Below are 103,320 nucleotides of genomic sequence, written 5' to 3'. Positions count from 1 at the left end.
TGGGTGACAAGTTCGGTCAGTCGATCGTGCACGGCAACGAGATCCTGGGGGATCTGAACCAGCGGATGCCCCAGATCCGGCGTGACACTGCGGGTCTGGCCGATTTGGGTGAGGTTTATGCCGATGCCGCCCCGGATCTGTTCGACGGGCTGACCAACGCGGTGACCACCGCGCGCACGCTCAACGAGCAGCGCGGCAACCTCGATCAGGCCTTGGTGGCGGCCGTCGGTTTCGGCAACACCGGCGGTGACATCTTCGAGCGCGGTGGGCCGTACCTGGTGCGCGGCGCTCAAGACCTCCTGCCGACCTCGGCTCTGCTGGACAAGTACAGCCCGGCGCTGTTCTGCACGATCCGCAATTACCACGATGCCGGCCCGAAACTCGCGGGTGCGCTCGGCGGTAACGGCTACTCACTGCAGACGCATTCGTTGGTGATCGGCGTGGGCAACCCCTACGTCTATCCCGACAACCTGCCGCGGATCAACGCCAAGGGCGGCCCCGAGGGCCGGCCCGGCTGCTGGCAGCCGGTCACCAAGGACCTGTGGCCCATGCCGTACCTGGTGATGGATACCGGTGCATCGATCGCCCCGTACAACCACCTCGAGCTGGGTCAACCGCTCGTGGCCGAGTATGTGTGGGGCCGCCAAGTGGGGGAGAACACGATCAACCCATGAGCATCAAGGGCACGATTCTCAAGCTCGGCATCTTCTCACTGGTGCTGCTCACCTTCACTGCGATCATCTTCGTGGTCTTCGGTCAGATCCGGTTCAACCGGACCTCTGAGTACTCGGCGATCTTCAACAACGTCAGCGGTCTGCGCACCGGGCAGTTCGTCCGTGCCTCCGGTGTCGAGGTCGGCAAGGTCTCGGGCGTCAAACTGATCAACGGCGGCCAGCAGGCCGAGGTCACGTTCAACGTCGAGAAGTCGCTGCCGTTGTTCGACCAGACCACGGCCTCGATCCGCTACCAGGACCTGATCGGTAACCGCTACCTCGAGCTCAAGCGGGGTGAGAGCAACACCAGGATCGCGCCGGGCAGCACCATTCCGCTGGAGCGCACCGAACCCGCGCTCGACCTCGACGCGCTCGTCGGCGGTTTCCGGCCGTTGTTCCAGTCGCTGAGTCCGGAGAAGGTCAACACCATCTCCAAGTCGATCATCACGATCTTCCAGGGCCAGGGCGGCACCATCAACGACATCCTGGATCAGACGGCGCAGCTCACCCAGAGCATCGCCGACCGGGATCAGGCCATCGGTGACGTGATCAAGAACCTCAACATCGTCCTGGACACCACCGTCGCGCATCAGCAGCAGTTCGACGACACCCTCAAGAACTTCGAGACGGTGATCACGAGCCTGAGGAACCGCGCCGATCCGATCGGCTCCTCGGTGGCCGACATCAGCAATGCGGCCGGGTCGCTGGCCGATCTGCTGTCGGACAACCGCCCGCTGCTCAAGGACACCGTCGGTCAACTCGAGGTCATCCAGCAGCCGCTGATCGATCAGAAGCAGCAGCTCAACGACATCCTGGTGCAGTTCCCCCAGGCGTTGAAGATCATCGGTCGTGCCGGTGGCATCTACGGTGACTTCTTCAACTTCTATGCCTGCGACCTTTCGTTGAAGCTCAACGGGTTGCAGCCGGGCGGGCCCGTCCGAACCGTCAGACTTGCTTCACAGCCGTCGGGGAGGTGCACGCCGCGATGAGGACACTGCAAGGTTCCGACCGCTTCCGCAAAGGCCTGATGGGCGTTGTGGTGGTGGCGCTGGTCATCGGCGTCGGCTCGACGCTGACGAGCGTGCCGATGCTGTTCGCGGTCCCCACGTACTACGGCCAGTTCTCCGATACCGGAGGCCTGAGCCTGGGTGACAAGGTGCGCATCGCCGGTATGGATGTCGGCACGGTCAAGAGCATGGACATCAACGGCGACAAGGTCGAGATCGGCTACACCCTGGGTGGCAAGACGATCGGCACCGAGAGCCGCGCGGCGATCCGTACCGACACCATCCTGGGCCGCAAGAACATCGAGATCCAGCCGCGCGGTAGCAAGACACTGGAACCGCGCGGGATGCTGCCGCTGGGCCAGACGACGACGCCGTACCAGATCTACGACGCGTTCCTCGATGTCACGCGCAATGCGTCGGGCTGGGACACCAAGTCCGTCAAGGAATCGCTGAATGTGTTGTCGGAGACGATCGATCAGACCTCGCCGCACCTGAGTGCGGCGCTGGACGGCGTGGCCAAGTTCTCCGAGACCATCGGCAAGCGTGACGAGGACGTCAAGAAGCTGCTGGCCAACGCCAACAAGATCGCCACGGTGCTCGGTGACCGCAGCACGCAGGTCAACCAGCTGCTGGTGAACGCACAGACACTGTTGGCCGCGGTCAACGAGCGTGGCCAGGCCGTGAGCATGCTGCTGGAGCGGGTGTCCTCGGTGTCGCATCAGGTCGAGGGCCTGATCAACGACAACCCGAACCTGAACCATGTGCTCGAGCAGTTGCGCACGGTCAGCGACCTGCTCGTCGAACGCAAGCAGGATCTGGCCGACGTCCTCACGGTTGCAGGCAAATTCATCACCTCGCTGGCCGAGGCGCTGGCCTCGGGTCCGTACTTCAAGGTGATGCTGGTCAACCTGATCCCGCCGCAGATCCTGCAGCCGTTCGTCGATGCCGCGTTCAAGAAGCGCGGTATCGATCCCGAGGAGTTCTGGCGCAACGCCGGGCTGCCGTCGGCCCGCTTCCCCGATCCCAACGGCAAGCGTTTCGAAAATGGCGCGCCACCGCCGGCTCCGACGCCGCTGGAAGGCACCCCGGAGCACCCGGGGCCTGCCGTGCCACCCGGATCGCCGTGCTCGTACACGCCGACGGCGGCTGGGATCCCGTCCCCGGGCAACCCGATGCCGTGCGCGGCGGCCACCCAAGGTCCGTTCGGTGGCCCGCACTACGGCCCGCCGGATCTGGCCACGTCGGCACCGAACCCTGACGGCATCGCGCATTCACCGGGTGTGCCCAGCGCGGCCATCCCCGGCCAGATGCCGCCGGATCAGCCCGGTGCCCCCGTTGAGCTGGCGCCCGGTCCGCCGGGAGCCCGCACCGTTCCGATCGCCCCGCTGCCGGTGGCGCCCGGACCGCTGCCGGGTTACGCACCGCACCCGGGACCGGTGAACGCTCCTCCGGCACCGCCGGGACCGGGGCCGGAAGCCGGCCCGGCGGGCACACCGCCGCTACCGGGTAATCCGCCGTTCCTTCCGCCCGGGTCGCAGGGATAGGCCGCACATATGTCAACTGTTTTCAACGTTCGAAACATCAAGTTGCCCAAGGCTTCCCGGGCAGCTGTCATCGTCGCTGCGCTGGCGGTGGCAGCCGCCCTGGTGCTGGGTTACTTCGGTATGAACCTGTACAAGAAGATGACCAACACCTCGGTCACCGCGTACTTCCCCGCGGTGCTCGCGCTGTATCCCGGTGACAAGGTCCTCATCATGGGCGTCAAGGTCGGTGCGATCGACAGCATCGAGACCGACGGCGACAAGATGAAGGTCGTCTTCCACGTCAACAACAAGTACAAGGTGCCCGAGAACGTCACGGCGTCTGTGCTGAACCCCAGCCTGGTGGCCTCGCGCGTGATCCAGCTGTCCCCGCCCTACACGGGCGGGCCGCAGTTGAAGGACAACGCGGTGATCCCGATCGAGAACACCCAGATCCCGGTCGAGTACGACGAGTTGCGCAACCAGATCACCCGTCTTCTCGACGAGTTGGGTCCGACCGCCGCACAGCCCAAGGGCCCGTTCGGTGACATCATCGACTCCTTCGCAGACGGGTTCCAGGGCAAGGGCGACCAGCTCAACCGCACGCTCAACGGGTTGTCGGAGGCGCTGACCACGCTCAACCAGGGCCGCGGCGACTTCTTCCAGGTGGTCAAGAGCCTGGCGTTGTTCGTCAATGCGCTGCACAAGAGCGACCAGCAGTTCGTGGCGCTCAACAACGACCTGGCGCAGTTCACCAACTCGTTCACCAACACCGACCAGGAGTTGGCAACGGCCCTGCAGGATCTCAACAAGGTGCTCAAGACCACCCGTGAGTTCCTCGACGAGAACGGTGGCGTGCTCACCCACGACATCAACAACCTGTCCGAGGTGACGACGGCGATCCTGCAACCCGAGCCGCGCAACGGCCTGGAGAAGGGTCTGCACTCCTACCCGAACCTGGCCGCCAACGTGCTCAACATCGTCTCGCCCAACCAGGGCGGCATCGTGAGCTTGCCGGTTCTGCCGGGTCTGACCAACTTCTCCAACCCGCTGCAGTTCATCTGCAGTTCGATCCAGGCCGGCAGCCGGTTGGGGTATCAGGACTCGGCCGAATTGTGCGCGCAGTACCTGGCGCCCATCCTCGACGCGATCAAGTTCAACTACCTGCCGTTCGGACAGAACCTGGCCAACACCGCGATGACGCTGCCGAAGCAGATCTCCTACTCGGAGCCCCGCCTGCAGCCGCCGGGGGGATACAAGGACACCACCGTCCCCGGTATCTGGTCGCGCGACACGTTGTTCTCGCACGGCAACCACGAGCCGGGCTGGACCGTCGCGCCGGGCATGCAGGGTGTGCAGGTGCAGCCGGCCACTCAGCAGATGCTGACCCCGGAGTCGTTGTCCGAGTTGATGGGTGGCCCGGACATCGTCGCGCCGCCGGCCCCGCCGGCGTTCGGTGCCCCGCCGGGAGGCAACCTGCCCGGACCGCCCAACTCGTACGACGAGAACAACCCGTTGCCGCCGCCGTGGTATCCGCAGCCCGGACCGCCGCCGGCGCCGGCACCCGGTGTGATCCCGGGTGATCCGATGTCGGGTCCCGCACCGGCCGCTCCGGCTCCGGCTCCTGCCGGACCGGCGTTGCCTGCCGAGGTCGGAGGACAGGGCTGATGAGCCGCTTGCGCGAAGAACGAACGGGTCTGATGAGCCGCTTGCGCGAAGAACGAACGGGTCTGATGAGCCGCTTGCGCGAAGAAGAAACAGGCCGGCTGAAGGCACGCAACTGGGGCCGTGTCGGACGACGCGTCGCGGTGTTGTCGGCGTCCGCGCTGATCCTCACCTCGTGTGGGCAGTGGCGCGGTGTGGCCAACGTGCCGCTGCCGGGTGGGCCGGGCACCGAGTCCGGCCGCACCACGCTGTATGTGCAGATGCCGGAGACGTTGGCGCTCAACGCCAACAGCCGGGTGCGGGTGCGCGACGTGTTCGTCGGCCGGGTCCGCAAGATCGAGCTGATCAACTGGACCCCGACGCTGACCGTCGATATTGAGCCCGGCGTCGTGCTGCCCAAGAACACCCTGGCCAAGATCGGTCAGACCAGCTTGCTGGGTTCGCAGCATGTCGAGCTCAACCCGCCGGCCGATCCGTCGGAGGAGAAGCTGCAGAGCGGGGACACCATCCCGTTGTCGCAGTCCTCGGCGTATCCGACGATCGAGCGGACGCTGGCCGGCATCTCGGGCATCCTGACCGGTGGTGGTATCCCGAACATCGAGACCATCCAGACCGAGGTGTTCAACATCCTCAATGGTCGCGCCGATCAGATCCGCGACTTTTTGGGCCGGCTCGACACGTTCACCGACGAGCTCAATCAGCAGCGCCACGACATCACCCGGGCGATCGACTCGACCAACCGGCTGTTGAACATCGTTGCGGCGCGCAACGACACGTTGGACCGGGTGCTCACCGAGTTCCCGCCGCTGATCCAGCATTTCGCCGATACGCGCGATTTGTTCGCCGACGCGGTGACGTCGCTGGGCCGGTTGTCCAAGGCTGCCGACGACACGTTGTCCAACAGCAACGCGAATCTGCACACCAACCTGCAGAACCTGCAACGGCCGCTCAAGCAGTTGGCCCGCTCGGCCCCGTACCTGGTGGAAGCGCTCAAGCTGATCCTGACGGTGCCGTTCAACATCGAGAACATCCCGAAGGCCGTGCGCGGCGACTACATCAACGTGTCGCTGACGATCGACCTGACGTTGAGCTCGGTGGACAACGCGTTCCTGTCCGGCACCGGTCTCTCGGGCATGCTCCGGGCTCTGGAGCAGGCATGGGGCCGCGATCCGGCGACGATGATCCCGGATGTCCGGTTCACGCCGAACCCGCACGACGCACCTGGTGGCCCGCTTGTGGAAAGGGGGGAGTGAGACATGTTGCTGACCCGCTTCATCAAGATGCAGCTCGTTCTGTTCTCGGTGCTGACGTTGATCGCCCTCGTTGTGCTGGCGCTGTTCTACCTGCGGCTGCCGACGTGGGCCGGGATCGGGATGTACAACCTGAACGCCAAGCTCCCGAATTCGGGCGGTCTGTACGCCACGGCCAACGTCACCTATCGCGGTACGACGATCGGCAAGGTCACCTCCGTCGAGCCCACCGAACAGGGCGCCAGAGTCGAGATGGACATCTACGACCGGTACCGGATCCCGTTGGACGCCAGCGCGAACGTGCACTCGGTGTCTGCGGTCGGTGAGCAGTTCATCGATCTGGTCTCCGAGGGCGGCAGCGAAGGTAAGTACTTCCGCGACGGCGACACGATCGAGAAGGGCACGGTGCCCGCCGAGGTGGGGCCCTCGCTCGACGCTGCCCAGCGTGGCCTGGCGGCGTTGCCCAAGGAGAAGATCTCGGTCCTGCTCGACGAGACGGCCCAGGCCGTCGGTGGTCTCGGCCCGTCACTGCAGCGCCTGGTCGACTCCACCCAGGCGATCGCCAGTGACTTCAAGGACAATCTGGGGCCGGTCAACGACATCGTCGAGAACTCCGGGCCGATCATCGACAGCCAGGTGAATTCCGGTGACGCGATCTCGCGGTGGGCCAAGAACCTGAACACGCTGGCGGCTCAGAGCGCCCAGAACGACGCGGCGCTGCGCGGTGGCCTCCAGCAGGCGGCACCGACGGCCGATCAGCTGAACTCGGTGTTCAGTGGCGTTCAGGAGTCCTTGCCGCAGACACTGGCGAACCTGGAAATCGTCATCGACATGCTCAAGCGCTACAACAAGAACGTCGAGCAGGTGTTGGTGGCGTTGCCCCAGGGTGGCGCCGTGGCACAGACCGCGACGATCTTCGCGCCAAAGGGCTTGCTGCACTTCGGCCTCGGTATCAACATGCCGCCGCCGTGCCTGACCGGGTTCCTGCCTGCCTCGCAGTGGCGGTCGCCTGCGGATACGTCGATGGCGCCGCTGCCGGAGGGCTTGTACTGCAAGATCCCCAAGGACGCGTCGAACGCGGTGCGCGGTGCGCGTAACTACCCGTGTGCCGATGTGCCCGGCAAGCGGGCCGCCTCGCCGGCCGAATGCCGCAGCGATGAGCCTTACCAGCCATTGGGTACCAACCCGTGGTACGGCGACCCGAACCAGATCCGCAATTGCCCGGCCCCGGCCGCGCGCTGCGATCAGCCCGTCGATCCGGGCCGGGTCATTCCCGCGCCGTCGGTGAATAATGGGATGAACCCGTTGCCGGCAAGTCAGCTTCCACCACCGGAATCGACGGCGATGCGCAGCGACCCGCTGACCGCGCCTCGGGGTGGCAATGTGAGTTGTAGTGGACAGCAGCCGAACCCCTGCATCTACACTCCGGCAGCAGGTTCGACCGCCACCTATAGCCCGTCCAGCGGCGAGGTGGTCGGTCCCGGCGGTGTGAAGTACTCCGTCACCAACTCGAATAAACCAGGAGATGACGGATGGAAGGAGATGCTGGCGCCAGCCAGCTGAACCTCGCCGACCAGCAGGACCCCCATACCCCTGACCCTCAAGCGGAGACCGTCTCCGAGATCTCTGACCCGGACGCCTCCGGAACGGAGACCGAGGAGGCTTCTCAGGAGTCCGTGTCACGGCCTTCGCGGTTGGGGCGTGGCTGGATGGCGGCGATCCTCGCCGGCCTGCTGGTCCTTGCGGCGGCCGTCGGTGTCGGCGGCTACCTGGCATTGCGAGCGCATCAGGACAGCGAACGCATCGCCGGCGACGAGGCCGAGGCCTTGGCCGCGGCCAAGGACTGCGTGACCGCGACTCAGGCGCCCGACACCCAGGCGATGATCGCGGCCCAGACCAAGATCATCGAATGCTCGACCGGCGACTTCGGTGCGCAGGCCGGCCTCTACAGCGGCATGCTGCTGGATGCATACCAGGCCGCCAACGTGCAGGTGAAGGTCTCGGATCTGCGAGCCGCGGTGGAGAAGCACAACGATGACGGGTCGATGGATCTGCTGGTCGCGGTGCGTGTGTTGGTCACCAACAGCGAGAAGTCCGATGAGGAGCAGGGTTATCGGCTGCGGGTGAAGATGGCCCGCGCCGAGGACGGCAACTACAAGGTCGCGCGGCTCGACCAGGTCACGTCGTGACCGCTGTGCTGGACAGCGCCGACCCGGCCTCTACCGCGGGGACCGGGTCGGACCGGGCGCGGCTGGCGTCGTGGCCGGCCCGAGCCGGGGCATTCGCCATCGACGTGCTGGCTCCCGCCGGATTGATCGTGACGGCGACATTGGTCGCGCAGGGCACCTCCCTGGGTAAGTGGCTGTGGTGGGCGGTGTACGCGGGCGGGCTGGTCCTGCTGGTCGCCGTTTCATGTGTGAATCGCATTCTGTTGCCGACGTTGACGGGCTGGAGTCCGGGCCGGTCGGTGTTCGGCATCCGGGTGGTGTCGCCGGCCGGTGACGCGGGGCTGGGGCGGCTACTGCTGCGTGATCTGGCCCATCTGCTGGACACCGCGGCACTGTTCCTGGGGTGGCTGTGGCCGCTGTGGGATTCACGCAGGCGGACCTTCGCGGACCTGTTGACCAGTACCGAGGTGCGTTGCGTCGATCGGCCTGAGTCCGATGTCCGTCGTCGCGCCGGTGCGCTGTTGCTGACGCTCGCGCTGCTCAGCGGAATCGCGGCCGGGCTGGGATATCTGCTGGTGTATCGGCAGGATCGGGCAGTTGACCAGGCCCGCGCGCAGATCACCGAGCAGGGGCCCCGGATCGTCGAGCAACTGCTGAGTTACGGGGTGGATTCCGTCGACGCTGATTTCGCCAAGGCGCAATCGCTGACCACTGACAACTACCGGCAGCAGCTGGTGGCCCAGCAGGACGCGGTCCGCAAGGCCGGGCCGACCACCAACGACTACTCGGCCGTGAGCAGCGCGGTACTGCCGGGCTTGACCGCTGACGCGGCCACGATGCTGATGGCGCTGCAGGGGCAGCGCGGCACCAATCCGCAGGAGCTCAAGTTCATCACCGCCACGGTGCGGGTGGACTTCCGGAAGTCAGACGACCATTGGCTCGTCGACAATCTCACCGTGCTCAAACGGCCAGTGCTGAACGGGGGCGGACAGTGAGCCCGCGTCGGCGGATCGAGCCCGACGAGCGGGACTACTTTGCCGTCGAGCCCAAGGAGCCCAAGGAACCGATCCGGTGGGGCCTGCCGATCGTCGGGATGATCTCCGCCCTGATCATTGCCGTGGCCCTAGTGGGCAGCACGCTGATCTTGATCCGGCACGAATCGGATCGTCGTGCCGAAATCAAGACCGCCGGAGCGCTCGACTACGTGCGTGAGTTCATGACGGCCTACACGACGTTGGATCCGTTCCACGCCAACGACTACGCCGACCGCATTGCCTCGCAGGCCACGGGCGATTTCCGAAAGATGTTCCAGGAGAAGCAGAACGAGATCGTCGTTCAGGTGGCACGGGCTGAACCGACCGAAGGAGCGGTACTCGATGCCGGCATCCAGCGGTGGAACGACAACGGTAGTGCCGATGTTCTGGTCGCCACAAAGGTCAGCACCCGAACCCCAGACGGCAAGTCTGTGGTCGAAAGCGGCAGCCGTTGGATTGCGACGACGATCTGGGAAGGACAGCAGTGGAAGATCAGCCAGCTGATTCAGGTGATCTGACCACCGGCGAGCCTGAGAAGCCCCGCCGCAGACTGCGTTTCGGGCGGCGTCGCCGTGCCGAGGCGGCGGCTGACACGGCGGTTGACGCGTCCACGTCAGATGACGTCGAGACGCCGGCCGATGCGGGATCCGACGAAGCCGACGGATCCGAGGCCACGCCGGAGCGTCGGACCCCGACGGGCAAGGCGGGTCGCAAGGCGGTCGTCGAGCCCGAACCGGCCGTTGAGTCCGAGTCCGAGGCTTCGGCCGATGCCGAGTCGGAAGTGACGGCGGAACCGGAGCCCGAAACCGAGGCCGACGCTGACGTGACGGATGCCGAGTCCGAACCGGTCGTCGAGGCCGAGACTGAGCCGGTCGAGGACGCGCCGGATGAGGACGCGCCGGATGAGGACGTGGTGCTCGTTCCGCACCGCGAGGCCGGTAAGCGGCTGACGTACTTCGCCGCCGGTGCGGCGGCGGTGTTCGTCGCGGCGGCCGCATTCGGGGGCGCAATGCTGCAGCCGTACCTGGCCGACCGGGCGTTGGTGGCGACCAAACTGCAAGTGGCCCGGACTTCGGCCGACGCGATCACCACACTGTGGACCTACAACCCGGACAACATCGAAACCCTGCCGGATCGCGCCGAGAAGTATCTGTCCGGAGACTTCGCGGACCAGTACCGGAAGTTGATCGATTCGCTTGTCCCGACCAATAAGCAAGCGCAGGTGACCAACAACACCGAGGTGATGGGTACCGCGGTGGAGACCATCAGTCGCGATGAGGCCACCGCCATCGTCTACACCAACACGGTGTCGACGAGCCCGGTGACCAAGAACGTTCCTTCACTGCGCTACATGTCATATCGGTTGGTATTGCATCGCACCGACGGGGATTGGCGGATCACTCAGATGCCGGCATTGACTCAATTGGACTTGTCGCCGCAGCTGTAGAGGCGAGGATGTAGCTATGGCTATCGCCTCGCCGGTGACGCAGCGGTCGACAGTTGTGGCGCTGCTGCTGTTGACGTGCGCCACCGGGATCGTCGATGCCGTCAGTGTGTTGGTGCTCGGCCATGTGTTCGTCGCCAACATGACCGGAAACGTGATCTTCCTGGGCTTCTGGTTTGTGCCGCACTCGGGTGTGGACGTGACCGGTGCCCTGGTGGCGTTCATCGGGTTTGTGCTGGGCACTGTGGTGGGTGGGCGGCTCCGCCGGCATCTCGGCAGACATGTCCGGAATTGGCTGGCCACCGCGTTGGGTGTGGAAGTTGTTCTACTGACCGTACTTTCGATTCTGGCCGGCACCGGCGTGTTGAATTATCAAGACAATCGCAAGCTCATCCTCGTCGTGCTGGCGATGACTTTCGGGATCCAGAACGCGACGGCGCGCCAGTTCGGCATCCAGGAGTTGAGTACCACGGTGCTGACCCAGACCATCGTCGGTCTCGGTTTCGACAGCCGGTTGGCCGGCGGTACCGGGGACCGCGAGAAGTTGCGCTACGGAGTGGTGGCCACGATGTGTGGCGGCGCGATTCTCGGGGCGACGGTGTCGCAGTTCACCGTCGCGCCGGTGATTGCCCTGGCGGCCGTGGTGGTGGCGATCAGTGCGCTCATCTTCAAGTTCGGGCCGGCTCCGGAGTCGGCCCCTGCGGAGAATGCTCGCTGATCCAGGCTGCACCCTCGTCGGCCGCGTGTAGCAGGGCGGTGAATTCGCCGACATAGTCGGCCACCGCGCCGACGCCGGGCAGCATGCCGAGATAACGGTAAAGCTTTTGTGGATGAGGCCTTTTCGTGAACTCGTCGCCGACCGCGCGTAACGTGCCGGCGAACTCCCAGAGCCTTCCGGGCAGCGAGTGGGCCGGCACGTCGGGATCGTCGGCGGTGTCATCGGGGAATTGACGGTCGCACAGGACGGCGCCCAGCAGCTGCACCTGATCGTCGTAGTCGGTGACGCCATCCTCGCGGGCCACCGCGCACAGCACGATCGCCTGGTTGGTGAAGCCAAGGAAGTCCTGAATGCCGAGCCGGTCGGCGATGACCCCGAATGCTCCGGGAAAGGCAACGAGGATGGTGGTGACCGCCCCCGCGCGGTGCACCCACCACTTCACGTGGCCGTGCTGATCCATCTCGGCCCAGGCCTTGGTGCCCGGCAGCTCAGCGAAATTGACCACTGCGGCCGCGATGTCGAGCGACTTGCCCACGGGGCCCTCGCCGGGTTCCTCGCGATGGGTGCGTCGCCTCAGCCCGAGCGGATCGAAACGGCTGAACACATCGAGTACCGGGTTGATCACGGATACCGCATGATCGAGCGCACCCGCGACGTCAGCGTCCGAGAGGCGAGTGAACGGCAACAGGCTTATCCCCACCCCAGCTATCTTGCCGGATGGTGTTGGTAGTGGTCCATGAATTGTCGGACCCCTCTGCTTTGATGGTGTTATGTCTTCGGACGCAGCTTCTTTCGCCGCTGGGGAGTCCCCAAAGGAGCGGCTGGAGGTGTTGTTCGACAAGTTGTCGGAGCTGTGCGGTCAGCGCAACGCGATCGATGGGCGCATCGTGGACATCGTCGCCGAACTCGAACGCGACGAGTTGTGCGGTATGACCGGTGCCCGTTCGGTTGCGGCGTTGGTGGCCTGGAAGACCGGTGTCACCCCTCGTAACGCCGAGACTGTCGTGGCGGTGGCACGGCGGGTTGAGGAATTCCCCCGCTGCACCCAAGACCTGCGCGAAGGCCGGCTCTCGCTGGATCAGGTGGGGGTGATCGCCGACAAAGCCGCCGACGGCTCCGATGCGCACTATGCCGAGTTGGCCTCGGTCGCCACCGTGACCCAACTGCGCACCGCGATCAAGCTCGAGCCGCGCCCGGAACCTGATCCGAAACCCGAACCGCAGCGGGAGATCACCAAAATCCCCGGCCCCGCCGACGAATACACCACCTGGCGGATCCGGCTACCGCGGCTGGAGGCCGCCAAGTTCGAGGCCGCCCTCCAATCCCATCACGATGCGCTGGTGGCCGACTGGAAACGTGACCACGACATCGACCCGAATACCGGTGAGCCGACCTCGGCTCAGGCACCGCCGTTCCCCAACAGTGTGGATGCGTTCATGAGCCTGATCCAGGCCGGCTGGGATACCGATGTAGCCGCCCGCCCGCACGGGCAGCGCACCACCGTCGCGGTGCATCTGAACCTCACCGACCGCATCGCTGCCCTGCATCTGGGGCCGGTGCTCACTGATGAGGAACGGCGATTCCTGCTGTGTGATGCCACCTGTGAGGCGTGGTTCGAAAGCCACGGCCAGCCGATCGGAGCCGGGCGTACCACCCGCACCATCAGCCGCCGACTTCGCCGTGCCCTGGAGCACCGCGACCGGTGCTGTGCGGTGCCCGGGTGCGGCGCCACCCGCGGTCTGCACGCCCACCACCTCGTGCACTGGGAGGACGGTGGCCGCACCGACCTCGATAATCTCGTCCTGGTCTGCCCCTATCACCACCGCGCCCATCACCGCGGCGAGATCACCATCACCGGGCCCGTTGATCGGTTGCGGGTCACCGACCGCAGCGGGAAACCGTTGCAGGGTGGGTCGTTGGCCCGGCCACCCACGATGCCTCCGCCCGATGTTCCGCCCTACCGAGGGCCAACCGGGGAACGCGCGCACTGGTGGTGGTACCCACCCTTCCAACCCCAACCACCACCAGAAGCCGTGTAGCCGTCGGCCGGTAACCTGACAGATATGCCCAACGCCGCGGATCGGGCCGACGTTTTCGTCAAACGGAACGCGTCAGCGCCGGCGGGTTTCTTCGCCGCCGAGGCGGCCGGACTGAACTGGCTGGCGGTGCGCGGTGGCGTCCCCTGCGTTCCGGTAATCGATTACGACGCAACGTCATTGACACTGCAGCGGCTGCACCCGGTGGCGCCGACAGCGCGGGCGGCATGTGACTTCGGTGCGCAGCTGGCGCGTACCCACGACGCGGGCGCGCCAGCCTATGGGTCGGGGCCAGACGGTTACGACGCGCAAGGCTTCTTCGGTCCGATGTCACAGCCGTTGCCAATGTCATTGGCCGGCAATAATTCTTGGGGCGCTTTCTACGCCGACGCCCGGTTGGTCCCGATGACGGAGCTCGCCGGGCCAAGGCTGAGCGTCGAGATCCGGGAGGCCGTCGCGGCGGTGGCCGACATCTGCCGCGCAGGCGTGTTCGACGACGAAGACGGGCCGGCCAGGCTGCACGGTGACCTCTGGAGCGGCAACGTGATGTGGACCGCCGACGGCGCGGTGCTCATCGACCCGGCTGCGCACGGTGGCCATCGCGAGACGGATCTGGCGATGCTGGCGCTTTTCGGCTTCCCGTTCCTCGATGAGGTGTTGGCTTCGTATCAGTCTGTCCGGCGGTTGCGAGACGGATGGCGCGATCGGGTCGACCTGCATCAGCTCTATCCGCTGCTGGCTCACGTCGTGCTGTTCGCCGGCGGCTATGTTGGCCAGGTCGGCGCCGCGGCCCGGCGAGTCCTGCTGTCCTACAGCAAACGACGGATCGAGTAGGGCGAACGGCTGACGGGCTACGGTCGGAGTCGACCGGCGCAGGTTGGGGCCATTTCGTTGGCGATCGGAATCACTTGACAGTCCGCCGGATGTCCGGCAACGGCAAGATCCGCACGCGTGGCACGTAGCAACATCGCGCCCTGCGACCGGCAACAGGAGTCACAATAGCCTGTCGCACGCGTCAATATATCTCTGACCAGTGCAGCACGGATCGATTCCCTCGCAACTAGTTTGCGACAGATTGCATAGGCGAATAGCCAATTCTTTTCAGCAATGCCGTGATGGAAGTCACATTAGTGCTACGTTGCCTGAGATCAACCTGAGAAAGTGGCCGAAAGGACTGGTCGGATGGCAGTCAAGCACCGTAGGCAGCGGCGGCGCGTAAAGAGGGTGGCGACCCTCGGCGCGGCAACCGCAACAGTCACTGCGCTTACGGTGGGTGTTGCTCCGCCAACGGCTCAGGCCGCCGCGGTCCAGCGGGACGTACGGCTGCAATCCGGTGTCCAGATCTTCCCGCCGCCCGACCAGATCCCTGACCTCACGGGCGGCCTCGGAACCCAGGTGTACAACCAGTTCCAATCCGTCGGCGCGCAGCTGCAAACGGCGTTCGTCAACACCTTCAACTTGGCTGCGCTCCTGCAGGCAGCGGGTATCGATCCGACGGCTGCCATCGAGGGCCCGCTCAACGACGCGCTGGGAGGGGCGCTTGGCGGCGCCCTGTCAGGATTGCCGGTAGGCGACCTGGCCGAACTTCTCGGAATCGACCTTGAGGATCCGCTCTCGTCGGCTGGGGTCAACCTGATCACGTCCGGTGGTCTCTTCACCCTGCTGAAATTGCTCGGTGTCGACCTCGGGTGGACACCGTCGTTCCCCAACTCGGTCGCCGACGAGATCAACAACACCCCGTACCTCGACATCAGCCTCGACGCGATCTTCGACGCGCTCGGCCTCCCCACATCTGGGCTTGGGTTCGAGGCTCTGAAAGCCACTTTCAAGGCAATCACCGGCATTGACCTGCCGCCCCTCACCGCCGACGTGGTAGATCTCCGCGTGCCCGTCGTCGCGGGCTGGGGTTTCGGGGCCTTCGCCGCCGGAGCGGCGTATCAGCAGGTGGTCGATGATTTACCGAATCAGCCTGGCGGGGCGGCGTATACGGGCACCGATCCGCTGCTCGGGAGCTTCACGGTCCTGCCGATGATCCTGATCGACAACCCGGGTCGTGCCAACGGCGGCATCCTGGCCCGCGCGTATCCGTTGTTCGGGCTGCTGGGGATCGACACCGTGACACCGGACACGCAGGTGCAAAGCAGTACCGACGGGCAAGGTCTGCTCAACGATATACAGCTGTTCGGACTCACCCTTGGCGGCGCCAACCTGATCCCGATCAAGATCGACGCAACGGCGGAGTATCTGCCGCTGTCGGACTTCGCCGCTTGGCCCAACCCGTTCACGATGGCGAACAATGTTGCGGCAGGGCTTTTCCCGACCTATATCCTGCGCAACCAGTCGCTGGATTCGCTCACCACGGTGCTCGTCGATCAGGTCGTCCAGCAGCTCGGCGACGACATCACCGACTATTTGGCGGACCCGGGAGATGACCCCACCAAGGGGCCCAAGCTCAACATCTACGTGACGATCCCGGCGCAGAGCCTGCCACTGCTGGAGCCGACGTATCTGGCGTATGACGTCGTCAACTTGCTGACCGGGGCGAATCTCAACAACCCGATCGGCACGGCGCTGAGCCCGGTGCTCACCAGCCTGGTCAACCTCGGCTACACGGATGTGTACTACAACCCGGAAACCGGTGTGTATGACCGCACACTCGATGAGGCAGACATCCCAACGGCTTTCGGAACTCTTCCCGCGGATGTCGATTGGGGACAGGTTCCGGGCCATCTGGTGAACAACCTGCTGACCGGCATTCAGAAGGCGATCGACGACGGCCTGGTGAGCCAGACCCCGGTTTCCAATCCGATCAAGACCCTGCTTGGCTTGCTGGGCGTGGGCAATCCCTTGGACAGCCTCTCCCCGGACGTGCTCGACACACTCAGCGACACCGGCACGCAGAGCCTTGCGAAGACGAGCTTCGAGCCGCAATCCCTCACGCAGACCAATGTCGGTACGGATACCGTGAATCTGAAAACCGCGGTGGACGAGCCTGTCGTGGGCAACGCCCAGGAGAACGTCGATGACGGCGTCAAGAAGCTTGCCGCGGCAGGCGAGGATGCACGGCAGGAAGTCGAGAAGACGATCAAGGACGCCGGGGACCGAGCTAAGGCCCAGGCCCAGAAGGCACGTGAGCGGACGGCCACGGCGGTCAAGGACACCCAGGATCGGCTGAACAAGCTCGCCGAGAATGGCCGTAAGCAGATCAGGTCGGCGGCGGAGGGCATTCAGAAAGGTGCTGAGAACGCAGCCAACGACGCGAAAGCCAACGCCGGGAAGGCAGGCGATTCACTGAAGCCGGCCAAGAAGGCCGAGAAGAAGCCTGACAAGAAGTCCGAGAAGAAGACCAAGAAGAAAGACGCTGCCTGACGCCTGATGTACCGACTTCACGGTGTACAGGGGGGTCGCAACTGGTCGCGAGATCAGCGCACCGGCCCAGGTGTTCGCGCGCCTGGGAATCGGTGAGCATGGCGTGGAAGTCCTCGGCGCTGCGCCACTGCAAGTCTCAGAAGGAACTCACCTCATTGCTGCTGCAGTGCGCGCAGAACCTTGAGGCGGGCGCAGCGGAAACTACGATTGACCGGTGACTTCGGAAAGGCGTGGGCGCGGTCGGCCCGCCGGGCCTGGCGTCGACGTCGCGCAACGCCGCTCGGATCTGCTCGATGCTGCCGAACGCGCGATCCGCGTCCACGGACCCGATGTGGGGATCGCGGAGGTGGCCAAAGAGGCAGGCTTCGTGCGTTCGGCCGTCTATGCGGTGTTCCCGAACCGGGCGGCCATCCTGTCTGCACTCGGTGAGCGTCAGGCGCACCGCCTGCTCAGCGAGATCACCCGGCGCGCAGCAGGTTCAACCGATCTGCGGCAGCGTATGTCGCTGTTCTTCGACGTGATCTGTGCCTGGATGCAGGACGATCCGAACCTGTACCGCGCCTTGAGTGTGCATGCCGCCGGCGGCCATGAGATGGCCGGGATCTTCGATGAACTCGCCGCCGCAGTCGAGGCGATGCTGACGGTGTCGATGGCTGCCGGCGGTGCCGACACGGCGGCCGCCGCGCCGTGGGCGCGGGCCATCGTCGGGTCGGCCATGGTCAGCGCGCAATGGTGGTTGCGGGAATCGTCGATGCCCCGGGAAGAGCTCGTCGAGCACCTGACGAAACTGTGTTGGGACGGTGGCTCGGCGCTGCCGTTCAGCCCATTCGATGTTTCGGCTATTGACAGCGGTGGCACATAAAAGACACCATGTCTTTTATGGCTGCTCCCGCCTCACCCCAGGTTGACGGTCCCTCCCGGTACTGGGAGGACGTCCCCGACGAATATGACTTGAAGCTGACGGAGATCACCGGCACGATCCCGCAGGGATTGACCGGCACGCTCTATCGAAACGGATCCGGCCGCTGGAACGTCGGCGCGTCACAGGTGGACAGCCTGTTCGACGCCGACGGCATGGTGGTCGCGTTCGCCATCGACGGCGACGGCGTGCGGTTCAAAAATCGCTTCGTCCGTACCAACCACTACCTGACCACTACCGCGGCCGGCCGGATGGTGAAGCGTGGATTTGCCTATCAGCGTCCAGGCGGCATGCGGGCCAACGCATTTCGGCTGCCCGCCAACACCGCCAACACCAACGTGATGATCGGCGACGATCAACTACTCGCGCTCTGGGAGGGCGGGCGTCCGCACGGCATGGACCTCGACACGCTCAACACCATCGGCATGTGCAGCCTTGACGGGGTGCTGAAAGGGCCGATCGGGGCCTACTCGGCGCACTACACCTATGACGCGATGACGGACACGCGGGTCAACTTCGGGTTCGAACCATACTTCCCGCGTCTGGACTTGCGACACATCCGCAGCGCCCCGAACCGGGCCGAAAAGATCAGGCGGCTGCGAGAACTCGCAGGCGAGGCGATTCCCCGGGTGCGCCTGCGCTTGTACGAGACGGACAGCAGCGGCGTCACCCGATATCTACGGGCCGTGCCGCTGCCGGGCATGGGACTGCTCCACGACATGGCGCTCACCTCGCGTTACGCCGTCTTCATGATGTCGCCGCTGCGGATCAATCCTTGGGCCCTGCTCGGTCGCCAATCCTATTGGGATGCCATCAAGTTCAAGCAGAATGAGCCCTCCTATTTCATCCTCGCCCCGCGCGACGGCGGAAGGGTTCGGATCATCGAGACCGACCCGTTCTACATGTGGCACTACGCCAACGCTTACGAGGACGGGGCCGACGTGGTGGTCGAGCTACCGAGGTTCGCGCCCGAAACCTTCGGTGGCATGCAGGCCTGGGCGTCCGACAACCGCACGGACATGGCCCGGATGTACGAGGACGTCGACCCGGACAAAGCCTCGGACTCGGTGAGGCTGACCCGCTTTCGGATCACCGGCGACGACCGCGTCCTGGTCGAACCGCTGGCCCAGATGGGTTGCGAATTCCCGCAGATCGACCAACGCCGCTCCACTCAACCGCATTCGGTGACCTATGTGACGGTGCCCAGCGATGGGCAGGGCGGCGGCGAGGGGATCGGCCGTTTCAACCACAGTGACGGCACGGTGCAAACCTATTGCCCGCCCGGCCACAAACTGGTCGAGCCGATCTTCGTTCCGCGTCCGGGAAGCTCTGCGGAGGACGACGGGTGGGTGCTGACCGTGGGATACGACGAGGCACAACACCGCAGCCGGCTGATGGTGTTCGACGCACCGCACATCGACGCCGGACCGATCGCCGAAGCATGGCTCCCGTTCCACCTGCCGATGAGCTACCACGGGGCGTTCACCGAGCGGGTGGCCAGGTTCTAGGCCACTAATTGGGGGCCAACGCGCTTTCGGTCAGGTGCGCGATCACCGGCGACAACAGTTGCGCGTACTCGGCGGTGATGTGGTTGTCGTCGCGGAAGACCAGGGTGTTACCGACGATCACCGGACAGTGGGTGTCGGTGCAGAAATACTGGTCCAGCCGTGCGTACTGTCCGCCGCCGGCCTGCACCGCCGCAGCCTCCGCGGCAATACCGTTGTCGTTCACGGCGATCGAGCGGTTGGGCGCGCAGGCCGAAGCGTCGTCCATGTGTGCCGACAGGCAGGTCGGAACCGTCGTGTGGGGATCGGGCACTGGACCGAGCACCAGTACCCGCGCGCCGGTTCTGCGCAGCTGCGACACCAGTCGCGTCAACCCGTCCAGCCAGGCCGGGTCGTAGCTGACGAAGCCGAAATCGGCTCCGTAGCGACGCACCATGTCCAGCACGATCAGGGCCGGGCGGTCGTTGGAGATCCGGTTCAGCACGTCGGCCCGCCACTGCTTGCATTCGGTGAACTCGCGTTCGAGGTAGGGGCTCATGATCGGCAGCTTCATCGGCGGGCAGGTGACTTTGGCGTAGGTCTTTAGCTGCCAATGCTGCTGCTGCGCCGCGGTTTCCAGGGCTGGCTGCCACATGCCGGCATGGGAATCGCCGAGCAGCGCGACCTTGGTGGCCGATGTGGTGTCGCCGGTTGTGCAGTCCGGTATGGCGACGTCCTTCCAGGACAGTACACAGCCGTTGACGAACACCTCGGGTTTGGGGATATCGCCAAGCGGCGGTGACAGATTCGACGGCACCACGCGCAGACCTTCCGACGCGGTGACGGCCGCCTGGACCTGCTGCTCTGGCGTCGGTGCCGTCGCCGCTGCAGCGCGAGGTGGCCCGACGACGGCGACCGGGACCGCGGCCGGCCCGGATCCCGTCGGCACCGGACGCACCGCCAACAGCACCAGCCCGGCGCAGACGGCCACCCCGGTGGCCGTCGCACCGACGGCCAGGCTGCGCCACGACGAGCCCCGCAGTGCGGTGGCGAACCGGGCCGGGTTCTCGACGAGGTGCAGCGTCAGGATCGCCAGGCCCAACGACATCACCATCATCGCCACCCGGCCCGCCAAGCCCAGCGCGTGGCCGAAAAGCGCGGGCGCCAACAGCAAGACCGGCCAGTGCCACAGGTACCACGAGTACGACAACCGGCCGATGCCGCGCAGTGCCGGTTTCGACAGCAGGCGTCCGACACCCAGATCGGGTATCGCACAACCGGCCCCGATCACCAGAGCGGTGCCCATCACCGGAAGCAGTGCCGCGGAGCCGGGATAGGGCGTGGCGGTGCCGAACTGTGTGCAGGTGGCCAGGATCAGCGCCAGGCCACCCCAGCCGACCAACGCCGCACAGACCGGCGGCAGACTGCGCCAATGTGCCGCGGTCAACGCGATCAGCCCACCGGCGGCCAGCTCCCAGGCGCGGGTCGGCAGGGAGAAGAACGCCCAGGGCGGCATCGTCTCGGTCCACGACAGAGACAAGGCGAGCGAGGCGCCGGCCACCACCGCCAACACACCCGCGTACGGGGCGGTTGAGCGGGGACTGCGGCCGCGGCGGGTCAGCAACCAGGCGGTGCCGAGGATGAGTGCGGGCCACAGCAGATAGAACTGTTCCTCCACGCCGAGCGACCAATAGTGCTGCAGTGGGGACGCCGCTGTCTCTGCCGCCAGATGGTTGGTGCCCCCTCCACCGAGATAGTCGGTGCCCTGCGCAGCGAAGCGGTAGTTCCCCACGTACAGGGCGCCGGCGATCGCGTCGGCCAGCACCGCGCGCGCTCGCAGCGGTGGGAGTAGGACGGCGGCCGCTATCGACGTCGCAACAAGGACGAGTGCGGCGGCCGGTAGCAGACGACGGGCCCGGGCGGCGTAGAACTGCCCCATCCGCACCGTCCCGGTGCCCGACGCCTCCCGCCACAACATGCCGGTGATCAGGAATCCCGACACGACAAAGAACACGTCGACGCCGACGAAGCCGCCGCCGAAACCGGGCACCCCGGCGTGAAACAGCACCACCGCCAGCACGGCGACCGCCCGCAAACCTTCGATGTCGGGGCGAAACTGTGTGTTCCACAGGGGTTTTCGCCCGCTCGCGGGGCTGCCGCGGCGGGCTGTGGGCTCCGCGAGGGTCGTCACTCTGTTCACTCGAGTAACGATCGTCGCATGAAGGGCGCCGTTGACCCTGGATTTGCGGGGCCTTTGGTGAGCCTGTTGCTAGCCTCATGCCGATGGGACGATCACGCATTGCGGCGCTGGCAGTGCTGTGCGGGCTGCTTTCGGGCTGCTGCGCTCCGACTGAAACCGACGGCACGTGCGATCTGAACGGCCTTCCGCCCGAGGCGGACAAGACGGTTGAGCTGATCCAATCCGGTGGGCCATTTCCCTATCCGCGCAACGACGGCGTCGTCTTCGGAAACTACGAAGGCCGGCTGCCCGAACATGAGCGCGGCTACTACCACGAGTACACCGTCCCGACGCCCGGTAACAAACACCGCGGTAAGCGGCGCATCGTCACCGGCGGAGCACCGCAGCAAGATCCGCCCGAGTACTACTACACCGGCGATCACTACGAATCGTTCTGCCTGATCGGAGGCATGTGAAAACGTACCGGATCGACGGGGACAAGGTGGCCTCCAAGGCGGACTTCTTCACCGAGATCGGCCGCGCCGTCAACGGCGACGACGGCTACTTCGGCTCGAATCTGGATGCCCTGGCCGATTGCCTGCGCGGCGGATTCGGCACTCCGGACAACCGCAAATTCCGGTTCGTCATGACGTCGTACCGGAACATCAAAGAGGCGCTCGGACAAGATACTTGGGCCACGGTGTTGTCGATCTTTGCCACCGAGGGCGTCGACCTGTGGCTGGAGAATTGACCGTCGGCGCGTTCAGCAAACCTGGACTGTGACGGCTTACGCGCGTCCGACGGGGGTGAAAGCGCGTCGGCCGGGAACTGGCAACGAGGTTCTGCGGCAACGGCGTTGACCGTCGACGCGCGGCCCGCAAAAAGTGGCTACGCTGGCGTTCTGCGCGCCGTCAGGTGCGGGAGACTTGGTGAACAAGAGGCGGGAGCGACGCGCGCGTGACCGAATTACCGGCGACTGAGACGACATGGCTGATGGCCCGCACCGAGGATTCGGCACGCCTGTGGCAAACCGATTCGCGGGGAATGGCCGCCGCATTGCCGTACTTTCGTGCCACGGTGTCCCACTTCGTCGCACTCAGCGGCGGCACTCTGTCGGCGAGCCAAGGCCCCGGCGACGGCTTCGCGGCTGTCTTCGGCCGCCCGACTGACGCGGTGTCCTGCGCGCTGTATCTGCAACTGACGCCATTGGATCCGTTCGAGCTGTGTATCGGTGTGCACCGCTGTGCGGCCGGCACCGAGCGGCTGCGCGACATCGCCCATGGTGGGCAGACCTTGATATCGAGCACGACGGCGTCATCGGTCGCCGGTGATCTTCCGTCCGGCACCACACTGAAATACCCTGGCGATCAACGCATGGGTGATGCTGAGCCTCCCGAGCGCCTGATGCAGCTGTGTCATCCGGGGCTACGCAGATACCTGCGGCCCCTACACATGCCGAATGCTGTTCTCGCCGAGATTCTGGTGAACTGACCGGCTCAGTTGAAGGCGAGCCAGCTGGGCAGCGCACGCTCACGGGAGTCGCACAGCACCTGGCGGGTATCGCAGTTGCCGCGCGGTGATCCGGCGCCGCTCCACATGCCGCCGGTGTCGCGACGCAACACGATCGCCGACGAGCCGCCGCCGTCGAGCAGCACCGCGTTGTCGGCGCCCAGGCCGCGGAACAAGTCCTGGATGTTGTCCGGCGTGTAGCTGCCACCTTGGAAGACGTAGAGCTGATCGGCGGCCCGGTTGTAGCCGACGGCGGTGCGCGCCGCGCTGGGGCCGTTGTCGTTGAGCTGACCGGTATCGCCGGGGGCGAGCAGGCCGATGCCGGCCACCGCGACGAACCGGGCGTTCTGGTCGAGCAGTCGCTGGATCACCGGGGTGGCCGAGTCGTAATCGTCGGGCCCCTTGGGCATCACGACGTACGGCGCGCCGCCCATCGGAAGGATCATCGTCGCCAACGCCGACCAGTGCTCGTTCCCGCCGGACAGGCCCTGCTTGCCGGCGTAGGCCAAGGTGCCGGTGACGGCGGCGTTGGCCCGGCCCTGCCCGCGGGTGTTGTCGACGTAGGCACCCAGCGGTGACGAGCACTTGGTGTCGCGCCACGAACCGGCCTTCTGCGCACGCACATCGAAGAAGTTGGCATTGACCGCGATGGTGGGCTGCCCGAGGACCTGCCACGCGGCGAGTGGCGCATAGGTCTCCGACGCCTGCCACAGCCCTTCACCGGTACGGGCGCCCGGGGTGCGCTCACAGCGGGATTGATACCCCTGATGGCTGTCGACCAACAGGCGTGGATTGAGCCGGCTCGAGGCGTTCCTTATCGCCATCAGGTGGCCGCCGTTGTTGAGCGTGTAGGCACGTCCGTCCGCGGCCAGGAACGGGGCGGCGAACTGGCCGCCGAAGTTGTAGACGAGGTAGGCGCCCTTGGTGTTGGCGATCGCCCCTAGCAGCAGCGCCCGGGGATCCTCGGCCCGCGCGGCGGGGGAGCCGGTGGTGGCCAGGGCCGCGCAGACGGCAACGGCGGACGCAGCAGCGACCGCACGTTGCAGGAGTTTTGCCAGGCCTGGCACGAAGTACACAATAACCACACAGGAAACTCTGTCAACATGCGTAACAGCCTGGTCACGGTTGGATCAAGACGCGATCGCACCTGGTTGATCGGTGTTAGCTGGCTGGCCTGCCGCGGGCTTACGCATCACCGCCGGCCGCAAACGTGCGGGCAGCGCCTGCAGGCCCACCGCGCACAGCGCGGTAACGGCCATCGCCCCCGCGGTGGTGGTCCATGCCGGGGCCGCCGGGAACGCGGCCTCCAGCAGCATCGCCAGACCGAAGATGACGAACAGCGCCGCGGCGCCCAGCTGGATCACCCGCTCGGGCAGGTGCTTGCCCGCGATGGCCCCGACGGCGATGGCCAGCGCGTCGGCAGCCACCATGCCGATGGTCGAACCGATCCAGACTCCGACCCAGTCGTTGTCGGCGGCCAGCGTGATGGTGGCGAGCATGGTCTTGTCGCCGAGCTCGGCGAGCAGGAACGCCGAGGTGACCGTGAAGAATGCCGGAGCGGTCGAGCGTTGGGCCTTGGTCGCCTCATCGTCGGACAACTTGTCGCCCCGCAGGGTCCATAACCCGAAGAACACGAACGCCACCCCGGCGAGGATGCCCAGCAGGTGCGTCGGCAGTGCCGCTCCCAGATAGTGGCCGACGGCGACGGAGATCAGGTGAACCGCGGTGGTGGCCGCGGTGATGCCGACCAGCACCACCCACCAGCGGTAGCGCAGCGCGAAGGTCATGGCCATCAACTGGGACTTGTCGCCGAGCTCGGCGACGAAGATGACAGCGAAGCTCAAGAGCAGAGCAGCGAGCACTCAACAACTCCTCGGTCGTTGGCTGCCGTTGGGGGCTGAAACAGATTGCCTCCGGCCGGCGAACCAATGGTCTACGGCCGAAGGTCTCGCCCACCGGTCAGTGACCGGTTCGGATAACCGGGCCGTCAACACGACGCTGTGCGGCCAGTATGTCGAATATCCGATTGGGGGCTACTCCCCTTCGCTGTTGTCCACCATACGCACCCCGCGCGCGACGATGCAAACCATCCCGCGCGAAAGTGCTTATTCGACAATAAGTTTGGGAATCGACACCAGAAAGTTCGGGTGCCCTGACAAGGTGGGTTCAGGTAGCCACATATTCGGCGAGGTGCTGGCCGGTCAGCGTGGAGCGCTCGGCCACCAGGTCTGCCGGAGTGCCCTCGAAGACGACGCGGCCGCCGTCGTGCCCGGCGCCCGGCCCCAGGTCGATGATCCAGTCGGCATGCGCCATGACGGCCTGGTGATGCTCGATCACGATCACCGACTTCCCCGAATCGACCAACCGGTCCAGCAGGCCGAGCAGCTGCTCGACATCGGCCAGGTGCAGGCCCGTGGTGGGCTCGTCGAGGATGTACGTGTCACCCTTCTCTCCCATTTGGGCCGCCAGCTTGAGCCGCTGTCGCTCACCGCCGGACAACGTGGTCAGCGGCTGCCCCAGCGTGAGGTAGCCCAGGCCAACATCGGCCATGCGGGAAAGAATCTTCTGTGCGGCAGGCACTTTGGCATCACCCTCACCGAAGTAGCGTTCGGCTTCGGTTACCGGCATGGCCAGCACCTCGGCGATGTTTCGGCCACCGAGCGTGTATTGCAGCACCGAGGCGCCGAACCGCTTGCCCTCGCACTCCTCACACGTGGTCTCGACGGTCGCCATCACGCCGAGGTCGGTGTAGATCACCCCGGCGCCGTTGCAGGCCGGGCAGGCGCCCTCCGAATTCGAGCTGAACAGCGCGGGTTTGACGCCGTTGGCCTTCGCGAAGGCCTTACGGATCGGATCGAGCAGACTGGTGTAGGTCGCCGGGTTGCTGCGGCGCGACCCGCGGATCGGGCTTTGATCGACCACCACCACGCCGTCCCGCCCCGCCACCGAGCCACCGATCAACGAGCTCTTGCCCGAGCCTGCGACACCGGTGATCACCACCAGTGCGCCCATCGGGATGTCGACGTCGACGTCGTGCAGGTTGTGCGTATCGGCGCCGCGGATCTCCATGGCGCCGTCGGCTTTTCGTACCTCGCTCTTCAGGGCTGCGCGATACCCCAGGTGGCGTCCGGTGACCGTGTCGCTGGCGCGCAGACCGGCCACGTCGCCCTCGAAAACCACTTCGCCGCCGGCTGATCCCGCACCCGGGCCCAGATCGACGACATGATCGGCGATCGAGATCGTCTCGGGCTTGTGTTCGACCACCAGCACGGTGTTGCCCTTGTCGCGCAGCGCCAGCAGCAGATTGTTCATCCGGGCGATGTCGTGCGGGTGCAGGCCGATCGTCGGCTCGTCGAACACGTAGGTGACATCGGTCAGAGACGAGCCCAGGTGGCGGATCATCTTGACGCGCTGGGCCTCTCCACCGGACAGGGTGCCGGCGGGACGGTCCAGGGACAGGTAACCCAAACCGATCTCGACGAACGAGTCCAGCGTGTGCTGCAGAGCCGTCAGCAGCGGGGTCACCGACTTGGCCGCGGATTTCTTCGCGATGCCACCCAGCCAGTCCGCCAGATCGGTGATCTGCATCGCGCACGCGTCAGCGATGTTGACGCCCTCGACCTTCGACGACCGCGCGGTCTCCGACAGCCGGGTGCCGTCACAGTCCGGGCACGTGGTGAACGTGACGGCTCGCTCCACGAACGCCCGGATATGCGGTTGCATTGCCTCGACGTCCTTGGACAAGAACGACTTCTGGATCTGCGGGATCAGCCCCAAGTAGGTCAGGTTGACCCCGTCCACCTTGAGCTTGGTCGCCTCCTTGTGCAGCAGCGCGTCGAGTTCCTTCTTGGTGAACTTGCTGATCGGCTTGTCCGGATCGAAGAAGCCGCAGCCCCGGAAGATGCGGCCGTACCAGCCGTCCATGCTGAAGCCCGGGATGGTCAACGCACCCTCGTTCAGCGACTTGGTGTCGTCGTACAGCGCGGTCAGATCGATGTCGTTGACCGCGCCGCGGCCCTCACAGCGCGGACACATCCCGCCGACGATGTTGAATTCACGACGTTCCTTGACCGCCCGCCCGCCCTTCTCCAGCGTCACCGCCCCAGCGCCGCTGATCGAGGCGACGTTGAACGAAAAGGCTTGCGGCGAACCGATATGGGGCTTTCCGATCCGGCTGAACAAGATGCGCAGCATCGCTCCGGTGTCGGTGGCGGTGCCGACCGTGGAACGCGGGTCGGCCCCCATCCGCTGCTGATCGACGATGATCGCGGTGGTCAGCCCGTCGAGCACGTCGACTTCGGGCCGGGCCAGGTTCGGCATGAAGCCCTGCACGAAGGCGCTGTAGGTCTCGTTGATCAACCGTTGGGATTCGGCGGCGATCGTGTCGAACACCAATGAGCTCTTGCCCGACCCCGAGACACCCGTGAACACCGTCAACCGGCGTTTGGGCAACTCGATGTCGACGTCTTTGAGGTTGTTCTCCCGGGCACCGGTGACCCGGATCAGATCGTGGCTGTCAGCGGGGTGCATCGGCTAGCGCGACTCCTGGATACGGACCATGTTGCCGGCAGGATCGCGAAGCGCGCAGTCACGCACACCGTATGGCTGCTCGGTGGGCTCCTGGACCACCTCGACATCGCCGGCCTGAACTCTCTCGAATGTACTGTCGAGGTCTTTGGTGGCGAGCAGCAGCGTCCCGAAGGTGCCTTTGGCCATCATCTCGGCGATCGTGCGGCGCTCTTCATCGGTGAGGCCCGGGGTGGCCGACGGTGGGTAGAGGACCACGGAGGTGTCGGGCTGGTTCGGTGGACCGACCGTGATCCACCGCATCTTGTCCTTACCGACGTCGAGGCGGACCTCGAAGCCGAGGACGTCGCGATAGAACGCAAGCGATTCTTCCGGATCGTCGAGGGGCAGCATGCTGGAGTGAATGGTGAGTTCCATGGTTTTCACGCTAAGTGCAGGCGGGTGGCGGGCGCTTCTCGATTCCTGATCGGTTTGGTGACCTGTTTCTCCATGCACGATGGCAGCCCGCCGGTCACCGCGGACGTCTGCTCGCGGTAGCGGCTGGGCGGGATGCCGACGAGTTCGGTGAACCGCGTGCTGAACGTGCCGAGCGAGGAGCAGCCGACGGCGAAGCAGACTTCGGTGACAGACATGTCGCCACGCCGCAGCAGGGCCATCGCACGCTCGATGCGGCGGGTCATCAGATACGAATACGGTGATTCGCCGTAGGCGATCTTGAACTGCCGGGACAGGTGCCCGGCAGACATGTTCACCCCCTGGGCGAGCGCTTCGACGTTCAATGGCTGCGCATACTCACGGTCGATGCGGTCCCGGACGCGTCGCAGCAGCTTGAGATCGCCCAGCTGTTGGTCGGCCACATCGGCGATGGTACGGCTACGGCCTGGTGCCGACCGGAAGCCCGGCGAGCCGCCACTCGATCATTCCGTCGTTGAGGCGAATTGCGCGGCGGCCGTCGGCGGTCAGCGTCCGCACAGCGTCGTGGGCGTAGACGCAGTACTCGCCGCGGCAGTACACGACTATGTCGGCGTCGCCTGGCAGTTCGGTGATCCGCTCGACGAGTTCATCCACCGGTATCGACACCGCGCCCGGGATGTGTCCGGCGCGATACTCCTCGTCGGGCCGGACGTCGAGCACCACCACCCCTGCATCGTCGGTGTCGTCGTTGAGACGCGACCACAGTGTCTCGCGGTCGATGCCAGGGCCGGCCGGCTCGCCGAGGTACGCATCGCGAGCCGCACCGACCTCGGCCCGGCGCCGGTCGGCGACAGTACGCAACAAGACCAACAGCTCGGCGACGTCGTCGCCGGCCAGGCGGTAGTGAACCTTGACGCCTTCGCGCCGGGTTTCGACGAACCCGGCTTGCTTGAGCACCTGCAGATGCGATGAGGCTGTGGTCAGGTTCAGGCCGGCCGCACGGGCGAGGGCCTCGACGCTGCGTTCGCCCTGGCTGAGCAAGTCGAGGAGTTCCAGCCGACTGGCGTGGGCCAGTGCCTTCCCGCTGGCGGCAAAGGCTTCGTACAGGCGTGTCTTCGCTGGTGAGCGACCCATGAGGGCATTATTCCATAATTTCATGGAATAACGTAGAGTTGTGGCATGGGTTTCACCGGATCAGACCTGATTCCGCTGGTCGACCACGGATTGGGCAACAGCTCCTACCTGGTCGACCTGGGCGACGGCCGGGCCCTGGCCGTCGACGCGAGCCGGGACCTGCGGGCCCTGCACCGGGCCGCCGACGCCCGCGGGCTGGCCGTGGCGTTCGCCGCCGACACTCACCTACATGCCGACTTTCTGTCCGGCGCGGTGCAACTGCACCACGATCTCGGCGCGACGATCCTGGCGTCGGCTGCCGGTGGGCGCCGGTTCGAGCACACCGGTCTGCGCGACGGCGACGAGGTTGACCTCGGTGGGCTGAGCCTGCGCGCCATGGCGACACCGGGGCACACCGATGAGCACCTGTCGTTCGTGCTCGCCGAGGACGGCTGCGAACTCGGCGTCTTCACCGGAGGGTCCCTGATAGTCGGATCGGCGGCCCGCACCGATCTGCTCGGCGCCGGCCGGACCATGGAACTCACCCGAGCGCAATATCGGTCGTTGCAGCGGTTGGCCACGCTCGACGACGAGGTTGCGGTATGGCCCACCCATGGCGCCGGATCGTTCTGCTCGGCACCGCCGGGTGCAGAGCGCATCACCACCGTCGGCACCCAAAAACGCGACAATCCATTGCTTTCGGCGACAGATGAGGACAGCTTCGCCTTACTGCTCTTGGCGAGTATCGGCAGTTACCCCACTTACTTCTCTCGGTTGGGTGAACGCAACCGAGAAGGTGCGGACGTGATGTCCGGTGCGCCGGTGCTCGAGGATCTGGACGCCGATCGGGTGAAAGCGCTGTTGGCCGCCGGCGCCGCCGTGATCGACGTGCGGGCGCCGGCCGCATTTGCCGAACGTCATGTTCCCGCAGCCCTGTCCATCCCGTTGCGGGACCAGTTCGCCACCTGGCTGGGCTGGCTGGTCGAAGACTCAGTGCCCCTGGTGATCATCGCCGACGACGGTCAGGACCTTTCGGAAATCGGTTGGCAGGCTTACAAGATCGGCTATGAGCGCCTGGCCGGGCGGCTCGTCGGTGGAATCGAGGCGTGGCTGGCCGCGGGTGAGCCGGCTCACCACCTGCCGTTCGCTCCTGCACACCGGCTCCCGGACGCGCCCTATCTCGATGTCCGGCAAGAGGGCGAATATGCCGCCGGCCACGTCGCGGGGTCTCTTCACATCGAACTCGGAGCGCTGCCCGCTCATGCGACCGACGTGCCGAACGGCGTCATCGTCGCGTGTGGGCATGGGGAGCGGGCGATGACGGCGGCCAGTGTGCTTCGCCAACACGGGCTTACGGACGTGTCAGTGCTCGATGGTGGGCCCGGGGACTACGCCGACGCGCATGGTCGAGACATGCGCAGCGGCCGATGAAGAGGCCTGTGTCCGAGGCGTCGCCGACTCGCCGGGTCGAACTCGGACTGCGGGAAAACTGGCTGCAATTCACCCTTCTGGTCATTGTCAACGTCTGCGTCGGGGCTCTGGTGGGTCTGGAACGGACCACGGTTCCGCTGATCGGGTCCGAAACCTTCGGACTGACAAATGATCTGGCGGTGTTTTCGTTCATCATCGCGTTCGGGGTGACCAAAGCGCTCACCAACTTGGCCGCCGGGGCGTTGACCGCCCGGTTCCGCCGTAAGCACCTGCTGCTGGCGGGGTGGGCGGTCGGCCTCCCCGTTCCGTTCATGCTGGCGTGGGGCCCTTCGTGGGGTTGGATCGTTGCCGCCAACGTGCTGCTCGGCCTCAATCAGGGTCTCGCCTGGTCCATGACGGTCAACATGAAGATCGATCTGGTGGGTCCCGAGCGGCGGGGACTGGCCACCGGCCTGAACGAGGCCGCTGGTTACGTCGCGGTAGGTGCCACCGCGCTGCTGACCGGATATCTCGCTACCACCTATGGGCTGCGTCCAGCCCCCGAGCTGATCGGCGTGGTGTTCGTCGCGGCCGGGCTGGGGTTGTCGCTGGTGGTGCGGGATACCGCGGCACACGTCGACCTTGAACTGGAGCGCCACCCACATCCGGCACCTGCTGCCGATGGCGGTCTGCGCACGATCTTCGCGCGCACCAGCTGGGGTGATCGCAGCCTGCGGGGTGCCAGTCAGGCCGGCCTGATCAACAACCTCAACGATGGCCTCACCTGGGGTGTGTTCCCGCTCTTGTTCACCGATCACGGGCTCGGCCTGGCCGCCATCGGCCTGATCAAGGGTCTCTATCCGCTGTTGTGGGGGCTCGGCCAGATCCCCACCGGCCATCTCGCCGACCGGATCGGCCGCAAGCCGTTGGTCGTAGCCGGAATGCTGGTCCAGGCCGGTGGGTTCGGGTTGGCCCTGGCGCTGCTGAACTGGCCACTGTTGGCCGGTGTCACCTCGGCGATCGCTCTCGGGATAGGCACCGCCATGGTGTACCCGGCCCTGATCGCCGTGGTCTCCGATCATGCCCACCCGAGCTGGCGGCCCAATGCACTTGGCACCTACAGGTTCTGGCGCGATGCGGGGTACGCCATCGGCGCACTGGTCGCCGGGGCGATGGCCAACTGGCTGGGCCTGGAGTCCGCCGTGGCCGCGGCCGGGGTGCTGACGGCCGTCTCGGGTCTCCTGGCGGCCCGGTGGATCACCGATCGCCCACGCCTTCATACCGGTGGTCAGGCCGGTGGTGCCAGCCGATACACCGCGCCGGCGTAGTCGTCGGTGATGTACACCGCGCCGTCCGGGCCGGTTACTGCTGCCACCGGGCGGCCCCAGCGGGTGCCGTCGTCGGCCTGGAAACCGCCCACCAGGGTCTGCTGCGGACCCAATGTGCCGTCGTCCCAACCGAAGAACGACACCTCCGGCGCCTGCGGCGACCGCCGGTTCCACGACCCGTGCACCCCGACCAAGGCGCCGGGGCCGTAGCCGGGGAGCTCGGCAAAACTCATCCCCAGCGGGGCCGAATGTGCGCCCAGCGTCTGCTCGACGGGCGCCAGCGCCGCACAGTCCATCTGGGCGCCGTCGGCGTTGGTCTGCATGTCCCGGATGAACCCGGCCGGTGGCGGGCCGTCGGGATTGCAATACGGCCAACCCAATTCGCGTCCCGGAGTCAGTTTCGCAACCGATTCCGGCGGATGGTCGTCCACATAGGCCTGCCGCACCCGGCCGTGCGGATCGGCCACGTTGTCCCGGTTGTTCACCGCGGTCCACAGCGCGCCATCCGGGGCGAGTGCCAGACCTGTGCCGTTGCGCACCCCCGTGGCGAACGGGGCCGCCGGGCCGCCGCCGGGCGGCACCCGCATGATGGTGGCCCGCGGCGGGGAGGCGTCGCGGTCCTCGGCTGAGATGTTGCCCGTCGAGCCGATCGAAAAGTACACCGCGCCATCAGATCCCACGACCACGCTCTTGAGCGCATGGGCATAAGCGCCATGCAGATCGGGGCTCTTGGCATCGGGTAGGCCACCGGCGACGGTACGGCGGTTGAGTGCCTGCCCGTCGACGTAGTCGTAGGCGTCGATCTGGTTGCTCTCGGCCACGTACAGCGTCGGGCCCGCGAAGAAGAGACCGTGCGGCTGCTCCAGGCCGTCCAGCAGTGTGCGCTGGTCGGGGCGCACGGTCAGTATCTGCCCAGTGGCCGGCACCGATATCAACAGCGCACCATCCGGGGCGAACGCCGCCATCCTGGCCTTGGGCACCCGCGCGATCACCTCGATGGTCCAGCCGGCGGGAATCAGGGCGTGACGAGGCTCGTCGAGCGGCGCCTGGGCGAATCGATCGGGCACCTGTAGGAGCACCGATGCCAGGCCCGCAGCTGGCCGTTGCGAACTGGACGGCGATGGCGTCGGCGGCGGCCCGGCTTCGGGCGGCGTCCCGCACGCGGCCAGCGAGGCCGCGGTGGCGAGTGCGATCGCGCTACGCGCCGCCCAGACCCGCATTCATCTCCCAGACCAGGATTTCGGCGTCGGTGTCGGCCGTGACCCGTCCGCCCGACTTGGTGAGCCGGGCGGCGTCACCCTCGGCGAGCGGCCCGCAGCCCTCCAAGGTGACGGACCCCCGCGCGACGAAGAGGTGGACGTAGCGGGCCGAGGGCAACTCGGCCGAACCGCCGGGCCGCAGGCGGGCGCCGTACAGCGTGGCGTTGCGATTGTGCAGCGTGACCGCAGCTTCGCGGGCACCGGAGGCGATCGGCGTCAACGTGTCGGCCAGCTCGATCTCCTGCTGCTGATAGCTCGGTGTCACCCCGGCGGCATCGGGCAGCACCCACATCTGCACGAAATGCACGGGCTCGCTGTCGGATCCGTTCTTCTCGGAATGCTCTACACCGGTGCCCGCCGACATCCGTTGCGCCAGCCCGGGGTAGATCACCCCGGAGTTGCCCATCGAATCCGCGTGCGCCAGCTGCCCGGACAGCACCCAGGTGACGATCTCCATGTCCCGGTGCGGGTGGGTGTCAAAACCGGCAGCCGGCGCCACGATGTCGTCGTTGTTCACCAGCAACAGCCCGTGGTGGGTGTTGGCCGGGTCGTAGTAGTCGGCGAAGGAGAACGAGTGCCGTGATTGCAGCCAGTCGGTGGTGCTCGCACCACGGTCGTCCGCGCGTCGGATATCGACCATGGACGTCCCGGAAGCCATGGCGCCAGCCTACCGACGGCCTTAGCTGACCAACCGGTGGATCGGTTAAGCGCGGGGCTTAGTGTGTGGGGCGTGGAACTCAACGGAGCAAGCGCCATCGTCACGGGTGGCGCATCAGGTATCGGCGCGGCGACTGCCCGCCAGTTGGCCGCCAAGGGAGCCCGCGTTGTCGTGGCTGACCTGCAGGCGGATAAGGGCGAGGCCCTCGCCGAGGAGATCGGCGGCGCCTTCGTCAGCGTCGACGTCACCAACACCGAGCAGATCGAGGCCGCGGTCAACAAGGCCGGCGAGCTCGGCCCGCTGCGCGCACTGGTGAACTCGGCCGGCATCGGCTGGGCCCAGCGCACCATCGGCAAGGACGGCGAGTTCGCGTCGGCGCACAATCTGGATGCCTACAAGAAGGTGCTGGCGATCAACCTGGTCGGCACGTTCGACTGCATCCGGCTGGCCGCCACCGCGATGAGCCGCAACGAGTTCACCGACACCGGCGAGCGTGGCGCGATCGTCAACATGACCAGCGTCGCGGCTTTCGACGGCCAGATCGGCCAGGCGGCCTACTCGTCGTCCAAGGGTGGTGTCGTCGGCCTGACCCTGCCGGTGGCACGCGATCTGTCCGCAGCGGGCATTCGCGTCAACACCGTGGCCCCCGGGCTGATCGACACCCCGATCTACGGTGAGGGCGAAGCCTCCGAGGCGTTCAAGGCCAAGCTGGGCGAGTCGGTGCTGTTCCCGCACCGGCTGGGCAAGCCCGACGAACTGGCCTCGATGGTCGTCGAGCTGCTGACCAACTCGTACATGAACGCCGAGGTCGTCCGCGTCGACGGTGGCATCCGGATGCCACCCAAGTAACCCGTCGCCTCACTCGCGAGCACACATCGAACTGCCCCTTTTCCATGCGAAAAGGGGCAGTTCTGCGTCTGTTCGGCAGAATTCTTCTGTGGCCGACAACTGGTGGATCAGTGCGCTGATCGGCCTCGGGGCAGCACTGTTGCTGAGCTGGCTGATTCTCGTCGTCGCGCTGCTGGTCATGCGGCCCCGCGGAAACTTGCTCACCGAAGCGCTGCGGATACTTCCCGACCTGCTGCGGCTGATCCCGCGGCTGGCCGCGGACAAGTCGCTGCCCCGCGGCGTGCGCGTTCGGCTGGCACTGCTGGTCGTCTATTTGGCGCTGCCCATCGATGTGATCCCCGATTTCATACCGGTGCTCGGCTATGCCGACGACGCCATCATCGTCACCCTGGTGCTGCGCAGCGTGGTGCGGCATGCCGGTTTGGCGGCCGTGCGGGCGCACTGGCCCGGGACCGACGACGGGTTCGACGTTCTGGTGCGGTTGACGGGCCTTACCCGCTGAACAACGCAAAACCCCCTTTCGACGCTGAAAGGGGGTTTTGGGTCTGGTGCGGCGGTGCTTACCAGTCCGACTCGTCGAACTTGATGACACCACGAATGTTGTTGCCGTCCAACATGTCCTGGTAACCCTGGTTGATGTCTTCGAGCTTGTAGGTCCGGGTGACCATGTCGTCGATGTTGAGCAGCCCCGACTTGTAGAGCGCCACCAGCCGTGGCGTCTCCACATGTGAGCTGCCGCCGCCGAAGATGTTGCCCTTCAACGTCTTCTGCAGCATGGTGAACAAGAACAGGTTGAGCTTGACGTCGGCGTCCATCATCGAGCCCATGCCGGTCACCACGCAGGTACCGGTCTTGGCGGTGAGGATCATCGCCTCTTCGATGTACTCGCCCTTCATCTCACCCACGGCGATGATGACCTTGTCCGCCATCAGGCCCCACGTCGTTTCCATCACCGGCGCGATGGCCTCGGCCATTGACGGGTAGACGTGCGTGGCGCCGAACTTGATGGCCTGCTCGCGCTTCCACTCGTTGGGGTCGATGGCGATGACGTGCTTGGCGCCGGAGATCACCGCACCCTGCAGTGCGCTCATGCCGATACCACCGACGCCGACGACGATGACCGTCTCACCGGGCTTGACGTCGGCGACGTTGGTGGCCGAACCGAAGCCCGTCGGCACTGCACAGCCCATGATGGCCGCGGTCTCGAACGGGATGTCCTTGTCGATCTTGACGACGGAGTCCTTGTGCACGGTCATGTACGGCGCGAAGGTGCCGAGCAGGTTCATCGGCGACACCTCGTGGCCACCGGCGTGGATGCGGTTGGTGCCGTCGGCGATGGCCTTGCCGCCGAGCAGGACCGCGCCGCGATCGCACAGCGAGCGGAAGCCCTTCAGGCAGGGCGGGCACTCACCACAGGCGGGGATGAACGCGAGGATGACGTGGTCACCCTCCTCGATGCCGGTGACGTTCTTGCCGACCTTCGTGACGACGCCGGCGCCCTCATGGCCGCCGAGCGCCGGCAGTGCCATCGGGGTGGCACCGGTGGTCAGGTGGTAGTCCGAGTGGCACATGCCCGCGGCATGCATCCGGATCTGTACTTCGTCGGCGACGGGGTCGCCGAGGTCGATCTCGTCGACCTTGAATGGCGAGTTGAGTTCCCACAGCAGGGCGCCTTTGGTCTTCATGGGAGGCGATAATAGAACACGTTCTAGAACTCGTCAGTAACCAGTCTCTGACCTGCGCGGTTCCCAGGCTATTATTCGTCGCCGGACTCATCGGCGGGCGTGGGCGTGGGCGTGGGCGTGGGCGGGCTTGCGGATGCGGTTGCGGCGGACGCTCGCGCCCACTGTAACGGCCAGGACGACCAGGATGACCGCGAGCGAGAGCAGGGTCGGAATTTGCGGCACTGTCGGCCACACCCCATGGGCCCAGTGCAGTCCCAGCTTCACTCCGATGAAGCCGAGCACAGCCGCCAATCCGTAGTCGAGGTAAACCAGCCGGTCCAATGCCCCGTGCAGCAGGAAGTACAGCGCCCGGAGCCCGAGGAGCGCAAACGCGTTCGTGACGAACACCAGGTACGGGTCACCGGTGATCCCGTACACCGCCGGGACGGAGTCCACTGCGAACACCACGTCGGTTGTCAGCACTGCCACCACCACGACCGCGAACGGCGTGATCGCCCGGCGACCGCCGACCCGGCCGAACACCCGCGGACCCTCGTACCGTTCGGTGACCGGCACGATCCGTCGTAGCGCGCGGACGCTACGTAGCCGCGCGATGTCGATCTCGCGGCTTTGCCCGCCGCGCGCGGCGCACAACAACTTCACCGCGGCGAACACCAGGATCATCCCGAAGAGCAGGAACACCTCGTCGAACGCCGCTATAGCCGCAGCGCCAAGCACGATGAACACCGTTCGCAGCAACAGAGCGCCGGCGATCCCGTAAAGCAGGACTCGCTGCTGAAGCTCGGCAGGTACAGCGAACGCGCCGAGCAGCACTATGAACACGAACAGGTTGTCGACACTGAGCGACTTCTCAACGAGGTACCCGGTCAGGTAGTCGAGACCGCTGCCGCCACCGTGGGCGCCCCACACGTAGAGGGTGAACGAGAACGGGAGCGCAACATAGAACGTCGACCACCCGGCCGCCTCGCGGACGGTGACCGCGTGTGGCCGTCGGGTCAGGGCGAAGTCCACCGCAAGCAGGGCAATGACCGCCCCTACCGTGATGAGCCATAGGGCCGGAGAGCCAATCGAATCGATGCTGCGCACCGATCATCCGTGCGAGTGGTGCTGGTGGTGGAGCCAGCCGTGATGGTGCTTCCACCGCACGACGTCCCTGCCGATGAAAAAGACCAAAGCACCGCCCCATGCGATGACCCCGAGAACAGCGATCAGTTCGAGAATGTCGATGTTCACGACGCACCTCCGCCGAGTTCGTCCGACGAAGGTCTTCCCCGGCGTTTGCCCCGCGGGCCGGGCGTTCGCAGCCGAGATGACGACCCGCAGTGTCAGGGGTACTCCCCTTCCGTGTTCTCCAGGTTAACCGCCCTGCGCGGTCCCGAAAACCCATGCCGATGCGTGCGATGAATTGGGCGCCGAAAGCCGGTCATCACACCATGACCGAAATCAAAGCCAGCATCGTCCCCAACCTCTGGTTCGACCGGGAGGCCGAACAAGCCGCCCAGCACTACATCACCGCGTTCGGCGGCAACGGCCGCATCCTCAACACCATCTCCTCACATCCCGATTCTCCGTCTCCGCAAGATGTGCCCGTGGTGGTCGAGTTCGAGCTGGCCGGACAGCGCCTGGTCGGCATCAACGGTGGCCCGCAGTTCACCTTCAACGAAGCCATCTCCCTGGAGGTGCGCGTCAGCGGCCAAGAGCAGCTCGACCAGGTCTGGGCTGCGCTGGTCGAGGGCGGCGAGGAATTGCCGTGTGGCTGGCTCAAAGACAAATACGGTTTGGCCTGGCAGATCACCCCGACCGAGTACTACGACCTGCTGGGCAAGGGCGACCCCGAGGCTGACTCCCGGTTGATGTCGGCGGTGCTCAAGACGGTCGGCAAGTTCAACATTGCCGAGCTGCAGGCGGCCTACAAGGGTTCCTAGCCTGCGACTGGCCACTTATGCGACGCCAGTGGCCGGACAACGTGCCATAACTGGCCACTCGGTGCTGTCCACAGCGTGGGATCCATTCACAGTCGGCCGAACCTGCTGCCTCACGTATGGGTTTCGCGTCGTGGGCTGCCGACACCGTGGCCCCATGGGCAGACCTTTCCTGGGAACCGAGGCCTTGGCGTCGGGTTCGGTGACCAGACGAACCCTGGCAAGCCGGTACGACGCGGTGTATCGCAACGTCTACCTCGCCAAAGACGCTGAGCTGACGGCACAAACCCGCGCTTTGGCGGCCTGGCTGTGGTCCGGGCGAAACGCCACGATGGCCGGTCTCTCGGCAGCTGCGCTCTACGGCACCCAGTGGATTGCCGCGGCGGAGCCGGCCGAACTGTATCGCCGCAACGGCAAGCCAGTCGACGGCATCCTGATTCACCGGGACAAGCTCCTTGATGGTGAGACGCGCAGTCGCGGCGGCGTGCTCGTGACCACTCCTGCGCGTACCGCGTTCGACCTGGGCCGCCGCGTCGGCCGGAATGCCGCGGTGATCCGGGCGGACGCGCTCGCACAAGCGACCGGCGTGTGCCCTGCCGACGTTGAATCGCTTATCGACCGGCACCCCGGCGTCCGTGGGCTAAAGCAGCTGCGCGACGTAGTACGCCTGATGGACGGTGGTGCCGAATCACCTCCAGAAACCGAGACTCGGCTCATCTTGGTCGACGCTGGACTTCCCAAGCCCACTACCCAGATCGTGGTGCGCGGCGACTTCGGCCGCAGGAAGTACGCACGAATCGACATGGGCTACGAGGAGTTCAAGGTAGGGGTCGAGTACGAAGGTGCGCAGCACTGGACGGATCCTCAGGTCCGGGCCAACGACATCGACCGCTACGCCGAACTGGCGGCACAAGGCTGGTTGATCGTTCGGGTCGGCGCGGACTTGCTGTATCGCCGCCCGCACGTGATCGTCGCTCGAGCGTGTGCGGCGCTGCGGGTTCGCGGTGCTCAGTGGCCAGTTATCGCACAGAATCTGAGTGACTGCGTGGCTTAAGTGGCCACTCGATGGCTATGGAGACACCTAGAGGGCCACCGGCAGCCCGAACTTCTCGAACAGCTCCAACTCCATGAACGCCACCACATGTGAGATGCCGCCGGGGCGCACCTCGAGGACGTGTAGCTGGAACGCCTCGTGCACGCCTGTCTCGCGGTTGAGCATGTACATCGCCGCGGCGGGCTGGCCGTTGGCGCTCGTCGCGATGAACCGCATGTCCCCGGGCTCCTCGGCCGGGCACTTGTACCGGGCCAGGTCGCCGACGGCCTGTGGCCCGCGGTACCAGCTGTCGAACGGCGGCATCTCCCAGATCGCCTCGGCGGTGAACAGCTCGACCAGTTTGTCGATGTCGTAGGCCTCGAACGCCGCCATGTAGTTGCGCAGCAGGTTCTGCGCGTGCGGGGAGTCCGGCGCGGCGATCTCGTCGTCCTGGCTGGGGCCCACCGCGTCGAGCTGGGCGCGGGCTCGTTGCAGCAGGCTGTTGACGGCGGCCGTGGACGCCCCGATCGCCTCGCCCACCTCCGCGGCCTTCCACTGCAACACCTCACGCATCACCAGCACCGCGCGCTGACGAGCCGACAGATGCTGCAGCGCCGCCACGAATGCCAGCCGCACCGAATCGCGGGTCCCGACGATCGTGCTCGGATCGGCCGGGTCCGCGGCAGAATCCGGCAGGGGCTGCAGCCAGGGGATCTCGTGGTGTTCGGCGATCTCGTCGGTGGGCGACGAACTCGGATTGCCCAGGCCCGACGGCAGCGGGCGGCGCTGCCGGCCTTCCAGCGCCGTCAGGCACGTATTCGTGGCGATGCGATACAGCCAGGTGCGCACCGAGGACTTGCCCTGAAAGCCCTCGTAGGACTTCCAGGCGCGCAGGTAGGTCTCCTGCACCAGATCCTCGGCGTCATGCAGCGAGCCGGTCATCCGGTAGCAGTGGGCCAGTAGTTCACGGCGATAGCGCTGAGCCTCGGCCAAGAATGCATCGGCCGGGCTGTCGTCATCGAGGCGGTGGGCGAGGACCGTCACATTCGCGAGCTTACGCAGCACCTCCGACAACTTCGATCGAATACGCTCGCCAAGGTGACCAGCACGCGCAGTGAACAGACTTTCGACGGCGTCGGCGGGGTCCGCATCGTCTACGACGTATGGACGCCCGACGTCGCGCCGAGGGGCGTCGTCGTCCTCTCCCACGGTCTCGGTGAGCACGCCGGGCGGTATCACCACGTCGCGCAGCGGTTCGGGCAGGCGGGGCTGGTGGTCTATGCCCTCGACCACCGCGGTCACGGCCGCTCCGGAGGCAAGCGGGTGTACCTGCGGGACATGTCGGAGTACGTCGGCGACTTCCACACCCTGGTCGGTATCGCCGCCACCGAGTACCCGAGCCTGCCGCGTCTGGTGCTGGGACACAGCATGGGTGGCGGCATCGTGTTCAGCTACGGCGTCGAGTACCCCGACGAATACACCGCGATGGTGCTGTCCGGCCCCGCGGTGGCCGCACAGGCCGCGGTGTCGTCGGCCCTGGCGGTCGTGGCCAAGGCGCTGGGCAAGATCGCCCCCGGGCTGCCGGTGGAGAATCTCGACGTCGACGCGGTATCCCGCGATCCGGAGGTGGTGGCCGCGTACAAGGCCGACCCGTTGGTGTGGCACGGCAAGGTCCCCGCGGGCATCGCCCGGGCGCTGATCATCGTGGGCGAGACCATGCCGCAGCGCGCCTCGGCGCTGACCGCGCCACTGCTGGTGGTGCACGGTGAGAAGGATCGCCTGGTGTCCGCCGAGGGCAGCCGCCATCTCGTGGAATGTGTGGGGTCGCCAGACGTGCACCTCAAGGTGTACCCGGGCCTGTTCCATGAGGTGTTCAACGAGCCGGAGAAGGAGCTTGTCCTCGACGACGTGACGACCTGGATCGAGACGCATCTGTGAGAAAGCTTGTGGCGGTGGCGCTTTCGGTGTTGCTGGTGGCCGGCTGCGGGTCGGAACCGTCGAAGGAGTCCGCGGGCGGCGATCAGCCGTCGTGGACCGACACCGATGTCACGTTCGACGCCGACGGGCTCACGATCCACGGGAGCTATCGGCACCGGGACGTGGCCGGCCCGGCCGCACTGCTGATCTCGGAGAGCGGACCCACCGACCGCAACGGCGACAACAAGGTCGTCGGACCGATCGGCAACATGCGTCAGCTCGCAGAAACGTTGTCGGACAAGGGCGTTGCCAGCCTGCGCTACGACAAGATCGGTACCGGCGCGACCAAACTCGGACCCTACGAGAAGAAACCCGCCGAGGTGGTCAGCGGCGTTTACACCAGCGGGGCGGCCGCCGCGCTGCGGTTCCTGGCCGGCCGGCCGGACACCGATGCCGCCAAGCTGTCGATCTACGCGGTGGGCGAGGGCGCCATCCACGCCATGACCCTGGCCGGTGCCGGCGATCCGAAAGTGCATTCGCTGGCGCTGTTGCAACCGCTGTCGGGTCGCTACCTGGACATCATCACCAACCGCGTGCGCGCCGGAGCCGCCCCCGAGGTGCTCACCGCCTGGCTCGGTGCCGTGGACGAGATCCGTACCAAGGGCACCGTGCCCGCCGACCTCCCCGAGGGCCTGAGCGCGATCGTCAACAAGGACAACCTCAACGCCATCGTCGAAGCCGACAAGATCGATCCCGTGCGGCTCGCTGCCGCGTTGCCCGACGGTATGCCGGTGCTGCTCACCTGCTCGGACTCCGACTCCCAGGCCAGCTGCGAGATCGAGCGTCCGCTGATCGACGCGCTGCGGCACACCGCGCTCACGGTCGTCGAGCTCAAAGGTGTCAACCATGTCCTGCGCGACGATCCGACGGACAGCATCGCCAACTACGGCAAGCCCGGATCGCTGTCGCCGCAGGTGGTGGCTGCGATCGACAAGTTTGTCGGTGCCGATGGCTAGGTTTGTCGCGTGAGCGACGACAAGATGCTGGCACGGATCGCAGCACTGTTGCGTCAGGCTGAGGGCACCGACAACACCCACGAGGCCGAAGCGTTCATGGCGGCGGCGCAGCGGCTGGCCACGGCGACGTCCATCGACCTGGCACTGGCCCGGTCCCACTCGGCCGAACGCACGAAGGCGCAGATGCCGGTGCAGCGCACCGTCACCATCGGGGAGGCAGGCACCAAGGGCCTGCGCACCTATGTACAGCTGTTCGTGGTGATCGGCATGGCCAACGATGTGAAGTGCGATGTCGCGTCCAATTCGACGTTCGTCTACGCCTACGGGTTCGCCGAGGACATCGACGCCACCCACGCGCTCTACACCAGCCTGGTGTTACAGATGGTGAAGGCCTCCGAGAGCTACATCGCCTCCGGCGCGCACCGTCCAACACCGACCATCACGGCACGGCTCAACTTCCAGTTGGCGTTCGGAGCCCGCATCGGGCAACGGCTGTCAGAAGCCAAGGAAGAGGCCCAGCAGGAGGCCGACCGCGATGATCGTCCTGGTACGGCAATCGCATTGCGGGACAAAGATATCGAGCTGCGCAGCTTCTACCGGCAGGCGTCGCAGGCGCGCGGCACCTGGCGGGCCACCAGTGCGTCGGCCGGATACTCCTCGGCGGCCCGCCGAGCCGGTGACCGCGCAGGCAAGCGAGCGCGCCTGGGGCCGCAGCAGGAAATCTCGGGCGCGCGCGGCGCACTGGAGCAGTGAGTACCCGCGACAGCCAGCGGGCCAAGGTGTACGCCGCGGAGCAGTTTGTGCGCACGATGTTCGACCGTGCAGCCCAACACAGTTCGCGCGCCATCGACTTCTTCGGCACCTCACTCACATTGCCTCCGGAGGCGAAATTCGGGTCGGTGGACTCGGTACAGCGCTACGTCGACGACGTCCTGGCCCGGGTCGGGGCTGAGCCGGTTGCCGTGCGACCCCGTCGGGGAGCCACGGCGGCGCACTACGAGCAGGTCGACGGCAAGGCCGTCATCGCCGTCCCCGAACGCGACGCCTGGGCGCTGCGAGAGTTGGTGGTACTCCACGAACTCGCCCACCACCTGACCCATGCGGACCCGGCCCACGGACCGGACTTCGTCGTCACCCACATCGACCTGTGCACGGCGATCATGGGGCCGGAGGTCGGCCTGGTCTTGCGGATGGTGTACGCGAAAGAGGGTGTGGTGTGAGCGCGAGTACGCGATCATTGCCATATTGACGGTCTAGAAGGATTGGCGAATGGCCGGCCCCGTCGGTGAGACGGCCGGGCGATGCCGGTCGTGTGGCAGTCACCTGCGGACACGGTCGCGTTTCTGCGACATGTGCGGAGCCGCTGTCGCCTCGCAGGCGACACCCAGCGAACACAAGCAGGTCACCGTCCTGTTCGCCGATGTCGTCGGCTCGATGAAACTCGCTGCGGCCGTTGACACCGAGCGGCTCCGCGAAATCATGAACGAGTTGTTCAATCGCGCTGCGGCGGTGGTGCAGCGCTACGGCGGAACCGTGGACAAGTTCACCGGCGACGGGTTGATGGCCTTGTTCGGGGCGCCCGCCGCGCTGGAGGATCACGCGCTGCGGGCATGCATCGCGGCGCTGGAGATCCAGTCGGGCGCCAAAGCCCTGGCAGCCGAGGTGTTGCGCCACGATGGCGTTGCGCTGCGGCTGCGTGTCGGCCTGAACTCCGGCGAGGTCGTTGCCGGCGACATCGGCTCGGGCGGGTATACCGCCGTCGGCCACCCTGTCGGTCTCGCGCAGCGCATGGAGTCGGCGGCCCCGGCCGGAGGGGTGATGTGCTCGCTGTCCACTGCGCGACTGGTGGAGGACACCGCGCGGCTCGGCACCCTCGAACAGCTGACCGTCAAAGGTTTCGACCAGCCAGTGCCCGCACGCCAGCTGTTCGCCGTGGAAACCGGCAACGAAACCGGCAACGCGGTACTCGGCCGCAACGATGGTGTCCTGCTGGGTCGTGAAGCAGAGCTGAATCGGTTACAGGAGGTCTTCGACTCAGGACGTGGCCGGATTGTCGGTGTGATCGGTGAGCCCGGCTTGGGCAAGAGCCGGCTGGTCAGCGTGTTCGTTTCGGGCGCGCAACGTCAGGAAGCCCGCGTGGTGGTGGCACGTGGCGAGGCGCACGCCTCGGTGGTGGCCTTCCGCATGCTCTCACTGTTGCTGCGCGCGATGTTCCAGGTGGACGGGTTGAGTCCGGCCGCTGCGCGGAAGCGGACCATCGCACAGTTCGCCGGCCGCCTGTCGGCGCAGTCACCGAACGCGCGGATACTGTTCGAGGCCATGGGAATCGGTGATGACGCCGTGCCCGGCACCCGCGTGGCCATCGAGGACCGGCGGCGCAGGCTGGTGGAGCTCATGTCCACCGCCGTCCGGGTATGCGACGTCCCGATCGTCTTCGTGCTCGAGGACGTGCACTGGATCGACGTGCCCAGCGACGACGTGCTGGCCGATTTCGCGGCGGAGATCAGCGATGTCGGCGCGGCGACCGTCGTCGCCACCTATCGGCCCGAATACCACGGGGCGCTCTCCCGAGTTCCCGGCGAGACCATCACGTTGCAGCCGTTGCCGGATTCGACGTCTGCTCGCCTGATCGAGCATCTGCTGGGGGACGACGACCCGTCACTGGCCGGGCTGGCGGCCCGGATCGCCGCTGTGGCAGCGGGAAACCCGTACTTCATCGAGGAGATCATCCGAGATCTCGCCGGTCGCGGCGTGTTGGCGGGCAGCCGCGGTCGTTACCGGCCGGCAGGCGACCTCGGCCGTATCTGGGTGCCGCCGACCATCCAGGCCGTCCTCGCGGCACGTATCGATCGACTGTCGGTGCAGGCCAAGCGAGTGCTGAATGCCGCTGCGGTGATCGGCGCCCAGTTCGACACGGATACGCTGCATGCCCTGCAGCCGGATCTCGAGCCCGACAGACTGTCTGAGCTGGTCTCCGCCGACCTGATAGATCAGACGGAATTCGTTCCACGGCAACGGTATTGCTTCCACCACCCGTTGGTCCGCACCGTGGCCTACGAGTCCCAGCTCAGCCGTGACCGGGCAGCTGCCCACGGTTGCCTCGCTATTGCCATCGAGCGCCACAACCCACAGGCCGCCGATGAGAACGCCGCGTTGATCGCCGCACACCTCGAGGCCGCCGGTGATCTCGCGGCGGCCTACCGCTGGCACATGCGTGCGGGGCAATGGATTCGACTGCGGGACATCCCGGCCGCACGCGAGCAGTGGGAACATGCCCAACGCATCGCCGACCGGCTCGACGGCGAGGCAGGCGCGGCCGACATGAGGGTGGCGCCACGCACCCTGCTGGTTTCGACCTCGCTGTACGTCGGTAACAACGTCGATACGGCTCAGCGCTACCGGGAGTTTCGGGATCTCGCCATGCGGACCGAGGATTCGCGGTCGCTCGCCATCGGAATGGCAGGACAGCTTTGGGCTGTGACGGTCAACGACGAGAACATCGAGGAGGCCGCGGTGCTGGCGTCCGAGCTGTATCGGATGACCGAGAACGCGAACTGGGACGGTGAGGCCACCGGAATCGTCGTGAATGCGGTGGCGTTCACAATGCTTGCCAGTTGTGAATTCGATTCGGCCTTGAGGGCTCTCGACCTGCTGGCAGTCGACCACACACCAGCGGTCGAACTTGCTCCCGCCCAGGCCCTGCGGGGCGTGCTCGAGCTGTGCCTGGGTAGCGCGGAAGCGGGCCGCAGACATCTGCGCGAAGGCATCGAGCTGGCTCGTGCGGACGCGCCGATGACGTATACCCACACGGTGTTGTACGCGGGAGCTGTTGTGGCGCTGGGCTTGTGTGACCCGGAGGAGTTCATCGACGATCTGCGCGATGCCGTACGGACCGCCAATATGCTGGGCGAAAGCAGCGGTGTCGTATGCAGCGAATGGGCCTACGGTACCGCGGCGTTGCGTGCCCGGCTAGGTTCGGACGCCGACGCGATCGGGGGGCTTCGGCGGGCGCTCTCCTATGTCGACCAGCACAGCTCGATGACGTTCATCAAGCCGACCATCATCGCCGACCTGGCAATCGATGCGGTGCGCAAGGGCGACCGGGCGAAGGCACTCGCCGATCTGCGGGCCGGCTTCGCGCGATACGCCGGACGGGGGTCCAGGTTCTTCCTCGGATACCTCGGGGAGGCGCTCGTCGAGATCCTTGTCGGCTCCGGCTCCGACCCCGGGGCCGGGGGTGAGCTGGCCGAAGCGCGGCGGTTGGTGGGTCGATGGCAGCAGTTGCGGCCCGGGATTCCGGCGTTGGACATGTGGTGGTTGCGCTCGCGGGCCTTGCTGGCACAGGCCGAAGGGGATGCGACGGGCCACGCGGAGTTGTCCGCGCAGTATCTGAAACTGTGCGAAAGGCTTGATGCACGAGGCAGACTCGCAGATGCCCGGAGAATGGCGTAAACGATGGCGGCGATTCTGGCTTACACCTCGCCGGCGCTCGGTCACCTACTGCCGATGAGTGCGTTGCTCGCCGAACTGTCGAGCCGAGGCCACCTCGTGAACGTGCGGACATTGTCCGCCGGAGTACAGATCGCGCAACGGCTCGGCTTCGTCGCTCAACCGATAGACCCGCGGATCGAAGCGATCGAGATCGAGGATTGGAAGGCCGGTAATCCGCGAGATGCGCTGAAGCTCGGCGTCTCCGCCTTGGGTCGGCGCGCCGAGTACGAGATCGCAGATCTGGCCGCCGCGATACGCGACGTTCGCCCGGACGCACTGCTCGTCGACGTGAATTGTTGGGGCGCCCAATCGGCGGCGGAAGCCGGTGACATCCCCTGGGCGTCTTTCGCGCCGTATACGCCGCCGTTGCGGGCCGACGGCGTACCCCCGTTCGGGTTGGGTCTGCGGCCCTGGGCCGGGCTGTCGGGCCGAATACGTGACGCGGCGGTGCGGGCCGCGGTTGTCGGTCCGCTCGAGAAGATCATGCTGCCACCGATCAACCGGGTACGCACGGAACTTCAGTTGCCACAGACCGATTCGATGGACGGGTTCCTCCGACGAGCGCCGCTGATCCTGCTCGCAAGCGGCAAGCCGTTCCAGTACCCCGCCACCGAATGGGGCGATGCCGTCCAGATGATCGGACCGTGCGTGCTCGACCCAGGCGCCGGCGGTACGCCGGACTGGCTGGACGAGATCGACCGGCCGGTGGTCTTGGTGACGACGTCCTCGGAGAAACAGGCCGACGCCGAGCTGGTGGCAGTCGCCATGCAGGCCCTGGCCGACGAGCCGGTACACATGGTGGCAACGATGCCCGCCGGTCTGCCGCCAGGCACCAAATCCGCTGCGAACGCGTCTGTGTGCCAATTTCTTCCGCACGACGTCGTGCTGGACCGCGCGGTGTGTGTGGTGACCCACGGCGGGATGGGGGCAACCCAGAAAGCTCTCGCCCGTGGCATCCCGGTCTGCGTCGTTCCTTACGGGCGTGATCAGCTTGAGGTAGCCCGCAGGGTGGCGGTGGCGCGCTGTGGAACTCGGCTTCCGGCGCGGAGACTGACGCCGAACCGGTTGCGTGACAAGGTGCGTGAGGCGATGCGGATGACCGAGGGGGCCTGCCGGGTCGCTGCCGGATTCGCCGAGACGGGTGGGGTCTCGTACGGTGCCGATCTTGTCGAGGAACGAGTGCTCGGTCTGAAGCCGTGAGGCTACCCTGGCGCACATGACCGAACCCCGCGACGTCGATGCCATGTTCAACGAGGTGCTGCGTACCGAGGACCAGGCGCTGATCGCGGCGCGTCGATCCGCGCAGGACGCCGACATGCCCGCCATCGAGGTCTCAGCCCAACACGGCAAGCTGCTGTCGTTGCTGGCCACGATCTCCGGGGCGCGTCGTGTGCTCGAGATCGGCACGCTGGCCGGTTACAGCACCATCAACCTGGCCCGCGGCGTCGGACCGCAGGGACGCGTCGTCACGCTCGAATACGAGTCGCGTCATGCCGAGGTGGCGCAGGCCAACCTGGTGCGGGCCGGTGTCGCCGACCGGGTCGAGGTGATCGTGGGCACCGCGCTCGATACGTTGCCGCGGCTGGCTGAACGCGGTGACGTGTTCGATCTGGCATTCATCGATGCCGACAAGGAGAACAACGTCCGTTACGTCGAGTGGGCGATCAGGCTCGGCCGGCCGGGCGCGATCATCGTGGTGGACAACGTCACCCGGTTCGGTCGGGTCCTCGCTCCGGCGGCCGATGACGCCCAGGCGCGGGCAGTGCGCGACATGCTGGAGATGATGGGCAGCCATCCACGGTTGGATACCGCCGCCATTCAGACGGTCGGCACCAAGGGCTGGGACGGCTTCGCCGTCGCGCTGGTCAAGTAAGCCGGCACCAACGGCCCTCTCGCGGAGATCAAGCCAGCGAGTCCTGCGGCTCGCGCTGGATCGGCTTGGGCCACGGCTCCGGCTTGGGCCGCTGACGCACGATCTGCGGCCACCAGAACCACTTGCCCATCAGTGCTGCGATGGAGGGGGTCATGAAGGAGCGGATGACCAGGGTGTCGAACAGCAGGCCCAGGCCGATCGTGGTGCCCACCTGACCGATCACGGCCAGTTCGCTGACCGCCATCGACATCATGGTGAACGCGAACACCAGGCCGGCCGAGGTGACCACCGATCCGGTGCCGCCCATCGCGCGGATGATGCCGGTGTTGAGGCCCGCGTGGATCTCTTCTTTGAATCGGGAGACCAGTAGCAGGTTGTAGTCGGCGCCGACGGCCAACAAGATGATCACCGACATGGCCAGCACCATCCAGTGCAGTTCCAGGCCGATCAGGTGCTGCCAGATGAGCACGGACAGACCGAAGGATGCGCCCAGGGACAGCACCACCGTTCCGACGATGACCGCGGCGGCCACCACGCTGCGCGTGAGAATCAACATGATGATGAAGATCAGGCACAGCGAGGCGATTCCGGCGATCAGCAGGTCGTAGTTGGCGCCTTCCTGCATGTCCTTGAACATCGCCGCGGTACCGCCGAGGTAGATCTTGGACCCCTCCAGCGGGGTGCCCTTGATCGCCTCCTTGGCGGCCAGCTTGATCGGATCGACGTGCGCGACCCCTTCGGGGCTCATCGGGTCGCCCTCGTGGCTGATGATGAACCGCACGGCGTGCCCGTCGGGGGACAGGAACATTTTCATGCCGCGCTTGAAGTCGGGATTGTCGAAGGTTTCCGGCGGCAGATAGAACGAATCGTCGTTCTTGGCCTCGTCGAAGGCCTGACCCATGGCGGTGGAGTTGTCCTGCATCGCCGCCATCTGATCCTGCAGCCCGCCCTGGGTGGCCTGCATGGTCAGCATCATCGTCTTCATCGTCTTCATGGTCGCGATCATCGGCTGCATGTTCGCGATCATCACCGGGAGCAGCGCGTTCATCTTGTCCATGTCCGGCACGATCTGCTCGAAATCGGCTGTCATGGTGTCGATTCCGTCTAGCGTGTCGAACACTGACCGGATCGACCAGCACATCGGGATGTCGTAGCAGTGCGGTTCCCAGTACAGGTAGTTGCGGATCGGCCGGAAGAAATCGTCGAAATCCGAGATGTGGTCGCGGAGTTCCTTGATGTCGTCGAGCATGCCGTGCATCTTGCCGACCATGCTGTTCATCACCTCGCGCATCTGCTCCATGAGCGCGATCATCTGGTCCATCGTGTCGATGGTGATCTGCATTTCGTCGGCCTGCTTGAGCATGTCAGCCATACGGTCCTGCATGTACTTCTGATTCAGGGTCTGGGTCGTGCCCTGCATGCTGATCTGGAACGGGATCGAGGTGTGCTCGATCGGCGTTCCCTGCGGGCGGGTGATGGCCTGCACCCGGGAGACACCCGGCACACCGATGACGCGTTTGGCGATCCGCTCGATCACCAGGAAGTCCGCCGAGTTGCGCAGGTCGTGATCGCTCTCGATCAACAGCAATTCGGGGTTCATCCGGGCCGGGGAGAAATGCCGGTCGGCGGCGGCGTAGCCGGTGTTGGCCGGCAGGTCCGGCGGCAGGTACTCGCGGTCGTTGTAGTTGGTCCTGTACCCGGGCAGGGTCAGCAGGCCGACCAGCGAGACGGCGATGGTGGCGACCAGGATGGGTCCGGGCCAGCGCACCACCGCGGCACCGATCTTGCGCCACCCACGGGTGCGCATGGCGCGCTTGGGTTCCAGAGTCTTGCCGAACTTGGTGGCCACCGTGATGATCGCCGAGCCCAGGGTGAGCGCGACCAGCACCACCATGACCATGCCGATGGCCAGCGGGATGCCCAGTGACTGGAAGTAGGGCAGCCGCGTGAAGTGCAGGCAGAACGTGGCGCCGGCGATCGTCAGGCCCGAGCCCAGGATGACGTGGGCGGTGCCGTGAAACATCGTGTAGTAGGCCGACTCTCGGTCTTCACCGACACTTCTGGCCTCTTGATATCGGCCGATCAGGAAGATCGCATAGTCGGTGGAGGCCGCGATTGCCAGCATCACCAACAGGTTGGTGGCGAATGTCGAGAGCCCGATGACGTTGTAGTAGCCCAGGAAGGCCACCAGGCCGCGGGCTGCCGACAGGGACAACACCACCATGAACAGGGTGAGGAGCACCGTGACGATGGAGCGGTAGACCGACAGCAGCATGACGATGATGACTACGAACGTCAGGGCGGTGATCATCTCAAGGCTGCGGTTACCGGCGATCTCCTGATCGGCCGCCATGGCGGCCGGCCCGGTGACGTAGGCCTTGACCCCGTCCGGGGCCTTGACGCTCTGGACGATCTTCTCGGTGGCCTCGACCGATTCGTTGGCCAGGGCCTCACCCTGGTTACCGGCGGTGTAGACCTGTACGTAGGCCGACAAGCCATCGGAGCTTTGGGCGCCCGAGGCGGTCAGTGGGTCGCCCCAGAAATCCTGGATGTGCTCGATGTGCTTGTCGTCGGCCTCGAGCTTGTCGATGATCTCGTCGTAGTACTTGTGTGCGTCATCGCCCAGCGGCTTGTCGCCCTCGAGCACGACCATGACCGAGCTGTTGGACTTGAACTCCTGGAACACCTCGCCGACGCGCTTCATCGCGATCATCGACGGCGCCTCGTCCGGCGTCATCGACACCGACCGCATCTTCCCCACCTCTTCGAGCTGGGGAACGATCACGTTGAGGACACCGATGACGGCGATCCAGCCGATGATGATCGGCACTGCCAGGCGCCGGATCCACTTGGCGATCCCGCCGCGGTTCCCGTGCTCTGGTGCGGAGGCGACCGGGATCGAGTCGGTCGGGGCGTCGTAATTGCTCATGCAGATTTCACCAAGCAGAAGGTCTGGGCGTTCACGCCGTTGGAGGTTCTCTCGTCCTTGAGTTCGTCATCGACGGTGATGCGGCAGCTGATCGTGTCGCCGTTGCCCTGCGCGACGATGTTGGGGAACACCGACGGGGCGGTGGATTCCAACCGCAGCGTCCACGGCAGGGTCACCCCGTCGATGCGCTGGGGCTGAGCGTCGAGGTCGAGGTAGTTCACGTCGGCGGTGGCTCCGGGCTCACCGTAGATCTGGTACACCACGACCTTGGGGTCGAAGGGCTTGGTGTCATCGACCTTGGTGCTGGAGATGCCGGTGCCGTCGCCTGCGGCGAAGAACGTGCGAACCCGCATCACCGTGAAGCCGCCGACCAGCACCACTGCGGCGATGATCAACGGAATCCAGAACCGTCTCAACAGCTTCATATTCGCTGGTGGGCCTTTCGGAGGTCAGGTACGCGGTGACGTACCGGCTAGCTGCGCAGCTCCATCGCCACTTCGTGATCGGGTCGGTGTCGGCGGATTCCCGCCAACATCTTTCTACGTCGACGTCCGCGGGGAGTTCCCCGCCGGAATCGTCCCGGAAGGGACTGGCCGACATCTCAGAGATCAGCCGGCTGCCCGGCGCACTCAGGGCGGAGATGTCGGCGATCAACCGACACTGTTCTTCCAATGGGATGAAGGGTAGTACGCCCTCCACGCTCCACAGGGAGGTCCGGTCGGCGTCGAATCCGGCCCTGGTGAGTGCGGCCGGCCAGTTTCCGCTGATGTCGGCGGGGACGCCGTGCACGGTAGCGGTGGGGGTGGTGCCCGCCAGGGCGTCGGTCTTGACCTCGAGGATCGCGGGGTTGTCTACGACGAACACCGTGGTGCCGATGGGCCAGGGCAGTTGATAAGGACGCGGGTCCAGGTCGGACGCCAGGAAAACGACCTGTTCGAGGCCGGTTTCCGCGGCCGCCATCAGGTAGGTGTCGAGGAGGTCGGCCCGTGGCGCCAGGCATGAGCTTGGCATCAGCACTCCTCCCCGCAGATTCCTTGCCGGATGTAAAGTGAAACCTATACAGTCGGCTAACTTCAATCAAGTTAGTTTGGCTATTGACGCTGTGATCTAGACCGCGTTGGGTACGCTCAGCGCGACGAAGGGACAGGTGTGGCGAAGGCTGTTGCGCCGCGTGGCTTTGCTCGCGAACGCGTGCTGGAGGCGGCGTTGAGCCTGTTCGCCGAGCATGGAGTCAAGGGCACGTCCCTGCAGATGATCGCCGACCGGCTGGGCGTCAGCAAGGCCGCGGTCTACTACCAGTTCCACTCCAAGGACGAGATCGCGCTCGCGGTCATCCAGCCGGTCTTCGACGACATGATGCGGCTGGTCCGCATCGCCGAGGCGATGTCCACGCCCGAGGCGCGGCGGGAGGCGGCCGTCAGCGGAATGGTGGAGATGGCCGTACGGCATCGCCGCGTCACCGCGGTGTTCCACGGCGATCCCGTCATCGACGGCCTGGTGCACAGTCGAGACGAACTTCAGGACACGATCGAGCGGCTCACCGGGATCCTGCTGGGCCCCGACCCCGACACCGCCGACCGGATCTGTATGTCGGTATTGGCCGCCGGTGTCTACGGCAGCGCAACCGATCCGGTCCTCACCGATGTCAGCGACGAGGAGTTGCACCGGGTGCTCCTGGACTGCGCGCAGCGGCTGCTGCGCGCGCCGGCAACCCCCCTCGCCTCCGGTTGACGCGCCTAACCCCGAAGCGCTGACGCGAAGATCGCGGGCAACTTGCCCCACCCGGGCGCTCCGGCGAAATCCACCAGCAGCCGGCCCGTCGTCGCAGCGGTGCGGTTGTTGACGAACCACGGCGGTTTCGGCGACAACGACCACTCGCCGCGGAACACCGACCTCGGGGCGGGCCGGAACGGGCCGCGGACCACGGTGCGCTCCGGACGGTCGAGCAGAAAAGCGTTGTGCACCACTCCGGTTCCGCTCTGGATGTCATTGCGTCTGTGCCCGGGGAATGCACCCCAGGTCGCGGTCGGCGTAAGGTAGCCGACGCCGGTCCACGCGTTGATCGCGATGGTGCCGTAGCGCAGCTGCCCGACCAGGCGGTCGAACTGCTCGCCGAGGCCGGCGAGGGTGTCCGGGTGGGCGATGATGTTCACCCCGAGGGTGCCGACGAACTCGTCGTTGGCGACCCGCACCGCCTCTTCGGCGAACTGATCGTCGGGCACGTCGAGTTCGATCACGCCGAGCACCGGACCGAAATACTCGGTGCGCAACAACGCTTCGCGGTCAGCCGGATCTACCACCAGGACCCGGGCGCCGCTGGGACCCAGGTGCTGTGCGTCCGGATACGACGAATCCGCGCCGGCCACCCTGACGTCGGAGCCGGGGTAGTAGGCGGCCCGCGCCGGTGCGTCGTTGACGGCCTTGCGGATCGCCGCGATGAACTCGTCGCGCTGTGCCCAGTGCTTGGGCAGCACCACCACCTGCGCGGCCACGCAGTTGTAACCGTTGTTGTGCAACCGTTGGGTGGCAACGTGATTGGCCTGGAATTCCATATCGGCCCGGCTCCAGTTGCCGGGCAGCACGATGGTCGGCGAAACTCCGCCGAGCTCGGCGGTCATCTCCTTGTCGAGCACCGGCTCGTCGGCAGCCTTCCGCCGGGCGCCCTCATCCCCGGTGCCGAACACGATGGCGTCATACGTCAGCGCGCTGCCGGTCATGTGCACGTGGTCGACGAGCTTGTGCCGCACCAGGTATGTGCCGGCCTCGGCGTCGCCGGTCAGGATGCGTACCGCGCCGACCGCGATGAACGGAGCCAGCACCTTGGTCAGCACCGGTAGCAGCGGATCGGTGATCGGGTTGAGCTTGAGGGCCACCACGCGGTTGTTGGCGTAGAGCTCGTAGATGGTGTCCAGGGGGGCGATCGAGAAGATGTTGCCCGCGCCCAGCACCGCGCCCACGCCGTTGGTGCGCGATGGGTCGCGTTGGGCCAGGCCGGCCGACCGGATCGCCTCGGCCTTCTCGATGCCCGGCTGCAGCCACACCTCGGCGCTGAACCCGGACAGCAGCAGCTGGTCGAAGGTGTTGAGCGGCAAGGCCTTTACCGTCGTCCGGCCGCCCGAGGCGTAGCCGAACTCGGCCCCGTCGAGCGGGCTGCGCCCTGCTTCCAGCTTGGCCAGGCTCTCCGACAGTGCGGCCAGCCCGGCCACCAGAGAGTATGGCCCGGACATCCACTCCTCGCCGACCAGCGGGGAGGCGGGATCAAGTTCTTTGATGCCGACTGCGGCGTCGACCCACTCGGAGGCGTGGCGTACCGCCAGGGCGCGGACCTCGTCGAGCAGTCCGCGCCGGGCCGCCAATGACAGGGAAGCCCAGGTCTTTTCGCCTTCGACGAGTTCTTCGAGGGCCTCGTCGATCTGCGTTTCGGTCATGTCAGCTCGCGCTCTTGTCGAATTGCACCAGTGCGTCGTGGTGGTTGTGGGCATACGGGGCCGGGCCTTCGCCCGACTCCCGTTTGGCCACAATCGCAGCGTACTGCTCGAACGGTGTGGTCCGGCTCCATTTGGCCCTGGCTTCGGCCGGGCTGTAGGTGACGGTGTTCTTGGCCGGAATGCCCATCAGGGCAGGGCCGACGACAGGGGTGGTGTGTGGCGTTGTCAGGTCCAGCATCGCCAGTTCCAACCGCGGATTGGCGGCGATCGCCTTGAGGAAGGGACGTACCAGCGCGCGGGCCGCGATATCGGCGATCCGGTTCTGGGGGATGCCGCCCAACCGTCGCATCCACTGCGGCATGGTGGCGATGATCGCGGCGCGCATCGGGATGTTGAACGCCTTGCGCAGCCAGCGCGGCATCCGCTCGGGCAGGATGTGATAGCCCAGGTCGGCCAGGTAGTCCATCATCCGCTGGGCCACCTCGGATCCGACGAGATCGGGCCGGAAATCCTCGAAGTACTGGCGGATGCCCTCGCGGGTGCGCGGAACGTCGTCGGGATTGATGGTCTGGAACTCCGCTGCCCGCGCGCATTCCTCCCAGTACTGGCTCTCCTCGGCAGCCGAGAGCTTGCCCGGGCCGAACATCTCGTAGCTGTAGAGGATCGAGTGCCACGCGGTGAGATGGATCCACAGCTGCGAGTGCGGATCGTTGGCGTCGAACGGCCGTTTGGTGATCGGCTCGGTACCGATGGCCTTCGAGTGGATCTTGACCAGGATCTCTGAGGCATCCAGGACCGATTCGGCGTCGCCGAAGGCCACCAGGGCGAAGTACTGCATGGTCCGGTCATAGCGCAATCGAGTGCGTGCGTAGACCTGCCCGGTGGCATCGACCGCGGCGGCCAGGAACGGGTCGAGGTGCTCGATGGTGACCGCCCGGGAGAAGCCGATCAGCAGCGAGGTCGGGTAGCTCCACACCTTCCAGGTGACTGAATCCGGACCGAAGAAGCCATAGTCCTCGGCGGGCGCCAAAGGTTCGGCGACCGCCGGCAGGCCTGCTGCGGTGCGCACTGCGCTCAACGCGTTCATCTGCCTCGTTCCCTTCGAAATCAAGTGGTACAAGCTGTACCAGTTACAGTGAATGGTACGACATGTACCACTCGATTGGCTAGGGTGTATCTGTGGAACCAGTCGTGAGGCGCGGTCGATGGGCAGGCCAGCGGGAACGGCGGCGGGCCGAGTTCGTCGACGCCGCGCTGGCCGCGATCGCCGAACACGGACCCCAGGCGTCGACCGAACAGATCGCCGCCCACGTCGGCGTCACCCGCACCAAGCTCTACCGGCACTTCGCCGGCGCCGCCGATCTACAACGGGCCATCGCGCAACGGGCGGCCGAGATGCTCACCACCGAACTCGCACCCCTGTGGACGCCGCACGGCTCGATGGCCCAGATCATCGAGGCCAGCGTGGGCGCCCATGTGCGATTCCTCGTCGAGCATCGCAATCTGTACCGCTACCTGGCGCGGTGCTCACTCGGCGAGGACGGCTCGGCACCCGATGCCATCGCTGACATCAGGCTGACCATCGGGACCCAGCTCGGTGTGCTGTTCACGGTGTACCTCAACGCTTTTGGCGTCGACACCGACCCGCAACCGCTGGCCTTCGCCATCGTCGGGCTGGTCGAATCGACCACCGGCCGGTGGCTCGATCAACCCGGGTCGACGGCGCAGGACCGGCTGGTGGCCGACCTGGTCCGGTGGATCTGGCTGCTGGTCGACGACACCCTGCGCGCCGGCGGGGTATACGTGGACAGCGCCGAGCCGCTACCCACCCCCGAGGTGATCGCCGCGCAGGCCGAGGCCTACCGCGACCCCCACCGCGTCACCGCCTGATCCGTCGCACCGCGAGCACGCCTGGCGGCCGACGGACACACGGCCGCGGGTGCCGGGGTTACCAGCGGCAGACGTCGGGGCCCGAACCTGAGTCGACGGCGCGGAAGGCGAGCAGATGCCGCTGCCACCACGGCAGCGGTGCTGCCAGCACGGGATCGTTCGTGGCGTCGTCGACCACCTGCGGTGGCCCGTCGTGCAGATAGGCGATGCGGACGCCGGTCAGCCCGGCGTCCCGCCACAGTGCAACAGTGCGCCGCAACTCGAGCCAGGGAATGCGGACCGGAGGGTCCTCGGACAGCCAACGGGTTTGCCGCCGAAGGGAAGTCGTGTCGCCCGCATACCGGGGCAACTCCAGCCCCACCACGGTGACGGTGTCACGCAGGTAACCCGTCAGCTCGAGGCCGGTGACGCCGGGCAACAGGTGATTGGTGCTGCCGTCTTCGGTGTGCAGGTTGCTGAACATCGAGAAATTCGCGACCGTCTTGAGCCCCACGTAAGGCGTGGCGCCGTTGGCGAACGCCAGCAACGGCGCAAGGAGCAGCACCAGGGGACGCAACCGCCAGGCTGGGGTGGGGACGCCGGCGGCCTGCGCGCCGCGGTAGCCGCGCAGCATTACGACCATGAACGGGAGCACGGCGATGTACCAGGTCAGGACGAACAAGGTGTGCCACGGCAGACCGATCGGGCTGCTCGGCGATTCGGCCGAACTCGACACCACGCTCAGCAGCACGTGGCCCGCGAAGCCTGTGAGCGCGACGTATCGCAGGGCGGTGCTTCGGGCCGCCGGGGTGGTGAACGACTCGGCCGGAACCAACAGCACATAGACCGCGAACACGATCGTGGCGAAGTCATAGAACGAGGACAGCGCCAGTATCGAGTGAAAGACCACACCGATCGCAACGCCCCAGAAACGCAGGCGCGGCACCGCCAGCAACACCAGGATGACGGCCTCGATCACCACGGCCACGATGGCGACCAACTGCCCGACGGTCGGACCCGGCACCACGTCGTCGAAGCCGTTGAGCCAGAAAATCTGGCCGAACAGTTCGCCGCCGCACGACGTTGCCTGGGAAAAGTAGGCGGTGTTCAGCTTGTCGAACACCGTGAACAGATAGACCACGAGCAACACCAGTCCGACCGGGGTGCGCGCAGTGTCCAGCCAGCGCACGACGAAGCGCTCGGGTACCCCGGGCCGGTTCCGGATGGCCCACGACCACACGGCCGAGGTGCCCAGCGCGACGGCGATCAGCAAGCTCAGCACCAGATGGTTTGACGCGGCGGGCAGATTCAGCACGGCTACGGTGGCCCCGGCCGCCACCGCCAGGCCGGCGGCCGGAACCGAGCCCGGAAAGAGCAGTGCGGGTAGTCCGGCCAGTAACGCCGGCGCCACCGCGAGGGGTTGGCTGTCGGAGTAATGGAAGGCCAACGCCATCGCGAACAGCGTTGCGAACCAGCCGAGTTGCTGCCGTGCGCCGGTGGGGTCATCTGTTCGCGCGTTGCTGCGCCACCGCATTGAGATGACTGTACTTGGCGCCCGTGACGGCCTGCCCGCGGCGGCCGCCATCATCGGGTTTGCGGCGTAATCTGAGAAGTGATGGATGGGGGCGGCATGGCCCAAACGCCTTGCCGGGTAACGGAAAGGATAAGAAATGAGTACAGTCCATTCATCAATCGACCTACACCCGGACATCATGGCCCTACGGGCGGGCTATGACCGTGTCGCAGAGTCGATGGCCGCGCAGGTCACCTTTGGCCTGACGTTGCTGACGGCAATGTACGTCGCGCTGTCACCCTGGATCGTCGGCTTCGACGCCTTCAACAGGCTCACGGTCAACGATCTGATCGTCGGAGGGGCGATCGCGTTCCTGTCAATGTGTTTCAGCTTCGCGCTGGACCGTGCCCACGGCATGACCTGGACACTGCCGATCTTCGGTGTGTGGCTGATCATCTCGCCGTGGGTGTTTGTCAGCGGACCGACTGCCGGCATGATCTGGTCGCATGTGATCAGCGGTGCGCTCGTGATGGTGCTGGGCTTCAACGCGATGTACTTCGGGATGCGGGTGCGCAATTCGGAAGTGGCGCACACCTAACCGCCAGTAGACGCGGCTGACGTGCCAGCCGGTTGTCCGGCTGGAGGGGACACCTGTGCCGGGACCTGGCCCGCCGGCGGCGTCATGCATCGATTCACGCCCCGGGCCGGGTTTTGCGCCATATCCTGGGCAATCGCAGGACTTCATACGACGGCGATGGTGGGCGCGAACTGCTGAGATGAAGCTGGCGGGGCGGGAAGAAGAGCTGGCGACGATCCGTCGCTGCCTTGGTGGGCCGGGAACCCACCACGGCGTGGTGATCGTCGGCAGCGCCGGCGTCGGCAAGACCCGGTTGGCCCGCGAAGCCCTCGGCCACGCCGCGGCGTCCGGGCACCGCACCAATTGGTTCGTCGGCACCGAATCCGCGCGAGCCATCCCACTCGGGGCGTTCACCGGATCCCTCAGCCAGAGCATGTGCGATCCGCTGCCCGACGTGCGGCGCGTGATCGATTCCTTCGTGGCGCAGCAGCGCATGGGCAAGGTCGTCATCGGCATCGACGACGCCCACCTGCTCGATCCACTGTCCGCACACGTCGTACACCAGCTGGCCCAGACACAGGGAGTGCGTCTGGTGGTCACCGCGCGTTCGGGCAGGCCGGAACCCGACGCGGTGACCGCCTTGTGGAAGGACAGTCTGCTCGACCGGATCGACCTCGAACCGCTGTCTGCCACCGCGGCCTGCGCTCTGCTCGAGATGGCGGTCGCCGGGCCGGTGGACAGCCGCAGTACGCGCCGGTTCTGGAAGCTCACCGGAGGCAACGCGCTGTACCTGCTGCAGTTGGTGAAAGACCAGATCGCTGCCGGGCGGATGCGCAAATCCGCCGGGGTGTGGATGTGGGACGGCGACGTGGCCGTGTCCCAGAGCATCACCGACATGGTCGGGCGACGGTTGGGTGAACTCGAACCCGGCATGGCGCTGGTGCTCGACATGTTGTCGCAGTGCGAGCCGCTGGGCGTCGACGTCCTGCTCGACCTGGTCGAGCAGGAAGATCTCGAAGCCGCCGAGCAGATGCACCTGATCACCGTCGAACGTGCCGGCCGCAGTCTGATGGCCACCCTGGCGCATCCGCTGTACGGCGAGTTGCGCCGGGCCACCGCCGGTGAGATGCACCTGTCGAGAATCCGTGGGAAGCTCGCGCACCGGCTGGCTTCGGAGCCCGATGAGGACATGCGCGCCACGGTGCGCCGGGCCCTGCTGGCGCTGAACTCCGACCTGCCACCGGACCCGGGGCTGTATCTGACGGCGGCGAGGTGCGCCGCGGTCCTCCTCGATCCCGATGCCGCGAACCGTTTCGCCGCTGCCGCAGCTGAATGCGGTGCACCCGAGGCGGCGCCGATGCAGGCGATGACGCTGCTCCTGCTGAGCCGGGGCGACGAGGCCGAGGCGGTCCTGCGCGAGATCAGCGCCGACGGCGCGCCGGACAGCCACCACTGGGCGACGGTGCGGGCGGCCAATCTGGCCTGGATGCTGAGCCGGCCACTCGACGCCCGCCTGATCTTGGAAAAGCTTTCCGGCACAGCTGAATCCGACCAGCAACGGATGGAGCGCCTGGCCATCGAGGCCTGCGTCGATGCCGTGCTCGGCCACTGCGTGAGTGCGGAGGAAAAAGCCAGAGTCGCCCTGGATTCCGGTGGGTTACCCGATTTGCACGCCATGATGGCCTCGATCGCGTTGATGATGGCCTTCGGCGCGCTCGGGCACGTCGATGAGATCAACACACTCGCCGAGCAGGCCATCGAAAGGGCCAACACCTCGTTCGAGTCCTCACCCATGCGATTCTGGTTCGGCGCCGTCCACGGCCGCGCCTGCCGGCTGACCGGGCGCATCGACGACGTGACGGCGATGGCGGCCCGGCTGGACGAGTCGGCGCGCGACGTGCCGGGCCTCGTGTACGCCAACCTCGCTCATCTGCTCGGCCACGCCGAACTGGTCCGCGCCGATCTGGCCGCTGCCGTCAAACACCTGCATGAGGCCTATGCCGGTGCTGAAACGCATGAGATAACAACAGGTTTGCGTATCGCCAGCTGTTTCGCGCTGGCCGAGGCGTACGCGAAACTCGGCCAGGCCGCCGCGGCAACCGAAGCGCTGGCCGGCGTAGGACAGTGCGTGCCCGAGGAGTATGTGTTCATGGGTACCGCGATGTCGGTGGCCACCGGGTGGACGCTGGCGGCCGGTGGCGCGCTGACCGACGCGATCGACGTGGTGCGCGAAGCGGGCCGGGTTGCGGCGCAGCGTGAACAGCCCACCCATGAACTGCTGTGCCTGCAGACGGCCGCGCAGTGGGGTGACACGGCCGGGGCGGCGCGCGCCCGCGAACTCGCGGACACACTGAAGCTACCCCTGGCTGAAACCGTGGCTCGTCATGTCGAGGCACTGGCGGCCGATGACGGTGCCGGATTGCTCGCTGCCGCAGAGGGTTACCGGGCGATCGGTGACCGGGCCACAGCCGCCGACGCCACCGCGCAGGCCGCGGTGGCGTTCGGTCGCCGTGGTCAGGGCAAGCGCAGTGCCTATGCGGCCGCCGTGGCGCAGGCGGGCGCCGACGAATGCGGTGGGCTGTGCACACCGGCACTGCGCAATCCGGCCGGGCAGCCGCTGACCGGAAGACAGCGTGAGATCGTCGAACTGGTAGTAGCGGGCCTGAGCAACAAGCAGATCGCCGAGCGCCTGGTGATGTCGGTGCGCAGCGTCGAAGGTCACCTCTACCGGGCCTGTCAGCGGGTGGGCGCAAGCTCACGCGAACAACTCGCCGCCATCATCCGTCGCGGTCCGAAGGGGCCGGCATGACGTGCCGGCGCAGCACGTCGGCGGCCTCGGTCTGGTAGGCATGCTCGGCCCAGGCCTGCGGGGTCGAGCCGAAGCGCCGGTCGGTGATGGTCGGGTCGGCACCGGCGTCGAGCAGACGCCGGATCAGGTCGAGGTCGCCCGCCCAGGCGGCCTGGTGTAGGGCCGTGGCGCCTTCGTCGTCGAGAGTGTTCGGATCGTCCGGAAACAGCGGTGTGACAACGTCTACCCCGGCTACGTCGATTCCGTGTCTGGCGAGTAGGTCCAGCCGATCGGTGAATCCGTGCTCGGCGGCCCAGCTGACCTGGCGACGCCACATCTCGTCACGTGACTCCATGGCTTTGCCGAGGCGCCGCTCCCACGGGCTCGGCCCGGCGGTGGACAGCCCGTGCGCGAACAGCAGTTCCAGGTGCGAATCGTCGGCGCGAAACATCCTGTTGTACAGCGTCTGCTGGTCGGCCGGATGCGCGCCGCTGTTCAACAGCAAGGTGGCCAGTTCAGGTGCGAATGGATGACGAGGCTGACGCCGTGGCCCTTGCTCACCCTCGCCGAACACGCCTGTCAGCACCGTGAAGGGCGTCGACAGCCCGCACCAGAGGTAGCCGGCATTCGGGTCGGCGCCGGCGTCGAGCAGCAGCGTCGCGGCTGCGAGGGCCTCGTCGGCGGTGCGACCCGACGGAACTCGCGAATAGCACAGGTACATCAGCGGAACCCAGCCGAACGGCCCGCCGGCAGTGTTCGCCGGTGCGGGCCGGCTGGTCAGGTGACGGGCCAGCGCCGCAGGGTCAGCGGCTGACGCGGCGGCCCAGATGTGGCGGTTGACGATGTCGGGTTCTGCCGCCAGCAGGGTCGCGGCGGAGTCCCACCGTGGTGGTGCGTCGGTTTCGTTGTAGCGCAACGATGCCCACGAGCAGAACCGGTCCGCGGAGTGCAGCGCGTCCTCGTCGAGTGCGCCGGGATCGACGCTGAGCTCGGCCGCATCCCGGAGATAGTGCACGAGCCTGGGCCAGCTGCTGAAACCGTAGTCACGGGCCACGGCGAACTGGGCTTCGTGTAGTGGGATCCGGTTCGTCCGTTGCAGCGCGCGGGCTTCGGCGCGCAGGTGGTCGATCGAGGGATTGCTCGGTAGACGGCTGGCCATGGCGGCCTCCTCTCAGACGCCCGCGTCCGCGAATCGGGCTGAGAAGAGGTCGGTCACAGGGCAACTCAGTGTGCAGGGAGGCTTGGCCCCTTCGAGCGGACGTCGGGCGTTCCTGCACGCCCGACGCCACTCTACCGGCCGATTCCCCTACTGGCAGACAGCGCCGACGGCGGCCGACTGGACCAGCTTGGTGTACTTGGCCAGCACGCCGGTGGTGTAGGTCGGGGGAAGCGGCTGCCAGCCGTCCTTGCGGCCGGCGAGCTCGGCCTCGTCGACCAGGATGTCGAGCGTGCCGTTGGCGACGTCGAGCCGGATCCGGTCACCGTCGCGCACGAACGCGATGGGCCCGCCGTCGACGGCCTCCGGGGCGATATGCCCGACGCACAGGCCCGTCGTACCACCGGAGAACCGGCCGTCAGTCATCAGCAGCACGTCCTTGCCCAGCCCGGCGCCCTTGATGGCGCCGGTGATGGCCAGCATCTCGCGCATGCCCGGGCCGCCCTTGGGGCCCTCGTAGCGGATCACCACGACGTCGCCGTGGGTGATGGTGCCGTCCTCCAGCGCGTCCAACGCGGCCCGCTCGCGCTCGAAAACCCTTGCCGTGCCCTCGAACACGTCGGACTCGAACCCTGCGGACTTCACCACGGCGCCCTCGGGGGCCAGTGACCCGTGCAGGATCGTGATGCCGCCGGTCGGGTGGATCGGGTTGTTCATCGCCCGCAGCACCTTGCCGTCCGGGTCCGGGGGAGCGATGTGGGCGAGGTTCTCGGCCATGGTCTTGCCGGTGACCGTCAGGCAGTCGCCGTGCAGCAGGCCGGCATCCAGCAGCGCGCGCATGACCACCGGCACGCCACCGATCTCGTCGACGTCCTTCATCACGTGGCGGCCGAATGGCTTCACGTCGGCCAGGTGCGGCACCTTGTCGCCGATTCGGGTGAAGTCGGCAAGCGTCAGCTCGACCTCGGCCTCACGGGCGATCGCCAGCAGGTGCAACACGGCATTGGTGGATCCGCCGAACGCCATCACCACGGCGATGGCGTTCTCGAAGGCCTTCTTCGTGAGAATGTCGCGTGCGGTGATGCCGCGGCGCAGCATCTCGACGACCGCCTCACCCGACCGACGGGCGAACTCGCCGCGACGCTTGTCCACCGCCACCGGAGATGCGCTGCCCGGCAACGACATGCCGAGTGCCTCGGCTGCCGAGGCCATGGTGTTGGCGGTGTACATGCCGCCGCAGGCGCCCTCACCCGGGCAGATCGCCCGCTCGATGATGTCGACGTCCTCGCGCGACATCAGCCCGCGCACACACGCGCCGACCGCCTCGAAGGCGTCGATGATCGTGACTTCCTTCTCGGTGCCGTCGGTGAGCTTGGCGACGCCCGGCATGATCGAGCCGTTGTAGAAGAACACCGAGGCCAGGTTCAGCCGGGCCGCGGCCATCAGCATGCCGGGGATCGACTTGTCGCAGCCGGCCAGCAGCACGGTGCCGTCCAGGCGCTCGGCCTGCACCACGGTTTCCACGCTGTCGGCGATCACCTCACGGGAGACCAGCGAGAAGTGCATGCCTTCGTGGCCCATCGAGATGCCGTCGGACACCGAGATCGTGCCGAACTCCAGCGGGTATCCGCCGGCCTCGTGCACGCCGGCCTTGACGTCCTGGGCCAGGCGCTGCAGCGACATGTTGCACGGCGTGATCTCGTTCCACGACGACCCGACGCCGATCTGGGGTTTGACCCAGTCGTCGTCGCCCATCCCTACCGCGCGGAGCATTCCGCGGGCAGCGGCCTTCTCCAGGCCGTCGGTGACGTCGCGGCTGCGGGGCTTGATATCGGGCTGGTCGGAGGGAGACATGCAGGTAAGTATGCCTCCCGGTTAGTTAGCCGCCCAAATTCTTTCTTATACCCCGGTGGGGTACCCGTATACTGGGGGCATGGACGCGGCTGACAACTCGGGTGCACACGGCTACTCGGCGCAGAAGGACAACTACGCCAAACGGCTGCGCCGGATCGAAGGTCAGGTCCGGGGCATCGCCAAGATGATCGAGGAGGACAAGTACTGCATCGACGTCCTCACCCAGATCAGTGCCGTCAACAGCGCGCTGCAGTCGGTCGCGCTCGGCCTGCTCGACGAGCACCTCGGCCATTGCGTGACGCAGGCGGTGTCCGAAGGTGGGGATCAAGCCGAGGCCAAGCTGGCCGAGGCGTCGGCCGCGATCGCCCGCCTCGTTCGCTCCTAGTCGCCCAGCGCCTGCTCGATGCGTTCGACCTTCGCGGTCAATTGCCCGGTGTAGCCGGGACGGATATCGGCCTTCAACATCAGGCTGACGCGCGGGGACACCGCGGCCACCACTTCCACGGCCTGCTTCACCACGGCCATCACCTCGTCCCATTCACCCTCGATGTTGGTGAACATGGCATTGGTCTCGTTGGGCAGGCCCGAAGCCCGCACCACCCGCACCGCTTCGGCTACCGCGGCGCCGACGCTTCCGGTTTCATCTCCGCCCGTCGGGCTGATGCTGAACGCGACTATCACGGAATCGATTGTGCGCTCGCGTTCGTAACGTTGTGGCGGCCAGAGCGCCGAAATCCCGCCATGGCGTTACGAACGCGGGCTCACGAGGTCGAACTCTGCCTTGTGCTTGCTTGCAACCATTGCGCATCCGCACGGTTCGGCAACCACGCACCGCAACGATATGGCGCTACCGTGGCATTTCAGCATGACCTTCAGCGTCACCGGCGAATCGCTTTCCGCCCCCACCAGCCCGTGGACACCACGTGTTGCCACGCAACTCGCCGTGCTCGCCGCGGCGGCGTTCGTCTATGTCACCGCAGAGATGCTCCCGGTCGGTGCGCTGCCGGCGATCGCCACCGATCTTCAGGTGAGTGAGGGCCTGGTCGCAACCTTGATGGCCAGCTATGCCCTGGTCGCCGCCTTGACCACGGTCGCCCTGGTGCGCCTCACGGCGCGCTGGCCACGACGCCGGACGTTGGTCGCCACCTTGGTGTGCCTGACGGTCTCCCAGGTGGTCTCGGCGCTCGCACCGAACTTCGCGGTACTGGCCGGCGGGCGCGTGCTGTGCGCGCTGGCCCATGGGCTGATGTGGTCGGTGATCGCGCCGATCGGGGCCCGTCTGGTACCGGCCAGCCACGCAGGCAGGGCGACCGCGGCGGTGTATGTGGGCACCGGGCTGGCGCTGGTGGTGGGCAATCCACTGGCCGCGGCGCTGAGCACGATGTGGGGTTGGCGGCCTGCCGTGGCGGCCATCGCCGCGGCTGCGGCCGTGGTGGCCGTGGCCGCCTGGACGATGCTGCCGCCGCTCACGCCCGTCACCGGCCTCACACCGGAGGCCGGGACCCGGCACCACCACCTGCGAAACCGCCGGCTGCTCGTCTTGTCGGCGCTGACCCTCATCGGTGTCACCGGGCACTTCATCGCCTTCACCTTCATCGTGGTGATCATCCGGGACGTGGTCGGGATACACGGACCGCACCTGGCATGGCTGCTGGCGGCCTTCGGGGTCGCCGGGCTGGGCGGGATGGCCGCCATGGCCCGGCCCCTGGACCTGTGGCCGAAAGCCTCGGTGGTGGGCTGTCTGGGCGCGCTGGCGGCTGCGCTGGTCATCTTGACGCTGCTGGCCGTCGAATCGTGGCCCGGCCGGGCCGCGGTGGTGCTGGGTGCGGCCGCGGTGGTGGTGTGGGGCGCGGCGTCGACGGCTTTGCCGCCGATGCTGCAGGCATCGGCGATGCGCACGTCACCGGAAGACCCCGATGGGGCCTCCGGCCGGTACGTCGCGGCCTTTCAGGTCGGCATCATGGGCGGTGCGCTCATCGGTGGCGGCATCTACGACTACGGCGGGGCCGCCCCGACCCTGGGCGCCGCTGCGGTGCTGATCATCGTCGCCATGAGCGGTGTCGCGGCGACTCGTGGCGTCTTCACAGTTTCCTGCGCCACCGCCGAAAAGTAACGCGAGCATGCTCACAGTCGATAAACAGCGCAGTTCAGCGCCGTGCAATCGGTGGTTGTCGGGGGTCGACGGCTTCTCGCGACAGTAGCTGGTCATTGCGCTGTGAGACACTGGAGCGAGTTGTGCTGTCTGGAGGTTACTCATGCCGAAATCGGCAAAACGTCGACTGATCACCATGTTCATGGCCGCCGGAGTGGTCGGTGCAATGGTGCTCAGCCCATCCGCCTACGCGGACCCCGAGGTGCCGCCAGCACCCGTCGACCCCGTAGTCCCAGGCCCCCCGCCGGGCGCGTACATCCCGCCGCTGCCGGCCGATCCGGCGGCTCCGGATGCCGCCGCTCCGGGTGCACCGACGACGCCCGCGCCGATCATCAACTACGGCTCCCCGACCGTTCCGTTCACCGAGGGCGACGCGCCCGGGCAGAACTCCACGCCGTTCACCGGTGAGGCACCGTTCGTGCCGCCGTCGTTCAACCCGGTCAACGGGTCCATGGTGGGTGTGGCCAAGCCCATCTACATCAACTTCCAACGGCCGATCGCGAACCGCCAGATGGCCCAGGACGCCATCCGGATCACCTCAAACCCGCCGGTGGCCGGCCGCTTCTACTGGGTCACCGACACCCAGTTGCGCTGGCGCCCGCAGGACTTCTGGCCGTCCAACACGGTGGTGAACATCGACGCGGCCGGCACGAAGTCGAGCTTCCGGGTGGGCGACTACCTGGTGGCCACCGTCGATGACAAGACCCACCAGATGGAGATCATGCGTAACGGGAAGCTGGAGAAGACCTTCCCGGTGTCGATGGGCAAGCCCGACGGCAAGCATGAGACCAAGAACGGCACCTATTACGTGCTGGAGAAGTTCCCCGACATCGTCATGGATTCCTCGACCTACGGTGTGCCGGTGGACTCCAAGGAGGGCTACAAGCTCAAGGTGAAGGATGCCGTCCGCATCGACAACAGCGGCATCTTCGTACACAGCGCCCCGTGGTCGGTCGCCCAGCAGGGCAAGACCAACGTCAGCCACGGTTGCATCAACCTCAGCGCCGAGAACGCCAAGTGGTTCTACGACAACTTCGGCAGCGGCGACCCGGTGGTGATCAAGAACACCGGTGGAGGCTGGTACAACACGCCGGACGGTGCCTCCGACTGGCAGATGTTCTAGACGAACGTTCGATACAACAAAACCCCTGCCCGTCGGCAGGGGTTTTGTTGTGTCCGGGGCTAGTTCCAGATCCGGACCCGCTGGCCCGGTTCCAGGTACAGCTCGTCGGTCTCGGCCACCTCGAACGCCTCGTAGAACGAGTCGATGTTGCGGATGACGCCGTTGCAGCGGAACTCCGGCGGCGAGTGCGGGTCCACCGCCAGCCGCCGGATCGCCTCGGCCTCACGAGATTTCGTCCGCCACACCTGCGCCCAACCGAAGTAGACGCGCTGCACGCCGGTCAGGCCGTCGATCACCGGCGCTTCTTCGCCCTTCAACGAAAGTTGATAGGCGAGCAGGGCGATGGACAACCCGCCGAGGTCGCCGATGTTCTCCCCGACCGTGAACGCGCCGTTCACATGGTGTGAGCCGTCCAGCCCACGCGGGGTGAACTTCTCGTACTGATCGATCAAAGCCTTTGTCCTGACCCCGAATTCGGCACGATCCGCATCGGTCCACCAGTCCACCAGGTTGCCGTCACCGTCGTACTTGGCGCCCTGGTCGTCGAAGCCATGGCCGATCTCATGCCCGATCACCGCACCGATACCGCCGTAGTTGGCCGCGTCGTCGGCCTCGGCATCGAAGAACGGGGGTTGCAGAATGGCTGCGGGAAAGACGATTTCGTTCATGCCCGGGTTGTAGTAGGCGTTGACGGTCTGGGGCGTCATGAACCATTCGTCGCGGTCCACCGGACCGCCCAGCTTGGCCAGCTCGCGGTCGGAGTTCACCACATGGCCACGTCGGTAGTTGCCGTACAGGTCGTCCCGCTCGACCACCAGCGCCGAGTAGTCCCGCCAGCGGGCCGGATAGCCGATCTTGGGGGTGAACTTGTCGAGCTTCACCAGCGCCTTGGCCCTGGTCTCCGGCGTCATCCAGTCCAGATCGTCGATGCTGACCCGGTAGGCCTCGCGCAGGTTGGCCACCAACTCGTCCATCCGGGCCTTGGCCTCGGGCGGAAAGTACTTCGCGACATACAACTTGCCCAGGGCATCACCCATCAGGCCCTCCACCAGGGAGACGCCGCGCTTCCACCGGTCCCGGTTCTGTTCGGTGCCACTCAGTGTGCGGCCGTAGAAGTCGAAGTTCTCGGCCACCAGCTCATCGGTGAGCAGCCCGGCGCGCGAATGGATGACACGCCAGCGCGTCCAGGCCTTCCAATCCTCGAGATCTTCGCTCGCCCACAGCGCGGCGAACGCCGTCACATAGTCAGGCTGGCGCAGCACCAGCTCCGAGACCTTCTCGGGGGTGGTGCCGAGCGCACCGAGCCACCCGGCCCAGTCGAACCCGGGGGCATCGCCCGACAGGTCGGCGAACGTGCGCAGGTTGTAGGTGAGGTCGGCGTCGCGGCGCTTGACCACATCCCAGTGCGCGGCGGCCAGTTTGGATTCCAGCGCCACGATCCGGGCCGCGATGTCGGCGGGATCACCGGCCCCGTCTCCGTACACGAGCGCGAACATCCGGGCGATGTGACCGGGGTAGGCGGCCAGGATCTCGGCGTGCTGCTCGTCGCGGTAATAGGACTCGTCTGGCAACCCGAGGCCGGACTGGCTCATGTGCAGCAGGTAGCGCGTCGAATCCTTGGAGTCGGTGTCGACGTACACCCCCGCTCCGCCGGACACCCCGGTGCGCTCCAGCCCGCCCAGTACCGAGGCCAGCGCATCACTGTCGGCGGCGCCGTCGATCAGGGCGAGCTCGGCCAGCAGTGGCGCCAGGCCACGTGTGGCGATGGTCTGCTCGTCCATGAAGCTGGCGTACAGATCACCGATGCGCTGCTCGTCGGTGCCGGCCGCAGCGCCGGAAGCCGCCGCTTGCGTGATCAGATCGCGGATCTGTTCCTCGGCGCGGTCATGCAGCAACCGGAAGGCGCCGTCGGTGGCTCGGTCGGCGGGAATCTCGTAGTCGGTCAACCAACGGCCGTTGACGTGGCCGAACAGGTCGTCTTGCGGGCGGGCCTGCGGGTCGACATGGTTCAGGTCGATACCCGACTTGATCGCTTCTACCGTCACCCCGACATTCTTCCAGAAGGCCGCGGGTGCGCTGGGCGGGTTTCGCTGCCGGTACCCTCACGGCCATGCCTGAGGCGCCGAGCAAGGACAGCAAGGACAGCACAGCCGATCACTCCGACGGTGTCCTCACCGGCTTCGGCTTCGCCTCGGCCGTCGCCGGCGTGATCGCCGTCGTAGCGGTGGTCCTGGGCGCCATGGTGTGGACCGGCCATCACAGCGAGTCCGACGAGCGGGCCTACCAGACCCGGGTGCTGCGGACGGCCGCCGACTGGACCAACATCCTGATCAACATCAACAAGGACTCCGTCGAGGCGGGTATGCAGAAGCTGCGCGAGGGCACCGTCGGCCAGCTCAACTCCGACTTCGACGCGGCCGTGCAGCCCTACCGCGACCTGGTGCAGCGGCTGCAGGCCCGCACCACCGGCCAGATCGACTCGGTGGCCATCGAGTCGCTCTATCACCCGCCGCCAGGTCCGGACGGCCGCCCGATGCCGGAGCCCCAGCCCGAGCTGACCGGGATGGTTTCGCGCACCGACACCGTGCTGGTGGTGGCCACCTCCGTCAGCGAGAACGCCGGCACCGACAAGCCCCAGACCGTGCGCTGGACCCTGCGGGTGGACGTGTCCGACGTCGACGGCACCCTGATGATCTCGCGGTTGGAGCCGATCCGATGAGAAACCGGTTGCGGGTCCTCGCTTTTGACGTCGCCGCCCCGTTGGCAGCGATTGCGGCGCTGGCGTACATCGGCCTTGCCTTGGCCTGGCCGCTGTGGTGGGTCTCGCTGTGCTCGGTGCTGTGCCTGCTGATCGTGCAGGGCGTCATCGTCAACGTCGTGCTGGCGCGTCGCGACGGCGTGACCGTGGGCACCGACGACGACGGCCCCGGGCTGCGGCTCGCGGTCGCCGGTGTGGCCGCGGCCGCCGTGGTGGCCGCGGTGACGGTGGGGTACCTGCGCTGGACCGTGCCCGATCGCGCATTCAACGACGACCGCGACGAGGTGGTGCGGATCGCCAGCAGCGTCTCGGAGGCCACCGCCACCTTCAGTCCGCAGAGCCCGACCGCCTCGATCGACCGCGCGACAGCGATGATGTCGCCGCAGCAGGCCGAGCAGTTCAAGAACGAATTCGCCAACGTGGCAAAGGAATTGGCGAGTAAGAACGTATCGGCCACCGCCTCCACCGTCTCGGCGGGGGTGGAGGCGCTGGGTCCGCAGGTGGCCAGTGTGGCCGTCGTCCTGCGCGGCACTCAGAGCGCGCCCGGCAAACCCACGGACAACGCGGTGATGGCACTGCGGGTGGCACTGAGCAAGACCGACGGGCGCTGGCTCGTCGACAACGTCACGCCCTTGCACTCACGCTGAGCGCAGGCGACTACTTCGCGGAGCGCTGCGCGGCGAGCTTCGCGAACCGGTCCGAGAGCCGTTGCATGCGCAGCAGCAGCGAGGCGGGCGGGCTGACGGTGCCCTCCAGGTAGTCGGCGAAGGACTCGTTGGACACCCCGCAGCGCGAAGCGAATTCGGGTGCCTGCAGTTCGGAGCGGCGCAGCATGGCCTGGATCTGGTGGGCGACCTCGGCGCGCTCGGTGGCCTCGAGGTGCTCACGGGTGCGCACCAGGACCTCCGACAGTGCCTTGGACACGCCGTAGGGGCGGGCGGTCTGCAGCACCTCCTCGACCTGGCGGGCGGTGCGGCCGTACGGATCACGCTTGATCGCGGCGACGATGCGTTGCCAGACCGCCATGTCGTCGGTCTCCAAGGCCGCGCGGATCGCCGCGGTCGGCCAGTACTCGACCGGCCGGTCGTCGAATGAGGGTTGACGCTGCTGCGGCGCGGCCTTCGCCGGACGTTGTTGTCGCGGCTGTGCCGGCTGCTGCGAACGCTGTACCGGTGTGCGTGGTGTCTGCGTGCCCTGCCCCTGTGTGCGCTGTGCCGTTGTGTCCTGCCCAGGAACGCGTTGCTCCTGTTTCCGTTGTACCTGGGCGGGCGCTTTCTGGGGGCGTTGTGCGGAACTGCGTTGCGCCGAATTGTTTTGTGCCGAAGTGCGCGGGGTCGTCGAGCGCGGTGCGGACGCGGTCCGCTGGGGCGGCGCGGTGCGCGGGGCCGTCCGCTGGACGGGGGCGCGCTGGGCCGAGCTGCGCGGCGGCTGGGCGCCTTGGCCGCGTGGTGCGCCGGGCCGTCGAGGAGACGATTGCACCGGCTGAACCTCGTCGCGACGCGCGATGCGTGCATCCCTCGATTCCCGGACGTCGGGCGCCAACGTCACTTCGCCTCCTCCAGCATTGCTACCGCAACTGACAGGCAGCGCTGCCTGACCTTCTCCCATTCGGCAGCCGCATCCGGGTCCGACATCACGAAGTCGTGCTCATCGGACGGCTGCGGGTCGGCCAGCCGGCGCACCAGCTGCGTGGCGACCCATCTGCTCTTCGGGTTCTGCCCACAGTAATACCGGTCCATGCCCGACAACACCAGAGCTGCAGTTTCGGTTTCCACCGAATCGACGAGATCAGCAAACTCTTCATAGTCTTTGGCGCTGTTACGGCACATGATCAGATAACTTTTCAGCCGCAGCGTTTCGGCCCCGGTCGGGATCTGCAGCCGATCACCGGTCGGCAGTTGCACATTGGTGGTCTCGACCGGGCCGAGCCGCTCCATCGGTGCGCGCTCCGCGTCTGCCTCGGTCTCCAGCGCGTCGACCGCCACCGAGAGCCGGCCCCGCCACATCGTCACCGGATGCACCCCGGGGCACCGCTTCGGGCCACCGGGCCGCCGGGCCGCCAGCCGCGAAGACGGTTTGCTGCAGCCGCTGAAGGCAAGCGGATCCGTGACGATGATTGTTTGCGGGGCAAGGTGTTTCATTTTCGCGGCGGTGCGGACCATCATGCGCAGGTCGGAACCGCTGGGCCCCAATGCGGAGATGTCGTCGGGAATGATCACCAGGTCGGTTACCGCGACCTTGGCCAACGGCTTCTCGAAATCGACCTCGGGCAGCAGCCGATCCAGCCAATGCGGCAGCCACCAGTTCCACTCGTCGAACATGGCCATCAGCGCGGGCACCAGGATCAGCCGGACCACCGTCGCGTCGACGGCGATGGCCACCGCGCACGCCACACCGAGCTGGGCCACCAACGGCATGCCGGCAAAAGCGAACCCGATGAACACCGCGATCATGATCAGTGCGGCGCTGGTGATGGTGCGCGCGCTCGTGCTGACGCCGTAGGCCACCGCGTCGCGGGTGCTGTTGGTCTGTAGGAACCGCTCCCGAATCCGGGTCAGCAAGAAGATCTCGTAGTCCATCGACAAACCGAAGGTCATCGCCAGGACGAGCGGCGGAACGGTGCTGTCGAGCGAGCTGATCTTTTCGAACCCCAGCCCCTCGAACCAGCCCCACTGGAAGACGACCACCAGGCTGCCGTAGGCCGCGGCCACCGACAGCACGGTCATCAGCACGCCCTTGAGCGCCAGGAAGACCGACCGGATCGACACCAGCAGCATCACGAACGCGATCAACGCGACGAACAGGAACACCAGCGGCTGGGTACTGGAAACCCGATCGTCGAAGTCCTTGATCAGCGCCGTCGGACCACCGACGTCGACGTTCGCATCCGAGCCCGCGGCCTGCGGCAGTTTGTCCCGCATCCAGTCGATGGCCTCGCGGGCGGCCAGATCCTCGGGATCGACCTTCAGCACCGCCGACAGCAGTGCGCTGGTGTTGTTGTCGGCGAACACGGGCGGCTGCACGGTCTGCACGTTGGGTGCCCGCGTCATCTCCTGGCGCACCGCGTCGAGTGCGGCGGTGGCGTTCGGAGAGGTAGCGTCGGCTCCGTCTCCTGATGGAAAGGTCACCAGCACGCGCACGGGGCCCAGGGCTCCCGGACCCAGCGCATCGGCCGCCGCGTTGACCCCGCCGCGGATCTCGTGGGTGGGCTCGAACTGGCGCTGCATGCTGTTGCCCAGCACCATGCCGAAGGCCGGTGCCGCCAGGATCAACAACAGGATGGTCGCGGCCAGGGCCGAGGCCCACGGACGACGCATCACCGCCCCGGTCCATCGGGTCCAGAACCGCGATTGCGTCGCCTCGGCGCGCCGGGACCAGTGCAGGTACGACGAGCGCTTGGCCGCCGCGCTGCCGAACGTCGCCAGCACGGCCGGGGTCAGGGTGGTGGAGGTCAGTACCGCGACCGAGACGGCCAGGATCGCGCCGGTGGCCATCGAGACCAGCACCGGGGTGTTGATGATGTAGATGCCGGTGACCGAGGCGATGACGGTGAGGCCGGACAGGGACACCGCGAGGCCGGATGTGGACATCGCCGCATCGACCGCGTCGGCCGGATCACGCCCGGCGCGTAGCTCCTCGCGGTACCGCATCAGGATGAACAGTGAGTAGTCGATGGCCAGGGCGATGCCGAACATCGACACCGTCGAGGTGACGAACACGCTCATCTGCGTGTACATCGACAGCAGATAGACCAGACCCATGGTCACCACGACCGTGCAGATGCCGAGCACCAGTGGTAGTGCCGCGGCGGCCAGCGAACCGAACACCGCCAGCAGCACGATCAATACGATCGGCAGGTTCCATTTCTCGGCGGCGGCGATGTCGTGCTTGGTGGCCTCGGTGGCGGCCGCTCCGAGCGCGCCCTGCCCGATGACGTAGAACTTGACCCTGCCGTTCTCACTCTCGCCCGGCTCTTCGCCGTGCACACCGACTTTCTGGCGCAGCTGCTTGGCAACGTCCACCGCGCCGGTGTTGTTGAAGTCCAGCTGCAGGGTGATCACATAGGGCCGGTCGGGCTGCGGGGCCGGCTGCTGAGGATTCGGCACGATCTTGACGCTGGGCACCTCGCCGGCGACCTTTTCGAGCCACACCACCGCGGAGTTCATGTCCTGGAACGAGGCATCGGCGCGGGGAGACGCGATCAGGGCAAGCGGGGACGCGCCCTGGTCCGGGAAGTGTTCCTCGAGTTGTCGCTGGACGTGGAGCGACTGGGAACCTTCGACGTCGAACCCGCCGCCGGTGAGATTGGACGACTGGTTGATCGCGAGGTAGATCGAGGGCACCAGTAGCAGCAACCATGTCGCGAAAACCGCCCAGCGGAATCTGCGCAGATAGCTGCTCAAGCGCATCATGAACTGCTGGATGCGAGATCCCCGCTTTCTCCCCCCCAACATGGCTGGGCGTGTCCTGGCTCGTGTCAGCGAGAGCGTACCTCCACCGGTGTAATGTGGCCCGCCCTCTGACGGTTCTGAGATCGCGCTGAGACATCTCACAGCAGGCGTCCGTAGCGTTGCCGGGGTACGTCGGCGCCGCCGTGCTAACGGATTCGCCCGGCGCGGCGACATAGCCAAGGACGACCCCGGCTGACGTATGCGCCGGGGCCCACGCTGAAGGAGTACCCATGCAACCGATCAACGCTGGACTGCGCCGCGGTCTGGCCGCCGCACTCGCGGTGACCGGCGCCGGCGGGGCGATGGTGGCCGCACTCGTCGTCCCCTCCGCCACGGCCGCGACCGATCCGTGTGCCGCCAGCGAGGTCGCCCGCACCGCGGGCAGTGTGGCCACCAACATCGGCAACTACCTGGACACGCATCCGCAGACCAACCAAGCCCTGACCACCATCAGTCAGCAACAGGCCGGGCCTGGATCGATTGGCGCGCTCAAGAGCTATTTCGACGCCAACCCCCAGGCGGCCAAGGACATCCAGCGGTTGCAGCAGCCGCTGGCCATCCTGGGCGGCCGCTGCAAACTGCCGGTCAGCCTGCCGCAACTGATGGGCTTGGCCGAGGCCGCCCAGCAGGGCGGCGGGACCGCCGCCGGTGGTTTGCCGGGCGGGCTGCCCTCGGCACAGAACGTCGGTGTGCCCCGCGCCGCGGTGCCCGCGCAATCCTCGCCGGCCTCGGCCGTCACGGCGGGCTCCGGTCCGCTTCCGGGTCCCGCGACGGCATCGACCCGCTAGCTCGGGTGCCGTCGCGTCGCCGTGGGCGACGTCGCTGAACTGCGGATTCATCAGGCGGACCGGCGGTTTGCGTGCAAGGCAGGAAAGTCGTCGAGGATTCTGCTTAGCTTTCCTTCAGCCGTTGACCGTTTCGGTGACGGCCTCCCGACCCGATGAAGGAGCTCGACCATGTTGCTCTCGGCCCGAAATGCGCGGCGCGTGGTGGCCGGCGTGGCCGGCGCCGGCGCCGTAGCCGGTGCGATGCTGTTCGGCGCCATCCCGTCGGCGCTGGCCGACGACCCGGCGAACAACCCTCCCAATTGCAGCGCCGCCGATCTGGCCGGTGTGGCTTCGGGTGTGTCGGCATCAACCTCGGCGTACCTGTTCACCCACCCCGATGTGAACTACTTCTTCACCAGCCTTGAAGGCCTGCCGCGCGAAGAGGTTCGCACCAAGGTGCACGACTACCTCGAAGCGAATCCCCAGACGAAGGCCGAGCTGACAGGCATCCGCCAGCCGCTGGTAGACCTGAAGAACCGCTGCGGCGAAGCCCCGGCTCCCTCCATCCCGTAACCGAGTGCGGGTGGAAGCAACCCCCGCCAGCGGTGAAGGACACGTGACGCCCGAGAGTTTCAGCCGCACGGTGCTGATGGTCGACGACGACCCGGATGTGCGTACCTCGGTAGCCCGCGGACTGCGGCATTCGGGGTTCGATGTCCGGGTCGCGGCGTCCGGCAAGGAGGCGCTGCGGCTGTTGTCGAACGAGTCGCACGACGCGCTGGTCCTCGACGTGCAGATGCCAGAGCTCGACGGCGTCGCTGTGGTCACCGCACTGCGGGCCTTGGGAAACGACATCCCGATCTGCGTGCTCTCGGCCCGCGACACGGTCAACGACCGCATCGCGGGGCTGGAAGCCGGCGCCGACGACTACCTGACGAAACCGTTCGATCTCGGCGAGTTGGTGGCCCGGCTCAACGCCTTGTTGCGCCGGGCCAGCCACGCCGAGCGCGCGCCGGACACCATGACCGTCGGTGCGCTGACCATCGACACCGCCCGCCGATTGGTATTCGTCGCCGGGGAGCGTGTCGACCTGACCAAGCGTGAGTTCGATCTGCTGGCCGTGCTGGCGGAGAACACGGGTGTGGTGCTGTCCCGGCAACGGCTCCTCGAGCTGGTGTGGGGATACGACTTCGACGTGGACACGAACGTGGCCGACGTCTTCATCTCGTATCTGCGCCGCAAGCTGGAAGGGCCTGACGTTCCGCGCGTCATCCACACCGTTCGCGGGATCGGGTACGTGCTGCGGGAAGATACGTGAGGACGCCATGAGAACCGGGGCCAGGTGCGACTTTTCAGCCTGATCCGCTCGGCGTCGTTGCGTACCAGGGTCGCGGTGGCTGCGGCGTTGGCGGCCGCGGCGGTGGTGGCTGTGTTCACCATCCTGACGTCAGTTGTGCTGGCCAACAACGACTCCGCGCAGTTGGACCGCAGGCTCGATTCGATTGTCGATGCCAGCATCAGCCCCGAGCATCTGCAGGATCCCACCCGTGGGGTGCTGACCACCGGCCGCTCGCGTTCGACCGGGCAGGTGGTGTTCCAGCGGGGTTTCCAGTTGCCGGCACTGCCGCTGGGCACCGAGACCGTCGAGGTGAACGGTGTCGACTACCGGGTGCGGACTGTGCAGCTGGAGCAGCACGGCGGAGTGCTGATGTCCATCGGTATCCGTGCGGACAGTATCTTGCTGAGCCCCAACAGGATTCCGCTGTATGCCGGCTTCGGGGTGGTCACCGTGCTGGTGGCCGGCGGGCTGGGGTGGCTGCTGGCCGGCCCGGCCATCCGGCCGCTGCGCAAGCTCACCGAGCACACCTCGAAACTGGACAGTGGCACCGACACGATGCCGAAGGTGCGCGGCGTGCGCGAGGCGGAGGAGCTGTCGGAGGCGATGGCGGGCATGCTCACCCGGTTGGCTGCCGCGCAACGGGCCACCACCAATTCCCTTCAGGCCGCTCAGGATTTCGCCGCCAATGCCGCCCATGAGCTGCGCACGCCGCTCACCGCGATGCGTGCCGACCTGGACACGCTGCGCATCCACAATCTTCCCGAGTTCGAGCGCGACGAAGTGGTGGCCGACCTGTCCAGGGCGCAACGACGGGTCGAGGCGATCATCACCGCGTTGGGCCAACTCGCCTCGGGGCAGCTGGCTCAGGCCGAGGATCGCGAACTGATCGACATCGCCGACTTGCTCGACCGGGTGGTCAGGGAAAGCGCCAGGGGCAGCGGGCATGTCCAGATCGACGTGCAGGTGGCCGACGACGTGGGCCTGGTGATGGGCTGGCCCGGTGGGCTGCGCATCGCGCTGGACAACCTGGTGCGCAACGCCATCATCCACGGCGAGGCCACCCGCGTCGCGTTGACCGCGCACCGCGGCGACGGGCACCTCGTCATCACCGTCGATGACAACGGCCGCGGCCTACCGGTCGAGGAGCACGAGACCGTACTGGGGCGGTTCCGCCGGGGTAGCACCGCGATGGCGGGTGGCTCCGGCCTCGGCCTGGCACTGGTGGCTCAGCAGGCTCAGTTGCACGGCGGTGAGATCACGTTGTCCAACGGCCCGCTGGGCGGTCTTCGTGCCGTGTTGACCGTGGCGATCTCCCCGACAGGGGTTGCGGCTCAGGCAGATTGACGGCGCCGCAGTGCTGCGAACACTGCCCGCCAGCCCAGCAACAGCAGCGCGGTCACCAGTGAGGCGACGACGATGAAGCTGACCGCCACCCCGGCCGAGGTCAGTTTGCGTAACACCATGCCGACCACCACGGTGCTGACCCACACCACAATCCCGGTGGGCGCCAACGACGTCGGGCGTTGCCACCCGCGGGAGATCAACCAGCCCGCCACGGTGCCGGCCAGGAACGGCCATGCCGTCTCGGCGACCCCCGCCACCGTGATGCCCTCGGCGTGGCTGCGTCGTCCGATGGTGCAGAACACCACCACGCAGATCAGGTCGGCAACGAAGGCCGCGCCGCTAGCTCGTCGCATATGTCATCACATCCAGTACCAGTGGGCTGACGTCGGTTTGGTCGCGCTCGGCGAAGCCCGGTTGCCGTGCGGCCGGCTTGCCGTCGAACAGTGCGTCGGCGGCGGCCAGCGAGGTGAGCCGCGAATCGAGCCGGAACGATTTGAAGGTAAATGGTAAGCCATTGGAAGCCAACGGATCCGGACCGTCCATCACATGGAAGTGCAGGTGCGGTGCGTCGGAGTTGCCGGAGTTGCCCAGGGCGCCGATCACCTGCCCGGCGCTGAGTTTGTCACCGGGCTTGACCTTGAGGCTGTTCGGTTGCAGGTGGGCGTAGAAGGCGTAGTTGCCGTCACCGATGTCCTGCACGATGTGGTTGCCGCCGTACTGCTGCAGGGTGAGGCCACGCGGCGTCACCCCGGGAACCTGCTCGTTCAGGCCGTCGAGAACCGCCACCACAGGCCCGTCGGCCACCGCGTGGATCTCCGCACCGAAGTACGGGTAGCTCTCGACCTTCGCGCGGTCCCCGGTGGACAGCCGCCCGTCGGCGCCCAACCGCACGTAGTCGATCGCGAATCGTTCGGCAGCCCAGACCTTCCCGTTGATGGGGTTGAGCGCCATCCGGTGCGGTGTCATATCGCAGCAGCTGTTGGCGTCCGCCCAGTTCTCGCCGGTCAGCGGTGGGGAGATGGACACCGGCTTGCGGGTCTGCACCGACACGGGCGCCACATGCTCGGTCAGGGTCGGCGGCACTAGCGGTGGCATCGGCTTGGCCACGGTGATCCCGAGCTCGTGGGTGAGTTCGGTCGGCACCTGGGCCGGGTCGTCTGCGACGACATCCAACCACACGTAGGCACTCTGGCCGGGGTTGAGGACATTGGTTGCGACCGCGGAGTTACCCATCGCCCTGGTCCAGTACTTGAGGCTGTCCCCGGACAACGTGAGCAACTTGCGGTCGGCCGTCGCGGCGCTCAGGGAATTGAGGGTGACCGTGCCCGGTGAGGTGTTGGTCAAGACGAGCTCGTAGGCCAGATGGGTGCGGCCATCGGTGGCGGCCACTGGAATTGGTTCTGCCAGAACCGATCCCACCACCGGAGTGACCTCGGGTGGTGGGGCGGTGGTTGTGGTGGACTCCGATTGCGGAGCCTCTGCCGACGAGCACCCGGCCAAGATCAGGGCGAGCACTGCGATCGGATACCGGATTCGCATGGACGTCTCCTAGCGCTCGGGTTCGGGACGGGGGCAGTCGGGGTCCTGTGGCTGTATCGGCGGCCCGCCGCCGGCGTCGGGATCCAGGTCCTTCTCGGTGCGGAACATGAAGAAGAACACCACCCAGCCGATCGCCGAGATGAATATCCAGCTGACCAGCCGGTAGATGAGCATCGCCGAGATGGCCGAGGCCAGCGTCAGGCCGGAGGAGACCAGCCCGGGTACCAGTACGGCCTCCACCACCAGCAGCCCGCCCGGCATCAACGGGATCGATCCCACCGCGCGGGCTGCCGCGTAGGCCACGGTGACGCCTGCCAATGAGGGATGACCACCCGCGGCATAGCAGGCGAATGCCAGGCAGGCCACGTCGGCGATCCAGTTGAACATCGACCAGCTGAATGCCACCGCGAGATCGCGCCGGCCCAGGCTGACCGACTCCAGCTGCTGCAGGATCTCTCGCCATTTGGTCAGCCCCGTCTCCGACGGCTTGCCGCGCAACGAGTTGACCCACGAGAGCACCTTGACCCCGATGCCGTCGATCAGCTCGGGTCTGGTGGCCACGGCCTGGGCCAGCAGGATGATCGCCAGGAACGCGCCGACGGAGAAGATCAGCGAGAGCGGGTTCTTGCTGGCGCCCAGCAGCAGTGCGCCGCCGAGACCCAGCAGCGCCAGGCCGACGACCTGCAGCACTCCGGACATCACCAGCTGCCACGAGGCCACCAGAGGTGAGGCACCCCAGATGCGTTGCTGGCGGTAGACGAAGGTCGCCGAGAGGACCGGTCCACCGGGCATCGTGGTCGACAATGCGTTGCCTGCGTAGAACGCGGCCTCCGAACGCCACTGCTTGACGGGCACGCCCGCCGAGCGCAGCAGGGTCCGCTGGATCTGGGCGAAGCTGTGCATCGAGGCCATCGCGGCGCCGACGGCCGCCAGCACCCACCATGCGTTCGCCGTCAGCAGGCTGCGCCAGGCTTTGGCCAATTGGTCCCAGACCAGGGTCACTTCGACGGCGAGCACAATGACTGCGAGTGCGATGACCACCCATCGCGCCCACCAGTACCTGCCGCGCGTGGAGCCGGCCCGGACCCGGGCGGTGTCGGCGGGCGCGTCCTGTGACACGCCCTACAGGGTAACCGCGCAGGTCGTGTCGACATCGCCGGTTGCTGGGCGCGCCGCATTACGCTACCGGGATGGCACTGGATCCTGTTGCTGATGAGGCCGTGACGCCGTTCGTCCGCAAAGTTGCCGCCTGGTCATGGCGGCTGCTGGTCATCCTGGCGGCGGTTGTGGCGCTGCTGTGGCTGATCAAGCACCTTGAGGTGATCGTGGTGCCGGTGGCCCTGGCCACCATGGTCGCGGCGCTGCTGCTGCCTGCCGTCGACGTCATGGACCGTCGGGGCGCCCCGCGTGGCGCCGCGGTCGCCCTGGTGCTGCTGGCCAGCTTTGCGGTGGTGGGCGGCATCCTGAGTTTCGTCATCTCGCAGTTCATCGAGGGCGCACCGCAACTCGTGGAACAGGTGACCCGAAGCATCGACGGGCTGCGCAACTGGCTGATCAACGGACCGCTGCAGCTGAGCAAGGAGCAGATCGACCAGGCCGGCAACACCGCGATCGAGGCCTTGCAGCGCAACCAGGAAAAGCTCACCACCGGGGCCCTGTCCACCGCGGGCACCCTCACCGAGCTGCTCACCGGTGCGTTGTTGGTGCTGTTCACCCTGATTTTCCTGCTGCAGGGCGGGCGCGGCATCTTCGCGTTCGTCACCAAGGTGTTCCCGAGCCATGTGCGGGAGCGGGTCCGTGACGCCGGCCGGGCCGGTTTCCACTCGCTGGGCGGCTACATGCGGGCGACGTTCCTGGTGGCCCTGGTCGACGCGGTCGGTATCGGTACCGGCTTGGCGATCATGGGTATCCCGCTGGCGTTGCCGCTGGCCTCGCTGGTGTTCATGGGCGCCTTCGTCCCGCTGGTCGGTGCCGTGGTCGCCGGATTCGTGGCGGTGGTGGTCGCGCTGCTGGCCAAGGGATTCGTCTACGCCCTGATCACCCTCGGGCTGATCATCGCCGTGCAGCAGCTGGAAGGCCATGTGTTGCAACCGCTGGTGATGGGCCGCGCGGTGTCGATCCACCCGTTGGCCGTGGTGTTGGCCATCGCGGGCGGCGGTGTGCTGGCGGGCATCGTCGGCGCGTTGCTGGCCGTGCCCACGGTGGCGTTCATCAACAGCGCCACCCGCGTGCTGCTGGCCGACGATCCCGACGCCGAGGCAGCTCGGCAGGAGGACGAGGAGAGCGTGCTGATCGAAGCCGAGTCCGACGACCTCCCGGTGAAGGACTGATCCGGGGCGTCACACCTCGAACGTCGGCAGGCTACAGCCGACCCTCGCGACGCAGCAGATCCTGCGCGCTCATCCCGCCGCCGCGACGTGGAGGCTCGTTGTCGCGGGGGTTGAACTTCTCCGTCGACGGTTCCTGCTCGTGCTGGCGCGGGGTCGGACCCTGACCCGGGGCCGGGCCAGGGCCAGGGCCAGGCACCGGACCGGGGCCTGGGCGCTGGGCGTTGAATGCCGTCGTCGGCGCATTCCCACCGCCGGCGGGCGGACGCTGCTGTTGCGGCATCGCACGGGTGGCGTCGGCCGACGGACGCGGTGCCGGCGGTGCAGGAGGCGGAGGCGGCGGAGGAGGCGGTGGTGTGCCGTTGGACGGGCCTCCATTGGCCGGGCCGCCGCGCAGCGCACCCAACCACGATTCGATCTCACGGTCTTCGCGTTGCGGGGGAGGCGGAGGGCCTCCGGCCGGCCGCCCGGTCGGCTGTGGCGTGCGCTCGGTGTTGGCGTTGGTGTTCCCCGTCGCCGTGTTGACCGTGTTTACGGCCGTGTTCACCGCGTTGCGCACGGCGTTGCGGGCCATGGCGAACCGCGTGGTGGCCGGCTCCTGGTTGGGCTGCTGGCGGGGTTGCGCCTGAGGCGGATTGATCCGTGCCGTGCCTGCGGCCGACGGCGCGTTTGTCCGAGGCATCTGCGGACGCATCGGCTCGGCAGCCGGATGGGTCGGATCGTGTGGCCGCGGTGCCGGCAGGGCGCCGACACCGGCCAGCGCGCGCGGATCTTCTCCGGGCTCCTGGCCCATCGGACGCTTGCGCTCGTCGGGCAGTTCGGTCTCACCGAGGCCCATCTTCTGCTGAACCCGCTTCATCCAGTGCGGTGCCCACCAGCAATCGTCGCCGAGCAGCTTCATGATCGCGGGGACCAGGAACATACGGATGACGGTGGCGTCGAGCAGCAGGGCGATCAGCAGGCCGAACGCCAGGTACTTCATCATCACCAGGTCGGAGAAGGCGAACGCGCCGGCCACCACGGCCAGCACCAGGGCTGCACCGGTGATGAGGCGACCCGTGGTGGCGGTACCGATGCGGATGGCCTCGGCGGTGGACATGCCGCGTTCACGGGCTTCCACCATGCGGGACACGAGGAACACCTCGTAGTCGGTGGACAGGCCCCAGATCACCGCGATGATCAGACCGATCATCGGTGCCATCAGCGGTTGTGGTGTGTAGTTCATCAGGCCCGACCCGTGACCGTCGACGAACATCCAGGTCAGGATGCCCATCGTCGAACCGAGTGTCAGGGCGCTCATCAGCGCGGCCTTGACCGGTAGCACGATCGATCCGAACGCCAGGAACATCAGCACCGTGGTGGTGATGACCAGGATCGTCACCATCAGCGGCAGCCTGGAGAACAGGCTGTGGATCGAGTCCTGCTCCAGGGCAGGGGTGCCGCCGACGAACACGTCGATGCCGTGCGGAGGCTGCAGCGCCCGCAGATCCGAGATGTTCGTGGCCGCGTCGCCGCGGTTGATCAGGCCGTTCTGGATCACCCGGACGGATTTGTCCTTCGACCCGCTGTCGGTGGCCGGACGTTCCTTCCACATGGCTTCGGGATCGTTGTCCGGGTCGGTGAAGCCCTTGACCGTCATCGCCTTGGCGCGCATGTCGGCGATCTGGGCGTCGGTGATCGGCTCACCGTCTTCACGCTTCATCACCAGCGTGATCTGTTCGGTGCGGAAACCGGGGAAGAGCTTGTCGAACTGCTCCTGGGACTGGCGCACCGCGTTGTCCGGAGGCAGGTACTTCTCACTGATACCCGCCAGCGTGAGCGAGCCGATCGGGAGGACCAGCAGCGTCATGACGATCAGGATGGGCGTGGCGAACGCGATGGGCCGTTTCATCACGACGTTGACCAGCCGGCCCCAGAAACCCTGCTCCACTTCTTCGCGGGTCTTGGTCTTCTGGGTCTTCTCGGCGAACCAGTCGATGATCCGGCGCGAGAACGGCCAGTTCGCCAGGAACGGCACCTTCAGCAGCGTGGTGACGCCGAGCGCGTCGACCCGGGGCCCCAGGATGGCCAGGACGGCGGGCAGCACGGTGATCGACAGGAATGCCGCCAGCATCACCGAGGCGATGATGGCGTAGGTGATCGACTTGAGGAATCCGAGCGGGATCAACAGCAGTGGCAGCGAGGACGCCACGATGATCACGGCGGAGAAGGCCACGGTCCGGCCCGAGGTCATCACCGATCTTCGTACCGCAGCCTCGGTGTCATAGCCCTCGGCGAGCTCTTCTCGGAACCGGCTCACGATGAACAGGCCGTAGTCGATGGCGATACCGAAGCCCATCATCGTCACGACCGGTTGGGCGAAGAAGTGCACGGGGCCGAACTCGGCGGTGAATCGCAGGATGCCCAAGGCACCGCCGATGGTCAGACCACCGATGATCGCGGGCAGGGCCGCGGCGACCGCACCACCGAAGACGAAGAACAGCACCACGGCCACCAGCGGCACGATCGCGAGCTCGGCGCGTTTCTGGTCCGTGCCGATCGTGCCGGTGAGTTCACTGGCCAGTGGGTTGAGCCCGGCCAGTTTGATGTCGCCGCCGTTGACCTGTTGCAGGTCGTCCTCGACAGCCTGGTAGTTCTTGAGGATCGCGTCGTCGTCGTCACCCTTGAGGGGCACGCTGATGAAGGTGTGGCGCAGGTCCTGCGTCTTCATCTGGCTGACGGTCGGATCGGTGGTGTCGGGGGCTTTGAGCCAACCGACCCACCCGACGACCTGGTCCGGGTGATCCTTGACCACCTGGTCGAGTTCGCCGGTGACCTCCTTCTGCCACGCCTTGTCGGTGACCTTCTTGTCATCCGGCGGTGTCAGGATGGCGACGACGTGGCTGGTCCGGTCGCGACCGTAGACCTCGTCGCCCAGCAGCGACGCCTGCACCGACTGGCTGCCCTCGTCGTAGAAACCACTCTGGGTGACGTGATCTCCGAGACTGGCCCCGTAGACGCCGCCACCTAGGCACAGCGCCACCATGACACCGATGACGATGTACCTGAACTGGTACACCGTTCGACCCCACCAGGCGAACACTTAGGCTCCTAACTAAACAAATTCATGGTGACCCGCTGTTGCAAAATCGCGGTCTTCAGTTGTTACACACGCGCGGTCAGTAGCGATGAAAGCGGCCGGAATGGCTGCAGCCATGCTCCCTGCTCGGGTAGCGAGTCCAGGCCGATCCGTGGCAGCGGTTCCCGGAACACACCGGGAATATCCTCCAGATCGACAAACTCCAAGGTATCCGACGCTAGCGCCCAGCTCGCATGTTCGCGAAATCCGAGCACCTGCACCGGAGTGCCCTCACGGGCGATTTCTTCCAGCGGTTGCCGGAACGCTTGTCCGTCCGCCGAAGCCACCAGGACCGCTGCCAGCCCCTCGCTGCGACGCAGGGCGATGTGCTCGAGCATGTCGCTGTCGACATCGCTGTCGTCGTCGATCTTCGGCTTGGCGAAGACTGCGAAACCCACGTTGCGCAACGCTTCCACCCATGGGCGCACCACATCGGCACTACCTGGGGCGATGTTGGTGAAGACGGTGGCCTCGGGCTCGAGCGAGATGTCTGTGTCGTCTCCGGCGGAATCGCTGGATTCGGCCACCAGATCAGAGGTGTACTCGAGCAGCCAGCGACCCAGCGCGTCGAACCGGGGGCGGTGTGCGGCGGTCGGGCGCCCACCCAGGATCGCTCCCAATCCCATGTCCAGGTTGGGGGCGTCCCACACGAGCAGCACCCGACGGACGGGGGTGATCACCGCGGAATCGGGGGACCCGTCGGATCGGGCCTCTGCCTGGGCGGATGCGTCCCGCATGTCTTCGGTCACACTCATGGCCGTTTCTCCCAGACCAACTCGGTGACGTCGGGTCCGGCCAGGGCTTTGCGTTCGTACTTGGTGACCGGGCGTTCGACCGATATCGGAAGATGTGCGTCCAGCTGAACCCGCTGCAGCAGCGGTTCGGCGTCGCCGACCTCGGCGATGTGCTCGGCATATCCGGCGTGGTCGGTGGCCGCGTGCAGGATTCCGCCGGGCTGCAGCCGATCGGCGATCAGTGCCACGGTGGCCGGCTGCAGCAGGCGGCGCTTGTGGTGGCGGGCCTTGGGCCAGGGATCCGGGAAGAACACCCGCACGCCGGTCAGGGTCCCGGTACCGAACATGTGCTCCAGCACGTCGACGCCGTCCCCGCGCACCATGCGGATGTTGGTGACTCCGGACCGGTCGATCGCACTGAGCAGCTGGGCCAGTCCCTTGCGGTAGACCTCCACCGCGATCACGTCGAGGTCGGGTTCGGCCTGGGCCATCGCCAGTGTCGAGGTGCCGGTGCCGGAGCCGATCTCCAGGATCAGGGGGGCGGAGCGGCCGAACCAGGCCTCGGTGTCGAGGTCGACGACGGGCTTCGAATCCTCGTCACGGGCCTGCATCCCCAGCTCGGGCCAGAGCCGATCCCAGGTCTGTTGCTGGGCCGCCGACAGTGTTGAGCGCCGGGTACGGAAGCTGGTCACCCGGGGAAAACGGTGCGGCTGGGCGGGCGGCACGTCGGCCGCCTCGTCTGCCGGCGCCGGCGCACCGACGTCGGACCTGGACGGGTGCATCCGTCCATGGTCTCTTATCTGCGGCGTGGTACCCGCATCGTGGTAGAGATTGATACCCAACAGTTGCCTCAAGCCGCTGGGACTTAAACCTCTGTTCGCGGGTCCGCCCGGGTCGTGTCACGATTTTTCGTGGGCACCGGATGCGCCCGCCACCACGCAGGGAAGGCCGCCAGATTTTCGCAGACCAGCTCAGATGCTTTGCCGACCGTGACGGCGATGCGCGGTTGGCGGCGATCAGCGCGCGGGTGTCGGCTCCAGTGCGTGTGGATGTGCGGGGCCGTCGTGGCGTGGGCGTGAGCACGGTGGTTTCCGCGCTGGCCGGTGCGGGCCTCGATGCCGCGGAGGCGGCTGAGGCTGCTGAGGTCGGTGACGTCACGGTCTTGGTGATCGCCGAGGTGCTCAAGCCCGAAGACGAGGCCGTGCTCGCGGACCTGACGCGGGCGGGACGCCCGACGGTGGTGGTGCTGAACAAGGCTGATCTGGCCGGGTCCGGTCCGGGCGGGCCGATTGCTACCGCGCACCGGACGGCCCGGCGTCTGCAGCCGCGGGCCGCGGCACCGGTCGTGCCGATGGTGGCCCTGCTGGCGGTGGCCGGGGAGCTGGCGCCGCATCTGCGGGACGCCTTGCGGCTGCTGTCCGACGCGCCTGCGGACCTGACCTCGGTCGACGCGTTCGTGACCGGGGCGCACCCGGTGCCGCGGGCGGTGCGCACCGAGCTGCTGGAACGCCTCGACCGGTTCGGGATCGCCCATGCCACGCTGGCGTTGAGCCGCGGGGCGGACATTGACGCGTTGCCGGCGTCGTGGCGCCGGATCAGCGAGGTGGAGCGGGTGATGGTCGCCCTCGATGCCGCGACTGCGCCGGCCCGGTACCGGCGCGTGCAGTGGGCGCTGGCTGAGCTGCGCGCCATGGGGGGCCCGGCGGTGGCGCGCTTTCTGGCCGCCGACGACACGGTGATCGCAGTGATGGCCGCCGCTGTCGACGTCGTACAGGCCGAAGGGTTGACGGTGGATCCCGGCGACGATCGCAACGCTCATCTCTGCCGGGCCCGCCGGTGGCGGCAGTACCGCGACGGTCCGGTCAATGCCCTGCACCGCCGGTGCGGTGACGACATCGTGCGCGGGTCGCTGCGGTTGCTGAGCGCAGCAGGTGGCCGGCGGTGACCGACGTGGAGACGCCCGCGGACGATGTGGCGACTGCGACGCGCGAAGCGAAGATCGCGGCGCGCACGCGAGGAGCAAAAATTGCCGAGGCCGACGCCGTGGTGGCCGCGATCGATCCGGGCCTGAACACGCCGGGGGTGGAGACCCGCGACGCAGTCCTCGTCGCCGGACCGTGGCTGGCCGGATCGACGAGCGTGATGGCGGCGCTGCGGGAGCGGATGCCGCAGACCACCTTCGTGGAATCCACCGAGTTGGTGGCCGGTGAGGCCCCGGCGGCCGTGGTGTTCGTGGTTTCGGCAGCGGCCCCGATCACTGAATCGGATTGTGCGCTGGTTGATTTGGCGACTCGGTACACAGATTTGGTGATCGGGGTGGTGTCCAAGATCGATGCCCACCAGGACTGGCGTGATGTGCGCGACGCCGACGCGAAGATTCTGGGTGAGCGGGACGCGCGCTACGAGCGCATGCCCTGGGTGGGGGTGGCGGCTGCCCCAGATCTCGGTGAGCCGCAGCTCGACGAACTGGTGGAACTGCTGGCCGGCCGATTGGCCGACCCCGATGTTGTGCGCCGAAACAGGTTGCGCGCCTGGGAGACTCGGCTTGACGCGGTGATCGGGCGCTATCAGGCGGACGGGTCCGGAGCCGACCGTCAGGCGCGGGTGGAGGTATTGCGGGCGCGGCGCGCCGAGGTGGCCAGGACCCGCCGGCTGACCCGCACCGAGCGCAGCATCGCATTGCGTAGCCAGCTGCAGCAGGCCCGGGTTCAACTCGGCTATTTCGCGCGAAACCGATGTAATTCGGTGCGTACGGAACTGCAGGAAGACGTCGCGGGCATCAGCCGGCGCCGGATCGAGACGTTCGAGGAGTATGCCCGGCAGCGTGCCCACGAGGTTGTCGGCGAGGTGGACGAGGGCGTCACCGCGCACCTGAGCGGCATGGCGGCCGAACTCGAGCTGACGGCCCCCGCGCCACCGGCTCCAGCGGCGATTCCCGACCTGCCGGCACCTCCGCTGAAATCCCGCACCCCGGAAACCCGGCTGATGCTGGTGCTCGGCACGGGATTCGGGCTGGGGGTCGGGGTGGCGGTGAGCCGGCTGTTGGCGGGTGCGGCGCCGCGACTGGCCGTGGCCGGGCTGGTGGTCGGTGCGGTGGTGGGCCTGCTGCTGGCGATCTGGATGGTCGGCACCCGTGCGTTGTTGCACGACCGGGCGGTGCTGGATCGCTGGGTCGGCGAGATGACCGCAACGCTGCGTTCAGCGGTTGAAGAGCTGGTCGCGAAACGGTTGGTGGCCGCCGAGACGGCGCTCACCACCGAATTGGCCGCCCGCGAGGAAACCGAGGCGGCGGTGGCGGCCGAAAAGACCGCCGAGCTGGACGCCGAGCTGCGGGAACATGCCATCGCGACCGCGCGGGCGGCCGCGCAGCGGGACCGCCGGATCCCCCCGCTGCAGCGGGCGCTGAAAGCCGTCCGGGCAGATCTGTACGGCAACGGCGATGCTACTGGCGAGTAACCGCCTGATAACGTCGATCTGAATCGTTCCTGTGAGTGATCGGACATACCACCGGCTCTCCGCGGGTATCTCACCCGCGTTAACCTCTACCCAAGGGGTAGCCGTGACCGCGTCGTGACGTGGCTTGGGTTCCACAAACCTACGCAGGAGAATTTGATGACCTCAGCGACCATTCCGGGTCTGGACACCGCACCGACGAAACATCAAGGTCTGCTGGCCTGGGTCCAGGAGGTCGCAGAGCTGACTCAGCCCGATCGGGTGGTTTTCGCCGACGGGTCCGCCGAGGAGTACGACCGCCTGGCCGCCCACCTGGTCGAGGCGGGCACCTTCCAGAAGCTGAACGAAGAGAAGCAGCCCAACTCCTACCTCGCGCTCTCCGATCCCTCCGACGTCGCCCGCGTCGAATCGCGCACCTTCATCTGCTCCGAGCGTGAGATCGACGCCGGCCCCACCAACAACTGGATGGAACCCGCCAAGATGCGCGGGATCATGACCGACCTGTACCGCGGCTCGATGCGCGGCCGCACGATGTACGTGGTGCCGTTCTGCATGGGCCCGCTGGACGCCGAGGACCCCAAGCTCGGTGTGGAGATCACCGACTCCGAGTACGTCGTGGTCTCGATGCGCACCATGACCCGGATGGGTCAGGCCGCGCTCGACAAGATGGGCGATGACGGCTTCTTCGTCAAGGCACTGCACTCGATCGGTGCCCCGCTGGAGCCCGGTCAGAAGGACGTGCCGTGGCCCTGCAACGACACGAAGTACATCACCCACTTCCCGGAGACGCGCGAGATCTGGAGCTTCGGCTCGGGCTATGGCGGTAACGCGCTGCTGGGCAAGAAGTGCTACTCGCTGCGCATCGCCTCGGCGATGGCTCACGACGAGGGCTGGCTCGCCGAGCACATGCTGATCGTCAAGCTGATCTCCCCGGAGAACAAGGCCTACTTCGTGGCGGCCGCGTTCCCGTCGGCCTGCGGCAAGACCAACCTCGCGATGCTGCAGCCCACCATTCCCGGCTGGCGGGCCGAGACCGTCGGCGACGACATCGCCTGGATGCGGTTCGGCAAGGACGGTCGGCTCTACGCCGTCAACCCGGAGTTCGGTTTCTTCGGCGTCGCACCGGGCACCAACTGGGACTCCAACCCGAACGCGATGAAGACCATCGCCGCGGGCAACACCGTGTTCACCAACGTCGCCAAGACCGACGACAACGACGTGTGGTGGGAAGGCCTGGAGGGCGAGCCCGACCACCTGATCGACTGGAAGGGTCAGGACTGGAACCTGCGGGAGGCCGAAACCAAAGCGGCGCACCCGAACTCGCGTTACTGCACCCCGATCTCGCAGTGCCCGACGCTGGCCCCCGAGTGGGATGATCCGCAGGGCGTGCCGATCTCGGCGATCCTGTTCGGCGGCCGTCGCAAGACCACCGTCCCACTGGTGACCCAGGCTCGCGACTGGCAGCACGGCGTGTTCATCGGCGCCACCCTGGGCTCCGAGCAGACCGCCGCCGCCGAGGGCAAGGTCGGCACCGTGCGCCGCGACCCGATGGCCATGCTGCCCTTCCTCGGCTACAACGTCGGTGACTACTTCCAGCACTGGATCAACATCGGCAAGAACGCCGACGAGTCGAAGATGCCCGCGGTGTTCTTCGTCAACTGGTTCCGCCGTGGTGACGACGGCCGCTTCCTGTGGCCGGGTTTCGGTGAGAACAGCCGGGTGCTGAAGTGGGCCATCGAGCGCATCGAGCACAAGGCAGACGGCAAGAGCACGCCCATCGGCATCGTGCCGACCGCGGCCGACCTGGACCTGTCCGGGCTCGACGTGGATCCCGCCGACGTCGACGAGGCCCTGGCCGTCAATGTCGACGAGTGGAAGGCCGAGCTCCCGCTGATCGAGGAATGGTTCGAATTCGTCGGTGAGAAGCTGCCCACCGGCATCAAGGACGAGTTCGACGCCCTCAAGCACCGCCTGGCCGAAGAGTCCTAACCCTTTCCACAACCGACTGGCCAGCTATTGCACGCAAGTTGCGAAAAAGCGTGCGATAACTGGCCTTTCGGCTGTCTAGGCGTGGGTCAGGTGCGGGCCGGCCACCACATGCGCTCGCCCAGCAGGCTCATCGCCGCCGGTACCAGGTAGGTGCGCACGACGGTGATGTCGAGCAGTAGACCGATGCCGATCGTCGAGCCGATCTGCACCAGATTGAGCACGGTCCCGCTCATCAAGGCGAACATGGTGATCGCGAAAACCACTCCGGCGGTGGTGATCACGCTGCCGGTGCTGCCGAATCCCCGGATGATGCCGCTGGTCACCCCGCTGTGGGATTCTTCGCGGATGCGGGAGGCGAACAGCATGCTGTAATCGGCTCCGACCGCGACCAGTGCCATGAACGACACCGGAAACACCGACCAGTCCAGGCTGATACCGATGAGGTGTTGCCAGATCAAGGTGGACAGCCCGGCCGCGGCCCCGAAGGACAGCACCACCGCGGCGATCATCAGGAGCGGGGCCACCAGGCTGCGCAGCATCACGATCAGCACCAACAGCACCGCGGCCACCGCCACGGCGCCGAAAAGTGCGAAATCCCTCCAGGTTTGGTCGATGTGGCGCTGGGATAGGGAGGCCAGGCCGGTCGACTCGATCTGTGCGTGTTCCAGCACGGTTCCCGTTGCGGCATTGTTGGCCGCGGCGATGACGGCGGGCACCGCACCCATGGCCTCGGCGCCGTAGGGATTCACCGACCAGACCACCATCATCCGGGCGCTGCGTCCGTCCGGTGAGATCAGCAGTTGTTCGCCCGCGGTGAAGCGGCGGTCGGTCCGGCCCTCCCGTGGCAGGTAGAAGCCCCGCCCGGCGCCGGTGCTGGTGTCGGCAGACATCCGGTGCAGGAAGTCCGAGGCGCGGTCGAGTCCCGCGCTGAGCTCGGTGGTGAGCGTGACCATGGTGTCGGTCCCGGTCTTCACCTGCCCGAGGCCGGTGGTGAGGCGGCCCAGTCCGGTTGTGAGTTCATTGATTCCGGCCAGTAACCGGCTCAGTTCCTGACGGGTCTGCTCAGGGGTGCGGGTGCCGAGTTGATCCAGCATGGCCCGTAGCTTCTTGATACCCGCTCGCAGATCGGGCAGGGTGTCGAGCGCGGAGTTCACCGGGTCTTCGGGAACCAGGGGAGCGGCAAGCGCCAAACCATTGACTGCCAGTAATGCGCGTCCGCCCGTGGCTGCGTTGAGCTCGGCGAAGGCCTGCCTGGCGCGCATGCAGGAGCTGTCCGACGCGCAGGCCACCGACGGCTCGGGGCCGGTGAGCGGATCGAACACCGCGTGCAATGCCGCCATAGGAGCCGCCAATCGTTTTTGCACGGAATCGATTTCGTTGACCACCTGGTCGAGTGAGTCGGTGGCATTGGAAATGCTGCGCACGGCGGTCACCACATCCAGAGAACCGCCGGAGAGCGTGTCCACCACTCGATCGGCCGATTCCAGGGTGCCGAGGAGATTGCGCGCCAAGTCGACCAGGGAGCGCGCGCCGTCGGTGAGCTCGGGCAGCCGGGCTGCCGCATCCGCGGAGCCGTCGTGCAACTGGGTCACCCCGGTGGCCAGACGCTTGAGTTGCGGGATGGCCTGTTCGACGCGATTGTGCGCGTCTTGAAGGCCGGCGCCGACTTGTGCGGTCTGTGCACCAATGGCCGTCTCGGGCAGCGGTTTTCCTTCGGGGCGGGTGATCGAGCGGACATAGGCCACCTCGGGGAGGTTGCCGATCGACATGGCGATCAGATCCAGCGCGGCCAGGTCGTTGGTGTTGCGCATGTCGTGGTCTGCGCGGATCGTGATGAACTCCGGCGCCGCCTCGTTGACTCCCCAATGGCGGTAGACGGCGTCATAGCCGCGCTTGCTGTCGGTGGCGCGCAGCTGCATGGCGTTCTCGTCGATGTTCGGTTCGAAGGTGAGCAGCACCGAACTCATGGCGATGAGGAAGGCCAGGGACGCGGCGACCAGCGCCGGTGCCCGGCGGATGATGGTCGCCCCACGCTTGCGCCAGCGGCGCTCGTCGAGTGGCCGGGGTTCGGCGTATCCGCGCCGGCCCCACAGCGCCATGAGGGCGGGTGTCAGGGTGAGGCTGACGGCGACGGTGATCGCGATGGACAGCGCGATCGGGGGACCCGCGGTACGGAACATCCCGATCTTGGTGAACACCATGGCCATTCCGGCGCCGGCGATGGTCAGCGCCGAGGCGATCACGATGCCTGCGGTATGGGCACCGGACCTGGCCACGGCATCGTCGACGGCCAGCCTGCGCCGTCGGCCCTCGTGGTAGTTGGCCAGCAGAAAGATGCCGTAGTCGGTGCCCGCGCCCAGCACCATCGCGGTCACCAGCGCGATGGTGAAGTTCGAGACCGTCAAGAGGTCGTGGCTGCCCAGCAAGGAGACCACCGGCCGTGCCACCGCCAGTGAAATACCGACGGTGAGAAGCGGAATCATCGAGGTGATCAGTGAGCGGTAGACGGCGAGCAAGAGCAGCGTGATCAGTACCACCGAGACCACTGTGATGATGGCCAGCGAGATGTCGATGGCGGAGAACAGATCCGACAGGGTCGGCGCGGCTCCGGTGAAATGGACGTCGAGTCCGGCGGGCCGGGGGACGGCGGCAACCACGGCGCGGACGTTCTCGGTGGACCGATGGGCGCGGGTGGAGCCGACGTCGCCGGTGGTGGCCACGATCAGGTGGATGGCTTTTCCGTCCGGGCTCAGGCCGGTGCCTTCCAGGCCGGGAGTGCCGTAGGTGTCGAGTACGTAGGCGACGTCATCCTTGTCGGCCACCAACCGGGCGACCAGATCGCGGTAGTACGCCGTATCGGCCGCGTCGAGGACGCGGTCACTGGACACCACGATGCTGCCGACGGCGGTGGTATCCGGGACGCCGAAGTCGCGGGACATCTGCCGCAGGGTCTCGGTGGTCGCGCTTTCCGGGGTGAACGGTGCGGAGTGTTCGGCCACCGTGCGTTCGAGCTGGGGGATGGCCAGGTTGAGCACGCCGGCCAGGGCCAGCCACGCCCCGAGAATCAACCACGCATACTCCGCGCAGACTCTGGAGAGTTTGCCGAAGATCGCCAGATTGTGCATTTCGGCATAGTAGACCAATCGGTCTATCGACGGGAGGCTAGGATGGACCAACTGGTCTATTCGGTGATGGAGAAGGGTGTCGGCAGTGGCAGGCCCGCGGGAGCGTCTCATCCAGAGCGCCATCGAGTTGATGCGAGAGTACGGCGTCCACGCGACGGGGCTCAGTGACCTGCTGAAGCGCAGCAACACCGCTCGTGGGTCCATTTACCAGCACTTTCCCGAAGGTAAGACGGAGCTGATGGCGGAAGCGACGCTGGAAGCCGGCCGCATCATCAGCGCCAGGATCGAAGAACTGACCCACGCACTGCCTTCCGAAGACGTGATCCGCGCGTTCGTCGGTGGATGGAAACGGAACCTCATCGACAGCGATTTCGCCGGAGGTTGTCCCATTGTGGCGGCCGCCCAGGCCGGTCCGGATGCCCGCGCGGTGCGGGAGGCTTCCGCGGTGGTGTTTGCTGACTGGGCCCGGCTTATCGCCGCGTCGATGGCAGCCAAGGGAGTCGATGCCGCGACCGCCGCCTCGCTCGGCAGCTTCGCGGTGAGCACGCTGGAGGGCGCGATCATCCAGTGTCGCAGTGCCCGCTCGACCCAGCCGCTCGACGACGCCTGCGCCGGTTTGCAATTGCTGATGCGCCAGGCGGGAGCCGCCACTTGACGCCTGTCAAGTGGCGGCGGTTACAGTGCCTTCATGCAGATCCGCGAGCATGCCGAGGCCAATCCCGAGAAGCCGGCGATCATCCTTCATCCGTCGGGCACTGTCGTCACGTTCGGTGAGCTCGAAGCTCGCGCGAACCGCCTGGCGCACTACTTCCGCCGGCACGGCCTGCAAGAGGGCGATGTGGTCGCGATCCTCATGGAGAACAACGAGCACATCCACGCGGTGATGTGGGCGGCGCGTCGCAGTGGCCTGTACTACGTGCCGATCAACACCCACCTGACCGCGGCCGAGGCCGCGTACATCATCGATAACAGCGGGGCCAAGGCCATCGTCGGCTCCGCCGTGCTCAAGGACATCCTGGGCGGTCTGGACAACGAACTGCCGAACGGCCTGCCGGACGTGCTGTTGATCGCCGACGGCGAGCTCGACGGCTGGCAGCGGTATCCGGAGGCCGTCGCAGACCTGCCCGCCACCCCGATCGACGACGAGATGGACGGGGACCTGCTGCAGTACTCGTCGGGCACGACGGGCCGGCCCAAGGGCATCAAGCGGGAACTGCCGCATGTGCCGCCGTCGGAAACTCCCGGCATGATGTCGGCGCTCGTCGGGTTCTGGATGCAGCCGGACTCGGTGTATCTGAGCCCTGCGCCGCTGTACCACACCGCGCCTTCGGTGTGGTCCATGCAGACCCACGCCGCTGGAATCACCACGGTGGTGCTGGAGCGCTTCGATGCCGAAGGCTGCCTGGACGCGATCCAGAAGTACGGTGTCACCCAGGGCCAGTTCGTTCCCGTGATGTTCACCCGGATGCTGAAACTGCCTGAGAGTGTGCGGAATTCGTACGACATGTCCAGCCTGCGACGGGTGATGCACGCCGCCGCACCGTGTCCGGTGGAGATCAAGAAGCAGATGATCGACTGGTGGGGGCCGATCGTCGACGAGTACTACGCGTCATCGGAGGCCATCGGCGCGACGGTGATCTTCGCCGAGGACTGGCTGACGCATCCGGGCTCGGTCGGCAAGCCGATGAACGGCCTCGTGCACATCCTCGACGAGGACGGCAACGAACTGCCGCCGGGCCAGGCCGGCGAGATCTTCTTCGAGGGCGGACAGGACTTCGAATACCTCAACGACGCCGAGAAGACCGCCTCTTCGCGTGAATCGCACGGCTGGAAGACGGTGGGGGACATCGGGTATGTCGATGAAGAGGGTTATCTCTACCTCACCGACCGGCGGCACCACATGATCATCTCGGGCGGGGTGAACATCTACCCGCAGGAAGCCGAGAACATGCTCGTCGTGCATCCGAAGGTGATGGACGCGGCGGTGTTCGGCATCCCCGACGACGAGATGGGTCAGAGCGTCAAGGGTGTGGTGCAGACCGTGGATCCCGCCGACGCGACTCCAGAATTCGCCGATGAGCTGATGTCCTGGTTGCGTGAGCGGCTGACGCACTACAAGTGCCCGCGCAGCATCTCGTTCGAGGCCGAACTGCCGCGCACCGACACCGGCAAGCTTTACAAGCAGGAGCTGATAAACAAGTACTCGTGACCGTCCTGGAGCTGGCCGCGGGCATTCGCGTCGGGGTCGACGCCCCGACGGATGCCGCGGCGTTCACGCTGACCGAGCGCCCCACGGAGGACCGCCGGTCGGTCACGGTGGACTCGGTCGAGCAGGCTCTGGACGAACTCGGTGAACGGTGTAAGACCTGGCCGCAGGCCGCGGCCGTCTGTGACGATGTGCTGCGTTCGTTCGACCCGACCGGCCCGACCCGCGCCGGTCTGATCACCGAGTCGTTGGCGTACTCGACGCTGCAGTCCGGGCCGGAGTTCGCGCGCTGGCTGGCCGAACGCGGCCCGGCGACGGTGCCGCTGCTGCCCGAGCCGGTGCAGGCGCGTCGCGACGGGAACACCCTGCACGTCCGGTTCAACCGGCCGCAGCGGCACAACGCGTTCTCCACCGACGCCCGGGGGGCCCTGCTGGAGGTCCTGGAGGTAGCCCGGCTGGATCCGTCGGTCGACGAGGTGGTGCTCGGCGGGAACGGCCGATCATTCTGTAGCGGCGGTGATCTGGCCGAGTTCGGTTCGTTCGCCGACCCGGCCAGCGCTCATCTGGCCCGTACCAGGCACAGCCCGGCGCTGGTGCTCGATGAACTCACCGCGCGGCTGGGGCGACGCTGCCGCGCAGAGGTGCACGGTCAGGTGCTGGGCAGCGGATTGGAGATGGCCTGCTACTGCGGATGGGTCAGCGCTCACCCGGACGCCACGATCGGCCTGCCGGAACTGGCGCTCGGGTTGATTCCCGGGGCGGGCGGCACGGTGAGCATCACGCGCCGGATCGGCCGGTGGCGCACCGCCTACCTCGTGCTCTCCGGGCGCACCATCGACGCAGCCACCGCGCTGGCCTGGGGCCTCGTGGACGAGGTGCGTCCGCTTTCGGTGACTCTGCCATGAGGGCGGGCCGTTCTCGCACTTCCACGCCCTAGCCGCAGGATCAACCGCCGTGACTGGCATAGTGCGAGATGTGAAACAGGGTGGCCCGTTCTTCGATGACCTGCAGGTCGGCCAGGTATTCGACAGCGCGCCGTCGATGACCTTGACGCCCGGGGCGGCCGCGACCCACCAGGCGATCCTCGGTGACCGGCTGCGGCTGGCGCTCGACGCCGAGCTCGCCACCGCGGTGACGGGGGAGCCCGGCCCGTTGGCGCATCCCGCGCTGGTGTGCGACGTGGCGATCGGACAGAGCACCCTGGTGACCCAACGCGTCAAGGCCAACCTGTTCTACCGGGGCCTGGCGTTTCACCGTTGCCCGGTGATCGGGGACACCTTGCACACCCGCACCGAAGTAGTTGGCCTCAAACAGAATTCGATCAAGCCGGGACGGTCCGCCACCGGCCTGGCAGCCCTGCGGATGACCACGGTAGACCAGAAGCACCGCAAGGTTCTCGACTTCTACCGCTGTGCCATGCTGCCGCTGTCCGGTGACGGCGTCGACACCGGGCATGCCGACGACCTGTCGACCATCGGGGCCGATGCGGCAGCGCCGAACCCCACGGCCGACTGGGATGCGGACGCGTTCCGGACCCGGGTACCCGGACCGCATTTCGACCCGGCGGTGGCCGGCTCGGTGCTGCACAGCACCGCCGATGTGGTCAGCAGCGCTCCCGAACTGGCCCGGCTGACCCTGAACATCGCTGCCACCCACCATGATCGGCGCGTCGGCGGCGAGCGCCTGGTGTACGGCGGGCACACCATCGGGCTGGCCCTGGCCCAGGCCACCCGGTTGCTCCCGAACCTGGCTACGGTGCTGGGCTGGGAGTCCTGCGACCACACCGGTCCGGTACACGAGGGCGACACATTGTTCAGCGAGCTGCACGTGGAATCGGCCCAGGCTCCAGTCCTGCAATTGCGCTCACTGGTGTACGCGGCCGGCGGGCCCGACGGCGGCGACCGCCAGGTGCTGGACTGGCGGTTCAGCGCGCTGCAGTTCTGATGGCACCGTTGGCGATTCCACTGAGCCTGCGCAGACAGGCCCAGATGGTCGCCGACGATTTTACGGCGCTCACCGGGGCGGCGGTCGATGCCACCGAACTGCTCACCGGCCGCGCTGCCCTGCTGAACATCGCACCCCAGGAACAGGTGTCGGCGGGTGGGGCGACGCGCCTGCTCCCCACCCGCGACGGATGGGTTGCGCTGACGCTGTCGCGGCCTGACGACATCGCCGCGATACCCGCTCTGCTGCAGACTGATTCAGTCGAGGACGAGCCCTGGCAGCCGATCCTGGACTGGGCCGCGGTGAACTCCGCCGCCCAGGTTGCCGATCGGGCCCGGCTGCTCGGATTGCCCGTCGCCGTGCTCGGGGAAACCGCACCCGCGCCACCGGTGATCAGCCAGGTCGGGCCCACCCAGACCGGTTCGCTGGCCGGTGCACTGGTGGCCGACCTGTCGTCGATGTGGGCCGGCCCCTTGTGTGGACAGTTGTTGGCCCGGGCCGGGGCCACCGTAGTGAAGGTGGAGAGCTCGAGCCGTCCGGACGGGACCCGCTCCGGGGCACCCGAGTTCTACGACTGGATGAACGGTGGAAAACTTTCGTACGCCGTTGATTTCGGCAACCCCGAGGATCTGATTGCCTTGGTCCAGGTGGCCGACGTGGTCATCGAGGCGTCGCGCCCGGCCGCACTGGGCCGACGCGGGCTGGGGCCCAGCCTCACCCCGGCCCTGCCCGGCCGAACCTGGCTGCGCATCACCGGCCACGGCACCGCGGGCGAGAAGGCCGGCTGGGTGGCGTTCGGCGACGACGCGGCGGTGTCAGGCGGGCTGGTCGGATACCGCGGGGGCGCACCGGTGTTCCGCGGTGACGCGATCGCCGACCCGCTCACCGGGCTGCATGCCGCGGCTGCTGTGGCGGCGTCGCGGAACCGTGGCGGTGGCGAGCTGATCGAATTCTCGATGGCGGCCGTGGCGGCCGGGTACCGGCATTGCGAGGACGAGGGCGCCGACGTCATCCCGGTACCGCCCGCCGCAGGTCTGCCCGGCCGAGACCTCGGGGCCGACAACGAGGCCGTACGCGGCCTGGTGGCGGAACGGGCCGATGCCTCATGCTGATTCGCCGCGCCACGCTGCTCGACGGGTCCGTGGTGGACATCCGCGTCGGACACATCATCGAAGGGCTCGCGGCAGCACTGCCGCCTGAGCCCGATGAACAGGTGCTCGACGCCGCGTTCGGCACAGTGATCCCGGGCTTGCATGACCACCATCTGCACGTGTATTCGGCTGCCGCCGAGCAGGATTCCGTCCGCGTCGGTCCGGCTGAGGTGGCCGACGAGGTTGCGCTGGGCACGGCGCTGACCTCCGCGGCACCGGGCAGCGACGGCTGGATCCGGGCTGTCGGCTATCACGAGGCGGTGGCCGGCTCCCTGGACCGTCACGCATTGGACCGGTTGGGCCCGGACAGCCCGGTGCGGGTGCAACACCGCAGCGGCGTGCTGTGGACGCTGAACTCGCCAGGTCTTGCGGCGCTGGGTCTGGCCGATCACCCGGACGGGCGGCTGCGCAGCGCGGACACGACCTGGTCGCAGACCTTGGAACGCAGGCCCGCAGCGGTCGCGGAGTTCAGCGCCCGGCTGGCCGGCTACGGCGTCACCGGGGTCACCGATGCCACGCCTGACCTGCATCCCGCCGATCGCCCCACCAGCCTGCGGCAGCGCGTGCACTACCTCGCTCCGGGCAAACGAATTCTGCACGACGACGGGCTCGACCTCGATGAGTTGACGGCTTGGATCGCCGAGCGACACCGGGCCGGTGAGCCGGTGGCCGTGCACTGTGTGACCGCGGCTCAGCTCGTCGTCACCATCGCGGCGCTGCAGGCCGCTGGCGGCCATCCCGCCGACCGCATCGAGCACGCCGCGATGGTGCCGCAGGACTGCGTCGCCGACCTCGTCGAGCTCGGGATCACCGTGGTGACCCAGCCCAACTTCGTCGCCGAGCGGGGCGACCAGTACCGCACGGATGTCCCTGCCGCCGAACAAGATCAGCTCTGGCGGCTGGGCACCCTGTTGTCGGCAGGGGTGCCGGTGGCACTGTCCACCGATGCACCGTTCGGCGCCGCCGACCCGTGGGCCGTGATGCGCGCGGCAGTGCACCGGCGCACTCCGCGCGGTGTGGTGCTCAACCCGGCCGAACGGATTTCGGGGCGGCGGGCTCTGGCCCTGTTTCTGGGCGATGCGGAGAGCCCGGCCCGGCCGCGGCGCATCGCGCCTGGTGAGCCTGGTGACCTGTGCCTGCTGGCCGGTTCCCCGCAGCAGGTGATCGACGCACTCGACGCCGAACTGGTGGCCGCCACCGTCATCGGCGGGGAAGTGGTCTTCGAGCGGTGAGTGTGTGGCGGGCGCCGGGGATGCCGGCGTTGTTGGGTGCGGCTGCGCTGGGTTTCACCGGATTTGCGCTGCTGCTTCCGGCGGCGCCCATGTGGGCGGTCCACATCGGCGCCGACCATCTCGGCGCCGGCCTGGTCAACACCGTGCTGATGGGCTGCACGGTGATCGCCCAACTGTTGGTCGGGCGGTTGTTGCGACGGGTCGGTTGGCCTGTCACGTTGGCTGTCGGCCTGGTGTTGTTGGGCGCTCCGGCCGTCGTGCACATGTTCGCCCACAGCCTGTGGGCGGTCCTGCTGCTCGCGGCCCTGCGGGGGTTCGGCTTCGGGATCCTCACCGTCTGCGCCGTCGATGGGATCGCCGGGCTGGTACCCCCAGAACGTCGCGGCGCAGCGATCGGCGCATACGGACTTTCCATCGCCGCACCACAATTCGTCTTCGTCCCGCTGGCGCCGTGGCTGGCCGAGCACATCGGCTTCGAGTCCGTGTTCCTGCTCGCGGCCGCGCCGTTGGTGGCGGTACCCCTGGCGTTGATCCGCACGCATCCGGTGCCTCGGCCACCGGCGCCTTCCGGTGAGCACCTTCCGGCGACCCGTCGCTTGGTCAACCCGATCGCCGCGCTCGTCGTGATCACTGCCGCCGGAGGCGCCGTCACCACGTTCGCGCCCCAGTTCGGCAGCGCCGAGATGGCGTTCGGGGCGTTGCTCGGTCTGACCGGGACCGCGGCGGTGAGCAGGTGGTGGATCGGCGGTGTCGCCGACCGGTACGGCCCGGTTCGCTTCATCGCCCCGATGCTGGGCGTCGGCGCGCTGGGTCTGGTGGCGATCGCACTCGGACTGGCCGACCACCGTGCCGTTGTTGTCATTGCCGGCTCGGTCTTGGTCGGCGCGGCCTTCGGCGGCCTGCAGAGTCTCACGCTGGTGCAGGCCTTCGCGGCCGCCGGTGAGCATGCCCGGGGCGCGGTCAGTGTGGCCTGGAACGTCGGGTTCGATGCGGGGACCGGTCTGGGGTCGCTGGCGGTCGGTGCCGTGGCAACCGCGTTCTCGTTCCCGGCGGCGTTCGCCGTGATGACGGCCGCGTGTGTGGGGGTCGGGTTGATGTGGGTACCCACTCGCCATGACGGGCAATCAGAACGCGGCACCACTGGTTGACGCGCTGCGCGAATACCACAATTCCAACCGCTACGGCTTCTCCCCACCGGGGCATCGTCAGGGCCGCGGCGTCGATCAACGGGTCTTGCAGATCCTCGGCCGCGAGCCGTTCTTCAGCGATGTTCTGGCCGGCGGCGGGCTCGACGACAGACGGATGAGCAACGGTTATCTGAAGCGGGCCGAGGAACTGATGGCCGAGGCGGTGGGGGCGAGGGCCGCCTGGTTCTCCACCTGCGGCAGCTCGTTGTCTGTCAAGGCCGCGATGATGGCGGTCGCCGGGTGCGACGGCAGCCTGCTGCTCAGCCGGGACAGTCACAAATCGGTGGTGGCCGGGCTGATCTTCTCTGGTTTGACACCGCGCTGGATCACCCCGCAGTGGGATGCCGAGCGTCATCTCTCGCACCCGCCGTCGCCCCGGCAGGTCGAGGAGGCTTGGCAGCGGCATCCGGATGCCGCTGCCGCGTTGATCGTCAGCCCCAGCCCGTACGGCACCTGCGCCGACATCGAAGGCATCGCGGAGGTCTGCCACCGCCGGGGCAAGCCTCTCATCGTCGACGAGGCATGGGGCGCGCATCTGCCCTTCCATGAGGATCTGCCGACCTGGGCGATGAACGCCGGTGCAGATGTGTGCGTGGTGAGCGTGCACAAGATGGGAGCCGGATTCGAGCAGTTATCTGGGGTCAGATTCTGATGTTTACTGTTGTTCCCGCTGAGGCGATCTGATCTAGTCGGGCCTGATCGGAAACAGGTTAGGCTGTTGGTGTTTCCGGTTAGGGGTTGGTTGGTGCGTTCTGGT

At 66.8% G+C, this 103,320-nt stretch carries 87 protein-coding genes and 2 pseudogenes; 57 read left to right on the top strand and 32 right to left on the bottom strand.

Annotation, left to right across the window (positions count from 1 at the left end; genetic code table 11):
* The 11 genes from E0T84_RS18715 to E0T84_RS18660 form a co-directional block, all read left to right on the top strand.
* Positions 1-674, top strand: a 674-nt coding sequence (locus E0T84_RS18715) for an MCE family protein (RefSeq protein ID WP_171055079.1), incomplete at its 5' end; no start/stop codon positions are given.
* A complete protein-coding gene (locus E0T84_RS18710; RefSeq protein ID WP_070186693.1) occupies positions 671-1,702 on the top strand; it encodes an MCE family protein in 1,032 nt (343 codons plus the stop codon). The genes E0T84_RS18715 and E0T84_RS18710, both read left to right, overlap by 4 nt.
* Positions 1,699-3,264, top strand: coding sequence for an MCE family protein (locus E0T84_RS18705; RefSeq protein ID WP_070186727.1), 1,566 nt, complete (start codon positions 1,699-1,701; stop codon positions 3,262-3,264). Before E0T84_RS18710 ends, E0T84_RS18705 begins: the two co-directional genes overlap by 4 nt.
* Positions 3,265-3,273: 9 nt before the next feature.
* Positions 3,274-4,908 (top strand): virulence factor Mce family protein, encoded by a 1,635-nt coding sequence (locus tag E0T84_RS18700; protein WP_070186694.1) that lies wholly within the window; start codon positions 3,274-3,276, stop codon positions 4,906-4,908.
* Positions 4,909-4,973: 65 nt separating this feature from the next.
* Positions 4,974-6,158: a virulence factor Mce family protein gene (locus E0T84_RS18690; protein WP_070186730.1), complete on the top strand. Its 1,185-nt coding sequence runs from the start codon at positions 4,974-4,976 to the stop codon at positions 6,156-6,158.
* 6 nt (positions 6,159-6,164) lie between these two features.
* Entirely contained in the window at positions 6,165-7,718 is a 1,554-nt protein-coding gene (locus tag E0T84_RS18685) for a virulence factor Mce family protein (protein ID WP_070186728.1), read from the top strand.
* Entirely contained in the window at positions 7,688-8,344 is a 657-nt protein-coding gene (locus E0T84_RS18680; protein ID WP_138745179.1) for a hypothetical protein, read from the top strand. The genes E0T84_RS18685 and E0T84_RS18680 overlap by 31 nt, the downstream gene beginning before the upstream one ends.
* Positions 8,341-9,318: an RDD family protein gene (locus tag E0T84_RS18675; RefSeq protein WP_138745178.1), complete on the top strand. Its 978-nt coding sequence runs from the start codon at positions 8,341-8,343 to the stop codon at positions 9,316-9,318. The genes E0T84_RS18680 and E0T84_RS18675 overlap by 4 nt, the downstream gene beginning before the upstream one ends.
* Positions 9,315-9,875, top strand: a complete 561-nt coding sequence (locus E0T84_RS18670; RefSeq protein WP_070186729.1) for a mammalian cell entry protein — start codon at positions 9,315-9,317, stop codon at positions 9,873-9,875. The genes E0T84_RS18675 and E0T84_RS18670 overlap by 4 nt, the downstream gene beginning before the upstream one ends.
* Positions 9,842-10,804, top strand: a complete 963-nt coding sequence (locus E0T84_RS18665; RefSeq protein WP_138745177.1) for a mammalian cell entry protein — start codon at positions 9,842-9,844, stop codon at positions 10,802-10,804. Before E0T84_RS18670 ends, E0T84_RS18665 begins: the two co-directional genes overlap by 34 nt.
* A 16-nt stretch (positions 10,805-10,820) precedes the next feature.
* Complete coding sequence (locus E0T84_RS18660; protein WP_138745176.1) at positions 10,821-11,519, top strand: YoaK family protein; 699 nt, start codon at positions 10,821-10,823, stop codon at positions 11,517-11,519.
* Here E0T84_RS18660 and E0T84_RS18655 read toward each other — a convergent pair.
* Entirely contained in the window at positions 11,470-12,219 is a 750-nt protein-coding gene (locus E0T84_RS18655; protein WP_138745175.1) for a hypothetical protein, read from the bottom strand. The genes E0T84_RS18660 and E0T84_RS18655 overlap by 50 nt on opposite strands.
* A 70-nt stretch (positions 12,220-12,289) precedes the next feature.
* Between E0T84_RS18655 and E0T84_RS18650 the strand changes: the two genes are divergently transcribed.
* From E0T84_RS18650 to E0T84_RS18620, 5 genes are all read left to right on the top strand, one after another.
* On the top strand, positions 12,290-13,558 hold the full coding sequence (locus E0T84_RS18650) for an HNH endonuclease signature motif containing protein (RefSeq protein WP_138745174.1): 1,269 nt from the start codon (positions 12,290-12,292) through the stop codon (positions 13,556-13,558).
* A 24-nt stretch (positions 13,559-13,582) separates the two neighbouring features.
* A complete protein-coding gene (locus E0T84_RS18645) occupies positions 13,583-14,389 on the top strand; it encodes a fructosamine kinase family protein (protein ID WP_138745173.1) in 807 nt (268 codons plus the stop codon).
* 348 nt (positions 14,390-14,737) lie between these two features.
* Positions 14,738-16,924 (top strand): AAA family ATPase, encoded by a 2,187-nt coding sequence (locus tag E0T84_RS18640; RefSeq protein WP_249383679.1) that lies wholly within the window; start codon positions 14,738-14,740, stop codon positions 16,922-16,924.
* 214 nt (positions 16,925-17,138) lie between these two features.
* The gene (locus E0T84_RS18625; protein WP_138745172.1) at positions 17,139-17,786 is read left to right on the top strand and encodes a TetR/AcrR family transcriptional regulator; all 648 of its coding nucleotides are present in this window, start codon (positions 17,139-17,141) and stop codon (positions 17,784-17,786) included.
* A 17-nt stretch (positions 17,787-17,803) separates the two neighbouring features.
* Positions 17,804-19,351 carry a carotenoid oxygenase family protein gene (locus tag E0T84_RS18620; RefSeq protein ID WP_138745171.1) on the top strand — a complete coding sequence of 516 codons (1,548 nt, stop codon included), beginning with the start codon at positions 17,804-17,806 and terminating at the stop codon, positions 19,349-19,351.
* A gap of 4 nt (positions 19,352-19,355) precedes the next feature.
* On the opposite strand, the gene E0T84_RS18615 is transcribed toward E0T84_RS18620, so the two are convergent.
* Positions 19,356-21,518, bottom strand: coding sequence for an acyltransferase family protein (locus tag E0T84_RS18615; RefSeq protein WP_138745170.1), 2,163 nt, complete (start codon positions 21,516-21,518; stop codon positions 19,356-19,358).
* An 86-nt stretch (positions 21,519-21,604) separates the two neighbouring features.
* Between E0T84_RS18615 and E0T84_RS18610 the strand changes: the two genes are divergently transcribed.
* The 3 genes from E0T84_RS18610 (at position 21,605) to E0T84_RS18600 (ending at position 22,997) form a co-directional block, all read left to right on the top strand.
* Positions 21,605-21,982, top strand: coding sequence for a ribonuclease domain-containing protein (locus E0T84_RS18610; protein ID WP_371726066.1), 378 nt, complete (start codon positions 21,605-21,607; stop codon positions 21,980-21,982).
* Entirely contained in the window at positions 21,979-22,257 is a 279-nt protein-coding gene (locus E0T84_RS18605; protein ID WP_138745169.1) for a barstar family protein, read from the top strand. Before E0T84_RS18610 ends, E0T84_RS18605 begins: the two co-directional genes overlap by 4 nt.
* Positions 22,258-22,463: 206 nt before the next feature.
* Positions 22,464-22,997 (top strand): adenylate/guanylate cyclase domain-containing protein, encoded by a 534-nt coding sequence (locus E0T84_RS18600; protein ID WP_138745168.1) that lies wholly within the window; start codon positions 22,464-22,466, stop codon positions 22,995-22,997.
* Between the two features lie 5 nt (positions 22,998-23,002).
* Here E0T84_RS18600 and E0T84_RS18595 read toward each other — a convergent pair whose 3' ends face one another.
* The 6 genes from E0T84_RS18595 to E0T84_RS18570 all read right to left on the bottom strand — a co-directional run bounded on the left by E0T84_RS18595 (position 23,003) and on the right by E0T84_RS18570 (position 29,090).
* A complete protein-coding gene (locus E0T84_RS18595) occupies positions 23,003-24,091 on the bottom strand; it encodes a phosphodiester glycosidase family protein (protein ID WP_138745183.1) in 1,089 nt (362 codons plus the stop codon).
* 54 nt (positions 24,092-24,145) lie between these two features.
* Positions 24,146-24,877, bottom strand: a complete 732-nt coding sequence (locus E0T84_RS18590; protein WP_138745167.1) for a TMEM165/GDT1 family protein — start codon at positions 24,875-24,877, stop codon at positions 24,146-24,148.
* A 304-nt stretch (positions 24,878-25,181) separates the two neighbouring features.
* Positions 25,182-27,545 carry an excinuclease ABC subunit UvrA gene (locus E0T84_RS18585; protein ID WP_138745166.1) on the bottom strand — a complete coding sequence of 788 codons (2,364 nt, stop codon included), beginning with the start codon at positions 27,543-27,545 and terminating at the stop codon, positions 25,182-25,184.
* A gap of 3 nt (positions 27,546-27,548) precedes the next feature.
* Positions 27,549-27,959, bottom strand: a complete 411-nt coding sequence (locus tag E0T84_RS18580; protein WP_070186732.1) for a VOC family protein — start codon at positions 27,957-27,959, stop codon at positions 27,549-27,551.
* A gap of 5 nt (positions 27,960-27,964) precedes the next feature.
* On the bottom strand, positions 27,965-28,399 hold the full coding sequence (locus E0T84_RS18575) for a helix-turn-helix transcriptional regulator (RefSeq protein WP_138745165.1): 435 nt from the start codon (positions 28,397-28,399) through the stop codon (positions 27,965-27,967).
* A 16-nt stretch (positions 28,400-28,415) separates the two neighbouring features.
* Entirely contained in the window at positions 28,416-29,090 is a 675-nt protein-coding gene (locus tag E0T84_RS18570; RefSeq protein ID WP_138745164.1) for a metalloregulator ArsR/SmtB family transcription factor, read from the bottom strand.
* A 45-nt stretch (positions 29,091-29,135) separates the two neighbouring features.
* Here E0T84_RS18570 and E0T84_RS18565 point away from each other — a divergent pair, with 45 nt between their 5' ends.
* Both E0T84_RS18565 and E0T84_RS18560 read left to right on the top strand, forming a co-directional pair.
* On the top strand, positions 29,136-30,500 hold the full coding sequence (locus E0T84_RS18565; RefSeq protein WP_138745163.1) for a rhodanese-like domain-containing protein: 1,365 nt from the start codon (positions 29,136-29,138) through the stop codon (positions 30,498-30,500).
* Positions 30,497-31,807 (top strand): MFS transporter, encoded by a 1,311-nt coding sequence (locus E0T84_RS18560; RefSeq protein ID WP_138745162.1) that lies wholly within the window; start codon positions 30,497-30,499, stop codon positions 31,805-31,807. Before E0T84_RS18565 ends, E0T84_RS18560 begins: the two co-directional genes overlap by 4 nt.
* Here E0T84_RS18560 and E0T84_RS18555 read toward each other — a convergent pair.
* Both E0T84_RS18555 and E0T84_RS18550 read right to left on the bottom strand, forming a co-directional pair.
* Positions 31,768-33,027, bottom strand: a complete 1,260-nt coding sequence (locus E0T84_RS18555) for a sorbosone dehydrogenase family protein (RefSeq protein WP_138745161.1) — start codon at positions 33,025-33,027, stop codon at positions 31,768-31,770. The two genes, E0T84_RS18560 and E0T84_RS18555, sit on opposite strands and share 40 nt — an antisense overlap.
* The gene (locus E0T84_RS18550) at positions 33,005-33,724 is read right to left on the bottom strand and encodes a pirin-like bicupin family protein (protein WP_171055076.1); all 720 of its coding nucleotides are present in this window, start codon (positions 33,722-33,724) and stop codon (positions 33,005-33,007) included. The genes E0T84_RS18555 and E0T84_RS18550 overlap by 23 nt, the downstream gene beginning before the upstream one ends.
* Before the next feature lie 72 nt (positions 33,725-33,796).
* Here E0T84_RS18550 and E0T84_RS18545 point away from each other — a divergent pair, with 72 nt between their 5' ends.
* Positions 33,797-34,573: an SDR family NAD(P)-dependent oxidoreductase gene (locus tag E0T84_RS18545; protein WP_138745160.1), complete on the top strand. Its 777-nt coding sequence runs from the start codon at positions 33,797-33,799 to the stop codon at positions 34,571-34,573.
* An 88-nt stretch (positions 34,574-34,661) separates the two neighbouring features.
* The gene (locus E0T84_RS18540) at positions 34,662-35,075 is read left to right on the top strand and encodes a YkvA family protein (protein ID WP_070186715.1); all 414 of its coding nucleotides are present in this window, start codon (positions 34,662-34,664) and stop codon (positions 35,073-35,075) included.
* Positions 35,076-35,133: 58 nt separating this feature from the next.
* Here the strand turns inward: E0T84_RS18540 and E0T84_RS18535 are convergent, their stop codons facing one another.
* Positions 35,134-36,258 (bottom strand): NDMA-dependent alcohol dehydrogenase, encoded by a 1,125-nt coding sequence (locus E0T84_RS18535; RefSeq protein WP_070186716.1) that lies wholly within the window; start codon positions 36,256-36,258, stop codon positions 35,134-35,136.
* 87 nt (positions 36,259-36,345) lie between these two features.
* Positions 36,346-37,344: a TerC/Alx family metal homeostasis membrane protein gene (locus E0T84_RS18530; protein WP_138745159.1), complete on the bottom strand. Its 999-nt coding sequence runs from the start codon at positions 37,342-37,344 to the stop codon at positions 36,346-36,348.
* A 347-nt stretch (positions 37,345-37,691) separates the two neighbouring features.
* Between E0T84_RS18530 and E0T84_RS18525 the strand changes: the two genes are divergently transcribed.
* Together E0T84_RS18525 and E0T84_RS18520 are read left to right on the top strand one after the other, a co-directional pair.
* The gene (locus E0T84_RS18525; RefSeq protein WP_138745158.1) at positions 37,692-38,183 is read left to right on the top strand and encodes a VOC family protein; all 492 of its coding nucleotides are present in this window, start codon (positions 37,692-37,694) and stop codon (positions 38,181-38,183) included.
* 154 nt (positions 38,184-38,337) lie between these two features.
* On the top strand, positions 38,338-39,234 hold the full coding sequence (locus tag E0T84_RS18520; protein WP_138745157.1) for a hypothetical protein: 897 nt from the start codon (positions 38,338-38,340) through the stop codon (positions 39,232-39,234).
* A 27-nt stretch (positions 39,235-39,261) separates the two neighbouring features.
* On the opposite strand, the gene E0T84_RS18515 is transcribed toward E0T84_RS18520, so the two are convergent.
* Positions 39,262-40,287: a sigma-70 family RNA polymerase sigma factor gene (locus tag E0T84_RS18515; protein ID WP_070186719.1), complete on the bottom strand. Its 1,026-nt coding sequence runs from the start codon at positions 40,285-40,287 to the stop codon at positions 39,262-39,264.
* Positions 40,288-40,311: 24 nt separating this feature from the next.
* On the opposite strand from E0T84_RS18515, the gene E0T84_RS18510 reads away from it, so the two are divergent.
* The 7 genes from E0T84_RS18510 to E0T84_RS18480 are packed head-to-tail and all read left to right on the top strand — an operon-like array spanning position 40,312 to position 48,510.
* Positions 40,312-41,151 (top strand): alpha/beta hydrolase, encoded by an 840-nt coding sequence (locus E0T84_RS18510; protein ID WP_070186720.1) that lies wholly within the window; start codon positions 40,312-40,314, stop codon positions 41,149-41,151.
* Complete coding sequence (locus E0T84_RS18505; protein ID WP_070186721.1) at positions 41,148-42,146, top strand: hypothetical protein; 999 nt, start codon at positions 41,148-41,150, stop codon at positions 42,144-42,146. The genes E0T84_RS18510 and E0T84_RS18505 overlap by 4 nt, the downstream gene beginning before the upstream one ends.
* A 9-nt stretch (positions 42,147-42,155) precedes the next feature.
* On the top strand, positions 42,156-42,899 hold the full coding sequence (locus E0T84_RS18500; protein WP_070186722.1) for a DUF2786 domain-containing protein: 744 nt from the start codon (positions 42,156-42,158) through the stop codon (positions 42,897-42,899).
* Positions 42,896-43,366, top strand: coding sequence for a TIGR04338 family metallohydrolase (locus E0T84_RS18495; RefSeq protein WP_070186723.1), 471 nt, complete (start codon positions 42,896-42,898; stop codon positions 43,364-43,366). Before E0T84_RS18500 ends, E0T84_RS18495 begins: the two co-directional genes overlap by 4 nt.
* Positions 43,367-43,415: 49 nt before the next feature.
* The gene (locus E0T84_RS18490; protein WP_138745156.1) at positions 43,416-46,598 is read left to right on the top strand and encodes an adenylate/guanylate cyclase domain-containing protein; all 3,183 of its coding nucleotides are present in this window, start codon (positions 43,416-43,418) and stop codon (positions 46,596-46,598) included.
* 3 nt (positions 46,599-46,601) lie between these two features.
* Positions 46,602-47,837 carry a glycosyltransferase gene (locus tag E0T84_RS18485; protein ID WP_138745155.1) on the top strand — a complete coding sequence of 412 codons (1,236 nt, stop codon included), beginning with the start codon at positions 46,602-46,604 and terminating at the stop codon, positions 47,835-47,837.
* A gap of 16 nt (positions 47,838-47,853) precedes the next feature.
* Positions 47,854-48,510, top strand: coding sequence for an O-methyltransferase (locus E0T84_RS18480; RefSeq protein ID WP_070186726.1), 657 nt, complete (start codon positions 47,854-47,856; stop codon positions 48,508-48,510).
* A 28-nt stretch (positions 48,511-48,538) separates the two neighbouring features.
* Here the strand turns inward: E0T84_RS18480 and E0T84_RS18475 are convergent, their stop codons facing one another.
* From E0T84_RS18475 to E0T84_RS32345, 3 genes are read right to left on the bottom strand one after another with little or no spacing between them, the layout of a single operon-like run.
* The gene (locus tag E0T84_RS18475; RefSeq protein WP_138745154.1) at positions 48,539-51,439 is read right to left on the bottom strand and encodes an RND family transporter; all 2,901 of its coding nucleotides are present in this window, start codon (positions 51,437-51,439) and stop codon (positions 48,539-48,541) included.
* Positions 51,436-51,816, bottom strand: coding sequence for an MmpS family transport accessory protein (locus tag E0T84_RS18470; RefSeq protein ID WP_239251727.1), 381 nt, complete (start codon positions 51,814-51,816; stop codon positions 51,436-51,438). Before E0T84_RS18470 ends, E0T84_RS18475 begins: the two co-directional genes overlap by 4 nt.
* Positions 51,728-52,450, bottom strand: coding sequence for an SAM-dependent methyltransferase (locus tag E0T84_RS32345; RefSeq protein ID WP_131823159.1), 723 nt, complete (start codon positions 52,448-52,450; stop codon positions 51,728-51,730). Before E0T84_RS32345 ends, E0T84_RS18470 begins: the two co-directional genes overlap by 89 nt.
* A 138-nt stretch (positions 52,451-52,588) precedes the next feature.
* Between E0T84_RS32345 and E0T84_RS18460 the strand changes: the two genes are divergently transcribed.
* On the top strand, positions 52,589-53,170 hold the full coding sequence (locus E0T84_RS18460; protein WP_070188442.1) for a TetR/AcrR family transcriptional regulator: 582 nt from the start codon (positions 52,589-52,591) through the stop codon (positions 53,168-53,170).
* Between the two features lie 5 nt (positions 53,171-53,175).
* Here E0T84_RS18460 and E0T84_RS18455 read toward each other — a convergent pair whose 3' ends face one another.
* The gene (locus E0T84_RS18455) at positions 53,176-54,867 is read right to left on the bottom strand and encodes an aldehyde dehydrogenase family protein (protein WP_070188443.1); all 1,692 of its coding nucleotides are present in this window, start codon (positions 54,865-54,867) and stop codon (positions 53,176-53,178) included.
* 1 nt (position 54,868) lies between these two features.
* Positions 54,869-55,954, bottom strand: a complete 1,086-nt coding sequence (locus E0T84_RS18450) for an oxygenase MpaB family protein (protein ID WP_138745153.1) — start codon at positions 55,952-55,954, stop codon at positions 54,869-54,871.
* 92 nt (positions 55,955-56,046) lie between these two features.
* Here E0T84_RS18450 and E0T84_RS18445 point away from each other — a divergent pair, with 92 nt between their 5' ends.
* Positions 56,047-56,757, top strand: a complete 711-nt coding sequence (locus E0T84_RS18445) for a TetR/AcrR family transcriptional regulator (protein WP_138745152.1) — start codon at positions 56,047-56,049, stop codon at positions 56,755-56,757.
* A 58-nt stretch (positions 56,758-56,815) separates the two neighbouring features.
* Here the strand turns inward: E0T84_RS18445 and E0T84_RS18440 are convergent, their stop codons facing one another.
* Positions 56,816-58,270, bottom strand: coding sequence for a hypothetical protein (locus tag E0T84_RS18440; RefSeq protein WP_138745151.1), 1,455 nt, complete (start codon positions 58,268-58,270; stop codon positions 56,816-56,818).
* A 136-nt stretch (positions 58,271-58,406) separates the two neighbouring features.
* On the opposite strand from E0T84_RS18440, the gene E0T84_RS18435 reads away from it, so the two are divergent.
* A complete protein-coding gene (locus tag E0T84_RS18435) occupies positions 58,407-58,847 on the top strand; it encodes an SPW repeat protein (protein ID WP_070945474.1) in 441 nt (146 codons plus the stop codon).
* A gap of 178 nt (positions 58,848-59,025) precedes the next feature.
* The gene (locus tag E0T84_RS18430; protein ID WP_138745150.1) at positions 59,026-61,635 is read left to right on the top strand and encodes a LuxR family transcriptional regulator; all 2,610 of its coding nucleotides are present in this window, start codon (positions 59,026-59,028) and stop codon (positions 61,633-61,635) included.
* On the opposite strand, the gene E0T84_RS18425 is transcribed toward E0T84_RS18430, so the two are convergent.
* Positions 61,604-62,773: an ankyrin repeat domain-containing protein gene (locus E0T84_RS18425; protein WP_138745149.1), complete on the bottom strand. Its 1,170-nt coding sequence runs from the start codon at positions 62,771-62,773 to the stop codon at positions 61,604-61,606. The genes E0T84_RS18430 and E0T84_RS18425 overlap by 32 nt on opposite strands.
* Positions 62,774-62,920: 147 nt before the next feature.
* A complete protein-coding gene (ilvD, locus tag E0T84_RS18420; protein WP_138745148.1) occupies positions 62,921-64,624 on the bottom strand; it encodes a dihydroxy-acid dehydratase in 1,704 nt (567 codons plus the stop codon).
* Between the two features lie 79 nt (positions 64,625-64,703).
* Here ilvD and E0T84_RS18415 point away from each other — a divergent pair, with 79 nt between their 5' ends.
* Complete coding sequence (locus tag E0T84_RS18415; RefSeq protein ID WP_070945471.1) at positions 64,704-65,009, top strand: metal-sensitive transcriptional regulator; 306 nt, start codon at positions 64,704-64,706, stop codon at positions 65,007-65,009.
* Here the strand turns inward: E0T84_RS18415 and E0T84_RS18410 are convergent.
* Positions 65,006-65,305, bottom strand: a complete 300-nt coding sequence (locus tag E0T84_RS18410; RefSeq protein WP_138745147.1) for a thiamine-binding protein — start codon at positions 65,303-65,305, stop codon at positions 65,006-65,008. The two genes, E0T84_RS18415 and E0T84_RS18410, sit on opposite strands and share 4 nt — an antisense overlap.
* Before the next feature lie 184 nt (positions 65,306-65,489).
* Between E0T84_RS18410 and E0T84_RS18405 the strand changes: the two genes are divergently transcribed.
* Together E0T84_RS18405 and E0T84_RS18400 are read left to right on the top strand one after the other, a co-directional pair.
* Positions 65,490-66,737: an MFS transporter gene (locus E0T84_RS18405; RefSeq protein ID WP_138745146.1), complete on the top strand. Its 1,248-nt coding sequence runs from the start codon at positions 65,490-65,492 to the stop codon at positions 66,735-66,737.
* 142 nt (positions 66,738-66,879) lie between these two features.
* Positions 66,880-67,899: a L,D-transpeptidase family protein gene (locus tag E0T84_RS18400; protein ID WP_070188452.1), complete on the top strand. Its 1,020-nt coding sequence runs from the start codon at positions 66,880-66,882 to the stop codon at positions 67,897-67,899.
* A 59-nt stretch (positions 67,900-67,958) separates the two neighbouring features.
* Here E0T84_RS18400 and E0T84_RS18395 read toward each other — a convergent pair whose 3' ends face one another.
* Positions 67,959-69,944 (bottom strand): M13 family metallopeptidase, encoded by a 1,986-nt coding sequence (locus tag E0T84_RS18395; RefSeq protein ID WP_070945497.1) that lies wholly within the window; start codon positions 69,942-69,944, stop codon positions 67,959-67,961.
* Between the two features lie 65 nt (positions 69,945-70,009).
* Between E0T84_RS18395 and E0T84_RS18390 the strand changes: the two genes are divergently transcribed.
* Both E0T84_RS18390 and E0T84_RS18385 read left to right on the top strand, forming a co-directional pair.
* Positions 70,010-70,618, top strand: a complete 609-nt coding sequence (locus tag E0T84_RS18390; protein WP_138745145.1) for a hypothetical protein — start codon at positions 70,010-70,012, stop codon at positions 70,616-70,618.
* Complete coding sequence (locus E0T84_RS18385) at positions 70,615-71,304, top strand: hypothetical protein (RefSeq protein ID WP_138745144.1); 690 nt, start codon at positions 70,615-70,617, stop codon at positions 71,302-71,304. Before E0T84_RS18390 ends, E0T84_RS18385 begins: the two co-directional genes overlap by 4 nt.
* A 10-nt stretch (positions 71,305-71,314) precedes the next feature.
* Here E0T84_RS18385 and E0T84_RS18380 read toward each other — a convergent pair.
* Both E0T84_RS18380 and E0T84_RS18375 read right to left on the bottom strand, forming a co-directional pair.
* Positions 71,315-71,776 (bottom strand): annotated as a pseudogene (locus E0T84_RS18380) (XRE family transcriptional regulator); the annotation flags it as partial.
* 425 nt (positions 71,777-72,201) lie between these two features.
* Positions 72,202-75,069 (bottom strand): MMPL family transporter, encoded by a 2,868-nt coding sequence (locus E0T84_RS18375; RefSeq protein ID WP_138745143.1) that lies wholly within the window; start codon positions 75,067-75,069, stop codon positions 72,202-72,204.
* 269 nt (positions 75,070-75,338) lie between these two features.
* On the opposite strand from E0T84_RS18375, the gene E0T84_RS18370 reads away from it, so the two are divergent.
* The 4 genes from E0T84_RS18370 (at position 75,339) to E0T84_RS18355 (ending at position 78,558) form a co-directional block, all read left to right on the top strand.
* The gene (locus E0T84_RS18370; protein ID WP_138745142.1) at positions 75,339-75,896 is read left to right on the top strand and encodes a hemophore; all 558 of its coding nucleotides are present in this window, start codon (positions 75,339-75,341) and stop codon (positions 75,894-75,896) included.
* A 168-nt stretch (positions 75,897-76,064) separates the two neighbouring features.
* Positions 76,065-76,448 (top strand): heme-binding protein, encoded by a 384-nt coding sequence (locus tag E0T84_RS18365; RefSeq protein WP_070188456.1) that lies wholly within the window; start codon positions 76,065-76,067, stop codon positions 76,446-76,448.
* Positions 76,449-76,524: 76 nt separating this feature from the next.
* A complete protein-coding gene (locus E0T84_RS18360) occupies positions 76,525-77,193 on the top strand; it encodes a response regulator transcription factor (protein ID WP_171055080.1) in 669 nt (222 codons plus the stop codon).
* A 24-nt stretch (positions 77,194-77,217) separates the two neighbouring features.
* Positions 77,218-78,558 (top strand): HAMP domain-containing sensor histidine kinase, encoded by a 1,341-nt coding sequence (locus tag E0T84_RS18355; protein WP_138745140.1) that lies wholly within the window; start codon positions 77,218-77,220, stop codon positions 78,556-78,558.
* On the opposite strand, the gene E0T84_RS18350 is transcribed toward E0T84_RS18355, so the two are convergent.
* From E0T84_RS18350 to E0T84_RS18340, 3 genes are read right to left on the bottom strand one after another with little or no spacing between them, the layout of a single operon-like run.
* Positions 78,546-78,911 (bottom strand): DUF3054 domain-containing protein, encoded by a 366-nt coding sequence (locus E0T84_RS18350; RefSeq protein WP_070188459.1) that lies wholly within the window; start codon positions 78,909-78,911, stop codon positions 78,546-78,548. The genes E0T84_RS18355 and E0T84_RS18350 overlap by 13 nt on opposite strands.
* Positions 78,898-80,097: a peptidoglycan DD-metalloendopeptidase family protein gene (locus E0T84_RS18345; protein ID WP_110765148.1), complete on the bottom strand. Its 1,200-nt coding sequence runs from the start codon at positions 80,095-80,097 to the stop codon at positions 78,898-78,900. Before E0T84_RS18345 ends, E0T84_RS18350 begins: the two co-directional genes overlap by 14 nt.
* 9 nt (positions 80,098-80,106) lie before the next feature.
* Positions 80,107-81,216: a TIGR00374 family protein gene (locus E0T84_RS18340; RefSeq protein WP_070188460.1), complete on the bottom strand. Its 1,110-nt coding sequence runs from the start codon at positions 81,214-81,216 to the stop codon at positions 80,107-80,109.
* Positions 81,217-81,287: 71 nt separating this feature from the next.
* Here E0T84_RS18340 and E0T84_RS18335 point away from each other — a divergent pair, with 71 nt between their 5' ends.
* The gene (locus E0T84_RS18335; RefSeq protein WP_070188461.1) at positions 81,288-82,427 is read left to right on the top strand and encodes an AI-2E family transporter; all 1,140 of its coding nucleotides are present in this window, start codon (positions 81,288-81,290) and stop codon (positions 82,425-82,427) included.
* 31 nt (positions 82,428-82,458) lie between these two features.
* On the opposite strand, the gene E0T84_RS18330 is transcribed toward E0T84_RS18335, so the two are convergent.
* From E0T84_RS18330 to trmB, 3 genes are all read right to left on the bottom strand, one after another.
* Complete coding sequence (locus tag E0T84_RS18330; protein WP_075909614.1) at positions 82,459-85,506, bottom strand: MMPL family transporter; 3,048 nt, start codon at positions 85,504-85,506, stop codon at positions 82,459-82,461.
* Between the two features lie 62 nt (positions 85,507-85,568).
* The gene (locus E0T84_RS18325; RefSeq protein ID WP_070187680.1) at positions 85,569-86,297 is read right to left on the bottom strand and encodes an NYN domain-containing protein; all 729 of its coding nucleotides are present in this window, start codon (positions 86,295-86,297) and stop codon (positions 85,569-85,571) included.
* Entirely contained in the window at positions 86,294-87,076 is a 783-nt protein-coding gene (trmB, locus tag E0T84_RS18320; protein WP_371726071.1) for a tRNA (guanosine(46)-N7)-methyltransferase TrmB, read from the bottom strand. Before trmB ends, E0T84_RS18325 begins: the two co-directional genes overlap by 4 nt.
* A gap of 275 nt (positions 87,077-87,351) precedes the next feature.
* Here trmB and E0T84_RS18315 point away from each other — a divergent pair, with 275 nt between their 5' ends.
* The 3 genes from E0T84_RS18315 (at position 87,352) to E0T84_RS18305 (ending at position 91,718) form a co-directional block, all read left to right on the top strand.
* On the top strand, positions 87,352-88,221 hold the full coding sequence (locus tag E0T84_RS18315; RefSeq protein WP_242663589.1) for a hypothetical protein: 870 nt from the start codon (positions 87,352-87,354) through the stop codon (positions 88,219-88,221).
* Between the two features lie 26 nt (positions 88,222-88,247).
* Entirely contained in the window at positions 88,248-89,732 is a 1,485-nt protein-coding gene (locus E0T84_RS18310) for a hypothetical protein (protein ID WP_371726070.1), read from the top strand.
* A 156-nt stretch (positions 89,733-89,888) separates the two neighbouring features.
* Positions 89,889-91,718 carry a phosphoenolpyruvate carboxykinase (GTP) gene (locus tag E0T84_RS18305; protein ID WP_070187679.1) on the top strand — a complete coding sequence of 610 codons (1,830 nt, stop codon included), beginning with the start codon at positions 89,889-89,891 and terminating at the stop codon, positions 91,716-91,718.
* 86 nt (positions 91,719-91,804) lie between these two features.
* Here E0T84_RS18305 and E0T84_RS18300 read toward each other — a convergent pair whose 3' ends face one another.
* Positions 91,805-94,843: an MMPL family transporter gene (locus E0T84_RS18300; protein WP_138745139.1), complete on the bottom strand. Its 3,039-nt coding sequence runs from the start codon at positions 94,841-94,843 to the stop codon at positions 91,805-91,807.
* Positions 94,844-94,928: 85 nt separating this feature from the next.
* On the opposite strand from E0T84_RS18300, the gene E0T84_RS18295 reads away from it, so the two are divergent.
* The 8 genes and pseudogenes from E0T84_RS18295 to E0T84_RS18260 all read left to right on the top strand — a co-directional run.
* Positions 94,929-95,498 (top strand): TetR/AcrR family transcriptional regulator, encoded by a 570-nt coding sequence (locus E0T84_RS18295; protein ID WP_242663588.1) that lies wholly within the window; start codon positions 94,929-94,931, stop codon positions 95,496-95,498.
* A gap of 33 nt (positions 95,499-95,531) precedes the next feature.
* Positions 95,532-97,052, top strand: coding sequence for a fatty-acid--CoA ligase FadD4 (gene fadD4 / locus E0T84_RS18290; RefSeq protein WP_138745138.1), 1,521 nt, complete (start codon positions 95,532-95,534; stop codon positions 97,050-97,052).
* Positions 97,049-97,954, top strand: coding sequence for an enoyl-CoA hydratase/isomerase family protein (locus tag E0T84_RS18285; RefSeq protein ID WP_070945464.1), 906 nt, complete (start codon positions 97,049-97,051; stop codon positions 97,952-97,954). Before fadD4 ends, E0T84_RS18285 begins: the two co-directional genes overlap by 4 nt.
* 136 nt (positions 97,955-98,090) lie before the next feature.
* Complete coding sequence (locus E0T84_RS18280; RefSeq protein ID WP_249383680.1) at positions 98,091-98,993, top strand: acyl dehydratase; 903 nt, start codon at positions 98,091-98,093, stop codon at positions 98,991-98,993.
* A complete protein-coding gene (locus E0T84_RS18275) occupies positions 98,993-100,105 on the top strand; it encodes a CoA transferase (RefSeq protein ID WP_138745137.1) in 1,113 nt (370 codons plus the stop codon). Before E0T84_RS18280 ends, E0T84_RS18275 begins: the two co-directional genes overlap by 1 nt.
* Positions 100,099-101,376 (top strand): amidohydrolase family protein, encoded by a 1,278-nt coding sequence (locus E0T84_RS18270; protein WP_138745136.1) that lies wholly within the window; start codon positions 100,099-100,101, stop codon positions 101,374-101,376. The genes E0T84_RS18275 and E0T84_RS18270 overlap by 7 nt, the downstream gene beginning before the upstream one ends.
* On the top strand, positions 101,373-102,524 hold the full coding sequence (locus E0T84_RS18265; protein ID WP_341350331.1) for an MFS transporter: 1,152 nt from the start codon (positions 101,373-101,375) through the stop codon (positions 102,522-102,524). The genes E0T84_RS18270 and E0T84_RS18265 overlap by 4 nt, the downstream gene beginning before the upstream one ends.
* Positions 102,490-103,194, top strand: a pseudogene (locus tag E0T84_RS18260) (aminotransferase class I/II-fold pyridoxal phosphate-dependent enzyme); the annotation flags it as partial. The gene E0T84_RS18265 and the pseudogene E0T84_RS18260, both read left to right, overlap by 35 nt.
* Between the last annotated feature and the right edge of the window lie 126 nt (positions 103,195-103,320).

This window comes from Mycobacterium sp. DBP42, assembly GCF_005924235.1.
Taxonomy (GTDB): Bacteria; Actinomycetota; Actinomycetes; order Mycobacteriales; family Mycobacteriaceae; genus Mycobacterium; species Mycobacterium syngnathidarum.
The sequence above is the reverse complement of the archived record's forward strand: the minus strand, read 5'-3'. Positions and strand labels throughout refer to the sequence as shown.

What these genes read in the sequence shown, in the direction of transcription:
- E0T84_RS18710 (WP_070186693.1), top strand. Translation starts at nt 671, where the DNA reads ATGAGCATCAAGGGCACGATTCTCAAGCTCGGCATCTTCTCACTGGTG.
- E0T84_RS18705 (WP_070186727.1), top strand. Translation starts at nt 1,699, where the DNA reads ATGAGGACACTGCAAGGTTCCGACCGCTTCCGCAAAGGCCTGATGGGC.
- E0T84_RS18700 (WP_070186694.1), top strand. Translation starts at nt 3,274, where the DNA reads ATGTCAACTGTTTTCAACGTTCGAAACATCAAGTTGCCCAAGGCTTCC.
- E0T84_RS18690 (WP_070186730.1), top strand. Translation starts at nt 4,974, where the DNA reads ATGAGCCGCTTGCGCGAAGAAGAAACAGGCCGGCTGAAGGCACGCAAC.
- E0T84_RS18680 (WP_138745179.1), top strand. Translation starts at nt 7,688, where the DNA reads ATGGAAGGAGATGCTGGCGCCAGCCAGCTGAACCTCGCCGACCAGCAG.
- E0T84_RS18660 (WP_138745176.1), top strand. Translation starts at nt 10,821, where the DNA reads ATGGCTATCGCCTCGCCGGTGACGCAGCGGTCGACAGTTGTGGCGCTG.
- E0T84_RS18650 (WP_138745174.1), top strand. Translation starts at nt 12,290, where the DNA reads ATGTCTTCGGACGCAGCTTCTTTCGCCGCTGGGGAGTCCCCAAAGGAG.
- E0T84_RS18645 (WP_138745173.1), top strand. Translation starts at nt 13,583, where the DNA reads ATGCCCAACGCCGCGGATCGGGCCGACGTTTTCGTCAAACGGAACGCG.
- E0T84_RS18640 (WP_249383679.1), top strand. Translation starts at nt 14,738, where the DNA reads ATGGCAGTCAAGCACCGTAGGCAGCGGCGGCGCGTAAAGAGGGTGGCG.
- E0T84_RS18620 (WP_138745171.1), top strand. Translation starts at nt 17,804, where the DNA reads ATGGCTGCTCCCGCCTCACCCCAGGTTGACGGTCCCTCCCGGTACTGG.
- E0T84_RS18610 (WP_371726066.1), top strand. Translation starts at nt 21,605, where the DNA reads ATGCCGATGGGACGATCACGCATTGCGGCGCTGGCAGTGCTGTGCGGG.
- E0T84_RS18585 (WP_138745166.1), bottom strand. Translation starts at nt 27,545, where the DNA reads ATGCACCCCGCTGACAGCCACGATCTGATCCGGGTCACCGGTGCCCGG.
- E0T84_RS18580 (WP_070186732.1), bottom strand. Translation starts at nt 27,959, where the DNA reads ATGGAACTCACCATTCACTCCAGCATGCTGCCCCTCGACGATCCGGAA.
- E0T84_RS18570 (WP_138745164.1), bottom strand. Translation starts at nt 29,090, where the DNA reads ATGGGTCGCTCACCAGCGAAGACACGCCTGTACGAAGCCTTTGCCGCC.
- E0T84_RS18565 (WP_138745163.1), top strand. Translation starts at nt 29,136, where the DNA reads ATGGGTTTCACCGGATCAGACCTGATTCCGCTGGTCGACCACGGATTG.
- E0T84_RS18560 (WP_138745162.1), top strand. Translation starts at nt 30,497, where the DNA reads ATGAAGAGGCCTGTGTCCGAGGCGTCGCCGACTCGCCGGGTCGAACTC.
- E0T84_RS18555 (WP_138745161.1), bottom strand. Translation starts at nt 33,027, where the DNA reads ATGCGGGTCTGGGCGGCGCGTAGCGCGATCGCACTCGCCACCGCGGCC.
- E0T84_RS18550 (WP_171055076.1), bottom strand. Translation starts at nt 33,724, where the DNA reads ATGGCTTCCGGGACGTCCATGGTCGATATCCGACGCGCGGACGACCGT.
- E0T84_RS18535 (WP_070186716.1), bottom strand. Translation starts at nt 36,258, where the DNA reads ATGAAGACCAAAGGCGCCCTGCTGTGGGAACTCAACTCGCCATTCAAG.
- E0T84_RS18525 (WP_138745158.1), top strand. Translation starts at nt 37,692, where the DNA reads ATGACCGAAATCAAAGCCAGCATCGTCCCCAACCTCTGGTTCGACCGG.
- E0T84_RS18520 (WP_138745157.1), top strand. Translation starts at nt 38,338, where the DNA reads ATGGGCAGACCTTTCCTGGGAACCGAGGCCTTGGCGTCGGGTTCGGTG.
- E0T84_RS18490 (WP_138745156.1), top strand. Translation starts at nt 43,416, where the DNA reads ATGGCCGGCCCCGTCGGTGAGACGGCCGGGCGATGCCGGTCGTGTGGC.
- E0T84_RS18485 (WP_138745155.1), top strand. Translation starts at nt 46,602, where the DNA reads ATGGCGGCGATTCTGGCTTACACCTCGCCGGCGCTCGGTCACCTACTG.
- E0T84_RS18480 (WP_070186726.1), top strand. Translation starts at nt 47,854, where the DNA reads ATGACCGAACCCCGCGACGTCGATGCCATGTTCAACGAGGTGCTGCGT.
- E0T84_RS18475 (WP_138745154.1), bottom strand. Translation starts at nt 51,439, where the DNA reads ATGAGCAATTACGACGCCCCGACCGACTCGATCCCGGTCGCCTCCGCA.
- E0T84_RS32345 (WP_131823159.1), bottom strand. Translation starts at nt 52,450, where the DNA reads ATGCCAAGCTCATGCCTGGCGCCACGGGCCGACCTCCTCGACACCTAC.
- E0T84_RS18455 (WP_070188443.1), bottom strand. Translation starts at nt 54,867, where the DNA reads ATGACCGAAACGCAGATCGACGAGGCCCTCGAAGAACTCGTCGAAGGC.
- E0T84_RS18450 (WP_138745153.1), bottom strand. Translation starts at nt 55,954, where the DNA reads ATGAACGCGTTGAGCGCAGTGCGCACCGCAGCAGGCCTGCCGGCGGTC.
- E0T84_RS18440 (WP_138745151.1), bottom strand. Translation starts at nt 58,270, where the DNA reads ATGCGGTGGCGCAGCAACGCGCGAACAGATGACCCCACCGGCGCACGG.
- E0T84_RS18435 (WP_070945474.1), top strand. Translation starts at nt 58,407, where the DNA reads ATGAGTACAGTCCATTCATCAATCGACCTACACCCGGACATCATGGCC.
- E0T84_RS18430 (WP_138745150.1), top strand. Translation starts at nt 59,026, where the DNA reads ATGAAGCTGGCGGGGCGGGAAGAAGAGCTGGCGACGATCCGTCGCTGC.
- E0T84_RS18425 (WP_138745149.1), bottom strand. Translation starts at nt 62,773, where the DNA reads ATGGCCAGCCGTCTACCGAGCAATCCCTCGATCGACCACCTGCGCGCC.
- ilvD (WP_138745148.1), bottom strand. Translation starts at nt 64,624, where the DNA reads ATGTCTCCCTCCGACCAGCCCGATATCAAGCCCCGCAGCCGCGACGTC.
- E0T84_RS18415 (WP_070945471.1), top strand. Translation starts at nt 64,704, where the DNA reads ATGGACGCGGCTGACAACTCGGGTGCACACGGCTACTCGGCGCAGAAG.
- E0T84_RS18405 (WP_138745146.1), top strand. Translation starts at nt 65,490, where the DNA reads ATGACCTTCAGCGTCACCGGCGAATCGCTTTCCGCCCCCACCAGCCCG.
- E0T84_RS18400 (WP_070188452.1), top strand. Translation starts at nt 66,880, where the DNA reads ATGCCGAAATCGGCAAAACGTCGACTGATCACCATGTTCATGGCCGCC.
- E0T84_RS18390 (WP_138745145.1), top strand. Translation starts at nt 70,010, where the DNA reads ATGCCTGAGGCGCCGAGCAAGGACAGCAAGGACAGCACAGCCGATCAC.
- E0T84_RS18385 (WP_138745144.1), top strand. Translation starts at nt 70,615, where the DNA reads ATGAGAAACCGGTTGCGGGTCCTCGCTTTTGACGTCGCCGCCCCGTTG.
- E0T84_RS18375 (WP_138745143.1), bottom strand. Translation starts at nt 75,069, where the DNA reads ATGATGCGCTTGAGCAGCTATCTGCGCAGATTCCGCTGGGCGGTTTTC.
- E0T84_RS18370 (WP_138745142.1), top strand. Translation starts at nt 75,339, where the DNA reads ATGCAACCGATCAACGCTGGACTGCGCCGCGGTCTGGCCGCCGCACTC.
- E0T84_RS18365 (WP_070188456.1), top strand. Translation starts at nt 76,065, where the DNA reads ATGTTGCTCTCGGCCCGAAATGCGCGGCGCGTGGTGGCCGGCGTGGCC.
- E0T84_RS18360 (WP_171055080.1), top strand. Translation starts at nt 76,525, where the DNA reads ATGGTCGACGACGACCCGGATGTGCGTACCTCGGTAGCCCGCGGACTG.
- E0T84_RS18350 (WP_070188459.1), bottom strand. Translation starts at nt 78,911, where the DNA reads ATGCGACGAGCTAGCGGCGCGGCCTTCGTTGCCGACCTGATCTGCGTG.
- E0T84_RS18345 (WP_110765148.1), bottom strand. Translation starts at nt 80,097, where the DNA reads ATGCGAATCCGGTATCCGATCGCAGTGCTCGCCCTGATCTTGGCCGGG.
- E0T84_RS18335 (WP_070188461.1), top strand. Translation starts at nt 81,288, where the DNA reads ATGGCACTGGATCCTGTTGCTGATGAGGCCGTGACGCCGTTCGTCCGC.
- E0T84_RS18325 (WP_070187680.1), bottom strand. Translation starts at nt 86,297, where the DNA reads ATGAGTGTGACCGAAGACATGCGGGACGCATCCGCCCAGGCAGAGGCC.
- E0T84_RS18305 (WP_070187679.1), top strand. Translation starts at nt 89,889, where the DNA reads ATGACCTCAGCGACCATTCCGGGTCTGGACACCGCACCGACGAAACAT.
- E0T84_RS18300 (WP_138745139.1), bottom strand. Translation starts at nt 94,843, where the DNA reads ATGCACAATCTGGCGATCTTCGGCAAACTCTCCAGAGTCTGCGCGGAG.
- fadD4 (WP_138745138.1), top strand. Translation starts at nt 95,532, where the DNA reads ATGCAGATCCGCGAGCATGCCGAGGCCAATCCCGAGAAGCCGGCGATC.
- E0T84_RS18280 (WP_249383680.1), top strand. Translation starts at nt 98,091, where the DNA reads ATGACCTTGACGCCCGGGGCGGCCGCGACCCACCAGGCGATCCTCGGT.
- E0T84_RS18275 (WP_138745137.1), top strand. Translation starts at nt 98,993, where the DNA reads ATGGCACCGTTGGCGATTCCACTGAGCCTGCGCAGACAGGCCCAGATG.
- E0T84_RS18270 (WP_138745136.1), top strand. Translation starts at nt 100,099, where the DNA reads ATGCTGATTCGCCGCGCCACGCTGCTCGACGGGTCCGTGGTGGACATC.